General features: G+C 56.6%; 97 protein-coding genes, 4 tRNA genes and 1 rRNA gene (1 of these 102 cut by a window edge). 30 read left to right on the top strand and 72 right to left on the bottom strand.

All coding sequences use genetic code 11. The features are described 5' to 3' along the window. Nucleotides 1-71 carry the 3' portion of a hypothetical protein gene (locus tag G538_RS0110540; protein WP_029069294.1) on the top strand. 1,633 nt of this gene lie to the left of the window's left edge, so 71 of the gene's 1,704 nt are visible here — the last part of the coding sequence; its start codon lies off the left edge, out of view; the stop codon is at nt 69-71. Between the two features lie 38 nt (nt 72-109). On the opposite strand, the gene pepN is transcribed toward G538_RS0110540, so the two are convergent. Next, on the bottom strand, nt 110-2,716 hold the full coding sequence (gene pepN, locus G538_RS0110545; protein ID WP_029069295.1) for an aminopeptidase N: 2,607 nt from the start codon (nt 2,714-2,716) through the stop codon (nt 110-112). Nucleotides 2,717-2,950: 234 nt separating this feature from the next. On the opposite strand from pepN, the gene G538_RS0110550 reads away from it, so the two are divergent. Beyond that, nucleotides 2,951-3,418, top strand: coding sequence for a hypothetical protein (locus tag G538_RS0110550; RefSeq protein ID WP_029069296.1), 468 nt, complete (start codon nt 2,951-2,953; stop codon nt 3,416-3,418). Between the two features lie 333 nt (nt 3,419-3,751). On the opposite strand, the gene G538_RS17790 is transcribed toward G538_RS0110550, so the two are convergent. The 6 genes from G538_RS17790 to G538_RS0110590 all read right to left on the bottom strand — a co-directional run bounded on the left by G538_RS17790 (nt 3,752) and on the right by G538_RS0110590 (nt 8,026). Beyond that, nucleotides 3,752-4,030 carry a nucleotidyltransferase family protein gene (locus G538_RS17790; protein WP_029069297.1) on the bottom strand — a complete coding sequence of 93 codons (279 nt, stop codon included), beginning with the start codon at nt 4,028-4,030 and terminating at the stop codon, nt 3,752-3,754. 362 nt (nt 4,031-4,392) lie between these two features. Next, nucleotides 4,393-5,316 carry a hypothetical protein gene (locus tag G538_RS0110570; RefSeq protein ID WP_029069299.1) on the bottom strand — a complete coding sequence of 308 codons (924 nt, stop codon included), beginning with the start codon at nt 5,314-5,316 and terminating at the stop codon, nt 4,393-4,395. Further along, entirely contained in the window at nt 5,313-6,002 is a 690-nt protein-coding gene (locus G538_RS0110575; protein WP_029069300.1) for a DUF6318 family protein, read from the bottom strand. Before G538_RS0110575 ends, G538_RS0110570 begins: the two co-directional genes overlap by 4 nt. A gap of 298 nt (nt 6,003-6,300) precedes the next feature. Then, nucleotides 6,301-7,092: a restriction endonuclease gene (locus tag G538_RS16310; protein ID WP_245566848.1), complete on the bottom strand. Its 792-nt coding sequence runs from the start codon at nt 7,090-7,092 to the stop codon at nt 6,301-6,303. 88 nt (nt 7,093-7,180) lie between these two features. Further along, on the bottom strand, nt 7,181-7,549 hold the full coding sequence (locus G538_RS0110585) for a PH domain-containing protein (protein ID WP_029069301.1): 369 nt from the start codon (nt 7,547-7,549) through the stop codon (nt 7,181-7,183). 57 nt (nt 7,550-7,606) lie between these two features. Further along, entirely contained in the window at nt 7,607-8,026 is a 420-nt protein-coding gene (locus tag G538_RS0110590) for a hypothetical protein (protein ID WP_029069302.1), read from the bottom strand. Nucleotides 8,027-9,811: 1,785 nt separating this feature from the next. On the opposite strand from G538_RS0110590, the gene G538_RS0110605 reads away from it, so the two are divergent. Then, nucleotides 9,812-10,603 (top strand): HAD-IIA family hydrolase, encoded by a 792-nt coding sequence (locus tag G538_RS0110605; protein WP_029069305.1) that lies wholly within the window; start codon nt 9,812-9,814, stop codon nt 10,601-10,603. Between the two features lie 347 nt (nt 10,604-10,950). On the opposite strand, the gene G538_RS0110610 is transcribed toward G538_RS0110605, so the two are convergent. Further along, a tRNA-Ala gene (locus tag G538_RS0110610) sits at nt 10,951-11,023 on the bottom strand. A 201-nt stretch (nt 11,024-11,224) separates the two neighbouring features. Further along, entirely contained in the window at nt 11,225-11,755 is a 531-nt protein-coding gene (locus G538_RS0110615) for an STM3941 family protein (RefSeq protein ID WP_029069306.1), read from the bottom strand. A gap of 193 nt (nt 11,756-11,948) precedes the next feature. Here G538_RS0110615 and G538_RS0110620 point away from each other — a divergent pair, with 193 nt between their 5' ends. After that, nucleotides 11,949-13,214 carry a M18 family aminopeptidase gene (locus G538_RS0110620; RefSeq protein ID WP_029069307.1) on the top strand — a complete coding sequence of 422 codons (1,266 nt, stop codon included), beginning with the start codon at nt 11,949-11,951 and terminating at the stop codon, nt 13,212-13,214. A 129-nt stretch (nt 13,215-13,343) separates the two neighbouring features. On the opposite strand, the gene G538_RS17450 is transcribed toward G538_RS0110620, so the two are convergent. From G538_RS17450 to G538_RS16345, 22 genes are all read right to left on the bottom strand, one after another. Beyond that, complete coding sequence (locus G538_RS17450) at nt 13,344-13,913, bottom strand: PKD domain-containing protein (protein ID WP_245566849.1); 570 nt, start codon at nt 13,911-13,913, stop codon at nt 13,344-13,346. A gap of 268 nt (nt 13,914-14,181) precedes the next feature. Then, nucleotides 14,182-14,814: a DUF6318 family protein gene (locus G538_RS0110630; protein ID WP_084618343.1), complete on the bottom strand. Its 633-nt coding sequence runs from the start codon at nt 14,812-14,814 to the stop codon at nt 14,182-14,184. Between the two features lie 575 nt (nt 14,815-15,389). After that, nucleotides 15,390-16,007, bottom strand: a complete 618-nt coding sequence (locus tag G538_RS0110640; RefSeq protein ID WP_169514113.1) for a DUF6318 family protein — start codon at nt 16,005-16,007, stop codon at nt 15,390-15,392. A 202-nt stretch (nt 16,008-16,209) separates the two neighbouring features. Then, on the bottom strand, nt 16,210-16,770 hold the full coding sequence (locus tag G538_RS17455) for a DUF6318 family protein (protein WP_157544430.1): 561 nt from the start codon (nt 16,768-16,770) through the stop codon (nt 16,210-16,212). Nucleotides 16,771-17,021: 251 nt separating this feature from the next. After that, the gene (locus G538_RS18350; RefSeq protein WP_051196974.1) at nt 17,022-17,516 is read right to left on the bottom strand and encodes a PKD domain-containing protein; all 495 of its coding nucleotides are present in this window, start codon (nt 17,514-17,516) and stop codon (nt 17,022-17,024) included. Nucleotides 17,517-17,920: 404 nt separating this feature from the next. Beyond that, the gene (locus tag G538_RS16330) at nt 17,921-18,547 is read right to left on the bottom strand and encodes a DUF6318 family protein (protein ID WP_035834116.1); all 627 of its coding nucleotides are present in this window, start codon (nt 18,545-18,547) and stop codon (nt 17,921-17,923) included. A gap of 391 nt (nt 18,548-18,938) precedes the next feature. After that, a complete protein-coding gene (locus G538_RS18355) occupies nt 18,939-19,463 on the bottom strand; it encodes a hypothetical protein (RefSeq protein WP_029069312.1) in 525 nt (174 codons plus the stop codon). Nucleotides 19,464-19,519: 56 nt separating this feature from the next. After that, nucleotides 19,520-20,143 (bottom strand): DUF6318 family protein, encoded by a 624-nt coding sequence (locus G538_RS0110670; RefSeq protein ID WP_084618345.1) that lies wholly within the window; start codon nt 20,141-20,143, stop codon nt 19,520-19,522. Between the two features lie 195 nt (nt 20,144-20,338). Next, the gene (locus G538_RS0110675; protein WP_157544432.1) at nt 20,339-20,578 is read right to left on the bottom strand and encodes a hypothetical protein; all 240 of its coding nucleotides are present in this window, start codon (nt 20,576-20,578) and stop codon (nt 20,339-20,341) included. Nucleotides 20,579-20,751: 173 nt separating this feature from the next. Then, a complete protein-coding gene (locus G538_RS0110680) occupies nt 20,752-21,429 on the bottom strand; it encodes a histidine phosphatase family protein (protein ID WP_029069315.1) in 678 nt (225 codons plus the stop codon). A 52-nt stretch (nt 21,430-21,481) separates the two neighbouring features. Continuing rightward, nucleotides 21,482-21,907, bottom strand: coding sequence for a ribosome silencing factor (rsfS, locus tag G538_RS0110685; protein ID WP_029069316.1), 426 nt, complete (start codon nt 21,905-21,907; stop codon nt 21,482-21,484). Nucleotides 21,908-21,937: 30 nt separating this feature from the next. Continuing rightward, nucleotides 21,938-23,650, bottom strand: a complete 1,713-nt coding sequence (locus G538_RS0110690; RefSeq protein WP_029069317.1) for a hypothetical protein — start codon at nt 23,648-23,650, stop codon at nt 21,938-21,940. 3 nt (nt 23,651-23,653) lie between these two features. Beyond that, nucleotides 23,654-24,262, bottom strand: coding sequence for a nicotinate-nucleotide adenylyltransferase (gene nadD, locus G538_RS0110695; RefSeq protein WP_029069318.1), 609 nt, complete (start codon nt 24,260-24,262; stop codon nt 23,654-23,656). 41 nt (nt 24,263-24,303) lie between these two features. Continuing rightward, on the bottom strand, nt 24,304-24,450 hold the full coding sequence (locus G538_RS16335) for a hypothetical protein (RefSeq protein WP_169514114.1): 147 nt from the start codon (nt 24,448-24,450) through the stop codon (nt 24,304-24,306). 539 nt (nt 24,451-24,989) lie between these two features. Then, entirely contained in the window at nt 24,990-26,279 is a 1,290-nt protein-coding gene (locus tag G538_RS0110710; protein ID WP_029069319.1) for a glutamate-5-semialdehyde dehydrogenase, read from the bottom strand. Between the two features lie 69 nt (nt 26,280-26,348). Further along, a complete protein-coding gene (locus tag G538_RS0110715) occupies nt 26,349-27,869 on the bottom strand; it encodes a pyridoxal phosphate-dependent decarboxylase family protein (RefSeq protein WP_029069320.1) in 1,521 nt (506 codons plus the stop codon). Further along, complete coding sequence (locus G538_RS0110720) at nt 27,866-29,230, bottom strand: MFS transporter (protein ID WP_029069321.1); 1,365 nt, start codon at nt 29,228-29,230, stop codon at nt 27,866-27,868. The genes G538_RS0110715 and G538_RS0110720 overlap by 4 nt, the downstream gene beginning before the upstream one ends. Before the next feature lie 87 nt (nt 29,231-29,317). Further along, complete coding sequence (gene proB / locus G538_RS16340; protein WP_245566850.1) at nt 29,318-30,505, bottom strand: glutamate 5-kinase; 1,188 nt, start codon at nt 30,503-30,505, stop codon at nt 29,318-29,320. Between the two features lie 76 nt (nt 30,506-30,581). Continuing rightward, nucleotides 30,582-32,111 carry a GTPase ObgE gene (obgE, locus tag G538_RS0110730; RefSeq protein WP_029069322.1) on the bottom strand — a complete coding sequence of 510 codons (1,530 nt, stop codon included), beginning with the start codon at nt 32,109-32,111 and terminating at the stop codon, nt 30,582-30,584. A 93-nt stretch (nt 32,112-32,204) separates the two neighbouring features. Next, nucleotides 32,205-32,459: a 50S ribosomal protein L27 gene (gene rpmA, locus G538_RS0110735; protein ID WP_029069323.1), complete on the bottom strand. Its 255-nt coding sequence runs from the start codon at nt 32,457-32,459 to the stop codon at nt 32,205-32,207. A gap of 69 nt (nt 32,460-32,528) precedes the next feature. Beyond that, on the bottom strand, nt 32,529-32,837 hold the full coding sequence (rplU, locus tag G538_RS0110740; protein ID WP_029069324.1) for a 50S ribosomal protein L21: 309 nt from the start codon (nt 32,835-32,837) through the stop codon (nt 32,529-32,531). 344 nt (nt 32,838-33,181) lie between these two features. After that, nucleotides 33,182-36,271: an Rne/Rng family ribonuclease gene (locus G538_RS16345; RefSeq protein WP_342664651.1), complete on the bottom strand. Its 3,090-nt coding sequence runs from the start codon at nt 36,269-36,271 to the stop codon at nt 33,182-33,184. Nucleotides 36,272-36,950: 679 nt separating this feature from the next. On the opposite strand from G538_RS16345, the gene G538_RS0110750 reads away from it, so the two are divergent. Genes G538_RS0110750 through G538_RS16355 form a run of 5 tightly spaced genes read left to right on the top strand, consistent with a single transcriptional unit; the run spans nt 36,951 to nt 44,341 of the window. Then, nucleotides 36,951-38,441 (top strand): cytochrome ubiquinol oxidase subunit I, encoded by a 1,491-nt coding sequence (locus tag G538_RS0110750; RefSeq protein ID WP_029069325.1) that lies wholly within the window; start codon nt 36,951-36,953, stop codon nt 38,439-38,441. A gap of 21 nt (nt 38,442-38,462) precedes the next feature. Next, on the top strand, nt 38,463-39,569 hold the full coding sequence (gene cydB, locus G538_RS16350) for a cytochrome d ubiquinol oxidase subunit II (RefSeq protein ID WP_084618323.1): 1,107 nt from the start codon (nt 38,463-38,465) through the stop codon (nt 39,567-39,569). 58 nt (nt 39,570-39,627) lie between these two features. Beyond that, nucleotides 39,628-41,313: a thiol reductant ABC exporter subunit CydD gene (gene cydD, locus G538_RS0110760; protein WP_029069326.1), complete on the top strand. Its 1,686-nt coding sequence runs from the start codon at nt 39,628-39,630 to the stop codon at nt 41,311-41,313. After that, on the top strand, nt 41,310-43,058 hold the full coding sequence (cydC, locus tag G538_RS0110765) for a thiol reductant ABC exporter subunit CydC (protein WP_029069327.1): 1,749 nt from the start codon (nt 41,310-41,312) through the stop codon (nt 43,056-43,058). Before cydD ends, cydC begins: the two co-directional genes overlap by 4 nt. A 44-nt stretch (nt 43,059-43,102) precedes the next feature. Continuing rightward, nucleotides 43,103-44,341 carry a sensor histidine kinase gene (locus G538_RS16355; protein ID WP_051196976.1) on the top strand — a complete coding sequence of 413 codons (1,239 nt, stop codon included), beginning with the start codon at nt 43,103-43,105 and terminating at the stop codon, nt 44,339-44,341. 40 nt (nt 44,342-44,381) lie between these two features. Here the strand turns inward: G538_RS16355 and G538_RS0110775 are convergent, their stop codons facing one another. Beyond that, nucleotides 44,382-45,005 (bottom strand): response regulator, encoded by a 624-nt coding sequence (locus G538_RS0110775; RefSeq protein WP_035834228.1) that lies wholly within the window; start codon nt 45,003-45,005, stop codon nt 44,382-44,384. 141 nt (nt 45,006-45,146) lie between these two features. On the opposite strand from G538_RS0110775, the gene G538_RS0110780 reads away from it, so the two are divergent. The 3 genes from G538_RS0110780 (at nt 45,147) to G538_RS0110790 (ending at nt 49,248) form a co-directional block, all read left to right on the top strand. Next, entirely contained in the window at nt 45,147-46,118 is a 972-nt protein-coding gene (locus G538_RS0110780) for an NAD(P)-dependent oxidoreductase (RefSeq protein ID WP_029069329.1), read from the top strand. A gap of 797 nt (nt 46,119-46,915) precedes the next feature. Continuing rightward, nucleotides 46,916-47,728, top strand: coding sequence for a hypothetical protein (locus tag G538_RS0110785; protein WP_157544434.1), 813 nt, complete (start codon nt 46,916-46,918; stop codon nt 47,726-47,728). A 434-nt stretch (nt 47,729-48,162) separates the two neighbouring features. Next, nucleotides 48,163-49,248: a competence protein CoiA family protein gene (locus G538_RS0110790; protein ID WP_169514115.1), complete on the top strand. Its 1,086-nt coding sequence runs from the start codon at nt 48,163-48,165 to the stop codon at nt 49,246-49,248. A 654-nt stretch (nt 49,249-49,902) separates the two neighbouring features. Here G538_RS0110790 and mutM read toward each other — a convergent pair. From mutM to coaD, 6 genes are all read right to left on the bottom strand, one after another. After that, the gene (gene mutM, locus G538_RS0110800; RefSeq protein ID WP_029069332.1) at nt 49,903-50,892 is read right to left on the bottom strand and encodes a bifunctional DNA-formamidopyrimidine glycosylase/DNA-(apurinic or apyrimidinic site) lyase; all 990 of its coding nucleotides are present in this window, start codon (nt 50,890-50,892) and stop codon (nt 49,903-49,905) included. Between the two features lie 8 nt (nt 50,893-50,900). Then, on the bottom strand, nt 50,901-51,629 hold the full coding sequence (gene rnc, locus G538_RS0110805) for a ribonuclease III (protein ID WP_029069333.1): 729 nt from the start codon (nt 51,627-51,629) through the stop codon (nt 50,901-50,903). Nucleotides 51,630-51,665: 36 nt separating this feature from the next. Continuing rightward, nucleotides 51,666-51,860, bottom strand: coding sequence for a 50S ribosomal protein L32 (rpmF, locus tag G538_RS0110810; protein WP_029069334.1), 195 nt, complete (start codon nt 51,858-51,860; stop codon nt 51,666-51,668). Nucleotides 51,861-51,862: 2 nt separating this feature from the next. Beyond that, nucleotides 51,863-52,465, bottom strand: a complete 603-nt coding sequence (locus tag G538_RS0110815) for a YceD family protein (RefSeq protein WP_051196978.1) — start codon at nt 52,463-52,465, stop codon at nt 51,863-51,865. Nucleotides 52,466-52,577: 112 nt separating this feature from the next. Then, nucleotides 52,578-53,081 (bottom strand): ATP synthase subunit B family protein, encoded by a 504-nt coding sequence (locus tag G538_RS0110820; RefSeq protein ID WP_051196980.1) that lies wholly within the window; start codon nt 53,079-53,081, stop codon nt 52,578-52,580. 71 nt (nt 53,082-53,152) lie between these two features. Then, nucleotides 53,153-53,635: a pantetheine-phosphate adenylyltransferase gene (gene coaD, locus G538_RS0110825; protein ID WP_029069337.1), complete on the bottom strand. Its 483-nt coding sequence runs from the start codon at nt 53,633-53,635 to the stop codon at nt 53,153-53,155. Between the two features lie 67 nt (nt 53,636-53,702). On the opposite strand from coaD, the gene G538_RS17460 reads away from it, so the two are divergent. Continuing rightward, entirely contained in the window at nt 53,703-54,422 is a 720-nt protein-coding gene (locus G538_RS17460) for a GNAT family N-acetyltransferase (RefSeq protein WP_051196982.1), read from the top strand. Between the two features lie 87 nt (nt 54,423-54,509). On the opposite strand, the gene rsmD is transcribed toward G538_RS17460, so the two are convergent. The 3 genes from rsmD to G538_RS17465 are packed head-to-tail and all read right to left on the bottom strand — an operon-like array spanning nt 54,510 to nt 58,912. Next, nucleotides 54,510-55,073, bottom strand: a complete 564-nt coding sequence (gene rsmD, locus G538_RS0110835) for a 16S rRNA (guanine(966)-N(2))-methyltransferase RsmD (RefSeq protein WP_029069338.1) — start codon at nt 55,071-55,073, stop codon at nt 54,510-54,512. An 18-nt stretch (nt 55,074-55,091) separates the two neighbouring features. After that, nucleotides 55,092-57,350: an ATP-dependent DNA helicase RecG gene (locus G538_RS0110840; protein ID WP_051196984.1), complete on the bottom strand. Its 2,259-nt coding sequence runs from the start codon at nt 57,348-57,350 to the stop codon at nt 55,092-55,094. A 32-nt stretch (nt 57,351-57,382) separates the two neighbouring features. Continuing rightward, nucleotides 57,383-58,912 (bottom strand): DAK2 domain-containing protein, encoded by a 1,530-nt coding sequence (locus G538_RS17465; RefSeq protein WP_169514116.1) that lies wholly within the window; start codon nt 58,910-58,912, stop codon nt 57,383-57,385. Nucleotides 58,913-59,321: 409 nt separating this feature from the next. On the opposite strand from G538_RS17465, the gene rpmB reads away from it, so the two are divergent. Next, the gene (gene rpmB, locus G538_RS0110850) at nt 59,322-59,513 is read left to right on the top strand and encodes a 50S ribosomal protein L28 (protein ID WP_029069341.1); all 192 of its coding nucleotides are present in this window, start codon (nt 59,322-59,324) and stop codon (nt 59,511-59,513) included. A gap of 232 nt (nt 59,514-59,745) precedes the next feature. Beyond that, complete coding sequence (locus G538_RS0110855) at nt 59,746-60,267, top strand: GNAT family N-acetyltransferase (protein ID WP_029069342.1); 522 nt, start codon at nt 59,746-59,748, stop codon at nt 60,265-60,267. Between the two features lie 30 nt (nt 60,268-60,297). Here G538_RS0110855 and thiL read toward each other — a convergent pair whose 3' ends face one another. Further along, nucleotides 60,298-61,308 (bottom strand): thiamine-phosphate kinase, encoded by a 1,011-nt coding sequence (gene thiL, locus G538_RS0110860; RefSeq protein ID WP_245566851.1) that lies wholly within the window; start codon nt 61,306-61,308, stop codon nt 60,298-60,300. 67 nt (nt 61,309-61,375) lie between these two features. Here thiL and G538_RS0110865 point away from each other — a divergent pair, with 67 nt between their 5' ends. Beyond that, entirely contained in the window at nt 61,376-61,858 is a 483-nt protein-coding gene (locus G538_RS0110865) for a DUF3515 family protein (RefSeq protein WP_029069344.1), read from the top strand. Between the two features lie 66 nt (nt 61,859-61,924). On the opposite strand, the gene G538_RS0110870 is transcribed toward G538_RS0110865, so the two are convergent. Further along, nucleotides 61,925-63,085, bottom strand: coding sequence for a D-alanine--D-alanine ligase family protein (locus G538_RS0110870; RefSeq protein WP_029069345.1), 1,161 nt, complete (start codon nt 63,083-63,085; stop codon nt 61,925-61,927). A gap of 42 nt (nt 63,086-63,127) precedes the next feature. Between G538_RS0110870 and G538_RS16370 the strand changes: the two genes are divergently transcribed. Further along, nucleotides 63,128-64,384: a trans-sulfuration enzyme family protein gene (locus G538_RS16370; RefSeq protein WP_245566852.1), complete on the top strand. Its 1,257-nt coding sequence runs from the start codon at nt 63,128-63,130 to the stop codon at nt 64,382-64,384. A 61-nt stretch (nt 64,385-64,445) separates the two neighbouring features. Here the strand turns inward: G538_RS16370 and G538_RS0110880 are convergent, their stop codons facing one another. The 5 genes from G538_RS0110880 to leuC all read right to left on the bottom strand — a co-directional run bounded on the left by G538_RS0110880 (nt 64,446) and on the right by leuC (nt 69,901). Further along, entirely contained in the window at nt 64,446-65,486 is a 1,041-nt protein-coding gene (locus tag G538_RS0110880; protein ID WP_029069346.1) for an NAD(P)H-dependent glycerol-3-phosphate dehydrogenase, read from the bottom strand. After that, nucleotides 65,483-66,223: a lysophospholipid acyltransferase family protein gene (locus tag G538_RS16375; protein ID WP_051196986.1), complete on the bottom strand. Its 741-nt coding sequence runs from the start codon at nt 66,221-66,223 to the stop codon at nt 65,483-65,485. The genes G538_RS0110880 and G538_RS16375 overlap by 4 nt, the downstream gene beginning before the upstream one ends. 54 nt (nt 66,224-66,277) lie before the next feature. Further along, nucleotides 66,278-67,597: a UDP-N-acetylglucosamine 1-carboxyvinyltransferase gene (murA, locus tag G538_RS0110890; RefSeq protein ID WP_029069347.1), complete on the bottom strand. Its 1,320-nt coding sequence runs from the start codon at nt 67,595-67,597 to the stop codon at nt 66,278-66,280. Nucleotides 67,598-67,778: 181 nt separating this feature from the next. After that, nucleotides 67,779-68,441 carry a 3-isopropylmalate dehydratase small subunit gene (gene leuD / locus G538_RS0110895; RefSeq protein WP_029069348.1) on the bottom strand — a complete coding sequence of 221 codons (663 nt, stop codon included), beginning with the start codon at nt 68,439-68,441 and terminating at the stop codon, nt 67,779-67,781. Nucleotides 68,442-68,461: 20 nt separating this feature from the next. Further along, nucleotides 68,462-69,901, bottom strand: coding sequence for a 3-isopropylmalate dehydratase large subunit (leuC, locus tag G538_RS0110900; protein ID WP_029069349.1), 1,440 nt, complete (start codon nt 69,899-69,901; stop codon nt 68,462-68,464). 109 nt (nt 69,902-70,010) lie between these two features. On the opposite strand from leuC, the gene G538_RS0110905 reads away from it, so the two are divergent. After that, entirely contained in the window at nt 70,011-70,742 is a 732-nt protein-coding gene (locus G538_RS0110905; protein WP_029069350.1) for an IclR family transcriptional regulator, read from the top strand. 87 nt (nt 70,743-70,829) lie between these two features. On the opposite strand, the gene G538_RS0110910 is transcribed toward G538_RS0110905, so the two are convergent. From G538_RS0110910 to G538_RS0110940, 7 genes are all read right to left on the bottom strand, one after another. After that, nucleotides 70,830-70,902: transfer RNA gene (locus G538_RS0110910), tRNA-Glu, on the bottom strand. 212 nt (nt 70,903-71,114) lie between these two features. Then, nucleotides 71,115-71,187: transfer RNA gene (locus G538_RS0110915), tRNA-Glu, on the bottom strand. Nucleotides 71,188-71,231: 44 nt separating this feature from the next. Beyond that, nucleotides 71,232-71,303: transfer RNA gene (locus tag G538_RS0110920), tRNA-Gln, on the bottom strand. A 151-nt stretch (nt 71,304-71,454) separates the two neighbouring features. Then, nucleotides 71,455-72,213, bottom strand: coding sequence for an HAD family hydrolase (locus tag G538_RS0110925; RefSeq protein ID WP_245566853.1), 759 nt, complete (start codon nt 72,211-72,213; stop codon nt 71,455-71,457). A 2-nt stretch (nt 72,214-72,215) separates the two neighbouring features. Then, nucleotides 72,216-73,733 (bottom strand): glutamate--tRNA ligase, encoded by a 1,518-nt coding sequence (gltX, locus tag G538_RS0110930; protein ID WP_029069352.1) that lies wholly within the window; start codon nt 73,731-73,733, stop codon nt 72,216-72,218. Nucleotides 73,734-73,865: 132 nt separating this feature from the next. Continuing rightward, complete coding sequence (locus G538_RS0110935; RefSeq protein ID WP_029069353.1) at nt 73,866-74,651, bottom strand: fumarylacetoacetate hydrolase family protein; 786 nt, start codon at nt 74,649-74,651, stop codon at nt 73,866-73,868. Nucleotides 74,652-74,714: 63 nt separating this feature from the next. After that, nucleotides 74,715-75,650, bottom strand: coding sequence for a methyltransferase domain-containing protein (locus G538_RS0110940; protein ID WP_245566854.1), 936 nt, complete (start codon nt 75,648-75,650; stop codon nt 74,715-74,717). A gap of 115 nt (nt 75,651-75,765) precedes the next feature. Between G538_RS0110940 and G538_RS0110945 the strand changes: the two genes are divergently transcribed. Genes G538_RS0110945 through G538_RS0110960 form a run of 4 tightly spaced genes read left to right on the top strand, consistent with a single transcriptional unit; the run spans nt 75,766 to nt 80,360 of the window. Then, entirely contained in the window at nt 75,766-76,773 is a 1,008-nt protein-coding gene (locus G538_RS0110945) for an aldo/keto reductase (protein WP_051196988.1), read from the top strand. Beyond that, entirely contained in the window at nt 76,773-77,708 is a 936-nt protein-coding gene (locus tag G538_RS0110950; protein ID WP_425402190.1) for a 3-methyladenine DNA glycosylase, read from the top strand. Before G538_RS0110945 ends, G538_RS0110950 begins: the two co-directional genes overlap by 1 nt. Nucleotides 77,709-77,758: 50 nt before the next feature. Further along, nucleotides 77,759-79,054, top strand: a complete 1,296-nt coding sequence (locus G538_RS0110955; protein WP_029069357.1) for a hypothetical protein — start codon at nt 77,759-77,761, stop codon at nt 79,052-79,054. A 7-nt stretch (nt 79,055-79,061) separates the two neighbouring features. Further along, complete coding sequence (locus G538_RS0110960; RefSeq protein WP_029069358.1) at nt 79,062-80,360, top strand: hypothetical protein; 1,299 nt, start codon at nt 79,062-79,064, stop codon at nt 80,358-80,360. 24 nt (nt 80,361-80,384) lie between these two features. On the opposite strand, the gene G538_RS0110965 is transcribed toward G538_RS0110960, so the two are convergent. Next, on the bottom strand, nt 80,385-81,854 hold the full coding sequence (locus tag G538_RS0110965) for an alanine/glycine:cation symporter family protein (protein ID WP_029069359.1): 1,470 nt from the start codon (nt 81,852-81,854) through the stop codon (nt 80,385-80,387). A 99-nt stretch (nt 81,855-81,953) separates the two neighbouring features. Here G538_RS0110965 and G538_RS0110970 point away from each other — a divergent pair, with 99 nt between their 5' ends. Both G538_RS0110970 and ybaK read left to right on the top strand, forming a co-directional pair. Next, nucleotides 81,954-84,554, top strand: a complete 2,601-nt coding sequence (locus G538_RS0110970; RefSeq protein ID WP_029069360.1) for a DEAD/DEAH box helicase — start codon at nt 81,954-81,956, stop codon at nt 84,552-84,554. Nucleotides 84,555-84,631: 77 nt separating this feature from the next. Beyond that, a complete protein-coding gene (gene ybaK / locus G538_RS0110975; protein WP_029069361.1) occupies nt 84,632-85,129 on the top strand; it encodes a Cys-tRNA(Pro) deacylase in 498 nt (165 codons plus the stop codon). On the opposite strand, the gene G538_RS16380 is transcribed toward ybaK, so the two are convergent. After that, the gene (locus G538_RS16380) at nt 85,113-85,646 is read right to left on the bottom strand and encodes a GNAT family N-acetyltransferase (protein ID WP_169514117.1); all 534 of its coding nucleotides are present in this window, start codon (nt 85,644-85,646) and stop codon (nt 85,113-85,115) included. The genes ybaK and G538_RS16380 overlap by 17 nt on opposite strands. A 59-nt stretch (nt 85,647-85,705) precedes the next feature. Further along, a complete protein-coding gene (locus G538_RS0110985; protein ID WP_029069362.1) occupies nt 85,706-86,107 on the bottom strand; it encodes a YccF domain-containing protein in 402 nt (133 codons plus the stop codon). A gap of 87 nt (nt 86,108-86,194) precedes the next feature. On the opposite strand from G538_RS0110985, the gene G538_RS0110990 reads away from it, so the two are divergent. Next, nucleotides 86,195-86,941 carry a YggS family pyridoxal phosphate-dependent enzyme gene (locus tag G538_RS0110990; RefSeq protein ID WP_029069363.1) on the top strand — a complete coding sequence of 249 codons (747 nt, stop codon included), beginning with the start codon at nt 86,195-86,197 and terminating at the stop codon, nt 86,939-86,941. Nucleotides 86,942-86,951: 10 nt separating this feature from the next. Then, entirely contained in the window at nt 86,952-87,800 is an 849-nt protein-coding gene (locus G538_RS0110995) for a hypothetical protein (RefSeq protein WP_029069364.1), read from the top strand. A 55-nt stretch (nt 87,801-87,855) separates the two neighbouring features. Here G538_RS0110995 and lplAB read toward each other — a convergent pair whose 3' ends face one another. Then, complete coding sequence (lplAB, locus tag G538_RS0111000) at nt 87,856-88,905, bottom strand: lipoate-protein ligase LplAB (protein ID WP_029069365.1); 1,050 nt, start codon at nt 88,903-88,905, stop codon at nt 87,856-87,858. 60 nt (nt 88,906-88,965) lie between these two features. Next, nucleotides 88,966-90,552 carry a citramalate synthase gene (cimA, locus tag G538_RS0111005; protein ID WP_035834128.1) on the bottom strand — a complete coding sequence of 529 codons (1,587 nt, stop codon included), beginning with the start codon at nt 90,550-90,552 and terminating at the stop codon, nt 88,966-88,968. A gap of 398 nt (nt 90,553-90,950) precedes the next feature. Between cimA and G538_RS0111010 the strand changes: the two genes are divergently transcribed. The 4 genes from G538_RS0111010 (at nt 90,951) to G538_RS0111025 (ending at nt 94,571) form a co-directional block, all read left to right on the top strand. After that, nucleotides 90,951-91,577 (top strand): PadR family transcriptional regulator, encoded by a 627-nt coding sequence (locus tag G538_RS0111010; protein WP_029069367.1) that lies wholly within the window; start codon nt 90,951-90,953, stop codon nt 91,575-91,577. Between the two features lie 52 nt (nt 91,578-91,629). Then, the gene (locus tag G538_RS16385; protein WP_051196992.1) at nt 91,630-92,301 is read left to right on the top strand and encodes an ABC transporter ATP-binding protein; all 672 of its coding nucleotides are present in this window, start codon (nt 91,630-91,632) and stop codon (nt 92,299-92,301) included. Then, nucleotides 92,298-93,266, top strand: coding sequence for a hypothetical protein (locus G538_RS0111020; protein ID WP_029069368.1), 969 nt, complete (start codon nt 92,298-92,300; stop codon nt 93,264-93,266). Before G538_RS16385 ends, G538_RS0111020 begins: the two co-directional genes overlap by 4 nt. 627 nt (nt 93,267-93,893) lie before the next feature. Further along, nucleotides 93,894-94,571, top strand: a complete 678-nt coding sequence (locus tag G538_RS0111025) for a hypothetical protein (protein WP_157544440.1) — start codon at nt 93,894-93,896, stop codon at nt 94,569-94,571. A 146-nt stretch (nt 94,572-94,717) separates the two neighbouring features. On the opposite strand, the gene G538_RS0111030 is transcribed toward G538_RS0111025, so the two are convergent. From G538_RS0111030 to rrf, 12 genes are all read right to left on the bottom strand, one after another. Further along, nucleotides 94,718-95,845, bottom strand: a complete 1,128-nt coding sequence (locus G538_RS0111030) for a branched-chain amino acid aminotransferase (protein ID WP_029069370.1) — start codon at nt 95,843-95,845, stop codon at nt 94,718-94,720. A 171-nt stretch (nt 95,846-96,016) separates the two neighbouring features. Beyond that, nucleotides 96,017-97,060, bottom strand: coding sequence for a 3-isopropylmalate dehydrogenase (locus G538_RS0111035; protein WP_029069371.1), 1,044 nt, complete (start codon nt 97,058-97,060; stop codon nt 96,017-96,019). Between the two features lie 54 nt (nt 97,061-97,114). Continuing rightward, nucleotides 97,115-98,029, bottom strand: coding sequence for a phosphotransferase (locus tag G538_RS0111040; protein WP_084618327.1), 915 nt, complete (start codon nt 98,027-98,029; stop codon nt 97,115-97,117). 113 nt (nt 98,030-98,142) lie between these two features. After that, nucleotides 98,143-99,180 (bottom strand): ketol-acid reductoisomerase, encoded by a 1,038-nt coding sequence (gene ilvC, locus G538_RS0111045; RefSeq protein WP_029069373.1) that lies wholly within the window; start codon nt 99,178-99,180, stop codon nt 98,143-98,145. 45 nt (nt 99,181-99,225) lie between these two features. Next, nucleotides 99,226-99,750: an acetolactate synthase small subunit gene (gene ilvN, locus G538_RS0111050; RefSeq protein WP_029069374.1), complete on the bottom strand. Its 525-nt coding sequence runs from the start codon at nt 99,748-99,750 to the stop codon at nt 99,226-99,228. Between the two features lie 17 nt (nt 99,751-99,767). Beyond that, nucleotides 99,768-101,615, bottom strand: coding sequence for an acetolactate synthase large subunit (locus tag G538_RS0111055; RefSeq protein ID WP_029069375.1), 1,848 nt, complete (start codon nt 101,613-101,615; stop codon nt 99,768-99,770). A 374-nt stretch (nt 101,616-101,989) separates the two neighbouring features. Beyond that, nucleotides 101,990-103,717, bottom strand: a complete 1,728-nt coding sequence (gene ilvD, locus G538_RS0111060) for a dihydroxy-acid dehydratase (RefSeq protein WP_029069376.1) — start codon at nt 103,715-103,717, stop codon at nt 101,990-101,992. Nucleotides 103,718-103,850: 133 nt separating this feature from the next. Beyond that, nucleotides 103,851-104,417, bottom strand: a complete 567-nt coding sequence (locus G538_RS0111065) for a GNAT family N-acetyltransferase (RefSeq protein ID WP_051196995.1) — start codon at nt 104,415-104,417, stop codon at nt 103,851-103,853. 2 nt (nt 104,418-104,419) lie between these two features. Then, on the bottom strand, nt 104,420-105,925 hold the full coding sequence (gene gatB / locus G538_RS0111070; RefSeq protein ID WP_029069378.1) for an Asp-tRNA(Asn)/Glu-tRNA(Gln) amidotransferase subunit GatB: 1,506 nt from the start codon (nt 105,923-105,925) through the stop codon (nt 104,420-104,422). Then, nucleotides 105,922-107,436, bottom strand: coding sequence for an Asp-tRNA(Asn)/Glu-tRNA(Gln) amidotransferase subunit GatA (gene gatA / locus G538_RS0111075; RefSeq protein ID WP_029069379.1), 1,515 nt, complete (start codon nt 107,434-107,436; stop codon nt 105,922-105,924). Before gatA ends, gatB begins: the two co-directional genes overlap by 4 nt. A 1-nt stretch (nt 107,437) precedes the next feature. Beyond that, complete coding sequence (gatC, locus tag G538_RS0111080; protein WP_029069380.1) at nt 107,438-107,734, bottom strand: Asp-tRNA(Asn)/Glu-tRNA(Gln) amidotransferase subunit GatC; 297 nt, start codon at nt 107,732-107,734, stop codon at nt 107,438-107,440. A gap of 264 nt (nt 107,735-107,998) precedes the next feature. Continuing rightward, a 5S ribosomal RNA gene (rrf, locus tag G538_RS0111090) occupies nt 107,999-108,115 on the bottom strand. Nucleotides 108,116-108,334 lie beyond the last annotated feature (219 nt).

The following is a 108,334-nucleotide window of genomic DNA, read 5'->3' on the forward strand; positions in this document are numbered from 1 at the left end:
AGTTACGTGAATCGCTGCGCGCAGCCGCGGGGAACCCGCCTGTCCCTAGCAGCGTCACAGCGGACCGCTAGGCGATCACCGTGTTGGCCGTTAGCCTACTGCCCTTGTGTCAGTGCCGCGTCGTGGCAGTCTCACCGTCGCAGGTTTGGGCTTGTGTGGCCCGATGCGCGTGGTCGCGTTGCTCCATGACGAGCCGTCGCAGTGCGGCGGGAGCCTCAGGGTGGGCGGTTAACCAGTCACCTGCGCGGTCACCTTCCGTGTTGGTGGGGAAAAGTCCCGTCACCAGGCGGCGCGCTATTTCGATGCTTCGGGTGTTCCACACGGGGAGAATCCGGTCGAAGTATTCGGGTTCCACGGTGTGGGTTAGGTCAGGTCGGTCACCGGCGGTGAATCCGGCGATTTTCGCGTCAACGTGGTCATTGCTCAGTGTGGTGTCTTCCCACGCTGCTTGCCATGCAGATTCCCGTACCGCCGCATCGGGCTGTGATGCGAGCGCACGCAGGTGTGCGGTGCGCCCACTGCCGGTGTTGTCTCGTTGCGCTTCTGCTGTCAGGGTTTCCTCATTGACGTGACCAATGGTGGCAAGTGCGGTGAGCCACGCCCAGCGCAGGTCAGCGTCGAGGGGCAACCCGGTGGGGGTATCGGTGGTTCCGTTGAGCAGTGACAACACTGCGGGTGCGTGAGTGGAGTGTGGGACGTTCGCGATGGCTGGGGCGAGTGCACGGGCCCAGGCGAGTTGCGCATCTGAGGCGGGGGCAGCGTTGTGTAGCCCCTGCCACACGGTGTCACCCCACGCGGCGCGGGTTTGTTGCCGGGCATCGGGGTGAACGTAGTGGTCCAATGCGTAGGCGGTGTTCGCTAACGCCGCACCTAGTAGGGCACTGTTTGGTTCGTTGCTGGCGTGGCTTGCCACAATGTCAATGTAGTGGCGGGCAGGGAGTTGTGCGTCACGCACAGAGTTCCACAGAGATGACCACACAAGGGCGCGAGTCAGCGGGTCGCTGATCGAACTCAAGTGATCAGTGACAGTTACTAGTGACTGCTGGTCTAGGCGGGTTTTTGCATACGTCCAGTCACCGTGGTTGAGGATCCGCAGTGGAGCGTCATCCCACCCCGGAATGGCGACAGTTGTGGTCTCTTGGGTGAGGGTGATGTCTTGGGTGTGCGTGCAGACAAGCGCGCCGGCTTCCCACGTGAACAAACCAACGCTGAACTGGTGTGGGCGGGCAGGTGTTTGCGTGATGACGACGGTGTCTGGTGTGTTCGCTTGAGGTACCGCACCAGCAATCCCGGTTATCGCATCGACGACAAGGGCACTTGCGGTTGTGGTGACACTGTCTGCGGTGATGGTGGTGACGCCGCTGGTTGTTAACCACGCATCGGCCCAGGTATTCAGGTCACGGCCTGACACGTCGTTGAGGATGCTCAACAGGTCTTGCAACGTGGTGTTTCCGTATGCGTGACGGCCAAAGTAGGTGCGGGCGGCAGCGAAAAATGCGTCCTCTCCCACGTAGGCGACCAGTTGTTTCAACACGGCGGCACCTTTGGCGTAGGTGATGCCGTCAAAGTTGAGTTTCGCTGCTTCGAGGTCGGTGATGTCCGCAACGATGGGGTGAGTGGTGGGTAGTTGGTCTTGCTGGTAGGCCCACGCTTTGCGGCGGTTCGCGAACGTCACCCACGCATCAGTGTGACGGGTTGCGGCAGCTGCGGCGTGCGCACCCATGTAATCCGCGAAGGACTCTTTCAACCACAGGTCGTCCCACCAGCGCATTGTGACCAGGTCACCAAACCACATGTGCGCCATTTCGTGGAGGATCGTGTTTGCGCGCCCCTCATATTGGGCGGCTGTCGCGGCGCCACGGAACACGTAACTTTCGGTGAACGTCACCAGGCCGGGGTTTTCCATTGCTCCCAGGTTGTATTCGGGAACAAAAATTTGGTCGTACTTACCCCACGGGTATGGGGACGCGAACTGGGTGGTGAAAAAGTCGAGCCCTTGGCGGGTGATGGTGATGATCTCGTCGGCGTCCAAGTGTTCCGCTAACGACGCCCGGCACAGCACACCCAAGTCAACGCGCTGGTCCGCGGACTCCCACACGGAATCCACCCGGTGGTAAGGCCCGGCCGCAATGCACGTAATGTAACTGGAGATACGCCCCGTTGGCGCGAACACCACAGTTTGGGTGTCACCGTGGGTGGTGACCTCGGTGGGGGCGGTGTTGTTTAACACCTGCCAACCTGCCGGGGCTGTCACGGTGAACCGGTAACTCGCTTTGAGGTCTGGTTGCTCAAAACACGCCATGACACGGCGCGAATCGGCAGGCTCATACTGGGTGTACAGGTAGGTGGCACCATCTGCGGGGTCCACGTAACGGTGCAGTCCCTCCCCCGAGCGCGAATACGCGCCCTCGGCAACAACCTGCACCACGTTGACAGCACCCGGGGCGGTGTCCAGGTTCTCCACGCCGATGCGCGCCTCATCCCACTGCACCGGTTGTGGTTGGTTATTGACGGTGACCCCATGGACGGCGTTACCCAAGAAATCGATCCACGTAGCTGACGTGGCGGAGGTGAACGTTAGCGTCGTAGTCACCGGGAAACCCGGTGCGGCAGGATCAGTGGCGGAAGTCAGATCAAGAACAACATCAATGGTGTCAACCGTGATGTGCGCGGAACGGTGAGCGGTCTCTTCCCGAGTGAGGTTCGCAGAGGTCATGACACTATCCTGTCACCTCGCAGACCAGTGGGGTGACGCCAACTTTATAATTCACAATTCACCCCCTGCTGCGCTTTCTTTTTACACCCTGGGTGAAAAATTATAAAGAATGCACAGAACTCCTTGTTTCTCAACATAGAAGTTATAAGATCTGAAACGTGAGCAAATGACCGTGGAGATGACTGTAGACCACAGAAGAGAATCTCCGCTACCTAGAATAGAAGGATTACAACAATGATGGATTTTTTGAGCAGCCTCTCCCAGGTCCTAACTTTCATCGTAGCTGCCGTGGCTGCATATGCAGCATGGAAGCAATGGAGCGGTCAAAAGGAAGATAAAGAACTCCGAAACGCAGCTGGTCTATCAGCATGGTGGGCCCATGACGAAAGTCGGAGAGAGTGGGGAGTGCAAGTGGCTAATTCTTCGGACTCGCCATTCATGAACGTTGAGATAAATGCAGCAGCCAATGGGAAACCTAAAGACAGTTTTACCGTGAAACTCATCCCACCTGGAGTAATTTTCATTCCTTCAGAACCATCTACCACCTGGAAACAGCCTAGGCGCGCCACTGAAGAACAACTGACCCCCATTACAAATTCAAGCAAACATGATATCACAAAAATTAATTTCGCCGACTATAGAGGTAAACTATGGCAGTGGACACAGGAGAAAGGCACGCAGCCCGTCAAGGCGAGTAAATAACAAATATGACATCTACAGAACGTCGCTTGAGCTCTCCTTAAAATCTAGCAACCAGAGTTTTTCATAGTTTTCTACCATCTGTTCTATCAGAGTTAAAAATAGGGCTGTCAAAATCTTTTCCGTGTCGAAGCCATGGTTTATATGTAGAAAAACCGAGAAAATCCATGGCTGCAGTTGAATGGTCGACTAATAGGGAGCGTTTGCTTCGATGATGGTCACCATTTTCCGGACCTACACAATACTCATATCCGGGAGCAACTGCACTTTCGGCAGCGGCGCCAAAACAAGCAAAATCTTACGATTTTCTGAGTTCTTTGCCAGCATTCTCATGTTTCATAGTGGTATCGCTTCCTTACGGATGTGGTCCATCAGTGGACCGGTACCGCAATCAGACACGACGTCCACTGGGGCATCAACGATTTGCTGCACGTCAGCCATGAAAGCTGCGAGGTCGAAGATCGAGGCGGTTGGCGCCGGGTGAACAAGGATGTCGATGTCTGAACCGTTGCCTGCTTGACCTCGAGCTACGGAACCAAACAGCCTGACGTTGCTGAGCTGGTGGGTCTTCGCGGACTCCATCACATGCAGGCGGTGTTGCCTGATTTTCTCCATACTGGGGGCATCTAGCGCTGATACTGGGTTTTCTGTTGGCGATGGCGTGGGAACTATATGGTCTTTCCCGCTTGCTCTGTTGTGCTGACGGGTGTTGATAGATGATGGGGTCATGGAGACGCGGTCAGTACCTATTGATGTGAGTGACACGGCAGTGCCTGGTTGGCAGGATCCACGCGAGGTTACCCGGTTTGGCGTGTTGATGGCTAACGGTCGCCTCGCTCCAAGGAACTTTACAACGCGTGAAGAAGCTGAGGAGTGTGCTCAACCTGGTGAACGCGTTGTTGAATGGAACCTTGTTTGCGAGTGCGACCGTTAGGGGCGCGCGTGGTGAGCGCGACTGTTGGTTGTGTGGGGCGAGGTTAGTTGTCCGGTACGAGGAGTGGGACTTTCTCGACGATGGGTAGCTGGGCGCTTGTCCCTGTGGTTTCGAGGAACCCCGGAACACGAACCCACGAAGTTCCATCCAACGACCAGGACGCAGACCACTGAGTCGTCACAGAAATCCTCACCGGATCAAGAGTGGTGTACGTATGCTGATACCCAGTTTCCACATCAGCACTACCCGGCGACGCAACAGGACCCAAAACAGTGCCATCACCCCAATCAAACGTGAACGACACTGGAGCAACACGCACCGAAACAGTTTGCCCCAGCAACGTTGGCGTAAACATCTGCACAGCAGAATCCGTATACACCACCACAGGCAGATTAATCACCCGCGGATTATCCGCACCAATCTTTGGATACGTGTGAACAGGCGAAGGCTTGATCTTCAACACCGCCAAATCTTCCAACGTAATGTTCAATGGAGTGTCACCTTCTAGGGCTTGACTTGGACATCTACCCAAACGAAATCTTGTCTCAGTCACCTGACCTGATGAGACATCGATTTTGTCCTCAAAAAATAAACCCCATTCAAGTTCGGTGGCAATATCACATTTCGGCTCTTCGAACTTATCGATAGCCTCACTTAAACAATCCATCATCGATCCGATAACAGAATTAACAGTAAATCCTGCACATAATTTGTCTCGCTGTTTCCAGAGGTGAGTTAGCACGACAACCCCAGCAGCTTTGCCTTGTTGAGTTTCCGTTTCAAGTCCCTTCACAGCCACTTCATCGCCTTCGTCAGCCGCAGTTCCAACGAAGCTAGTCCCGGCTCCCTCACGATCCCTGTAGAGGTCGACTAGATGTGATTCAAAATTTTTGGGAGTCGGTACAAAATTGACAGAACTGCCAAATACTAGACTCGACGCTACACCAACGCTTAGTAATTTTTTCACTCAAAAGCCACCTCTCCAAAAGCCCGTAAAAACCATCCACCTTCTTTATCACTTATGACCATTTGCCTAGCGAAGGATCCGCTCTTTTCAAAGAAACCCAAGACCTCTCGCTTTTCATTCACAACAGGCGTTTCATAATAGTGAACCGTAAGATCTAATATCCAACCGTCGTAGCCTTTGCTATAAATTGCAATATCTTCAGTCTTATATACTGGACCGACAGGGGGAGTTTCCTCTTCATAAAAATCATTAATTATTTTGAGGGTACTTGCACACATTCCACAAGTTGGATCACTCAATTTTTCGAAATCACTGATATCACCCGTTGCATAGGAATAGTTCAAGACGTCAATCATGTACTGGGCAGCAGCCTCAGCACCAGCTTCGTCGTTATTAGCCATCTCTGGGTATTCCACAGGTTTAACAATCTCAACCTCAGGGACAACATCCCCCACCTCATACTCCGAGGGATCGAACTCATCAAAGGGAATCGGCGCATCCTCACCCGCCGCTGCTTCACTACCAGCAGCGTCACCATCAGCATCGGCTGGGACTTCAACAGTCTTACTCACCTCAACCGGTTCCTCACCACCGTCACTACACCCACCCAACACAACAGCACTAACCACAAGCGCAACAAGTGAACGGCGGAAAGGGAAAGACTCAAGACCACGTGAAAAAGACATAGATCCCATGATCTAGCAGCCCAACCCACCACACGATAGGCACCCCTCCCCTGTGGAAAAAGCGTCACGCCTCGTGGGTAAAAAGCCCGACAAAGCTCGACTCATGGCATCTGTATTCATCCAATCAGGCGAGAAGACCTTAACCAGTTGAGCAGCGCAAATATCGGGATTTTGAAAATGCTCACAACCATATGGTTGCCACATTGCGCGCTACCCATCGGGTCAGCATTTTTGGCTCACTAGGCTTCGTGGCGAAGCGCACAGTTGCGCCTAGTCGGCTGTACCTCCGGTCAGTGTTTTACAAGTCCGCGTTATCTGCAACAACCAGCAGTGGTGTCAGAGGTATGCGTGTGCGCCACCGTTCGGGGAGTTGTGTGTAGTGGTCGAGGAACAGGGTGACGATGTCTTCACCCGTGAGGAGACGTAAACCTGACCGTTGGCGTTCGATGGATTTAGCGTCCCTGCTGTAGTTCCCTAACGTCACAAAGACTACGTAGTCCCCGGGCCCTTGGGTGCCAATGAGTTGTTGGACATCCGGCGCACCGATGGTGCTGGTGAGGTGTTTGCATTGCACTTTGATTTGCGGGGGCTCTACACCGAGTGGGTCGCGGTGGGCGATAACGTCGACTCCCCCGTCTTGGTTGTATTGGGTGACGCGTGCTTGGTATCCGAGGGCCCGTAAGAGGTCGGCTGTGAATTCTTCGAATTCTTGGTGGGTGAGGTTTTTGTGGAGCGCCTCGAGAATGTGGTCGCGGGTGTGGCGTTCGATGCGTGACGCACGTGGTTCGTCTGTGTTTTCTTCGTCGTTTTCTTGGTTCGCAACGGATTCGACGACGCTCGTCATGGCGTCCACTGCGTTTTCGGTTGCGTGGAGGGCTGCGAGAAATTCGTCGGCGTGTTTTCTGATTCGGAAAATGGTGAGGAAGGAACCAACTTCGTAGAGCGCTGGTTGGGTGAATACGGTTCTGGAAAGTCCGATTTTTTCCCAGCGTACGGGGCGCCGGTGGCGGTGGGTCGGTTCTGTAGCGGCGTAGTAGTAGTCACCGGTGATGATGCCGATGTTTATTGTGCTGTCGGGTATGTTTCCCACCCGGCGCTGATGAATCCTCCTGATATGACTTCTTCAGTGAGCGTGTCGTTGTGGACGCCCCAGATCGTGGGTTCAGTAGTCATGATGGTCAGCCGCCCAGGACGCAGGTTGCGATGATGTGATCTATTTTGCGGACGTCCATGCCTTTACCGAGTTTAATTTTGATGCGCCCTGCACGGGTCCAGAGCTCAACCTCGGCAGACAGGTCGAAGGTGCCCGCGTTTTCGGTAGACCACATGTTGATGGAGCTATAGGGCAGCGAGTAAATTTCGACCTTTTTACCGCGGATCCCTTGCGCGTCACGCACGATAAGCCGCTTCGACGTGAAGATCGCGGAATCTCGGAATGTTTTGAACGCCGCGTAGGGTTGCTCCCCAGGCGCAAGCAAACCCGCCACATCGTTAGGGATCGGGATTTCTTGAACAAACATCCATTCAGTTATCGCTGCTGTTTCCACTGCTATTCCTGACTTTCGCGCGTAGTAGAGGCATTACCAGTCACTCAGTTCCACAGCCTACCCATCACTGTGCGGTTGCTCGTCGTGTTCACGTTTGCTGTGCTCCTGTCGCACATCCCGTGAATCTAGTTTGGTGTTGTCCGCTTTAGTGTCAAGTGCGGCCGCGATGCGTTCTAAATAGCGCAATTGCTCCGCCGCGATGTGCAGATCAACGCTTCTACGATGTCCAACTCCTTTTAAGCCGTAGATCAAGTTGATGACTGCGAATGCGAGCCCGAAAAATGCGAGAAAAGCCCACAGAACGGGTTTCATGAACGGTTCCTCTTCCCCAAATTGAGAAGTCTGTTCCTGCAGCGCGCCGTAGATCAGGAAGCCTGTAGCCAGTTCGGCGACAGCCGCAAATATTACTGCCCAGATGAAACTATTAAACCCTGCATGCCGTGTTTCCTCTGATTCTAGTTCCTTGTCGAGTTGCACGGTCCCTACCTTTCTTGGTTTCAGAATTCTTCTCGAAGAAGGTATCAACAGCCTACACATGTCCGTCGACTAGCTGGTCCATTTCGTAGTCCAAAATATCCGACAGAAAGAACAACGCCGTTTTCTATGCATCTTGGATCAGGAGCATCCAGTGGGGTCACCATACCCTCAACTCTTCACGCACCTAATTTTGTCGGAGAAGCAAGGGTCTGGCAATCTGTACGTCATGTAGGCAAAAGCACAGCGGGATCTATAGTTGAATCATTGTGCACATCACCAGCGATGTAGGAGAAGTCATCTCGGTCTTTGCCACTCGGTGACACTCTGGGGTGTGGCGTCGTGTGCGCATTAGCAGTGACCGTGAGGTTATGATAATTGTCTTTCGGCATCGCTCACAGTACTGTCTGAGATCAGCATGATGGGGTTCGGGTTGAGGCAGTGCAGCGCAAACAAGAAACGCTTTTCGCCGTCTCGAAATTGGCTCATTTCATCGTGATTACAAGACACAACTTAGACCCCAACGAAGCACCGCTCGTCTCGAAGATGAACTGAAAATATTGCCTCTCAGCAACATGAGTGCCGACAATTTAGTAAGATGTGGCTATCTAGTTTTACTGCATAGTGTCTGTAAATTTTACATTAATCTACTGCTCCACGAGCAGACCTCGAAGGTACATGGTAACTTGACCAGTATCCAACATGCTTGAAGGGCTACGAAATGAAAACGTTTCTACCAATGAGCGCCCTGGTTTTTTTACTGGCGTCTGCGTGCACGGCAACAGATGGAAGCACCCACCAATCCTCAACTCCACCTCCATCTCAATCGCCAATTCCATCACCGACAGTTTCGGAGTCAGCTGCATCCGACTTTCAAGACTTCGACGTGGCGGATGAAATAAGTATTGACAGTTTATTCTCGCCATCAGTGGTGGGAATCCTTAACAAGTTCGACCTATCCGACCACGTCGGCAAACTTGAGGTTTGCAGGGATACTAGCGCCGTTTTGACAACCCTCACTGAGAGTCAGCTGAATGATTACATATATTCGATGTCATCTTACGATTATTCTATACTTGAAGACTTGGTAAATGAATGCAATAATATCGCAGCGAACTTAACAAAGTGAGGCCATATTTTCATTCAGCCGCTCGAAACAACAAAGCAGTCAATAGTTACTAACTACACATGGCGCGTCGCAGAAACCCGACAGAGATGCATCAGCTTGGTAATTGCTAATTTTCATTTTCACCATGAATACCTAATGCAGCAAATAATGAAACCAGCGGAAGCGAGTCAAAAAAGGACTCAACACCAGTGTTACTTAATCCTTCCGTTACCAAATACACTGGATGCCGATCGATGAAAACGAATATGTGCCGCAAATCCATTCATCCCTATTCAGCGAATTCAATATTCATTCTAGCATTCTGTTTTACTCAGCACTAACTTCTATAAATAGAGTTTCAGATATTTGCGTCCATGTGAAAGTAATTGTTCAATTGGATTCTGCTAGAAGTAGGTGTTGTCTATTGAATAAAGATCGAATCATGTGAGGATACCATCTACAGAAAATTCGCACCCTGCACTTGGGGCGTCACGAAGGATACCTGCTGTTCAGGTATTCTCTTCTCGGCCATCAACACGACATCTCGAATCTGACGAATAGGTCGGCATCGATATTTTGAAAGCCTTTGAAGCGCCATGGATGAGGCTTAAATTGATCCTCATTCAAGACAGCAACCATTTGTCCATCAATGATCGTTGTTCGGATATCGGAGTCAATACATGACGCACCGCGCCCAAGTACTACTGCTCGATCTTGAGGGCACAATCTACACCCGCGACGGGCTCATCACGGGGGCAAGCGAAGCCATCGCGCAACTACGCACGGACGGGCACACATTACGGTTTCTCACGAACACGGATTCCGCTGCCACCGCAGATCTTCTCATCAAAGTTCGCACGATGGGCATCGACATCGCTGATGGTGAGTTGTTCACCCCTGTCGGAGCGGTCCGAGCGCTCGTGGACAGCGAGGCCAGCATCAGACTGCTTACCCTTACAACGCCAGCAGTACGGACCGAGCTTGCCGAGGGGTTCGAACTCGCTGAGACAAGCGAATCAGCCACACATGTAATTGTCGGCGATGTGCGCACAACCCTCGACTATGCACTACTGGACGCGGCATTCGCCGCCTTACACGATGGCGCCACCTTGGTCGCTCTGCAGCGTGGCAGATTCTTCCTCTCTGGTGGGCAACCTCACCTAGACACCGGTGCGGTCGTCGCAGCCCTGGAGTATGCAGCCGGGGTCAAAGCCCAAGTTGTCGGGAAGCCGAGCCCACGCTTCCTGGAACTCGCACTATCGACCATCAAAGGCAACCCTTCGCGGGAAGACATCTGGGTAGTCGGCGACGACCGTACCACCGATATCCCGATGGCACTCGCCGCAGGTGCACACGCCGTGCAGGTACGCACGGGAAAATTCGCCCTCCAAGACGACGAATCGGCGAAGGCGTCATTCGTCGTCGACTCAATTGCGGACGTGCCAAGGCTTATCCGAACACAGCCTCGCTGAATGTCAGAGTGGCGCGATAAGTTCAACAAGCTCAACGAGGAGCAAGCAACACACCACTCTCACGGAGGCAAAGATGCTCACCAGTGCGTACCACTCATCCAACAAAACAGACCCTGACGTGCACCACGTACACGACAACTGTCCAAGCGGCCAGCAAATCCCCCTCGCAAACCGCAGACATGGCACCAACGGTTACCCGATGTGCGGACATTGCAAGAACATGTAGTTGAGACCAGCAGCCAGCTGGTAATGCACAACTCAACAGACAGTTGTTGACAAAAACGTGTGGCCCGCAAGCATTGCTTGCGGGCCACACGTTAACGAGTAATGTCTCAACCATTCCCGAGTGGAGCTAAGGGGACTCGAACCCCTGACCCCCTGCATGCCATGCAGGTGCGCTACCAGCTGCGCCATAGCCCCGTGTTCACGTGGCGGGAGTGTTCCCGTTCGGTGAAGCACTGTAATCCTAAACCACAACGTGCGGTGAATGCCAATCCGTTGGGGCGCATCGGGAGTGACGCTGGCTACAGCGGTTGGTGGGCGCGTTGGCTGGTCACCGGCTCATGCTATTGGGGCCACACTGCATCATTGAGTGCACACAACCTCACCGCGTGCACTGATTTACTGGCTGCGTACTGCGTTGGCGTGGTAACTGCGCATGAGGGTGGCGAGTTCTTCGTGGTTCATGCCTTTGGCTTGGCGGGTCACAATGTTGATGGGCGCTGTGCCGAGGCGTAGGTTCGCTTTGACTGCTTGGCGGCTCATGGCGGGCAGGGTTGCGAGGTAGGTGTCACGGTCGTGGACGTCAACGCTGACGTGTGGTTGTCCCCCGAAGATGATGGGGTTGATGCTGGAAACGTCCTGCCATTTGACTAACCGTCCACGGGTGGCAATGGCGGAGGTGTAGTCGTAGAACCCGTCGCGGGTGAGGCGCACACCAACGCGGCTCCCGAATACGAGGCGCAACCACAGTACTGTGCACAACCCGAAGAACACTGCACCAATGATTCCGATTAACCCCATGATGGGGTTTTCGTCGATCAGCAGGATCAGAAACCCGGACACTACTGTCATGAGCAGAGCACTGATCACCATGACAATCTGTTTGCCGGCGCTTTGGTGAAGTTCGAAGTCTGCGTACATGTCCTGCATGGGGTGGTGCCTCCAGTGTCATACATATGTGCTGGGACCGATGACAGTCATCGGGTGGGGGTGACATAACCGCGGGGTGCCGGTATCACGGCACCTGAACCTAGCACATTGCCCCCTGCGTGCAGCAGGTTCACTTCTCCCCACGTGCGTTGTCCCACATAGGCGGGTGGGCATCGGCCGTAGGATGTTGGTTATGGATACTGCCGAGTACATGTCAGGTTTTGCCCAATTCATTACAGCGTCACCGTCGTCTTATCACGCCGCTCACGAGGTGGCCCGGCAGCTGAGTGACGCCGGTTTCACGCAACTCCACGAGCATGAGCCGTGGGTCGCCCCGAAGCGTGCGTTTGTGATCCGTGATGGTGCGATCATTGCGTGGATCACCCCGGATAACGTGTCCACCACAGCGCCGGTGCGGGTGTTGGGGTCTCACACGGACTCCCCCGGTTTTAAACTCAAACCCCAATCCACGACGGGCAGCGCGGGTTGGTTGCAGGTGGGTGTGGAGGTCTATGGTGGGCCGTTGTTGAATTCGTGGTTGGACCGCGAGTTGGAGCTTGCTGGGCGTCTTGTATTGAAGGACGGCAGTGAACACCTGGTGCGCACGGGGCCGTTTATGCGGGTGCCCCAGTTGGCTATTCACTTGGACCGTGAGGCGAACAACGGGTTGAAGTTGGATAAGCAACGGCACACTGCCCCCGTATATGGGGTGGGGGCTGTGGGTGATGCTGATGTTCTTGGGTATTTGGCGGAGCTTGCGGGTGTTGAGCCTGGTGAGGTCGCCGGGTATGACGTGATTTCGGTGGACACTCAGGAGCCTCGCCGTTTTGGGCGCGGTGATGAACTGTTCGCTGCTGGGCGGATGGATAATTTGTCGTCAGTGTATGCGGGGCTTGTTGCGTTATTGAACGCCCCTGATGACGCGAAACATATTAGCGTGTTGGCGGCTTTTGATCATGAGGAGATTGGTTCGGAAACCCGTTCGGGTGCGAGTGGGCCGTTCCTTGCCGATGTTATTGACCGTATTTATGAGGGGCTTGGTTCCACCCGTGAGGAGCGGCACCGCGCTATCGCACAGTCGTGGTGTCTTTCTTCGGATGCTGGGCATTCTGTTCACCCGAATTATGCGGAGCGTCATGACCCTGCGGTGCAGCCGTTGGCTGGGTCGGGCCCGCTGTTGAAGATTAACGCTAACCAGCGGTATGCCACTGATGGGCAGGGTGCTGCAATGTGGGTGCGCGCGTGTGAGGCGGCGGGTATTGAGTACCAGGATTTTGTGTCGAACAATAATTCGCCGTGTGGTTCAACGATTGGGCCATTGACTGCCACCCGTTTGGGTATTCGCACTGTCGATGTTGGGATCCCGTTGTTGTCGATGCACTCGGCCCGCGAGTTATGCCACGTTGCTGACGCTCACGCACTGACCCGTGCGATTAGCGCGTTTTACGCTGGCGCGTAAGCCCACTGCTTAGCCGCCGATGCCCACCCTGGTTGGGTGGGCATCGGCGTTTGTGTTGTGCGTGTTGTTGGGCGCGGTGAGGTTGTTGGGCGGGTCACCGTTGTGGCGCGTTTTGTGTGGTGCTGGGGTTTAGGTATTGTCGCCGTTGACGAGGAGGGGAACGCGTTCTTCGACACGGATGGGAGCAGCGGTGTCTGTTGTTGTGGTTGTCCCGTTGATGGGAAGCCAGGTCGCACCACCATCGATAGAGAATTCGCCTTCCCACGTGGTGGTAAGGCTAATAGTGAAGTCACCGAGCTCGGTGTAGAGGTGTCCAACAGTTTGGTCAGGGTATGAACGCCCCGGATCTGTGGTGACCAATGGTTGACTCCCATCCCCAAAATCCCACGAATATTCGACGGGCGTTGCCCGCACTGCAACGTTGATTCCAACAATCGTTGTGGTCAGCACTTGCGCAGACGGATCCGTTAACCCAATAACAGGCAACCGAATAATGTAATCATCCCGATCAGGCTCTATCACAATCCCCGAACCAGCTAGTGGCAGGCGACGAAACTCCTCAACCGACACCGAAATCACAATCGGCTCACCGCTTACTTCTTCCACGTCTGGGAAACAGTAGAAAATGTAAGCGCCTACCCCCTCAGATGCACCAGCAATATTATTCCCGCCCTGCTCAGCAACATGATCAACCCACACAAGAACATCCTGCCCATCCGAACCCTCAGGACACCGACCCCGAACAGCACCTGACGGTATTTTATTCTGTTGCTTTTCAGACTTTTTGGATGGTTCCGCATTGTAGTTTTCTACATTTGCGGTTTCGTTTTCCGTCGATCTTTCGTAAGCGTCCTTACCTCCCAAATTAAACCCATCTGAGGATGGAGTGACTTCAATTCCACCAAGCGGATTCTGCGTCGTCGTCGGGCTGAAAGAGTAGAGTGCAGCCAAAATGAAGATTGTTAGACTACTCGACAAGAAAATCTCCTTCGACTAACAACCATCCATCATCGTTGAAACCTACATACATATCACCGGTTAGTTTTTGATCTGTCTTGATCAATTCACCATCTGTGGTGGATGTGTACTCGGAGGATATATTTGCCCTGATTGGGATAGACCACATAACTGAATTTTCACCAACGAAAGACGCATCGACTATTTCTTCAGCATCAAAGACGTACCTGGTGAGACTGAAATCACTTTCCGACCTTTTTTGGTGATTCTTTTTATACTCATTGCACCAGGTGCACTCTCCAAATGCATACTTTGAGAAAAAACTTGAGTCTTTTTGCACAGCATCATATTCAATGACTTCGACGAAGAACTCTGCTGCTGCGATAGCACCGGCCTTGTCTCCTATTTTCATCGCATCTGGCTCTTCAGGAACGGGGCGTTCCTCAGGCTCAACCGTCTCCGGGGCACTCGTCTCGGTCGTTTCAGTGTCAGCGGGTTCCTGCTCAGCCTGTGTTGTCGGCGCAGGCACTGAAGGCTCCTCCCCACCACTACACCCAGCAAGCAACAAACCACCAACAACCACAGCAGCAACAAGCCGCACAGAACCTACACCGAAGCCATTACGCCACATAGAAGAGAACATACCCAACATCTTCTCTGACCAACCCAACCAACAACCATCGGCACACCTCCCCTGTGAACAACCCCACCACCCACACACCACCGTGATACCGCAGCAGCACAGATTCGAAGCAACTTCCTTACACCTCGGCCATCCACTCATGATCGAATATGTCTACGATGGGGTCACCATTGACCTCAGGTGCGAAGCTACTTGCTATGAACAGCATGAAGAAGCGGTGATAGTCCTATCAAGCGACAGAGAGCTAGGTGATGCGCCATCCCAACCCACTACCAGCAAGTGACTTGAATTCAGACAAGCAGTACGTAACATAGCCCCCAAGCATTCTCAAACCGTATCTTCAGTAGGCAAAATCAAGAATTCGGATTTAAGTTCGGTTCAGTAGTAGGTTCCGCATCAAGGCTCTTACCTTTATTTCAACCACGATGCCCGTTTAGCGCATTACCCTAGACGCCCACCCGTGCTGGAGCATCAACGCGCCGATCACCGGACCACCTGTATCCGAGCCCTATTCACGAAAGCTTGAATCGGATAGTCAAGTATTACCAGCAAAAATAGTGTTACACTTCCACAGATCACGAGCCCGTTTCTATTTCGACTAATATCCATCGCGAATCAATAAACTGAACAACAAAGTCAAGAGAGGGATTTTGAATCACGACATCTGTGGAATTTTCGAGGTTCTCTTCTATGGAAAGCTCAACCGGAACAAGCCACATTAGAACACCTTCACCAACGAAATCAGGTTCGTTGAGTTCTTCTATTGTGTAAAAAGAACCTAAAGACTTTTGATGGGTCGAAACTCTTTCTTCAACAAGATCGATGAGGTGATTACATCTGCCACAATTTTCGTATGAGTACTCTTCAAGAAGGTCGGTATTGCTTGTGTGCATAGAGTATTCAATAACCCCGACGAAGAATTTTGCTGCCGCGATAGCACCAGCCTTGTCACCCGTTTTCATCGCTTCAGGCTCTTCAGGCACCTGGCGTTCTTCAGGCTCAACTACTTCAAGGGCATCAGTTTCCGCTGGTTCAGTAGGGGCAGGCTCCTCCTCAACCTGGGTCGTTGGCGCAGGCACTGAAGACCCCTCGGCACCTACGCACCCAACAAGCAACAAAATACTTGCCAACGCGGTGGCAACAACTCGACCAACAGTTACAGGAGCACCATTAAGAGCCAAAGAAAAGAACATACCAACCATCATCACCGCCCCACCCAACCAACAACCATCGGCACACCTCCCCTGTGAACAACCCCACCACCCACACACCACCGTGATACCGCACCGTGACCCCCAACATAACCAAGGTCGAGGCAATTCATGTCAGGAATGGGCGGAGGTCGCTCACTCACATCCGCACAAGCAACCGTAGATCATAGATAATAGATCTCGATCACTTTCCTCGCCCTTCAAGATCAGGCTCAACCTCAGTAAGCTCCCACACATCTGCCTCGAAACTTACAAAAACATTTAGCGTAACTTCAGTAACTCGCGACTCTTCCTCCCCAGTCAGCATTTCCTCGATTTTTAAGTCAATTGGAACTCGCCAAATTATCACACCTTTGCCAACGAACTCTGGTTCGCCTACGGACACGATCTTATAATCCGTTATTATTGAACTGAAATTCGTCCCAATCCTCTGGTCAATTAGATCGAGCATGTGATTGCAATTAGTGCACCTTTCATATGAGTATTCTGAAAGAAAGGCTCTTGAGTTTGTCCCAAGGCTATATTCGATGACTTCGACGAAGAATTCCGCTGCTGCGATAGCGCCAGCTTTGTCACCCGTTTTCATCGCTTCAGGCTCCTCAGGAACTGGGCGCTCCTCTGGCAATGATGTTTCGAGAGGTAGCGATTCTGTTATGTCCGAGGAAGCGAGTTCCTTCTCAACCTGGGTTGTTGGCGTAGGTAGTGGAAGCCCCTCCGCCTCTCCACACCCAGCAAGCAACAACATACTGGCCAACATGGTGGCAACAACACGCCCCGCGCCAGTATTTACCAGGGAACGATCACTACGCGTAGAAGAGAACATGCCCACCATCTTCACCGCCACACCCAACTAACAACCATCGGTACACCTCCCCTGTGAACAACCCCAACACCCACACACCACCGTGATACCGCACCGCGACCGCGACGCTATTGAGAACTCGGAAGTAACACGCTTTGCCTAGCGCCTTATAGAGGGCGTCGTGTTGTTGGGGTTTAGGTGTTGTCGCCGTTGACGAGGAGGGGTACGTGTTCTTCGACGCGGATAGGCGCAGCGGTGTCAGTGGTTGTGGTTGTGGTTGTTCCGTTGATGGGCAGCCAGGTCGCTCCCCCGTCAATGGAGAATTCACCTTCCCACGTGGTGGTGAGGCTAATCGTGAAGTCACCAAGCTCGGTGTAGGGGTGCTCAATGGTTTGGTCTGGGTATGAACGCCCCGGATCTGTGGTGACCAATGGTTGAGTGCCATCCCCAAAATCCCACGCATACTCAATGGGGGTTGCCCGAATAGCGACACCAATACCAAGGATCGTGGTGGTCAGGATCTGCGGCGAAGGATCAGTCTTCCCAATGACCGGCAAATGAATAACATAATCATCCCGATCAGGCTCAATCACAATCCCCGAACCCACAAGAGGTAAACGCCGAAACTCCTCAACCGACACCGAAATCACAATCGGCTCACCACCACCAAGCTCACCGCCCTCAGGCATACAGTAATACACGTAAGACCCAGGCCCACTCCCCCCTTCTCCAGCAGGCAAATTATTACCGAGCCTTCGAGCGGAAGTATTCTCCACATACAACGAATAATTCTGTCCCTCAACATCTGCAGGGCACGTTCCTAGCAAAGCACCCGCAGGCAAACCATAAGGATTCGGATTCACACGCTGTTCAGCATCAGGCTTCGGATCGGTTGTATTTTGAGAACCGTTGTCTCCAGAGGATGTTTTCGCTCCATTTCCATTCGGTGTTTTATTTACCTTGTCCACCCCATCAATGTCAACCGATCCAGGCTCATTCCATTTAGGAACAATTACGCTTCCCCGGTCGCTGGGCTCAGAAAATATAGGAAATCCGAGTGCTAAGTGTGCTGTAACGTAAAGGAATGCGCCCATCATAGGTGGACATTCTCCAACTCAACGAGAGTCCATTTGCCTTCATCGAACATTACCGCTACACCAAGGTTGACTTCTTCCTTGTATTCTTCTAGTTCCTCTCCGAACTTTTCGTGTATAGAAATATTCACGGGAACCAGCCACATGATAACTCCTTGGCCTACGAACTCAGGCTCACCAGTTTCGGTGACGGAATAGCTGGAACTAACAGACTTTTTACCTTGGTCCACACGCTCCTCGATCAAACTGACTAAGTAGTTGCACCTACCGCATTCTTCAAATGAATATTTTTCTAGAAGCTCGGTTGTGTTGGTGTGCATGTCATATTCAATAACTTCGACGAAGAACTTTGCTGCGGCGATAGCACCAGCTTTGTCCCCCGTTTTCATCGCTTCAGGCTCTTCAGGAACAGGGCGCTCCTCGGGCTCTACCGTTTCGGGAACTGCCGTTTCCGTCGTTTCAGTAGGGGTAGGCTCCTGCTCAACCTGGGTTGACGGTGCAGGCGCTGGAGGCTCCTCCGCACCTCCACACCCAGCAAGCAACAAACCGCCGACCAAGACGGTGGCAACAACTCGACCAACACCAGCAGTAACTACGGAACCATCACGACGCGAAGAAAAGAACATGCCCACCATATTCTCCGACCCACTCAACGAGCCACCATCGGCACACCTCCCCTGTGAACAACCCCACCCCCCACACGCAGCCGTGATAAGACCATCGTCCCCAATGCACCACCGTGATATCACCACAAACACAACGATGCCCACCCTGTTACCAGGGAGGGCATCGTGGTGCTGGGGTTTAGGTATTGTCGCCGTTGACGAGGAGGGGAACGCGTTCTTCGACACGGATGGGAGCAGCGGTGTCTGTTGTTGTGGTTGTCCCGTTGATGGGAAGCCAGGTCGCACCACCGTCGATGGAGAATTCGCCTTCCCACGTGGTGGTGAGGCTAATGGTGAAGTCACCGAGCTCGGTGTAGAGGTGTTCGACGGTTTGGTCAGGGTATGAACGCCCTCACACATAAAACGAATATTCGACGGGCGTTGCCCGCACTGCAACGTTGATTCCAACAATCGTTGTGGTCAGCACTTGCGCGGACGGGTCTGTTAACCCAATGACGGGTAACCGAATGATGTAATCATCCCGATCAGGCTCTATCACAATCCCCGAACCAGCTAGTGGCAGGCGACGAAACTCCTCAACCGACACCGAAATCACAATCGGCTCACCGCTTACTTCTTCCACGTCTGGGAAACAGTAGAAAATGTAAGCGCCTACCCCCTCAGATGCACCAGCAATATTATTCCCGCCCTGCTCAGCAACATGATCAACCCACACAAGAACATCCTGCCCATCCGAACCCTCAGGACACCTACCCCGAACAGCACCAGCAGGCAAAACGAAAGTATCATTGTTGTTCTCGCTCACTGCGTTGGATGAAGACACGTGTGAGGCCTCGACCTCTTCCTCCTCAATTTCACCGTGCCCTAGGACATCAAACGATCCTGGTTCAGCATAAACAGGCTGGTAGATGTCCACGGGCACTTCAGCTGGAAGAAAAAGCGAACATATGAGAATTGGTGTATAAATTAAGTTCACTGGGCGCTCGCAGGAGTTACTTCGGTAAAAACCCAGCCTTCGGGTAAGTAAGTAACATAAAATAGTAATGAATGATCTGCGTGATATTGTTCATCATAGTTTACATACTCTTCACGCACTGAAAGTTCTAGCGGGACTTCCCAAGTAAGCTGTTTCTTACCCCAGAGCGAAACCGACCCCAAATCCTTTATTTCATAGTCCGAGCTAATTACTTTGATTCCGTCTTTGTTTCTCTTTTCAATTGTCTTTTGGTACTCAATGCACATATTACACTTTTCATAAGAGTATTTCTCCAAGAGGTCAGTAGTACTGGTGTGCATGTCATATTCAATGACTTCGACGAAGAATTTCGCTGCTGCGATAGCCCCAGCCTTGTCGCCCGTTTTCATCGCTTCAGGTTCCTCAGGCACCGGGCGCTCTTCGGGGTCTGCTGTTTCGGGAACTGCCGTTTCCTTTGTTTCAGTAGGGGTAGGCTCCTGCTCGACTTGGGTTGACGGTGCAGGCGCTGGAGATTCATCCGCGCCCCCACACCCAGCTAGCAACAAACCGCCAACGATGACACCACCAATCAGCCGTGCAGAACCAACACCAAAGCCATTACGCCGAATAGAAGAGAACATGCCCACCATATTCTCCGACCCACTCAACGAGCCACCATCGGCACACCTCCCCTGTGAACAACCCCACCCCCCACACGCAGCCGTGATAAGACCATCGTCCCCAATGCACCACCGTGATATCACCACAAACACAACGATGCCCACCCTGTTACCAGGGAGGGCATCGTCATGTCATTGCTGAGGGTTGCGTTTCGGCTAGCGTGGTTCGGAGCGGAGCCAAGCGTCTTCTTCCGCCCCGCTGTGCGCTAATGCGTTCATTACCTGTGTTGCGTTGATGTCTCCGCGCACTCGTCGAACGAGGAGTTCGAGGAAGTCAGCTTGTGGCTGCCAGTCTTCGAGGCGTTCCGCGTCGGCGATTTCCCGCAGTTTGTGTTGCTCCTCATCGGTGAGGCCAACCAGCAGGTCTGGCCACACACCGTGAACGCTGTTCGTCACAGCCGGTCCCTCTTCTCGGTGTTGGTGTTCACACACAACAACTTGCGGCATGCAAACACGGTGAAGTGTTGTACTGCTGGTTTACCACGTCTCAGACCACCCCACCACGTCAACGGCCAGTTTCACCTCGGTGTTTGAGAAACTACACCGCCTCAGGAGCGGGGCTTTCCGCGTTATTGCACGGAATCTGGGCCGTCATTCCACACGTCCGGGCCGTGAAGCATTGATGGTCCGGCGTTGTGTTCGATGAGGCGCCAACCAGGATTTGCCCCGGCTGCTGTGTTACGGGAAAGCACTGACCAGTGAACGTTGCGCATTCCTGCGAGCCCACGCCAGGTGGAGGCGTTTTGCCCGAGGAAGTAAGAGATAACGCAGGAGATCGCTGCCCCGTGTGACACAACAACGAGGTCTCGTGCGTCGAGGTCGCTGTCAGCGTGGGTGAGAATCCCCTCGGCAACACGCTCAGCAACAACGCTTTTGTTTTCGATTCCCGGTACGTCTGGTTCAGCCCCGCCTGCCCACACTGCGTATTGCCCTGGCCAGCGTTCTTCGATTTCTGGGCGAGTGAGGCCCTCCCACGGCCCGAAGCTGCGTTCGCGCAGCCGCGGGTCCGTGGTGACGGGAACACCAAGCTCTTGGGCTATGAGGTGCGCCGTGTGTTGGGCGCGCCCTAAGTCCGATGCGAGGACCAGTGGCGTGGTCAGTGGGCTTGCTGCAAGAACTTTTGCTGCTTCTTGTGCTTGCCACACACCGGTGGCGTCCAGTGGGATATCCACTTGCCCTTGGAGTCGCATCGCAGCATTGTAGGCGGTGCGCCCGTGGCGGACGAGCACAATGTTCTTCACCGGCACGCGGTGTTCCCTTCACGTGGTGCGTCCCACTGTCAGGTGGGCTGTCGGGGTGTTACAGGTTTTTGGGGAAGCCGAACTCGTCGAGTTCGTATTCCTCAGCTGTTCCGTCCCCACCGCGGGCATCTTCTGGGAGCTCAATAACGGGGCAGTCAGCCCAGAGCTTCTCTAATGCGTAGAACGCACGGTCTTCTTGGTGTTGTACGTGCACAACAATGTCGCCGAAGTCGAGCAGCACCCAGCGGGCGTCGCCTTTACCTTCACGGCGGATCAGTTTGTTGCCTAGTTTGTGAAGGGCTTCTTCCACTGAGTCGACGATCGCGGAGACCTGTCGCTCGTTATTACCAGATGCGATGACAAAGGCGTCGGTGAGGACCAGGTGGTCACTCACGTCCAAAGCAATGATTTCTTGCGCCTTCTTGTCTGATGCGGCACGCGCCGCGGCCACGGCAAGGTCAATGGCGTGGTCTGTTGCTGCCACGATACTCCTTTGATCACCCAGGTCAGGGTGTTAGATGTCAGGGTTGATGAGCCAAGTTATGGCTGATGCTTCGCCTTGTGGTTCAGGGTTAGCGCCAGGAGTTTTTAGACCCACCTGCCATATGATCATACCGAGGACCAGAGCCACTGCGACCAGAATGATGTATTGCAGCCACGTGTATGAGTGGTCCAGCTGGAATTCTTCGTCATCATCGTCGTCGTCATCGTCGAGCCCTACTGGTGCTCCGCCAAAGGGGCGTGCGGCTTGTGGGCCGCTGCCTGGCTGCACCGACGGCCACGGTGAACCGTCTGCTTGCTGACCCCCAACGGGTGGGAATGCTGGCGCGGTATTTTGTGCGCCTCCGCCTAGTGGCGGGAAAGCAGGCGCGTCAGCTGCGGTTTCGGCAGGTGCGGTGCCTCCACCCCAGCCGAGCCCAGCGCCGGGTGCTGCAGCGGGGCCACCGTTGCGTTCGCTGCGTGAAGGGCGGGCTGGTGGTCCGCTATTCGCAGCGGGGTTTGGTGATGGCGCCCCAAAAGGTGGGAACGCTGAGGTTGATTCTTCTTCTGATTGTGACGAAGACCCCGGGAATACAGGCAATCCTGGTTGAGTGTCTTGAGCCGAGGGGGCTGAAGGCCCAGGGAATGCAGGTAAACCGGGCTGAGTTTCCTGCGCAGTGCGGGCAGTTGGTCCTGGGAACGAAGGAAACGCTGAGGTTGATTCTTGTGCGGAGGGCGCTGAGGGCCCAGGGAATGCGGGCAGACCGGGCTGGGTTTCCTGCGCAGAAGGCGCTGAGGGCCCAGGAAAGGCTGGCAACCCAGGTTGTGTGTCGTTGTCGGTCGGTACTGTCCCGAACGTGGGGAAAGCAGGTGGAGCGGTTGGGGCTTGCGCCCCATATGCCGATGCCCGTGAAGGGAGGTCTTGCCGTGCTGCGGCACCGGTGCGGTCCGTGGGTAGGAAGTCTTGGCGGGGTTCTTCACGCAAAGCACCGAATGCTGCAGGGTTCCCCAGGTGTGGGAGAACCGCTGCTTGTTCTTGTGCTTGTTCTAACGCCTGTTGGCGTGCACGTGGGTCATCCACGTTGCCTTGGCTGCCTCGCTGCCCATGCGTTGGAGCTTGGCGCAGAAAGTCACCCAGTTGCGGCATCGAAGCGGGGTCTGAGCTTCCCTGTTGATCGCCATAACTCTGCGACCCGGCTGGTTGTGCACCTGTGCCATAACCGCTGCCCTGCTGGGGGCCGGTTGCCTGCCGAGTTGGTTGCCCGCCTGTGCGTTGTGGCCCGCTACCTTGTGGTGAGGAACTACGGGTAGGCATCTGCTGGGATTGCTCGTGTGGCCTGGGGCGTGAACCTGGGCTGCCATACGTTGGTGGTTGCTGGCCGTATTCGGCGGGGTTTTGCAAACCTGAGAGCACACCGGTTTCTTGCAGGGTTCGCACCGCTCCAGATTGTTGCGGTGGTCGTACTTGGGGTATTCCGGAGGCTGAGGTGTCATACATGGAGCGCCGCGATGTTGGGCTTGATGCCCGCACACCGGTTTCTCTGCTTTGTTGCCCGTATGTGGCGTACCCACCGGACCGGCTCGGAGCGCCACCGCCACCCTGTGTCCCTGGTCCTTGCCCCTGCGGCGGTGAAGCTGTTTGGGGGGAACTTTGTTCTGCGCCGGAGGCGTTTTGGGCGGCCAGTTCACGCATTTCGCGGCGTGTCAGCGGGCGACCTGATGGGTGTGAAGGGTGTTGGTTGCTCATGGATTAAACCTCGACTGCCTCGTGCGGATAGAGGCCATGCTTGGCAATGTACTGGACGACGCCATCGGGGACCAGGTACCACACGGGGAGTCCCGCGTGGGCGCGTGCTCGGCAATCCGTGGATGAGATAGCCATAGCTGGAATCTCGACTGTTTGGACTGCGTTGGGAGGGATACCATCAACGTTCAGTGGGTGACCGGGGCGGGTTACCGCCACAAAGTGCGCCATTTCCCAGAGGTTATGCGCATCTTTCCACGTGACCATCTGTGCTAGTGCATCAGCCCCTGTGATGAAGTACAACTCGTCGTTGGGGCGTTCTTTTGTGAGGTCACGCAAGGTGTCCACAGTGTAGGTAAGCCCTGGGCGGTCGATGTCAACACGGGACACTGTGAAACGCGGGTTCGATGCGGTTGCGATGACGGTCATGAGGTAGCGGTGTTCTGCCGGGGTGACCTTGGTGTGTTGTTTAAACGACGGTTGCCCGGTGGGGACAAACACCACCTCTTCGAGGTCGAGTCGCGCCGCGACTTCACTCGCAGCGATGAGGTGTCCGTGGTGGATTGGGTCGAATGTGCCACCCATTACCCCAACACGGCGTCGTTGTTTAGTCATTGATTGCGTTCTCTACGTCCCGTTGTGTCACTGACCTGTGGTCAGTGCTTGGTACCGGTGGAACGGAAAGCGTAGGTCACGCCCAGTGCAACAACAAAGAGGCAGAAGGTGACGATGCCGTATGCAATGGGCTCAAAGGGCAGGTGGTTCACGATCTCTGATTCTGCGGCGAGTACTGCTGTTGACACGACGTCCTCCACTGGTGGTGTGCTCGGTGACAAGTCTTAAGTCTCTCACGAGGAGCATCGGCGCCTGTGATGCGGAACTCCACTTTCACAGTGTTTTCACGTGCACTTGATGCCCCATGGATTGCGATGATTCAGCGTTCAACCCTACCACGCAAACAATGCACAATTGAATAGGGACAATGCCTAAAATAAAACACCATCATCGCCGGTCACAGCGCATTTGTGGGATCAATTTTCCAGCAGGTGAGATCTTGTCCACACGACACAAAACTTGCCCTCTCTTCCATCACACCGACACCCCCGAGCATCGTAGTGGCTGCTGCCATGAACACCACAAAAACCCCGGTATGTCAGGAAGAACCGGCCTCTGACCTGCCCCGTCACAGGCCAGCGACTCACTAGTTACGGCCTCAGAACGGCAACACGCCCACCAGCGTATAACTAGGTGATAGTTACTTCGTAAACTCGATGTTTCAGGGAATTGAATATGGGGTAGGAAGAAATTCTCCCTACCCCATATCAACGCTGCTCAGAGTTTATTACCTGACTTGCCCTTCACCTCGAACAATCCACTGAGTTGTGGTGAGTTCTGGCAAACCCATGGGTCCGCGTGCATGAAGTTTCTGGGTAGAGATACCTATCTCCGCCCCTAGTCCGAACTGCCCACCATCGGTGAATCGAGTGGAAGCGTTCACCATAATCGCCGCCGAATCAAGTTCCGCAATGAAACGTTCAGCGTTGTTATACGTCGAGGTCACAATCGCCTCAGTGTGCCCTGACGTCCACTCGCGTATGTGGTCAATAGCGCCATCGAGTGAATCAACCACGCGCACAGCCAAGTCAGTAGACAGGTACTCTTTCGCCCAGTCGTCGTCGTTGGCCGCGACCACGTTCACCCCGGTGCCTTGCGCAAAACCAGCGGCGGCATCGTCGGTGTGGACGGTGACATCGTGAGCTGCAAGCGCCGTAAACACAGCGGGGAGGAACGTTTCAGCGATGCCCCGGTGTACGAGGAGGGTTTCGGCGGCATTGCATACGCCTACACGGTGGGTCTTGGAGTTGATGGTGATGTTGACTGCCATCTCAAGGTCAGCAGTGTTGTCGACGTAAACGTGGCAGTTTCCGGTACCCGTTTCGATGACAGGAACGGTAGCTTCGCGCACGACAGTGTTGATAAGGTCAGCGCCGCCACGCGGCACGAGAACGTCAACAAGGCCACGGGCGTGCATGAGCGCCACTCCCCCTGGGCGCCCGAATCGGTCTACTGATTGGATGAGGTCGCGTGGCAGGCCTTGTGCGGTGAGAGCGTCGGCGAGGACGTCCACAATGGTTTCGTTGGAGCGTGCGGCGGCGCTTCCACCGCGCAGGATCACAGCGTTTCCGGATTTCAGGGTGAGACCTACGGCGTCGACGGTGACGTTGGGGCGTGCTTCATAGATCATGCCAACCACACCCATGGGGGTGCGTACTTGGCTGAGGCGCAGCCCGTTGGGCAGGCGGGACCCGCGGATGACTTCACCAATGGGGTCTGGGAGTGCGGCGACCTCGCGTAGCGAGTCAGCGATGGTCGCGATGCGCGGTTCGGTGAGTTCGAGGCGGTCAAGTAAGCCTGGTGTCATCCCGTTGTCGCGTCCGCGTTGGAGGTCTTCGGCGTTGGCAGCGATGATGCGGGCACTGTGGGTGACCAGGGCATCTGCAAGTGCGTGAAGTGTTGCGTCTTTTGTGGCTCGGGTTGCGGTAGCGAGGGTGCGCGCGGCGATTTGTGCTCGCGCTGCGATGTCGCGTACCTGTTGGTCGATCTCGGCGGTGTGTCCGTGCGAATCGTTCATGGGGTCCACCCTAGTGGAGGTGTGGGTGAGGTGCGAGGGTGTTTTCGCGTGGTGAACATGCTGGTGGTGTTATTCGGGGGTGGGGCGTGGTTGGGGTTGAGAGAGTTCCGCGATGAGTTCGATGAGGAGGCGTTCGCCGACGTGGTTGGGGATGTTTTGCAGGAGGGCGAGTAGTGGTGCCATGGCTTGTGGCATGCCTGCGTCTGCTGTGTTGATGCCTATGCGTGTGAGGATAGCGGCGGCGGTTGGTGAGTCGCCGGTGGTGTTGGATGCGTGGCCAAGGTGGGTGTCGAACGCATCGTTGAGTTGGCGGGCGGTTTCGCCAATGATTTTTGAGTCTGGTAGGCCTGGCATTCCGCGCACGGTGTCTGCGGCGGCGGTGATGTCGGTGAGGAATCGTGCGGTGTGGTGCGCGGTGACGGGGGTGATGGTGAGGTGCACATTGTGGGGTAGGTGGGTGCCGTCGCTTTGGGTCATGCCAGGTTGGTGTTGGAGCATCCAGCCGTGGTTGCGTGCTGCGTCGGCGAGGAGGTGTGGGTCGACGCGTTCGTTGCGTGGCAAGGAGGTGTCTGTGATGACAGTCAGTAGTGGGCTGTCGGGGTTTCCCATGATGCGTAGGCCGGGGATTTTTTCTAGCCCGGTACGGATGTCGTTGGTGGCGGCGGCAATGTTTGTGGTCAGTTCTTGGAATCCATCGCGTCCGAGGTAGGTAATGATTGCCCAGGCTGCTGCGAGTGGTCCCGCTGGTTTTGAACCGAGCATCGTGGAGTTGACGACTGGGTATCCGGGCCATGCGCGGGTGGCGAAGTATTGGGCGCGTTGGCGGGTGGTTCCGCGTTGGAGGAGCACGGAGGCGCCTTTGGGCGCGTACCCGTATTTGTGGAGGTCTGCGGAGAGGCTGGTGACACCGTCGACGGCTAGGTCCCAGGGGGTGCGGGTGTCCCACCATGCGAGGGCGAATCCGCCGATGCATGCGTCGACATGGCAGGCGATACCTCGTTCTTTGGCGGCAGCTGCGATTTCTTCGATGGGGTCGATGGCCCCGTAGGGGTAGTTCGGTGCGGAAACGACGACCAGTGCGACGTCGTCGTCCATGTGGGCGATGAGGTCTGCTGCGCTGACTTCACCGGTGGTGGGGTCTACGGGGATAAGGTCAAGGGTGAGGTCAAAGTAGTGTGCTGCTTTGTGGAATGCTGCGTGCACGGTGACGGGTGCAAGGATTTTCCCGATGTCGTGGCGGCCACGGTTTGAGCGCCACAGATCGCGGGCTGTTTTGACCGCTAGCATGCAGGATTCTGTACCTCCGGAGGTGACTGTCCCGAAGACGTCGGTGTCGCCGTGGAAAATGTCGCGTGCGAAGTCCACAATGTCGCGTTCCATGAGTGCGACGGAGGGGAATACTGTGGGATCTAGGGCGTTGACTGTTTGGGTGAGGAGATGGGCATGCCCTGCGAGTTCGTCTAATTCTGGGCGCCCGGAATCGTAGACGTAGCTGAGTACGGAGCCGCCTTGTGTGGGGGCGTCGCGAGCCCGGAATTCTTGGAGTTTCTTGAGGACGTGCGCATAGGGCGCTTCGCTTGGGTAACTCATTGGTCCGCCTTGGTGAAGTCATTTCTGCGGAGCCGGTAGCGGCGCAGGAAAAGCAGGGACAGCCCGGTGCATAGGGCTGGGAGGATTGAGAACGCCACGATGATGCCGGTGATGGCGCCCTCCGGTTGGGTGACGTCTACACCAGCCGCAGATTCGATGTACCCGGTTACGGTCAGTACAGCGGTGAAGATGACGGCACCCAGTGCCATTCCGGTGGTTTCGCCTGCAGTCCAGACTCCGCCAAATATTCCGGCGCGTGAATCGGGCCGGGCGTGATCTTCGTGGCTAATGACATCGGGAAGCATCGCCATAGGCAGTGATTGCATACCGGCGTAGGCTACTCCGCAGAACGCAACGGGTAGGTACAGCCATAGTCCGGCGCTTACGGTGAGGAAGACTAACGACGCTGAAGCCACCATGAAGATCAAGGATGCCCACAAAAATCCGCGTTCTTTCCCCACGCGTCGGGCAACACGTTGCCATACGGGTGCCATGGCGAGTGCTGGTGCGATGAGAGCGACAAAGAGCAGTGTCACTGCGAGTTCAGACCCAAGCACCCACTTGGCGACATATTGTGCACCGGCAAGCATCGCACCGATGCCTAATCCTTGGATGAGGAACGTCGCGAGCAGCACCCTAAAGGGTTGGGAGTCACGGAGCACCGCATATGCGGCACGGTAGGTGTGCCACACTCCCCCGGGTGCTGGTGCCGTCACCCCGCTGGTTGTGACGGGGTGACGGGGGGCTGATCGGGCGGCAACGAAAAAACCGATTCCCATAACGAGCCCAGCAACGACCGCCATGATGACGTAGCCTAGGCGGGCATTGTCGCCTCCGAGTTCACGCAGGACTGGTCCTCCGCCGCCGAACAGCAAAATCGCAACGGTGAGAACCACAACGCGCCAGGTGAGGAGCCTCGTGCGCTCGTCATAGTGGTTGGTCATTTCCGCTGGTAGCCCGATGTACGGCACTTGGAACAGCGAAAACGTTGTTGCACACCCAACAAATGCGAGGAGCACCCATACTGCTGATGCTGCTGGGCCGAACATCGGCGGTACCGCAAATGTCAGGGCAAAAAACACTGGGAGAGTGAACGCTCCCAAGAGCATGAAACGGCGGCGGGAACCGGTGCGGCGGTAGTCGGCATCTGAGGCTGCACCAATGATTGGGTCAATAATGACGTCCCACACTTTGGCGAGCGCAAGGATTGCGCCCGCCATCAGTGCGGTCACCGCAAGGGTGTCAGTGAGGAAATAGACGAGCACTAAGCCTGGTAGTGCACCAAATCCTCCGGTGCCTAGGGAGCCTGTGGCGAACCGGGCAACCTCTGAACGGGACAGTGTGTGTGAGATGTCACTCATGGGCACTAAGCATAGGCGTGAAGTGCCGGGTCAGCAGTGTGAACACACCGAAAACTCCCCACATGGAAACTTTGTGGGAACCTGTGCCTAGCGCACTGGAGGGAAACTTGGTGCAGGGGCGCGTTTCCGGTGCAACAAGACCAGATCATCACGATGCACCACAGCTCGATCGAATCCTGCACCGAGGGCGTCGCGGAGTTCAGAGGTCGACTGTCCCACCACTTCGGGTAGGTACAGTGAATCGAACGCAACCAGTCCACGTGCTACTGCCTGCCCGTCTGGGCCAACAATCTCAATTGGATCGCCTGCTTCAAATTCGCCTGCAAACCCGGTCACTCCCGCAGCGAGTAGTGATGCTTGCCCTGCCAGTACCGCAGCGACTGCACCGGCATCGACGAAGATGGTCCCTTGGGTTCGTGCTGCGTATGCCAGCCACAATCGGCGCCGGGTCATACGTTTACCGGTCACGCAGAACCAGGTACCAACGTCTTGCCCATCTAGTGCTTTTGCAATGTTTGATGCGCGAGTGAGGACAACGGGGATTCCAGTTGCTGTGGCGATACGTACAGACTCGAGTTTAGACACCATTCCGCCTGTCCCAACGGCGGAACCTTTTGAGGTCACTTCAACATCTGCGATTTCTGAGAAGTTCTTCACCACGGGGATTCTGCGGGTTTCTGCGTCTGCTGGGGGTCCGTCGTAGAGCCCATCGACGTCGGTGAGGAGCATCAGTGCGTCAGCTCTCACAATGTGTGACACCAATGCTGCGAGGCGATCGTTGTCACCAAAACGGATTTCGTCGGTTGCGACAGCGTCGTTTTCGTTGATGATGGGGACGATTCCCAATGCAAGGAGTTTCTCGATGGCGCGCCGAGCGTTGGAGTAGTGACCGCGGCGCATGGTGTCGTCCGCTGTGAGGAGGACTTGCCCTACTTGCAAGCCGTGGCGGGCAAATGCTTCTTGGTAGCGGGCAACAAGGAGTCCTTGACCTACAGATGCTGTGGCCTGTGCGGTGGCGAGGTCTTTGGGGCGGGATACAAGCCCCATGGGGCCGATGCCTGCAGCGATGGCCCCAGATGTTACGAGAACAACGTGGCGGCCACTACGGTGCCGTTGTGCGATGACATCAACGAGCCTATCCACGGCTTCAACGGACAGTGTTCCGTTTGGGTGGGTGAGAGATGAGGATCCAACTTTGATCACAACGCGGGCTGCGTCGGTAATTGCTGATCGGAGATCTTTCTTCGGGCGGTATTGAGGTGGCATATCGCTCATCCCTCTATTGTTCTACACTGCGCCCTCCCGATGTGTAAGCGTCCGCTATATGCGAAACGCTTACACACGGGTATTTCTAGTCAGCGTCTGGTTCGGTCCAGTGCCCAGCTTGACGTTCGGTCCATAGTTCATCACGAGCCGCTGATTTTGCGTCCATGCGGTCGTAGTAGTCGCGGCGTTTCTCAGCACGGGTTGGTCGCTGGCTTTCTTCCAACCGAAGGTCTGTGCCTCGGGGACCTGACAGGAACTCTGCACCTGTGGTCATTGTTGGTTCCCAATCGAACACAACACAGTTTTCTGGTGGCCCGATGCGCACTTCGTCGCCGGCCACAGCGCCTGTTTTGAAGAGTTCAGTTTCGACACCGAGCGTGGCCAGGCGGTCTGCCAAGTAACCCACGGCCTCGTCGTTGTTGAAGTCTGTTTGACGGACCCAGCGTTCGGGTTTACTGCCGCGAACCTCGAAGTAGTAACCTTCGTGTTCATTACGGCGGCGTACTGAGAAGCCTTTGTCATCACGGGCGTTGATGGGTTCTGGACGCACAATAACCCGCTGGTCGCCTGCTTCAGGGTTGTTTTTCCGTGCGAAGTCAACGTACTTCGCCAAAGCAAATGAGAGTTCTTTCAAACCTGCATGAGTTACCGCTGAGACACGGTATGTCCGTAGACCGCGTTCGGTCAGGGTTGGTTCAACCATTTCGGCAAGGTCTTGCCCATCGGGCACGTCCACCTTGTTGAGGACTACCAATTGTGGGCGTTCGTGCAGGGGAATGCGTGAGCCACCTAGTTCAAGCTCTTCGCTGTATGCCCGCAGTTCAGCTTCGATGGTTTCCAGGTCAGTGATTGGGTCACGCCCTGGTTCAAGTGTTGCAGTGTCAAGGACGTGAACAATCACGGCGCAACGTTCAATGTGGCGGAGGAAGTCAAGGCCAAGGCCTTTTCCTTCACTTGCGCCGGGGATGAGCCCGGGAACATCGGCGATGGTGTACCGGAATTCCCCTGCCTGCACTACACCCAAGTTAGGCACCAGTGTGGTGAAAGGGTAGTCAGCGATTTTTGGGCGGGCAGCGGACATTGCTGCGATCAGTGAGGATTTACCGGCGCTGGGGAAACCAACAAGCGCAACGTCGGCAATGGATTTCACCTCGAGCCGGATGGTGATTTCCTCACCAGGTTCGCCAAGAAGCGCAAACCCTGGTGCTTTGCGTCGCTTTGACGCCAGTGCTGCGTTGCCGAGGCCACCATGGCCGCCTTCGGCAAGGATCATTTCTGAACCTTCACCAACGAGGTCAGCGATGATGTTGCCTTCTTGGTCTTTAACTACGGTGCCGTCAGGTACCCCAAGAACAAGGTCTTCACCTTTGGCGCCGTGACGGTTGTCGCCCATGCCAAAGGTTCCTGAAGGAGCAACGCGGTGTGGGGTGTGGTGGTAGTCCAACAGTGTTGTCACCTGTGGGTCAACGCGGAGGATGACACTTCCACCGTTTCCGCCGTTACCTCCGTCAGGGCCTGCGAGGGGTTTGAACTTCTCCCGCCGGATTGAGGCGCAACCGTGGCCGCCATTGCCACCTTGCGCGTGGAGCACTACGTGGTCAACGAATGAAGCCATGCTTGGTTCCCTTCCTTAGGGATGTTTTCTATCCCAACATACACAGAGGGACGCACCCGCGGTGCGTCCCTCATGAAAAAGCTGTGTGTGAACTCAGACGGCTTCGACGATGTCGATAACCTTGCGTCCACGGCGGGTGCCGAACTGAACAGCACCAGCTGTTAGAGCGAACAGAGTGTCGTCGCCGCCGCGGCCCACGTTCTCACCTGGGTGGAAGTGTGTTCCACGCTGGCGAACAAGGATCTCACCGGCTTTAACAACCTGACCGCCGAAACGCTTGACGCCGAGGCGCTGAGCGTTTGAATCACGACCGTTGCGAGTGGAACTCGCACCCTTCTTGTGTGCCATGACAGTACCTGTCTTTCCTAAGTCTGTGCGGGGTTTACCTAGTGCTCCGGAAAGGAAGCACCATCAAACTCACTTGATGGAGGTGACCTTAAGGCGGGTCAATTTCTGACGGTGACCCTGGCGCTTACGGTAACCAGTCTTGTTCTTGTACTTAAGGATGGTGATCTTGGGACCCTTCTCATCGCGAAGGATCTCAGCAGTCACCACTGTGCTCGCGAGTGTGTCCGCGTCAGTGGTGACATTGTCACCATCAACGAGAAGGATCGCAGGAAGTTCAACGGACTCGCCAGCGTCGCCGGAAAGACGGTCGACGACGACGACGTCGCCAACAGAAACCTTCTCCTGGCGGCCACCAGCCTTGACGATCGCGTAAACCACGTTGCTGCTCAACTCTCTTTAGTCTCTTGGTCGTGCACTCTACTGGGATTGACCCAGGATCACACGATGGGACGCGCGCATAAGCGCCGACGTTCAAGATTACGGAATCTTTATCCCAGGGTCAAATGAGATACAGCCATCTACCGCACACGGGCCCTGTGACACTTCATGTGACACTTAACTGCACGTGCCATCGGTCGGATGACCATATTCAATACTACGGCACGCGTGACGCTCCTGGCGAACACTTGCCGTGTGACGCGTAATACGTCATTGGGTGGGGATGTCTCGGGAAGTTATCCCTAGGCATCACCACCCAATGAGGTTTGTCCTTTTCAGGCCTCTTACTGGTTGGAGTCACCCGATGTGGGGGTTCCTGTCACCGTGTCAGCCACCGTGTGATCGTGCTCAGAACCTTGCGTAACGGCTTTGCCCCCGGTTTCTTCGGGGGCAGCTGAGGGCGTGACTTCAGCATTGCGTGTCTCGCTCTGCCCTGTTGGTCGCCCAGCTGAGCGCCCAGCACGGCGTGAACGGGTACGTGGAGCAGCCTTGACTGGCTTGTCTGTAGCAACCTCAGGAGAACTCTCGCTCCCTTGGGGGGCAGCAGTGGCACTAGATACCGCGTCAGGTGAGGTTACCTCAGACTTCTTCTCCTGTAGCGGAGTGGAAGCCGCTGGCTCTTTCTCCTTTTCAGAGTCGTGAGCGTGGACGGCCGCTGCCGCAATTGCAGCAAGTGTCGCAGTGACATCTTCATGGTGCGGCTCGTCAGTTTGCGATGCAGCGTCGGAGTCCTGGGCTTGGCGCTCTGAGGCTTCCTTGGTTTCTTTGTTCTCTTTCGAATCTTTGGACCGGCGTCGCTTGCTGCGCTTTGACTCACCCTCAGGTTGTGGTGAGGAGATAGCTGGCGCAACTCCCCCCTTTTCCACTGGGTCCGCGTGGACCACAAAGCCTCGACCGTTGCAGTGATCGCAGGTTGTAGAGAACGCCTCAACAAGGCCTTGCCCCACGCGCTTACGGGTCATCTGGACAAGACCAAGAGAAGTTACCTCTGCGACCTGGTGTTTCGTTCGGTCACGGCCCAAGCATTCCACCAAGCGGCGTAGCACGAGGTCACGGTTGGATTCGAGGACCATGTCAATAAAGTCGATGACAATAATTCCACCGATGTCCCGCAAACGGAGTTGCCGCACAATTTCTTCGGCAGATTCCAAGTTGTTTCGAGTAACGGTCTCTTCCAGCGTTCCGCCGACACCCGTGAACTTGCCCGTGTTCACGTCAATGACCGTCATCGCTTCGGTGCGGTCAATAACAAGCGATCCACCCGAGGGCAACCAGACCTTACGGTCCATGCCCTTAGCCAGTTGTTCATCAATTCGGGAACCTGCGAAAATGTCCTGCTCTGATGTCCACCGCTTTACCTTGTCAGCGAGGTCTGGAGCAAGGGCAGTGACGTACTCCGAGATGTCCTGCCAGGCTTGGTCACCCTGAACGGTCAGGGAGTTGAAGTCATCGTTGAAGATGTCTCGTACAACACGGATAGCTAGGTCAGGCTCACCTTGAAGTAACGCTGGCGCGTTGGCGCTCTTACGCTTCTTCTCGATCTTTTCCCACTGGGTTTGCAACCGGTGGATGTCTGCCCGTAGCTCTTCTTCTGACGCACCTTCAGCCGCCGTGCGCACGATGACACCGGCACCTTCGGCAACAAGTTCTTTCAGGATTCGCTTGAGGCGTGATCGTTCGGTGTCTGGGAGTTTGCGTGAAATCCCAGTCATTCCGCCACCTGGCACGTAGACCAGGTAGCGACCTGCAAGGGTAATTTGCGAGGTCAGGCGGGCACCCTTGTGACCAATTGGGTCTTTAGTGACCTGAACCAAGACAGAGTCACCCGACTTCAATGCCTCTTCGATGCGTCGCGGCTGCCCTTCAATGCCGTGAACGTCCCAGTTCACTTCACCGGCATACAGCACAGCGTTGCGCCCCTTACCGATGTCAACGAATGCCGCTTCCATGGATGGCAGTACGTTTTGCACTCGCCCTAGGTAAACGTTGCCAGCAATGGACGCTTGTTCCTGTTGGGAAACGTAGTGCTCAACAAGGATGCCGTCTTCGAGAACTGCGATTTGGGTACGGCCGTTGACCTCACGGACCACCATGGAGCGGTCAACGCTTTCACGGCGCGCAAGGAACTCAGACTCTGTGATGATGGAGCGGCGGCGGCCAGCATCGCGACCTTCACGGCGGCGTTGGCGTTTCGCTTCAAGGCGGGTTGAGCCCTTCAGCGCAGTGACTTCATCATGTGTGGAACGGCGGCGCGTTGCGTCGGTTTCCTCACCACGTGTACGCCGACGGCGCCGACGGCGGCGGCTGCTTGCGCTTTCTTCCGCGTCTTCTGAATCGGTGTCGTCTTCAGAATCGTCAGTCGAGGCTTCCGGAGTCACATCCTCAGGTTGTTCAGCTTCAGGGGTGTTGTCCTGTGTTTCATCGTCAGATGCGTCCTCCTCCGAACCGTTGCCATTACGGTTCCGGCGGCCCCTGCTCCCCCGGCGACGGCGGCGACGTGGTGAATCGTCGGAGCTTTCTGGTGTTTCAGCTTCTGGTGATGTTGAGGTTTCTTCCTCTTCTTCAGGAGCCTCCTCAGCATCTGGGACGGGCCGTGATGCTGCGCGTTGGGCAGGTTTGTCCGCGCGGCTCCGACGTTGGCGCTGAGTTTTTTGCGGAGTTTGCTCGGCGGGCTGCTCTGCGGTTTCCTCCGCCACCTGAGCTGGCTCTTCAGGAACGCTGGGAGCAGGAGGCACTGTCGTCAGGTCAGGCGCTTGGAAAAGCAAAGCCGTGGTAGCGAGACGCGGACGCGACGGGGCGGCTGGGCGCTCTTGCGCTGCGGGGGCTGGTGCGGAGAAAACTTCGCGTGTTGGGCGAGTGCGTTGACGGCGAGGCTTGTCTTGGGCAGCCTCTTTTGCTGGCTCTGCTGCAGCTTCCTCAACAGGTGCAGGAGGTGTTTGCGCCGTTGCAGTTTTCTTCGCAGTTGATCGACGTGATGACCCTGCAGGCTTTTTATCAGCCGAGTCACGGCGAACACCGTGTTGTTTGTCATGCTGCTTTTCAACAGTATCGAGGTCAATGGCCTGTTCAATGGCAGCGAAGTTTGGTGTATTGCTCGACGCCTGAGTGGGCGCTTCGACTCCCTTACCCGTCAACGCTGCGATCGATGCAATAACGTCAATGTCTGCACTTTCGCGCGTAGGCGTTCCTGACGACACCGGGGCTGTCTTGCCATCCGATGTTGCCCGGCGGGCGCGGCGCTGAGGCTTTTCCTCACCACTACCTGCCTTTACCGTTGCGTTCCCTGCTGTTGTCCGACGCTGCGTTGGCGCGGGGGTCTCAGCAGTCAGGAACGTCACGGGCTGAACTGACGGAGACGATACTTGGCGGGTCACTCGGCGCCTCGCGGGCTTCGAACCCGATTCTTCAGACGTCGAGTTCGGGCGTGTCTCGTGAGATTCTTCTCCGGATGCCACGGGGGTACTCCTCTATTCCGTTGCCCGCCTGCCACACCTAGACGTCACGGATATGTTGTCATGCGGACTGCTTGATGGCGGCAGTCGCACGGAAGTCCTGGAGGGGCACTGATCAGGGCGAGCGATCTTCTGCTGCTGCCAGGGAGCGCCCTCGTGGCGCGTCAATCTGTCGTGCACACGGTGTGCGGAAGGCAGGCAGCATGATCGGCGTTCGCGGTGATTCATGCCATGGTTACCGAAGTGTGGTTCGACAACGTCCCAAGTATCTCATACACCCCGCTGAACGCGCGGCGACGCAGCGAATAGTCGCATACCGTGGTGTTTGCCGCAGAACAATCACCCGCGCAGTGAAACAGAAGATGTTGCAGTGTCGCAGAGGCCTCATCACTATTAGGCACTAGGTCCCGCGTCATGACACTTTGCTGACAAGTGTCATTTCCAGATCCGAGGGCTTAATAAACCCGCTGGAACGCCGAAAGAGGGAGGCGAAGGTCACCACGCACATCCCGAGATGGGGACCTTGGTCCCAAGCAAAAATCTGCTGCCAATCTAGCGTCAGATTAAGAGGTTTTTTCCGTCAGTTAACCAGTGGAGAATCATGGACGCCCTCGATATCGCACGGTGGCAGTTTGGCATCACCACCGTCTATCACTTCCTTTACGTGCCACTGACGATCGGGCTTGCCCCTCTCGTCGCGATTATGCAAACCATGTGGGTGCGCACCCAAGATGAGAAGTGGCTGAAGCTCACGAAGTTCTTTGGCAAGCTTCTCCTCATCAACTTCGCAATCGGTATTGTTACCGGAATCGTGCAGGAATTCCAGTTCGGCATGAACTGGAATGAATACTCGCGATTCGTTGGAGACGTCTTCGGCGCACCGCTCGCCATGGAAGCCCTCGCAGCATTCTTCGTTGAATCAACCTTCTTGGGCCTATGGATCTTCGGGTGGGACAAACTCAATAAGAAGATCCACCTAGCGTGTATCTGGGCTGTTGCAGTATCAACGTCACTGTCTGCTTACTTCATCTTGGCAGCGAACTCGTGGATGCAGCACCCCGTCGGGGCGATCTACAACCCCGAAACCGGGCGCGCAGAAATGACCGACATCGTCGCAGTGCTGACGAACTCAACAGTTCTTGCCGCCTTCCCTCACACCATCACCGCAGCGTGGCTGACCGCTGGCACATTCGTCGCCGGTATCGCCGCTTTCTGGATGGTCAAGGAAACCCGCCGCGGCCGCGCAAACGTCGCAAAGAACATCTACAAGCCTGCTTTGAACCTGGGCCTGGTCACCATGCTCATTGCTGGAGTTGGCCTTGCAATCTCGGGTGACTACCAGGCGAAGCTCATGTTTGAACAGCAACCCATGAAAATGGCAGCTGCTGAAGCACTGTGCACCACCCCTGAAGGCGGCGCACCCTTCTCCATCTTGACGATCGGTGACCTCACCAACGACTGCAAATCTGTCAAACACGTTCTCGAAATCCCTGGCGCGACAAGCTTCCTAGCCAGTGGCGACTTCAACGCACCGCTACGCGGCATCGACGAACTACAGGAATACTACGCGGAGCGCTACGGGGATGTTGGACCAGATGGTCAGCCCATCGACTACAGCCCTAACCTGGCAATCACGTACTGGTCATTCCGCCTCATGATCGGGTTCGCGATCTTCTCCGCGGCTCTGGCAGCAGCGACAATGTTGCTCACCCGTAAGGGCCGGGTCACAGACAAGCGCTGGTTTGCTCGCCTCGGTTTGATCGCTATCCCAACACCATTCCTTGCCTCATCATTCGGCTGGATCTTCACCGAGATGGGTCGCCAACCCTGGGTGGTTGCTCCAAACCCAACAGGCGTCGACCAAATCCGTATGCTGACTTGGGGTGCGGTAACAACAAACCAGTCCACCGGCGTCATGCTGGCATCGTTGATCCTGTTCACCGTGATCTACACCTTCCTCACCGGTGTTTGGGCAATGCTTATCTGGCGGTACATGGCTCACGGCGCACCAGAAGAAGTGCACGACGAGTCCCCTGAGGCCAACCCCGACCGAGCCAACGACGCGGACGCCCCGCTGTCGTTCGCATACTGAGCCAGGAGAAGGGACACGACAATGGATCTCAACATCTTATGGTTCATCCTCATCGCAGTGCTGTGGACCGGCTACCTCGTCCTTGAGGGATTCGACTTTGGTGTCGGTATGCTCCTCCCTGTTTTGGGAAAGAGCGACAAAGAACGTCGAGCAGTCATCAACACAATCGGCCCCATCTGGGACGGTAACGAAGTGTGGCTCCTCACCGCAGGTGGCGCAACATTCGCGGCTTTCCCCGAATGGTACGCCTCCATGTTCTCCGGGTTTTACATTCCGCTCCTGCTGATCTTGATCGCACTCATCTTCCGTGGCATGGCCTTTGAGTACCGCTCAAAGATCGAAACTCCACAGTGGAAGAAATGGTGCGACTTCGGGATCATCTTCGGGTCCTGGGTGCCAGCGATCCTATGGGGCGTAGCGTTTGCCAACCTCGTTCGTGGCGTCAACCTTGACGAGAACCACAACGTCGTTGGGAGCTTCTTCGAGCTGCTCAGCCCTTACGCCCTCCTTGGTGGGGTGGTCACGCTTCTGCTCTTCCTCAGCCACGGCGCTTTGTTCCTCGCGCTGAAAACGGACGGGCAGATGCGCGTTGACGCAAACCGCCTCGCCTCACGTTTCATTGGCGCAGCGATCGTCGCCGCTGGCTCCTGGGCGATCTGGACCCAGTTGGCCTACTCCGTCACCTGGACGTGGGTAGCAACAGGAATTGCTGCGCTCTCACTGATCCTCGCGTGGATGTTCAACAAGGTTGGGGCTGAGGGCAAAGCGTTCAGCGCATCAGCTGTCACCATTCTTGCCGCCGTTGTGCTGATCTTCGGGTCTATGTACCCCTACGTGATGCTCGACATCAACGGTCAGAACTCGTTGGACATCTACAACGCGTCATCGACCGATTACACCCTGACTATCATGACGTGGGTGGCAGTGCTTCTGACCCCACTCGTGTTGCTGTACCAAGGGTGGACGATTTGGGTGTTCCGCAAACGCATTAAGGTGGAACACATTCCGGACCCCATCGGCTTGTCAAGCCTGCGTGTTCCCAAGGACGATGCCTCACACGGTGTCAGCCACGGTGACGCTTCGGCGCAGGGACGCGAATCAGACGGTACGTCCACTCGCGACATCTAGCACCACATCTGCGTGTGGCCGGGTTGCCGGCCACACGCCCACACCCCCAAGGATTTGAGTGAAACCGCTAGACCCTGACCTTCTTACCCAGGCTCGACCTGCACGCGGCTACGTGATCCTCACTGCCGCACTCGGTTTCATCACGTCGGGGTTCATTCTGGCGCAAGCACTGCTCATCGCAGCAGTACTTGCGCCAGTTGTGTCCCAGGGCGCTGGACTCAGCGACGTCCGCACTCCACTGATTGCCCTGGCGTGCGTGGTCGTGGCGCGTGCTACGCTCGCCGGCGCGCAAACCAGGTTCGCGCATCGGGCAGCCGTGAAAGTGATTATTACGCTTCGTGAGCAAATCCTGAACCATGTTCTCCAGTTGGGCCCACGGTGGCTATCAGCACCCACCGAATCGGGGACTCGTGCAAGCGACACCCACACGCTCGTTACGCGTGGTCTTGATGACTTGCGGCCTTACTTTGTGAATTACCTGCCACAACTCCTCCTCACCGCAACGGTCACCCCCGTCGCCCTCGCAGTGGTGTTTGGGCTCGATCTCACCTCAGGTCTTATTATTTTCTTCACGTTGCCCCTCGTACCGATCTTTATGATCCTCGTGGGGACGCTGACTCAAAACTCTTCACAACGCAGACTCGTCGTCATGTCTCGCCTTGGTGCCCAAGTGTTGGACCTGCTTGCTGGGCTCGGCACGTTGCGTGCATTTGGCCGCGAAATTGGCCCCGCTGCGCGAGTCAAAAAACTTGGTGACGCCTACACGGCTTCGACGATGCGCACCCTGCGCGTCGCTTTCCTGTCCGGTATGGTCCTGGAACTACTCACCACCCTGTCTGTTGCGCTCGTTGCCGTTGCCATGGGCTTACGCCTTGTATACGGAAACGTGGGGTTAGAGGCGGCTCTTGCCGTTATTGTGCTTGCCCCTGAGGTGTACTTGCCATTGCGCCAAGTGGGCCAGCACTTCCACGCTTCCACCAACGGAATCGCTGCGTGGCAGGCCGCGAAGAACATCCTCGACCTTCCTGTGCCGCCCGCAGGGACTGCAATGCCGCCCAACCTCGCCTCAACACGCATTGTGGTCACTGATCTCACGGTTGTGTCCACAGAGCGCGGGCTAGCCGCGCCGGACAACCTATCAGTCACCGCCGCCCCCGGGACCATCACCGCTCTACGCGGCGCCTCCGGGAGCGGAAAAACAACTACCGTCTTAGCTTTGTTGGGGCTACTCACCCCAACCAGCGGTGACGTGACACTGGTTCAGGGAGAAAAGTCATACCCGCTGTCACAGCTCGACACCACTGCCCTGTGGAAAGACACCGTGTGGCTTAGCCAGCGTGCCGCACTGCCTCCAGCGAGCATCGCAGAGATCCTCAACGTCGCCCAGCACTCCCCCGAACGCCTCACCCAAGCATTCTCTGCCAGTGGTCTGGATGCTGTTATCGCTGACCTGCCCAACGGGTTAAACACCACCGTGGGGCACGGCGGGTTGGGGCTTAGCGTGGGGCAACGCCAACGGGTACAGCTCGCACAGGCTTTCCTCTCAGACGCGCAACTTGTCATCCTTGATGAGCCCACCGCACACCTAGACGCTGGCACGGAGAGTACCGTCATCGCCACCATCCGTTCCCTCGCTGACAGTGGTCGCACAGTCATTGTCATCGCACACCGCACATCGTTGCTCAACGTCGCAGACACCATTGCTGATGTCACTTCCCGCCCTCACACCCAGGTGAACGCATGAAACGCCACAACGACCTGAGGCGCGCACTGCGGCTCCTCGACATCAGCGCCTTCGACGTCATCAAAGCAGTGACCGCCGGGGTGTTAGCGCTAGGTAGCGCCATCGCCCTCGGCGCAGTGTCAGCGTGGCTCATCGCCCGCGCATCCCAAATGCCCCCCGTCATGATGCTCTCTGTCGCAACGGTTGGGGTACGCGCCTTTGGAGTGAGTCGCGGGTTGTTCCGGTACCTCGAACGCCTCGCATCCCACGTTGTTGCCCTCAAAGGCATGGCAGCATTGCGCACAAACCTTTACGACCGGCTATCACGCGGTAACATCACAGCCGTTGCCCGGATCACCCGCGGAGACTTAGTAGCACGCGTTGGTTCTGACGTTGATGCCGTTGGTGATGTGATCGTTAAAGCATTCATCCCCGCCCTTGTTGCAGTTGTGCTCTCCGCAGCCTCCCTCCTCGTTGTGGGATTGCTGTACCCTCCTGCTGCTCTCACTCTCTTGTTCTGCATGCTGCTCGCCGGAGTATTAGCACCCTGGTTGGCGCAAAAAGCTGGGCGGGAATCAGAGCAACAAACAGCGCAGGCCCGAGCAGACATCTCCTCCCTGAGCCATGACCTCCTCACCACCCCAGGGCCCATTGTCGTCTCTGGGGCAGCACCCACAATGATGACCGCGCTTGAAGGCCACGAGCAGGATCTCTACCGTGCCACCGACCGCAACGCTCGCCTCGAGGGATTGTCCACCGCGATCTTTGTGTTTGCTTTGGTATCGTCAGCGCTCCTCGCTGCTCTCGTCGCTATCCCAGCCACTGCCGCTGGCACCCTGAACCCGGTCACGCTCACCGTGGTGGTCCTCATGCCGCTCGCCGTGTTTGAAATCCACCAAGGCCTCCCAGCCGCAGCCCTTCAACTACACACCTCAAGTACCGCAGCCAGCAGAATCATGGCTTTGCTCGACGCAGCGGACGAAAACCTCAACCACGATGCTGTTGACCCCATCTCCCAGACAGGTACCCGCCACTTGGAGGCCCACAACCTCACAGTTGGTTGGCCACAAAAACCTGTCCTTTCAAAGGTCAACGTGTCAGTGTCCCCTGGTGAAACCCTGGCCATTGTGGGCCCATCCGGGTCAGGGAAAAGCACCCTGTTGATGACCCTCGCAGGCCTGATTCCACCGCATTTTGGCACTGTCACCCTTGATGGCGGTCGGATCGGCCCAGCGAACCAGCACGACCTCGCACAACACGTCGCTTTCATTGCTGAAGATGCTCACGTATTCGATACCACCATCTTTGAAAACCTCCGTGCGGCCCGGGGCAACCTCACTCACGATGAGGCTTACGATGCCCTGCGCCAAGCTGGACTATCACAGTGGGTTGAAGCACTGCCTGACGGCCTAGAAACTCTGCTTGGTCCTGATGGCACAACCATTTCTGGTGGTGAACGGCGGCGGCTCCTCATCGCTAGAGCGCTGTGTTCCTCAGCGTCAATTCTGCTCCTCGATGAACCTGCAGAACACCTTGATCCACACACAGCAGACACCCTTATCAGCGACCTCATGAACAGCGCAGCCAATGACAAAAAACGCGCCCTCGTTATCGCCACGCACCGTCTCACACCTATCCACTCAGCAGACACCATCATCATGCTTTCCCAAGGGCGCATCGATCTCACAGGCACCCATGATGACCTGCTTCTCCAGTCACCGACATACCAGAATGCACTCGCCGCTGAGGGCACCATTGTCCAGTAGGCTGACATCAAGAAGATCCCGAACAACTCCTCGAGGAAACACCTATGCTGCCATCTGAAGCAGATGCCATCGAACGCGAAAAATGGCTCAGCGCCGGCTCTGAAATCACCACGATGCTCCTTCAAGGGTCCCCGGAAGAGGACGTCTTAGAACACATCGTCACCGTGGCACGAGATATCGCAGACGCAGACACCGCTGGCCTCGTATTGCCAGGCTTACGCGGTGAACTCGTCATGGAAATTGTGCGCGGCTGGAACGCAGAAGACCTCCTCGGGCTTGTTATGCCACGCGAAGGGTTGTCGTGGACTGCGCTACGCACCGGCAAAGCGAAAATTGTTCCGTCACTGTCTAAAGCACGGAACCTTTCCCACCCGGAAATGCGCCGCTTTGGCCCAGCGCTCTACGCCCCCATGGGAACCCCCGAGAAACCCGTTGGTGTTTTGGTGCTGCTGCGTAAAGTTGGCGAAGAATCTTTCATTACCAAAGACCTGGAACGTGCCTCATCCTTCGCGGACCAAGCCGCCCTCGCATTGGTACTCTCTGAGGCCCGGCAAGCTCAAGACCTCGGGAAACTCGTCGAGGAACGTGAACGTATTGCCCGCGACCTGCATGACCTTGCCATCCAGCAGCTCTTTGCCACGGGAATGCAACTTGAAGTAGTGCGCCGCCGGGCTGCGCGCGGCCTCGACAAGGCAGGGCTGATCTCCATCCTCGACGAGGCGCTGGATAACATCGATAACTCAGTGCGTGAAATTCGCTCTATCGTTCACTCACTGCGTGACCCCGATGCTGCAACAGGCATTGTGGAGCGGTTGCGGCGTGAATCCGCGTTGGCCCGCACCGGTTTGGGGTTCGCACCGTCTTTGGTGATCTCCCTTGATGACCGTGACCTTGGTGCGTTGGATGCTGCGGAGGACACCATCGATGAGATGATCTCCAAATCGCTGTCCGATGATGTGTTAGCTGTGTGCCGTGAAGGCTTGGCGAATTCAGCCCGCCACGCCCAAGCGCAATCAGTTTCAGTACGCGTCTACTTCCACTCCCCCACCTCACCGGAAACAGCGGGCCGGGTAGATGTTGAGGTCGAAGACGACGGAATTGGCCTGAAAGACGTTTCCGGGCGGAAATCCGGTACGTGGAACCTGGCTGCGCGAGCCCGCCAGCATGGTGGGTCATACACCCTTGAAAACTCCCCCACTGGCCGGGGCGCGATCCTACGCTGGACGGCTCCAATCGGTGGGGCGCGGATGAGCGAACCAGTGGACCGCACCACCGAAGGGTAGTGCGGCCCACTGAATGTGCGCTGCTTCTGCTTACCTCGTCTTACTTACCTGGCTCTGACCATGCGTGGTGTTTGCGGGCGGCCACCCAGGCGGCAACTTGGGTGCGTCGCTGCAAACCCATTTTCGCTAGCAACGAGGTGATGTGGTTCTTCACTGTCTTTTCAGCGATAGACAACCGCTCAGCGATTTCCCGGTTTGACAGTCCCTCACCGATAAGTTCAACAACCCGAAGTTCTGACGGGGTGAGGTCTTCAGTGGGGTCATCGTGTTCTTTACGTCGACGTGTCACAGTACGCTCATCGAGAAGAACACGCCCAGCAGCAACTGCCCGAACAACCTCAGCGATTTCAGCTCCACGCACGCTCTTCAACACGTATGCGGCTGCACCCGATTCTAGGGCGGCGGCTAGCGCACTATCGTCATCAAAGCTGGTCAAAACAATCGCACGAATCTCAGGCTTTGACTGACGTAAAGTGCGCATCAAATCAATGCCCGTGCCATCGGGAAGTTGCAGGTCCACTAACATGACCTGCGGATTCACGAGCTCAGCTCGGCGAACGCCCTCTGCGACGCTCCCAGCTTCAGCGACAACCCCCATACCCTCTGTGCGGTCAATGACCTCTGCGATACCGCGGCGAACCACTTCGTGGTCGTCTACGATCATGACTCTGATGTCTGCGGTTTTACCGCCTGCTGTGCTCTCCACAGCCCCATTCTATGCGGTGTTCGCCACTTTCCCCATCGGATCCCCCGTGTTTTGAGGTCTTGAACTGGCAGGTTCTTCACGGGTCGATAGGCTAAATCAATGAAGGTTCTTCTGCCCACCACCATGGATACAGTCATCACCGCACCTCCAGGTGTCGAAACCGTGGAATACGACCCAGCCCAAGAGATCCCGCCTGAGCATCGCGACGCAGCCGTGTTGGTGGTCTGGGGAAATTCACGCCGCCAACTCGCGTGGTGTGCCAAACATCTGCCTGAACTTCAGTGGGCAGCGTCCCTTGCTGCTGGTGTGGATGCACTGCAGGGAGCGGGTTTCGGCCCCCAGGTTACGATTACAAGCGCCCGCGGTTTACACAGCCGCCCCGTTGCAGAACACGCACTCATGCTCGCTTTGGTCGCTGCTCGCCGTTTCGATTTAATGCACGGTGCCCGCCTCGCTGGCCGCTGGGAATCCTCCTTGGGAGGCATCCAAGCACCTGGCATTCAGCACAACAGCACGGCCACTTCACACGGTTTCCCCGGGCTATCAACCTTAGAAAACGCCTGTGTCACTATTTGGGGGTTTGGTTCAATTGGACAAGCCCTCGCCCCGATGCTCACCCTCCTTGGTGCACGGGTCATAGGAGTTGCTCGAACAGCTGAGTCGCGCGACGGGTATGTGACGGTCACCGAGAAGGAACTCCCGCAGGTACTCAAGCACACCGACATACTCATCAGTGTGCTCCCCTCAACGGAAAGCACAGAAAGCATCGTTAACGCCGATGTTTTCTCAGGCTTGCCGTCACATGCGTGGTTCATCAACGTTGGGCGTGGCTCCACTGTTGATGAATCTGCCCTAGTGGCGGCGTTACATCACGGGGATATTGGTGGTGCGGCCCTCGATGTGACTCGCAAAGAACCGTTACCTGCGGATTCGCCGCTATGGGATGCCCCCAACCTGGTCATTACCCCGCACGCAGCTGGTGGTCGCCCTGAAGGGGTAGCGCATTTCCTTGAACAGAACCTGGCTGCTTTTATTGCTGGAGAACCACTAGAAAACGTCGTTGACCGTTAGGGGTTAGGTGCGGGTGCGTGGTCGGGGCTGACAGCGTGGGCACCAGAATGAGGAACGGTTCATAAACGCTGAGCGCCAGATAGGTTCAACGCAGCGGCGGTCCGGCTCGCCTCACGGCTATAGACGTTGAGTCACCTGTCAAAATGACCCGAAAGGTGATGACTAGTATTTTTAAGTTGCACTAGTCGAATGAGAAGTCGACCCGCACATCAATGGCCATCCACATGGCATTCAGAAAACGATAGGATCAAATAGGTAGTCAGCACGGCTTACGGCGTCACTGACAACACTTGAGGCAATCGGTTGCGCATGCTGCTTGGACCGGTGAGCCACACCAACCAGAGATCTCTCTGCTCCACTAGTTGTTTCAGCGGGTAGCACGAAAAAGACATTCTGAGCAGGGACCTACTTTTCTTCCACGAGCGACCAAACTGACGAGCAGATTGCCCTTCTTTTTGTCCACCGGATCCTTGCAGCCTAATAGCAATGATGCGACTCATAAACCGTAACCGGATGGAGAACGTAGCTACGCTGATGGATAAACGCAGTACATCAGTTTAGACAAGTCCTACTTGCCTTTCTTCTGCAATACGGCTGAACCGCTCAGGCGCTTTCAACCGCAGTGTGAGCCACAAAAGCACTCACATCAGCGATGCGGAATGCGAATCCCGCACGACAACCCTGGGAACGCTCTCTAAGCTAACGGAGACGGTCGCTCCAATGTCAGCGGAGTTCCTTGCCACCACGCAGGAGGCACATCCCCCAAAGTTTAGTCGCGGTTTGAGATGATTTGGATCGTGAGTACTTTCTCGGATAGAGCTGAGCGAATAGCCGCACGTTTGGTCGGCAATGCTACTGCTGCAAGTGTGGTACCTCATGACATCGATGGCAGACAGGGGGCGGTGGACTACCTGATTCGATGGCCAGAAGGCGTCACAGGTGCGCTTGAAGTCACGCTCATCGTCGAGCACGCATCAATCGAATGGCTTGCCTTGGCCGCCGCTGAAGGGTGGCAATGGCCAGCGAAATCATCTTGGGATTTCCGTGCAAGCGAGGACAGCTTTCATTACAAGTCAACTCGACGGCTGGTACTTCGTGCGGTGGAACTCTGCGATCTCTGGGCAGTTGATGATCCGCGGGATCTTCCACAGGAAGCTCTCATATCAAAGCCCGATTTGCATCACTTCTCCCGTTCGGACTTTGGCTCTTTGACCCGCTCTTCCTTCATGCCTGGTGTCACTGTGCACGCTCGTTCTAGAGCTGAGTTCATCAACGGCACCATGCTGAGCGATTTCTCGCAGGTCGTCGAAACGTGGCACGACCAGCCACACATGGCCTCCCACATCGCAAAACTTGTTAAGGCTCCTGATGTCACGGAACGACACCTCTTCCTTGTCGCAATGCACAACGCCGTGCCAGTACGGTTCTTCACTGATGACTTTGATCCGCCGGTAACGCGGCCCGCCGGGTTCGATGCGGTGGATGTCCTGTGGGTTTGGTCCAACTACTGGCACAGATTCCTGCGTTATCAGGATCAGGAGTGGACCTGGATGGAATTTTCACTTCCTCAAGGGCCGTCCGCAGGGCATGGACACACAGTTCCACGGTAATGCATTCGCCCCTTACCTGGTCTTGGCCCTAGTCTAAGTAGTTTCTTCCATCAGCCCGGAGCAGTTCAACTGACACGCTGCTGACTGCGAACACGAGCCCTTGCGGAATTTGAGTCCAAATTGTCGGAGGGAAACGGTAGAAGAGAAACATGAACCACAAACCGGCAGGACAAAAGCAGTTCCCTAAGGCCACCCCCGGCAAACAGCCCTTCAGAGAACGGAGAACCTTCGACCAAGAGCAAAAGGAGAAACATACCTCTCACCGAACGCAACGGGTGAAGGTTCGCGGACTGATGCTGGACCCGCCCAGCGGCGACGGGCCAGTCGAGGTTTGCGTCAACTATCAAGCCGATTGGGAGCTCATCTACAAGAACCCTAATATCCAGGTGAAGTGTCTTCTTGAGTCGTGCGAAACCCTGCTTACAGCCAAGCGAATGAGCAAAAGTGGGTTGCGCTTCCTCGCAGTCCGTTCCGGAGGTTGTTCGCACAATCTAGTGGAGATGCGGGTAGACCACGGCGAGGTGGAGCAGGATCCGTCCAATCTTGTCGGAGGCGGTGGGCCAGAAGGCGACGAGCACTTATGGATCAAAGGTCGACTGCTAAAGATTGTGCAGAGCCTAGGTGTGGCAGCCGTCCTCGAACATCCGCTCACACGAGCGGATGTCTTCCTACCTGACAACAACATTGCCCTTGAGTACCAACGTTGGGATACAAACTTCCAACACCGAACAGCACAGCGCACTTCGGCTGGAGTTGAGACCACAATCTGGCTGTTACCTTGGCAACCAACAAAGGCGCCGAGAACAAAAGAACATAAATCATTTAATACCCAAGTATTCAATCATGGTGGTATTTACATAGCAGTTCTAAACAAAGACAACCGATACGAAGTACAGCGTCCTTGGGAGGACAGTTCGCAGGAACGCACGGCCCGCCTTTACGCCAGTGGCTCGATCGCGGTATTCGACCCTAGCCTCGGTGCGCTGGTTCGGAAGCCACGTTCGCTAGCAACCGTACTCAGTGAAATCATCACTGGCGACCGAATACTGGCGAACACATTCGTTTTGCAGAAGAGCGATTGGCGTGTAGTGCCGGCGCTTGTCTGGGTCCTGCGCGACGACCTCGCCCGAGTAAAATCCTTACTCACGGAGCACCGACGCGATGCGACACCGACTACCGGCAAAACCTCAATCTCTGTGCCAAATACGGAAAGGGTGACCGTGCCCAGACACCAGCCAGATAGTGGCTCATCAGCAGAGGCCAAGACGGAAGAAGAGCAAAGCCCTCAGCTGAGCGTTGACGTGTCCACTGTTGAAAACCCGAACTCTATGGCCGGTGTTGCACTCGACTCGCATTCAACAACAGCACATGCCACTTTCACCCCGGAAACTAGACCAACTCCTCACGAAGTAGCTCCTCTAGCGAGCCCACATCCCATAACTTCGCGGTCAAAAAATCCACCACGCACACCACGCCGATCAATGTGGAAAGCGATTACTGGCTGGTTAGGCCGAATGTGAGACAAGAGTGTCGGTCCAGCACCGCCAGAACCATCGATCACTGACTAGGTTGGAGAAAACAATGGGCGACCGGTGACGGCACCACAGCTCCGTCCTCGACCAAGAGAAGGTGCCGAAAGTGTGTTGGTCATCGAAGCGCAAATTGCAGCCGCTGTCAGTGAAACGAACCGCCCCCCTCATGAGCTCCAACCGGCGCATCAGGACATATGACGAGAATCTTGCGAGTCACGCCAAGATGGATGAGCAGTGATCCTCGCTGCTCTAGAACTAGCTAGAGAAACTAGCCGCGGTGTGAGGTCCCGGTGACCGTGGCACCGGGACGCTTGCAGCAAAGTCGTCGCGATCAGGTGCCAGCGTACAGCACGCGCATAACAAAGAGTCCTCGGAGCGATCGTGGGGCCAAGGACGTAATCATTAAGCCCTCGACGAGTGTCCTCGGTTTCGGGCATCTCAGGCGATGTCCACCTCTCCCGATCTCCCTTCTTCGGACACGAAAACCCGTTGTTCTTTCAAGACAGATACCCAATTCTGACCGGGAAGAAACACCTAAATGTCAGATACAGGGCATCGAAGCACAACGTATTGAACTTCAACGTGTTGAAACGCGGTGTGCTGACGGAGTTTGCTAACGCGCTTTTCGATCATTTTTTGCTGTTAGGTGAGGGGGCGCGGGCGGGGCTGGCAGCGTGGGCACCAGAATGAGGAACGGTTCATAAACGCTGAGCGCCGGATAGGTGACCCGCAGCGGCGGCACGGCTTGTTCTCACGGCCATACACATTTAATGACCGGTCAAAGTAACCAGACTGCCCGTTCACGTTGACGTACAACGCGTCAAAACTGGTTCCACCCACCGTGAGCGCCTCACCCATGACATCAACAGCGTGGTCAAGGAGGCGGTTCAATGCTGGTTTACTCAACGTGTTCGTTGGGCGTTCGCCGTGGATTTTTGCCCGCCACAGCGACTCATCAGCGTAAATGTTGCCAATCCCTGAGATTACGCTCTGGTCGAGGATCAGGCGTTTAATGGCTGATGGGCGGGTAGCGAGCCGGGCTACAAGCGCTTTTCGCCCTGGTGTTCCTGGTGCGATAGCCGGATCAAGTGCATCGCGGGCAATGTGCGCGGCAAGATCAGGGATCACTGGTTGTTCTGTTCCCCAACCGGCGGCCAGCCCATCAGATGTGGGCATCGTTGCGGTAACTGCGAGGTACCCAAAGGTCCGTTGGTCGACAAAATCGAGAACACGTTTCCCAGCAGGGTGGTCAAGGTCAAACCTGACACGCAGATGCGGGTGGACAGGCGCCGCCGCAACAATTGCGGCCTGGCTATCACCAGCAGGCTGGGTATTGCCGGCGTGCTGGCTATCAACAGTCGGCTCTGCATCACGCACAAGGAGTTGACCACTCATCCCTAGATGCGCAACCAACACATCATCGCAGCCTTCGAAACCAAGCCACAGGAACTTCCCACGCCGAGCCGCATACGTGACAACCTGACCGGCAACTTGCCCAACAAAATGTTCCGGGCCAAGGAGGTGGCGGCGAACCGAATACTCCCGCAACACAGTCGCTCGGGTGATGGTGGCACCAATAATGTGCCGTTCCAGCCCGTCACGAACCGTCTCAACTTCAGGTAGTTCTGGCATGGGGTGGACTACTCTGCGGCATCCATAGCGTCAGCTTCAGCTTTGAGGAGTTCATAGCTGGCCTCAGCGGCTTGTTGTTCAGCAAGCTTCTTCGACGTCCCAGTACCTGACGAGTAATATTTCCCGTTCACAACAACCGTTGAGGTAAAAACGCGGGCGTGGTCAGGCCCTTCAGACACGTACTCATAGGTGGGTTGCGGATACCCTAAACGGGCACAAATCTCTTGGAGAGCGGTTTTCCAATCCAAGCCAACACCAAGATCTGCTGCACGGCGCATCGCATCACCCAGTAGTTGGTGCACAAAATCGCGGGCTCCTTCAAGACCATGCGTGAGGTAGACCGCGCCAATAATCGCTTCCACCGTGTCGGAGAGAATGGAATCTTTCTCCGCACCACCGGTGCGTGATTCGCCTTTGCCCAGCAAAATGTACTGGCCCAAATCAACCTCGCGCGCGGCCTGTGCAAGCGGACGCTGCGACACTGTTGCGGCGCGCATCCGAGCCAGGTCGCCCTCTGGTCGATCCGGGTGTGTTCGGTACAGCGCCTCAGCGCTAATCAAACCAAGGACAGCGTCTCCAAGAAACTCGAGACGTTCATTGGTCGGAATACCACCAGCCTCGTGAGCGAATGACCTGTGTGTCACGGCGAGAACAAGAAGCTCGGGATCCAAGTGGATCCCGAGCTTCGAGAGAAGTTCTGACGCCGGCTGGGCTTTGATTTTTTTCTCTGAAGCCACCGGAGTTACCCTTCGTGTGATGTGGTGATTAACCCATCACTCAGCGTGCTGGGAACGCAGCGCCTCTGCGTACTGGCGGCCTTTGTAGGAACCGCACGTAGGGCACGCAATGTGTGGCAACTTGTTGCCCTTGCACTGCGGGCATGTAGTGAGGTTCGCTGCGGTTGCCTTCCACTGCGAACGGCGCGCACGGGTGTTGGCGCGCGACATCTTGCGCTTTGGAACAGCCACGGCTAGCTCTCTTTCGTCTCGTTTAACAAGGTCTGTAACGTCGACCACCGAGGGTCAACATTGTCGTGTGCGTGATCCACCTCATCTGCCAGGTGCACTCCGCATTCGGAGCACAAGCCCGGACAGTCCGGGGAACACAACGGTTGAAATGGTAGTTCAAAAACCACGGAATCGCGAAGCAGAGGCTCCAAATCGATTTCGTTGTTCTCTAGAACAACAACTTCACTGCTCTCATCGCCGTCCTCTGCCGCGAGCTGAGCCCGGTCAGGATAGAAATACAGTTCCTGGATTGACGTCGAGATATCCTCAACGACTTCATCCAAGCACCGCACGCATTCCCCACGGGCAACACCACTGACAGTTCCGGAAACAAGAACTCCTTCAACAACCGACTCCAGCCGAACATCAACTGTGAGTTTGTCGCCTTCGGGAATGCTCATTACTGGTGTTCCACAACTCACCGGAGCCTCAAGGTCAAGATGCACTTCACGCATTACCCCGGGACGACGGCTGAGCTCCAGAACATCGAGCACAAACGGCGAACGCGGATTGATGCTGATGATGTACTCCTCAAGATTGAGACTGATATGAACTGTAGAGACCATTGGCTCACCTTCCAGCAAGCCAACGATTAATCTTACGCCAGTTCCTCAAGGAGCCCAAGCATCTTGAACCTCCCGTGCAGGTGATACCAAACACAGCGTTCGGGTGGCGTCGCTAGTTGTGATCGGCTAACCGTTCACCTAATTTTGCGCGCCCAGCCTGCACCTGAGTCACCAATTTGCCAAGATCAATCTCAAATTCCGCAAGGCGTCGGTCGCAATAATCATCGGCTTCATGGCGCAATTGGTCCGCATGATGCTGTGCTGCAGCAACCATTCCTTGAGCCTGTTCCTGAGCTTGGCGCACGATTTCCTCTTGCGCAACCAACGCATGAGCCCGCTCACGAGCCATCGCCACGATTCGTTCAGCTTCATCACGGGCGTCGTCAAGGACACTACCCGCATCACTCAGGACTTCATCAGCGCGGGTAAGTTGCGTAGGCAACTGCTCGCGCAACTCATCAAGCAGGTCAAGAGCCTCGTTGCGATTTACCAACACCGACGAAGACATCGGCATCGCTCGAGCACGCTCCACGAGATCGGTCAACGCATCGAGCAGCGCTGGAACCCCCAGCTGCTCACCTTCCACAAAAGTTTCGGGGTGTGAACTGTCAGTCATCGCTACCTCGCTCCTCGCCCTGCAGTACCGAAGACCACCTTAACTCTGCACGCGTCCCCTTGCCGGGATGTTCACCGCGTGATGTTGAAACGATTCACCAAAGCATGCGCCACCATCGGGGTCACAAAAGTAGATATATCACCACCATGGCGTGCAACATCTTTAACCAGTGACGATGCGAGAAAACCGTGTTCACCACGTGCGGGCAGAAAAACCGTATCTACCCCACTTACCTGATGATTCATAGCAGCCATCGCTAACTCACTATCCACGTCACCCGCAGAACGCACCCCACGCACCAGCGCATCGGCCCCGTGAACGCGACAAAACTGTGCGATTAATCCGTCCACAACCTCAACCCGCACAGTGGGGAGTTCTCGTACAGCATCTTGCGCGAACTCAAGCCGGGCAGCGAGGTCAAACAGCGTTGTCTTTGCACTGTTATGCGCCACCGCAACAATGACCTCATCAAACAACACTGCTGCTCGCGTGATGATGTCGAGGTGGCCCAACGTGATGGGGTCGAAACTTCCTGAACAAACGGCTATAGTCACTCTGCAAGGGTAATGGAAACGCCTTCACTAGGCGCAGAAACAATTGCCACAACGGCACGATGGGATGATGACCTTGCCTTTCGCGGTGCTCGAGTCACCTCAAGACCTCTCCACATTTTACGAGCGCGTTTTGCGACCCTCGTTTCCGGAAACTGAACTAGTCACACATGACGAGTTTCTTGAGGCCTGCACAAACCAGTTCCTCCATGTCATCGGCGTCATTGAGGATGACAATATTGTTGCCGGCGCTGTAGGAACAATGCCCACCCACGAGGGTGTCATGATGTTGCTCTACCTTGCCCTTCAACCCGGCTTACGCGGCGCGGGGATCGGTGGCAAACTCCTCGATTGTGCGCTTGCACGGTGGCAGCAGGAGTTCTCCCCCACCATGATCTTGGCGGAAGTCGAACACCCGAACTACCACCCCTCATCAGAGGACCACGGCGACCCTGCAGCACGGATGCGTTTCTACGCCCGCCATGGTGGGCGTATCCTCGACATCCCTTACTTCCAACCTGCGATCCGCGAGGGCGAACCCCCCGTCCCTGCACTCATGCTCGTCACCCTCTGGGTAGCCCCCGAAGCGTTCATTGATGACGACTGCATCATCGCGTGGCCACTGCGCGCTGCGCTGCGGCGAGAAATTGTTGACACGTGCCCTGAAGGCTTCGGCCCCGCAATTCGGGTGGCCGAATCTGTTGCGGGCGATGCTGTCCGGTTGTGGGAATCACACGACATTGACCGGGTGCCTGTGGGATTGTTCGACACAGAAGATGCTGTGCTGTAAACAGCACTAATCGTTAGACGTCTACCAACTACACCGAACCACAGAGCCAGCCCCACACGATGTGCCGCGCAGACAGCGGGGCACACGTCAGTGTGCTTGTGGGAGCTCTGGTTCCGCGTAGTAAATAACTGTTTCACCATACGTTTTTGTGGTGATCAAGCGCCATTGTTGAGGCAGTTTAGGTTCTGGGCTGCGAGCTGACCGTTCAATGACGATGATTGCACGTTGGTCAACATGCGGAACAAGTGACTCAAACACGCCAGCCAAGTAGTCTTCAGCGACGTCATATGGTGGGTCAACAAAGATCACGTCCCACCCGGGGGAAGTCGCTTGCTTCGCAACATCTTCTGCACGGTCACATCGCACAGTGACTGTGTCAAAACCCAACGCGCGAGCGTTCGCTCGAGCAATATTTGCTGCTTGCCGGTGCGCTTCAACGAGCACCACTTCGCGGGCACCACGGGATGCCGCTTCGAGCCCTAACGCACCAGATCCCGCGTACAAGTCCAGCACTTTTGTATCTCGTAGGGCATCGTAGTGCTCGAGCCGAGAGAACACTGCCTCTCGTACCCGTTCGCTTGTCGGTCGGGTCCCACGTGGTGGTACACGCAGCACCCGGCCCCCTGCCTGGCCCGCAACGATTCTGGTCACTGCAGGATTCTACTGGTTCTAGGCGCGGTCTAGGTATTCCTCACGTTCAGCACCAACGTAGTCGTTGATCGCATCGCGTAGGTGGGGATAGCCCTGTAATTGCGGGTCTTGCGCGATGAGTTCTTGCGCATCGTGACGAGCTTGGAGGATCAAATCATGGTCTTTGATGACTCGAACGTGACGCAACGAACTTGCTCGCCCAGACTGCGCCGCCCCCAAAACGTCGCCTTCGCTTCGTAATTCGAGGTCCATTGCTGCGAGCGCGAAGCCGTCTGTGGTTGAGGCGACTGCGGTGAGGCGTTGGTGGGCGAGGCTTTGTGGGTCGGGTGGGGCGACGAGGAGGCAGATGCCTGGGTCGGTGCCGCGGCCTACTCGTCCGCGGAGTTGGTGGAGTTGGGAGATGCCGAATCGGTCTGCGTCGAGGATGACCATGGTGGAGGCGGTGGGGACGTTGACGCCGACTTCGATGACGGTGGTTGCGACGAGTATGGGGGTGGTGTGTTGCGCGAAGGTTGTCATGGCGTGGTCTTTGTCGGTTGCGTTCATGGCGCCGTGGAGGGTTGCTATTGCGATGTCGGCGAAGAGTGGCATGTCGCGCAGTTTTTGGGCTGTTTCTTCGACGCTGGTGAGGGTGCGGGTGGTGGTTGTTTCGGGGATGTCGAGCAGGGTGTCGGTGGTTGGTTGGGGGGTGGGTTGTTCTTCGGGTGTGGTGTCGCTGATGCGTGGGCAAACGACGTAGGCTTGCCGGCCTGCGTCGATTTCTTCGCGGATTCGTGCCCAGACTCGGTTCATCCAGGTGTCGTTGGTGCTGGGGACGACGTGGGTGGTGATTCCTGCGCGTCCTGCGGGCATGTCATTGAGGGTGGAGATGTCGAGGTCTCCGAAGACTGTCATGGCGACGGTGCGGGGTATGGGGGTTGCGGTCATGACGAGCATGTGGGGGATGGTGTTTGCGCGGGTGCGTAGGGCGTCGCGTTGTTCTACTCCGAAGCGGTGTTGTTCGTCGACGACGACGAGGCCTAGGTCGGCGAAGCTGACGTTGTCGGAGAGGACTGCGTGGGTTCCTACGATGATTCCGGCTGCTCCGCTGGCTGCGTCGAGGAGTGCTTGGCGGCGTTGTGCGGTGGGTAGTGATCCGGTGAGGAGGACGACGGATGTTGCGTTGTCTGTTGCGCCGAGCATTCCGGCGCTGGCTAGTGGGCCGAGGAGTTCGCGGATGGTGGCGAGGTGTTGGGTGGCGAGGACTTCGGTGGGTGCGAGGAGTACTGCTTGGCCGCCTGCGTCGATGACTTGGAGCATTGCGCGTAGTGCGATGACTGTTTTTCCTGAGCCGACGTCTCCTTGGAGGAGGCGTTGCATGGGGTGTGCTTTGGTGAGGTCTGCGGCAATGTCGGTGCCGACGGTGCGTTGTCCGTCGGTGAGGGTGAAGGGTAGTCGGGCGTCAAAGGCGTCGAGGAGCCCTCCGGTGTGTGGGGTACGTGGTGTGGCTTGGAGGTGGGCGTTGTGGTGTCTGCGTTGTACGAGTGCGCATTGGATGACGAAGGCTTCTTCAACTCGGAAGCGGTGGCGGGCTGAGTGCCAATCGGTGTCGGTGCGAGGTTGGTGGATTTTTGTCATGGCGTCGTAGGCGCTGAGCAGGTGTTGCCGTTGGCGGAGTTCAGTGGGGAGGGGGTCGGTGAGGTCTTCTGGGCGTAGTTGGCCAAGGACTGTGGCGACTGCCCGTTCTATTCGCCAAGTGGGGGCCGATGCGCTGGCGGGGTAGATGGGGATGGGGCGTGCGGCTTCGTCGAGGGCTTGGGCTTTGTCGTGGGCGTCTTCGCCGATGATGATGTAGTCGGGGTGGGTGAGTTGGCGTTCGCCGCGGTAGTCGCGCACGGTGCCGGTGAAGAGGGCGACGCGTCCTGGTCGGAGTTTGTCTTCGTGGATGCGGAGGGCGCCTGCTCGTTTGGCGAAGAACGCCAGTGTGAGGGGGTGGTTGCCGTCGGTGACGGTGACGGTGAAGAGGGCGCCTGCTCGTGAGCGCATGGTGCGGGTTGTGGCGCTGAGTACTTGCGCCATGACGGTGACGTGTTCGCCTTCGGTGAGTCCGGTGACGTCGGTGAGGCGACCTGGTTCTGCGTAGCGCCGTGGGTGGTGGTGGAGGAGGTCGTGTGCGGTGTGCAGGCCGAGTTTGGCGAGTGGGGTTGCGCTTTTGGTTCCGAGCAGCCTGCTGAGGGGGCGTTCCAGGAAGGGTTGGGCGTTGAGGTCGCTGTCTGTGGGCGGCGCCGGCGTGCTCATGGTTGGTCCTTGGTGCGGTGGTGTTGTGGCGGTTAGGTGTTCCACGTCAGGGTGAGGTCTGCGGTGTTTGATGGTGTGCCGCTGGGTATCACGGTAGTGGTGATGCCGTGGTGGGTGAGGCTGTCGTGGATGGTGCGTTGGTGGTGTGTGGGGAAGTGCGTGTCGTGCAGGAGGAGTGCTGTGGTGTGGGCGGGCAGGCCTTGGATGATGTCTGTGAGTTGTTCTGGGGTGGGTGGTTTTGTGGGGGTGAAGGTGTGGTGGGTTGAGTGTTCGCCGCTGTGTTGTTGTTCTCCGTAGTCTGCATATGTGAGGTGTGTGGCGACGTCGAGGTCGTTGGTGAGGAGGTGTATGTGCGGGTAGGTCTGGGTGAGGTTTTCGTCGATGCTGCGTGCGTTGGCGATGATGCGTTGCTGTGGGGTGTCTGGTAGGAGCGCGCTGAGTTCGTCTGCGGTGAGTGGGCTGGTACCGGCCATGATGACTGTTGCGGCACTCCGGGCGAGGTCGCGCACTAGGTGGGGTGAGCGGCTGAGGACCACGGGTGCTGTTGCGGCGAGTTGTGGGTTGTGGAGGTTGCGTACGGCGATGTGGCTGACGGTGTCGGCTGTGCGGTGGCAGAGGGTGATGATGTCTGCTGGGTTGTTGGTGTGTATGTGGAGGGGCCCAACGCTTGGCGAGGTGGGGGAAATCGCCAGTACGAGGGAGTCTCCACGGTCAGCCATGGCCCGTCGCAGGGCGCTGATTTCGTGGGTTGTTGGTTGGGCTTTCCAGTGCATGAGGGCGGTGACTTCGTATTCGGTGTCACTGATGTCATTGGTGTGTTGACCGTGGTCGACACCGTGTTCCGTGGTGTTTTGGGGTGTTTCTGTGTGGTGCGCCCCTGTGCGCAGGGTGTCTTCGGGGAACGTCTCTGCGCGTGGGGTTTCACCATTGTCGGTGGCGTTGGTTGGTGCGAGTACGTCGATGAGCGCTGAGATGACAAGGTAGAAACCGCATGCTCCAGCATCACGTACAGACCGCGCTGCGAGGGCGGGTAGGTCGTGTTCGGAATTTTCGTAGGCGTGGTAGACGCTTTGGCGAACACTGTGGAGCACGTCCGCTATGGGGCGGTCCTTGTGGGCGTCGAGAGCATGTGCGGCAGCGTCAGCGGCGGTGAGGATTGTTCCCTCAACAGGGTGAGCCACTGCGTCTCGGGCTTGGCTGGCACCATACTTTAGTGCTGTTGCCACTCCCCCAGCGTGGTGTCCGCGCGCGAACCCACTGAGGTAGTGCGCAAGGATCGCACCGGAGTTACCTCGCGCACTCAGGACTGCCCGATGCGCCACATCGTTTAGCAGAGCATCGACGGTTTGTGTGTTGGTCGCCCGCGCGGTGATTGGTTGCGGGGCAGCTGCGTGGGTCAACGTGAGGAACATATTTGTTCCCGTGTCAGCGTCAGCGATGGGAAACACGTTCGCTTGGTCAAGTGCCGGGCGGGCTCTTTTCAAGGCCGCAACGGAGAGCTCAAACCAATGAATCGCCTGTTCTGTGGTCAGGTGCAGTGCGGGCAGGGCATCGTTCGACATGTGCCCTCCTTGGTTGACGGTGGTGGATTTAACAGTAGTAGCACCACCTGACACGCGGCGCATCGTGGCCGATCTCACGTGTCACCTTGTGCTGGCGCTCTGGTGTCTTGTCTGATGTTGGGTAAACTAAGTGGGCCCAATGGTGATCAGTCACGCTGGTGTGCGCCGTGGTTCAGCTGTCGAACATGAACAGTCCACAGTCACGACGTGACGTAGATCGTGCCAACTATATTTGGGGTTTGCTCGCGGTATCGGCTAACCTTGTGTAGTTGCCCACTGGGCACGTCGAGGTGTGCGCGTTTCACATGGTTGCCTTCTGGCAGCGTGGAGCGAGGATCAACACTTCGCAACAAGACACAATGACTTCGCCGTCGCAGAAGTGCGACGTGCACGACGACCAGGAGAGACCGTGGCTGCTATCTGCGACGTCTGCGCAAAGGGCCCAAGCTTCGGGCACAGCATCTCGCACTCGCACGTGCGCACGAAGCGCCGTTGGAACCCAAACATCCAGCGCGTTCGCGCAATCGTCAAGGGCGCCCCAAAGCGCCTCAACGTTTGCACCTCATGCCTTAAGGCCGGCAAGGTCACCCGCAACATCTGATGTTGTTGGCGGCATGTGCTGCACGAGTTTTTCAGGAGCGGGATCATCTCAGGATGATCCCGCTCCTGTTTTATGTCGTCTTTTAACAGGGTCCGTCCACCTGTTCACAGAACAACACATGCTTTAGCACACAGCGTGTGTTCACCATCGTTGCCCCGCCGTAGTCACCGTAGACTGGAGGGGACGGAGAAGTACCCTTCCCCTGACCGACACAACGTGGCAAGGTGGACACATGGTAGAGGAATACGACACAATTACGGTGCGATCAGCACAACTACCAGACGCCTCGGCAATAGCTCACATACATGTCATGTCCTGGCGTCAGGCATATAGCGGTTACATCTCTGATGAATACCTTGACCATTTAAGTGTCACTGACAAAGAAGCCATGTGGTCTGACGTCCTTTCAATGGACGACACCACCGTTTTTATCGCAGAAAATGGGCGCGCCCTAGGTTTCGCTTCAGTCGGTCCAGCACGCGATGAAGATGCTGAACCCGGCGACCTGCAACTGTTCACCATGTACCTCGACCCTGAAGCGTGGGGGTTAGGCGTGGCAAAGGAACTGATGCGTCACGTGGATTCTCTTCTCACCAACGGGGCGTCAATGACTCTGTGGGTGTTCGAAAAGAATGACCGGGCACGTCACTTCTACGAACGTAACGGTTTCACTCACGACAGCGTAGAACGCATCGAAAACTACGGCGACGAGTACCTCACCGCCCTGCGATACCGCAAAAAAGCAACAGAATAACAGTTTTCACGGCTTAACCTCACCGGCAATTCACGAGGAAAAATGGTCCCACCCAGAGTGCAAACCTACGGTGTCCACACCCTCCACGTGCACTCTGGGCTGGCCCACCTCCTGCTCCACCACACGCCCAATTTCCATAAAGTGTGGTGGAAGTTTGCTGCCTGCAGGGAATGTGGCGAGGAAACCATGGTCCTCTCCCCCAGTCAGCAACCACGTGTGGACCAGGTTCGGCAACTGTGCTGTAGCTTGCGCAGCGCCCTGAGAGTGTTCCTGCCCCACAAAAGTGGCAACCTCACCAAGGGTAGAATCAGTCCACACATTCAACGGATCCTGAAGAACAAACCCCACACTTGATGCTTCAGCGATGCGCGTTGCGTCACGCAGCAACCCATCAGACACGTCCATCATCGACGTTGCTGACTCTGCCGCTGCCACCGCGCAACTCACCGGCGCTTCAGGGCGCAAAAAAAGGTCAACAGCACGAGCAACAGCAGAACCTGCCTGAAACTCCCCGCCTTCAGAAAGTACCGCCAACCCAGCAGCTGACCAGCCACGGTTCCCTGCATGAGCAACAACATCCCCAGGGCGCGCACCAGAGCGCACCACAGGATGACGGTATTGAAGGTCCCCATGAACTGTCACTGAAGCAAAAACTACTGGCGAACCCGACAGATCCCCGCCCACGACCGCCGCACCAACGTCCTGACACACCTGGTTGAGGCCTAGAAAGAACTCTTCAACCCACCGCACAGGAAGATCTCGCGGCAGCCCCAAGGCAACAACAACCGCTGTCGGAACGGCCCCCATTGCAGCGATATCTGCAAGGTTCTGCACCCCTGCACGCCACCCCACGTCATACCCGGTAGACCACTGACGGCGGAAATGGTGATTCTCCACCAGCACATCAGTAGACACCACAAACCTGCCATCGGGGGCGCGCACAACGGCAGCGTCATCCCCCACCCCAAGGATCGTCATACCGCCAGGGTCAATGCGCGCAAAGATACGCTGCAACAGACCATTTTCATCAACATCACGCACCAGTGGCTCCACGAACGTCACACTACCGCCCGACCATCGCTTCTTGCGAACCCGTTAGGGTGGACACGTGACAACGGCTCAAAACCTTCCCCGCCATGGTGGGCTCCTACTCGCGGTTGCCCTGTTGGGCGGATGCGCAACCACAATATCCACCGCACCAGGCCCCAACGCGGCCGATCCCGCCTGCGCAACAGTGATCCTTTCCTTACCCGATGAAGTCCTCGGCCAAGAACGTGCGCAGGTCACTGCACAAGGCACCGCAGCGTGGGGAGAACCCCAACGCGCTGTCGTCGTCACGTGCGGTGTTGAACAACCAGCCCCCACCCAAGAAGACTGCCAATCCATCACCACCGACACGTTCGGTGTGGCCTCAACAGTGGATTGGATAGCAACAACAGACAACAGTGGCTGGATTTTCACCACCTACGGGCGTAACCCCGCTGTCATGGTGCAGGTTCCACAAGCCCTCAAAGAACTGCAACCCACTGGCGCACTCGTCGATGTTGCTGGCGCTGTCACCTCTATCGAACAAACAGAGTTCTGCCGCTAACAACAGTGCGGGTGACCATGACATGCATGGTCACCCGCACCGTGAACGACGCGAAATTGTTGTGGGTTAACGCAAACCCAAAGGACGCTCCAACGCCAACTCAATCAGCTCAGTGATGAGCTGGGTGTAAGGCATCCCAGAACGCTCCCACATGCGCGGGTACATGGAAATGGGTGTAAACCCAGGCATCGTGTTGATTTCATTCACCACGATCTCACCGTTTGGTTGCACAAAAACGTCCACGCGGGACAATCCTTCGCCGCCGACCGCTTCGAAAGCATCAACAGCTACCTCACGCACAGCGGCAATAACATCGTCGGGGAGATCAGCCGGGCAACTCAACTGAGCAGACGCATCGTCAAGATATTTCGCTTCAAAGTCGTAGAATTCGTGCTCTTGACCGGTCATCGTAATCTCACCAGGAAGCGACGCCCGTGTTGGTGCCGAACCGTGGCTACCCAACACGGCGCATTCAATCTCACGCCCCTCAAGGCCCGCTTCAATAATGACTTTCGGGTCATGTTTCAACGCTTCAGCCATCGCCTGATCAAGATCAGCGATGTCAGACACTTTGGAAATACCCAGTGACGAACCAGCACGAGTAGGCTTCACGAACACCGGAAGACCCAACTCAGTGACCTGCGCACGGATAGCATCGGGTTTACTCTGCCAGTCACCGGGGAAAACTGTTGTGTACGGGCCAACTGGTATCCCGTGGCCCTCAAAAACAAGCTTCATGTAGTGCTTGTCCATACCAACAGCTGAACCAAGAACACCCACACCGACATAGCGTAAATCGGCAAGTTCGAGCATCCCTTGCAGTGTTCCGTCCTCACCGAACGGGCCATGCAGGAGTGGAAGAACCACATCGATGCGGCCAACAGGTTCTACCCTGCCATCACGAATAACTCGCAACTCATTGTCACCGGAGGCAAACGGCAAGATCACCTCAGTACCGTTATCCACAACGTGCGGTAGTTCTCCACCGCCGGCAACCTCATCAGGGTTGTCGCTTGCCAACACCCACCGGCCAGCCAAGGTAATCCCGACAACAACAACATCAAAACGGTCGCGGTCAATGGAACGCAACACACCTGCTGCGGTGATACACGAAATTGGATGCTCCCCTGAGCGTCCACCAAAGAGCACAAGAACTCGGGTGCGGGAGGGGGCTGCGCTGTTCGCCTGTTCAGGCTCGCGCGTCTGAGATGTGGACATGTTTTCCATCGGGTGCGACTTTACCGGAGTTACGGACGTAACCTCATCAGTATGACCGGAGAACAGCACAATCTCACACCCACAACACCACAAACTCCCCCGCCCACTATGGGTTCAAGTAACCATGACGGTGTCGCCCCTCATCACGGCGATGCCACCCACGATGTCCGACACTGGCACCCAGCAACCCAGGCGGTTGCAGCTGGGCGCCCACCACGCCACCAAGGCGCACCAGTCAACCCACCCATCGTGCTGTCCTCAACCTATGTCTCAACGGGCACCCCAGGCCCCAATGAACTGCTCTACACCCGGATCGACACCGAAACGTGGCATCCCTTTGAAGAAGCAGTAGCAGCCCTAGAAGGCGCTCCTGTGCCCGGCGTTGTTTTTGGTTCAGGAATGGCCGCCCTCGCCTCCGTACTCAGCCAAGTGCCCGACGGTGGGACCCTCGTGGTCCCCCGACACGCATACCAAGTCAGTTTGGGTTTCGCTGAGGACCTCCACAAACGCCACGGCGTGCAGGTCATCAAAGTGGATATCGATGACACACCGGCAGTGCTATCAGCTCTCAACGGGGCACACATGCTCCTCATTGAATCTCCCACAAATCCCATGCTGGAAGTCGCTGACCTACCCACACTCATCGCTGCGGCTCACCAAGCAGGAGCAACCGTCGTTGTGGACAACACCTTCGCTACTCCCCTCCTGCAACAGCCACTAAGCCACGGGGCAGACTACGTAGTGCACTCAGCCACGAAATACCTCGCCGGGCATTCCGATGTGGTTCTTGGGGTGGTCTGCGCGGCAGACCACCAGCGCCGCGCTCTGGTCCACAACTACAGAACTCTGCACGGGGCCATTGCTGGCCCGCAAGAAGTGTGGTTGGCGCTGCGAGGTTTACGGACACTGTCACTGCGGGTTAACGCAGCAGGAGCCAATGCAATGGTGTTGGCTCAACGACTCGCTGAGCACCCACAGGTCGCCCAGGTTCGTTACCCTGGTCTGCCGCAAGACCCAGGGTTCGCTACCGCATCGGCAACCATGTCCGGTTACGGCGCAATCATTGCTATTCAGCCCACTGGTGACGCCCACAGCGTGGACCGCATGATTAACGCCCTAACTCTATGGACGCCAGCCACATCGCTCGGTGGTGTGGAATCCACCCTGGAACGGCGGCGTAGATTCACCACGGAGTCCCTCACCGTCCCAGAGAACCTCATTCGCTTAAGTGTCGGAATTGAAGACGTTGAGGATTTGTGGGCTGACCTGGATCAGGCTCTTCGCCGTATCACTAGCGAGTCCGCGTAACAATTGTTCAGCGGGTGCTGCCACACATTGTGGCAGCACCCGCTGAACGACCGAATGTGGCTTAAGCGTTCCCGCCGGTTGATTGGTGGTCGACTGGCTGCGCGTCGACGCCTTCAGCTTTCTGCGGGCGTGAGAGGAGCGCCCGCGTCATCTCATCAACGGGCATGCCATTGTTGAGCACCGCGACAACCGCGTCAGTGATCGGCATTTCAACACCAACCCTGCGTGATAGCTCTTGCACACTACGACACGATTTTGCGCCTTCTGCCGTTCCACCAGTGGCCTCAACAGCCTCAGCCAACGTTTTCCCTTGACCGATGTGCTTACCCAGCGTGTGGTTACGTGACAGCGGAGACGCACAGGTCGCCATCAAGTCACCCATCCCCGCAAGGCCGGGGAACGTTTCAACGTCCGCTCCAAGTTGCACCCCAAGCCTAGTCATTTCTGCAAGACCGCGAGTGATGATTGTGGCGGTGGTGTTGTGCCCAAAACCGCGGCCCTGAGCCATACCCACCGCAACAGCAATCACGTTTTTAACAGCCCCACACAGCTCCACACCGATGAGGTCAGCATTGGTGTACGGGCGGAAATACGTGTTTGAGCAGGCAGTCGCCACCGTCAACACCGCATCAGGGTTGGTCCCAGAAACTACTGTTGCGGTCGGTTGACGGGCAGCGATCTCGGCAGCCAAGTTAGGACCAGACACGACAACAACACGCTGGTGGTCGATGTTCAGCGCCTCAGCAAGCACCTCACTCATCCGCTGGTCAGTACCCAGCTCCACGCCCTTCATCAGCGACACCACAATTGCTTGCTCGGGTAGCAGCGCAGCAAGAGGTTTCAGAATGGTGCGCGCTGATTGGGACGGCACTGCAACAACCACCAAGTCGGCACCGGACAACGCTGCTTCAACATCTGTGGTGGCAGTAATTGCCTCTGGTAACGTCACCCCCGGTAGGCGCCGAGAGTTGGTGTGCGCTGTGGTGATCTCCTGGGCTGTAGCCTCATCGCGGCCCCACAACGTGACACTCACCCCAGCGTCAGCAAGTACCTGACCAAAGGTGGTTCCCCACGCTCCCATCCCTAAAACGGTGGCTTTCATTGGGGCTCCCTGGTGCCGGTTCGTGGGTTATAAAACCCGTTGGGTGCGCTCTGACCGCTGATTTCAGCGATTTGGTCCGTGATTGCTTGCATGATGCGATCTGTGGCTTGCCGGAGAACCACAGAGTCGAGTGGTTTGTCATAGAGGTCCGACAGGTCAACGGCTGGTCCTGCACTGATGTGCACAGTTTGCCGGGGAATGATGGTGGGGAACTTGCCACCTCGTGGAAGAACCTTTGTCACGCCCCACTGTGCCAGTGGGATGACGGGTTTACGTGATTGCAACGCGAGGCGGGCCACCCCGGTGCGGGCCTGCATCGGCCAACCTTCTGGGTCCCTAGTCAACGTACCTTCAGGAAAAACAGCAATACAAAACCCCTGGTCCAAGCGTTCACGGGCAGTCTCTAAAGAACGAGACGCCTCAGCGGAACCTCGAGCCACGGGAATCATGTTTGTTTTACGCAAGATCCACCCGACGAAGGGCACTTTCCACAGTGATTCCTTCGCGAGGATGCGTGGTGGGCGGTTGGCGTTGTACAGAAAGTGCGCTGCGGTGAGCGGGTCCAGCAAGGAGGCGTGATTTGCGGCAACAATGACGCCGCCTTCTTGTGGAATGTTCTGTGTGCCGTACCAGCGTTTTGCGAACATTAGGGTCACCACAGGTTTCACCACGAGAGCAGCGAAACGGTAGGTGGCGTTCTTCCCGGCGCGGGGAGCGGGAGTTTGTGTCTCAGTCACCGCACCAGATTACCGCTTCTGGTGCGGTGACTAGACCCAGACAACACCCTGTGGTTAGTCAGCGAGCTCGAACTTTGCGCCGAGTGCTTCCAACTTGCCCATGAAGTTCTCGTAACCACGGTCAATGAGAGTGATACCGCGCACCTTGGATTGCCCCTCGGCAGCAAGCGCCGCGATGAGGTGAGAGAACCCACCACGAAGGTCAGGAACCTCAATGTCCGCTGCGGTGAGCGGAGTGGGCCCGGCAATGACGGCAGAGTGTTTGAAGTTCATCTGACCGAAGCGGCAGTCTCGGCCACCCAAGCATTCTTTATACACCTGGATTTGTGCGCCCATGCCGCGCAGTGCCTGTGTGAAGCCGAAACGGTTCTCGTAGACCGTTTCGTGGACGATCGACAAGCCTTTGGCTTGGGTGAGGGCAACTACGAGAGGCTGCTGCCAGTCAGTCATGAAACCGGGGTGAACGTCTGTTTCCAGAACAATGGATTTCAAGTCTCCACCAGGGTGGAAGAACCGAATACCGTCATCCTTCACCTCGAACTCTCCACCAACTTTGCGGAAAGTGTTGAGGAAAGCCAGCATTTCAGGTTGGGAAGCACCTTCAACAAAGATGTCACCGCGAGTTGCGAGAGCTGCTGAAGCCCACGAGGCCGCTTCGATACGGTCCCCTAGTGCGGTGTGCGAGTATCCGTTGAGTTTAGATACCCCTTCGATCCGAATGACACGGTCAGTGTCCACAGAAATGATCGCGCCCATTTTTTGGAGGACGTTGATGAGGTCCATGATCTCGGGTTCGATCGCCGCATTGGACAGCTCGGTAATACCCTCAGCGCGTACTGCGGTGAGCAACAACTGCTCGGTGGCACCGACTGATGGGTACGCAAGCTGGTACTTGGTTCCCTTGAGGCCGTTTGGTGCGGACAAGAAGATGCCGTGTGGGCGCTTGTCCACGTGCGCACCGAAGGCACGCAGGATGTCTAGGTGGTAGTTGATTGGGCGGTCACCGATCCGGCAGCCTCCCAGGTCGGGGATGAACGCTTCACCAAGGCGGTGCAGGAGCGGCCCACAGAACAGGATGGGAATGCGGCTGGAGCCAGCGTGCGCATCGATATCAGCAACGTGCGCTGATTCAACGTTGGATGGGTCCAGAGCCAGCGTTCCGGCCTCGACGTCGTAGTCAACTGACACTCCGTGAAGTTGGAGTAAGCCGGAAACAACGTGAACGTCACGGATCTCAGGGACGTTGCGAAGTACTGAAGGCGTTTCGCCTAGCAGTGCTGCAACCATCGCTTTGGAAACAAAGTTTTTTGCTCCGCGGACGCGAATGGTCCCGTTGAGTGGTGTTCCGCCGTTGACGTAGAGGAGGTCTGTCATGGAGTAATCGTCGCCTATCTTGAACCGTGTTGCTGAACGGGGGTGTCGTGCCACAACCCCTCTTGGTCGAACACAGATGTGGGGCCGCGCATTCCGCGCGACCCCACATTACCGTGATTGGTACCGGTTACCTACACCGGTGGGCAGTTCTTCACGATGCCCTCTCAACCCGGGTGGTTGGCTAACCGACTGGCTGCTCTTGCTCCTCATCGACGGGCCGTGCCGCTTCGACGTGCTGCTTTGGTTCAAACTTCGCTGGCAAGGTGGTTGGCCGCCAGGAAGCACGGTGAGACTCAAACTCAGTGATGTCTGCCTCGTGTTGGAGTGTCAGGCCGATGTCATCAAGCCCTTCCATGAGACGCCACCGTGTGTAGTCATCGATCTGGAACTGAACAATGACGTCACCAGCGGTAACGGTGCGCTCTTCGAGGGACACGGTCAGTTCTGTGCCGGGGTTTTCTTCGAGGATTTTCCAGAGCAATTCAATGTCTTCTTGGGCGCAAATACCTGCTACCAAGCCTTGTTTTCCAGAGTTGCCTCGGAAGATGTCCGCAAAGCGTGAGGATAGTACTACCCGGAAGCCATAGTCTTTGAGCGCCCATACCGCGTGCTCACGGGATGAACCGGTACCAAAGTCCGGTCCCGCAACTAACACTGAGCCGTTTTTGTACGCGTCTTGATTGAGTAGGAAGTCCGGGTCATTGCGCCACGCAGAAAACAGGGCGTCTTCGAATCCGGTTCGGGTGACCCGCTTGAGGTAAACGGCGGGGATGATCTGGTCGGTGTCGACGTTGCTGCGGCGCAGTGGGACGCCAACTCCGGTGTGTACGTTGATCTTTTCCATGGTGTTCTCCAGATCCGGTGTTAGGCGCCAGCGCCGACGAGTTCAGATGCTGTGGCAGGTTCAAGGTCTGCCGGGGATGAAAGCGTTCCACGGATCGCGGTGGCTGCTGCGACCAGTGGTGACACCAGGTGGGTGCGTCCGCCTTTACCTTGGCGACCTTCGAAGTTTCGGTTCGAGGTTGATGCTGCGCGCTCGCCTGGTTTGAGTTGGTCTGGGTTCATCCCCAGGCACATGGAACACCCGGCATTTCGCCATTCTGCGCCGAAGTCTTTGAAAACTTGGTCCAGACCTTCTGCTTCTGCTTGGAGGCGGACTCGGGCTGAGCCAGGCACGACGAGAACACGGACATCGTCGTGCTTGGTGCGCCCCTTGATGATGTCTACGACGGCACGGAGGTCTTCAATGCGACCATTTGTGCAGGAGCCGATGAACACGGTGTCGACCTTGACCTCACGTAGTGGGGTGCCAGCGGTGAGTCCCATGTATTCCAGTGCTCGCTGAGCTGCGACGCGTTCGTTTTCGTCGGCAATGTCAGCGGGGTTGGGAACATCTGCGGACAGTGGCAACCCCTGCCCTGGGTTGGTTCCCCAGGTGACGAATGGTTCGATGTCTTTCGCTTCGAGGACAACCTCTGTATCGAACACTGCGTCGTCTTCGGTGCGCAGTGTTTTCCAGTACTCGACGGCTGCGTCCCAGTCGGCACCTTCTGGTGCGTGTGGGCGACCTTTGAGGTACTCAAAGGTGGTTTCGTCAGGTGCGATCATTCCTGCGCGAGCACCTGCTTCGATGGACATGTTGCAGATGGTCATGCGACCTTCCATCGACAGTTTGCGGATCGCTTCTCCGCGGTATTCCAGCACGTAGCCTTGGCCGCCACCGGTCCCGATTTTTGCGATGATCGCCAGGATGATGTCTTTGGCCGTTGACCCCTCAGGTAGATCACCTTTTATGGTGATCGCCATGGTTTTGAAGGGTTGCAGCGGAAGTGTCTGGGTTGCGAGTACGTGCTCAACCTCTGAGGTGCCGATTCCGAAGGCGAGCGCCCCGAACGCCCCATGAGTCGATGTGTGAGAATCGCCACACACAACGGTGAGGCCGGGCATTGTCAAGCCGAGTTGCGGGCCAACGACGTGCACGATTCCTTGGTCTGCGTCGCCGAGTGAGTGGATGCGAACACCAAACTCTTCAACGTTCTTTCGCAGGGTGTCGATTTGCGTCCGCGAGGTGAGATCTGCGATCGGACGGTCGATGTTCAGGGTGGGGGTGTTGTGGTCTTCGGTGGCAATCGTGAGGTCAGGGCGCCGTACAGGGCGTCCAGCGAGGCGAAGCCCTTCGAATGCCTGAGGGCTGGTGACCTCGTGAACGAGGTGGAGATCAATGTAGAGCAGGTCCGGGGAGCCCTCTGTGCCACGTCGCACAAGATGCGCTTCCCATACTTTTTCCGCCAGGGTACCGGCCATGATCTTTCCTCTCATCAACCGCTGCGTGTTGGGGCTGCAGCGAACGGTCTTGAACTTCCTTCGGAGAGTCTACTTGCATTCTCAACGGTTGAGACTGCAATATCAATACATGGACAACTCAAGTGGAGTCGGCGTACTCGATAAAGCAGCCGCAGTATTAGGGGCCTTGGAGGCCGGGCCTGCCACCTTGGCGCAACTGGTTGCCGCCACACAGCTCGCCCGCCCAACTGCCCACCGCCTGGCAGTAGCACTGGAACACCACCGTCTCGTCACCCGTGACATGCAGGGTCGCTTCATCCTTGGTCCACGCCTGAACGAACTAGCCACAGCAGCAGGCGAAGACCGTCTGCTCGCTGCCGCCAACCCGGTTCTCGCTGCACTGCGAGACCACACTGGTGAGAGTGCTCAATTGTATCGCCGTCAAGGCGACCAACGCATTTGCGTGGCCGCAGCAGAACGACCAGTCGGGCTGCGCGACTCCATCCCCGTGGGGGCAACATTGACAATGCAGGCCGGTTCAGCTGCGCAAGTCCTGTTGGCGTGGGAAGAGCCTGACCGTCTCCACAGAGGGCTTCAAGGCGCCAAATTCACCGCTACCGTACTCTCTGGTGTCCGTAGGCGCGGCTGGGCACAGTCGGTGTCTGAACGTGAAGTGGGAGTGGCTTCAGTGTCGGCACCGGTACGTGGCCCATCGGGGCGCATTGTTGCCGCAGTGTCTATTTCTGGTCCTGTTGAGCGGTTGACCCGTCAACCAGGGCGACTTCACGCAGGTTCCGTTGTTGCCGCCGCGAACCGCCTCACTGAGGTGTTACGCCGGGCATCGGAAGAATCACGCGGCTAACCGTGTACCGCGCGAGTAAACTCCATGGTTGTTGAGGGGTAAAGCAAGAGGCTGGAACTCAAGTGAGTTCCAGCCTCTTGCTGTATGTACCCCCAACGGGATTTGAACCCGTGTTACCGCCGTGAGAGGGCGGCGTCCTAGGCCGCTAGACGATGGGGGCCTGAACTTTTATCGCACAGCGTGCTGCGCGACCTCGTTAGTTTACCGTGCTTGAAGGCTACCGATGCAAGCTGACTAGGTATGACACTGCCCACATTGGATCTGCGCCTATGGTGAGCGGGGGCCCGGACAATGTGGCCAACCGGCCAGGTCGAATACAATCAGGCGGAAACAACAAAGCCACCTGGTGAATACCAGATGGCTTGTGTGTTGTACCCCCAACGGGATTTGAACCCGTGTTACCGCCGTGAGAGGGCGGCGTCCTAGGCCGCTAGACGATGGGGGCCTTAGTGTTTACCGTTCAGTTCCTGCACAAAGTGTTGAACTGAGCTGGGGTACCAGGACTCGAACCTAGAATGACGGTACCAGAAACCGTTGTGTTGCCAATTACACCATACCCCATTGACTGCAACCTTTTGGCGTGAAATCAACCTTATTGCGGCAATTTCATGAGGTCTGCACGGTTTCCCGCGCTGTCAACAACGAAAACACTACCTGAGGTTGAAGCCCTATTCCAAATCGAATAGACGTGTCCTGCATTACGTCACCCGTTTCAGGTGGCCTTCCTCTCGCCCAGTACATGGTGGGTAAATAACTCGTTGAGCGCGGAGATCACAGGGATGCCTTCGTTGAGCGCTACGTGTCGATCTTCAACGTGCACTCCCCCACGCCGCGTTCCTGGGCGGTCTAGCCATATGCCGCGCAGTCCGGCAGCCTTCGCTCCGCGGGCATCGACATCAAGTTCGTCACCGACATAGAGGGTATGTTGGTGCTGTGTGCCGAGCATTCGCGCGGCCTCGTGGAACACACGTGGATCCGGTTTACCGACACCGAAGGTGTCAAGAGTGACAAGGATGTCTACGTCTTCCAGCCCGCACAACGCCATTTTTCGGCGTTGCAGTTCCTCACCTGCATTCGTGAGTGCACCGATTCGGTACCCATGTTCACGGAGTTGGTCCACTACCTGGCGTGCCTCGGGGAAGGGTTTCCACCCGGCAGCGAAAGCTGTCATGAACGTGTTGTTCCATGCCTCAAAGGCGGCAGCATCAAGTGGTGCGCCGCCGAAAGCAGCATGCAATTCGTTAGCTCGTGCCATCCGTTGCTCATCGGCAGTTTGTTCCCCGCGGGTATACGCCCCATAGTGGCCGTTCGCGTCAGCTCGCCACATAGCAACTATCTCGCCATGCTGACTGTCGGGAATGTGCGGCAAGTAGTGCACCCGTACCGCTGCCAGGGCGTGGGTGAAGGCGCCCCGCGTATCAACGAGTGTGTCGTCGATATCCAGCAGGACGCCTTCAATGTGGTCACCCACAATCACGCATTTTCTCCCAGGTAGGCGCGGAACGCCTTGAGGCGGGCGAGGGATGATTCGAGGCCGAGGATTTCCATGGACTCAAACAGCGGCGGTGACACGCGTCGCCCGGTCACTGCGACGCGCAGTGGGGTGAATGCGAGGCGTGGTTTCACCCCGAGTTCATCGACGAGAACAGCACGCAACGCTTGTTGCACATCGTGCGGGTTTTCGAGGGAGTCGAGCCCTTCAAGCAGTGCGATAGAGCGGTCGAGAATGTCGAGACGTTGCTCAATTTTGTTGACTTGGACCAGCGATTCCTCGTCGTACGTCAGGTCAGCGTCTGCGGTGAACAGGAACCCGAGCATGCCGTGCGCTTCGCCGAGCAGGGTCATACGTTCTTGGACGAGCGGAGAACCAGCAGTCAGGATGTCTTGTTCACGCGGCGTCAATGCGTCGAAGCTATCAGCGCTGACAACACCGGCTGTGTGCAAGTACGGCACAAGGCGGCCGCGGAAGTCATTGGCTTCAAGCAAACGTAGGTGCGTGGCGTTGATCGCTTCAGCTTTTTTCAGGTCGAAGCGTGCAGGGTTGGAGAGTACGTCTTTCACGTCGAAGGCTGCAACTAGTTCGTCCATGGTGAAGATGTCGCGGTCGGCGGCAATAGACCATCCGAGGAGCGCCAGGTAGTTCAGCAACCCTTCTGGGATGAACCCGCGGTCGCGGTGGTGGAACAGGTTGGACTGTGGGTCTCGCTTGGAGAGTTTCTTGTTGCCTTCACCCATGACATAAGGCAGGTGCCCAAATTGGGGCATTAATGTTGCGATACCCAGTTCCATGAGGGCTTGGTAGAGCACTACTTGCCGTGGGGTGGAGGACAGCAGGTCTTCACCACGGAGCACGTGGGTGATTTCCATCAGCGCGTCATCCACTGGGTTAACCAGTGTGTATAGCGGTTGACCGTTGGCGCGCACTACAACATAGTCGGGCACGGAACCGGCTTTGAAGGTGACATCTTCGCCGCGGACAAGGTCGTAGAACGCGACGTCAGTATCTGGCATGCGCATACGCCATACGGGTTCGCGCCCTTGCTCACGGAACGCTGCTTTTTGCTCGTCGGTGAGTGTGCGGTCGTATCCGTCGTATCCCATGGCTTTGGAACGGCCTGCGGCGACGTTGCGCGCTTCGATTTCCTCAGGAGTGGAGTATGACTCATAGATGTAGCCGCCGTTTTTGAGGCGCGCAATGACGTCTTGGTAGATCTCGGCGCGTTGTGATTGGCGGTATGGGCCGTGCGGTCCACCTTTTTCAACGCCTTCGTCCCAGTCCATGCCCAACCAGGTGAGCGCGTCGAGGAGTTGCTGGTAGCTTTCTTCAGAGTCACGCTCAGCGTCGGTGTCTTCGATGCGGAACACGAGTTTTCCGCCGGTGTGGCGTGCGTAGGCCCAGTTGAACAGGGCTGTACGAATCAACCCAACGTGGGGTGTTCCCGTGGGTGATGGGCAAAACCGGACGCGGACAGGTGCGTTGGTGGCAGTCATAGCGCTGAGTGTGTTCTCTCGTTGTCGCAGTGGTTCGGAATGTTCAGTGTTTAGTGTTCATGAAGCGTGTGGCGGGCGGGGCAGATGCGCCTTTTGCTGTGCTTGGTTGGTGCAGCGCATCATTTTTTTAAGCTAGGCATCGCGACGGATCGTGATGTTCCCTAATGTCCCTAGCCCGTCGATGGAGCATTCAACACGGTCACCGTGGTTGAGTTCTCCAACGCCTGCTGGTGTTCCGGTGAGAATGATGTCTCCTGGCAGCAGGGTGAATGCTTCGGAGATGTATGACACCAGGAATGGGATGTCGAAGATCATGTCAGCGGTGTTGCCGTTTTGGCGCAGTTCACCATTCACTGTGGTGGTGATGCTCAGCGATTCGGTGTTGAGGTCTGTTTCGATCCATGGGCCGATTGGGCATGAGGAGTCGAACCCTTTAGCGCGCGCCCACTGACCGTCTGTTCGTTGTGCATCACGGGCGGTGATGTCGTTGGCGATGGTGTACCCCAAAATGTGCCGGTGGGCGTTCTCTGGGGTGACATCTTTGGTCATGCGGCCAATGACAACGGCTAGTTCAGCCTCGTAGGACACTTCGTTGGAGAATGCTGGCAGGACGATCGGATCATCTGGGCCCACTACTGAGGTGTTGGGTTTCAGGAACAGGAGTGGCTGAGTGGGCATGTCGTTGCCCATTTCACGCACGTGGTCCGCATAGTTACGCCCTACTCCCACTACTTTGGAACGTGGGATGACGGGGGCAAGTAGTCTGACACCGTCAGTCAGTTCGATGCGTTCCCCCGTTGGCGCGATGGGCGTGTAGAGGGGGTCTCCGCTCAAAACAGCAATGTACTCTTTGCCATTGTCTGACTGGAGGAAACCGAATCGTGGGTCGTCACCTGTTGTAAATCTCGCAATACGCACACTGTCAGGTTAGTGCATGCCCCGCCTCCATGCGGGTGATGGTCACGACACCTGCTGCGCATATTAGACGTGAACGATGATTTCACCGTGGGGGATCATGAACCACCCGTCGGGCTGCTCTGCCCAGGTGCGCCATTCTTCGGCGAGGTCCTCTAAGGCAACGTCGTCAGCGAGGCCGGCGTCTCTGGCTTGTACGGCGAAGTTCGATGCGACGCACCGTTCCGCCCACAGCGCACCCCACCATTCGCGGGATTCTGGTGTGGCGTAGCACCACACTCCGGCTGACGGTTGGATGTTTTCGGCGTCGATGCCCGCGGCACGGAACCAGGACAGCAGGCGCCGCCCGGCATCGGCCTCATACCCATAGGCACTGGTGACCTCGTGGTACAAAATGTTCCATTCGGTCAAGCCTTCACTGGGCGGGTACCAGGTCATAGCACCGTAGTCGGCATCACGTACTGCAATAATGCCGCCTGGCGCGGTGACCCGCCGCATCTCGTTGATTGCTTTGACAGGGTCCGAAAGGTGCTGCAACACCTGGTGGGCGTGGACGATATCGAAACTGCCGTCGTCAAATGGCAACTCGTACACGTTCGCTTGAGCGAACGTGACATTGTTAACGCCCTGTTCGGTTGCGAGCGCGCGGGCTGATTCCAGCACAATATCGGCGGCGTCGACACCGGTGACTTGCCCTGGGGCTAGGGCTCGCGCCAGATCTATGGTGAGTGTTCCGGGGCCGCAGCCAACGTCAAGCATGGTTTGCCCGGGGCGGAGGTAGCTGGTGAGGTACGCGGCGGAGTTTGCGATGTTCCGGGCGCGGTGGGAGCGCAGCACCGATTCGTGGTGCCCGTGGGTGTAGGACTCCGACTCTTGCGTTTGGTCGCTGTGGTCGGACCCAGGGGCGGAGTGCGTGGCAGCGTTGCCTGCTGCCACGATGCTCACTGCTAGGTCGTTAGTCGCCGTGTTGCTCATGAGGTCGACGTTAGAAGGGTTTGCCACATAATGGACCCCCTCTCTCACGATGTGGATGGGCATTTCTCCTTGTGCACTGTACAAACGCAGATCACAGGCCCACAGCCGCAACGCCCCCACTGAAAGTAGTATCGTCGCTGCTATGGCACACCCCTACTTTGCGACCTCAACCAACGGCCCCGAACTTCGCACCCTGGGACGCAGCGGACTGACTGTGTCCGTGGTCGGGCTTGGCTGCAACAACCTTGGGCGCCCCAAAACAGCCACCGAATCCTTGGACGGGTCACAAGCCGTCATTGATGCAGCACTTGATGCGGGCATCACCTTTTTTGATGTAGCTGACATGTACGGGTCAACTCCAGGAGTCTCTGAGGAGATTCTCGGCACCACACTCGGGTCACGGCGCAACAGTGTCATTGTGGCGACGAAATTTGGGCTTCCCGCCAATGGCGTCAACGGGCCAGAGTTTGGCGCTCGCGGCTCACGCCGGTACATCATGAATGCCGTTGAGGCGTCACTGCGGCGCCTCAAAACGGACTATATCGACCTGTACCAGTTCCACACTCCTGATCCATTAACTCCCATTGAGGAAACTCTGCGGGCTTTGGATGACCTCATCGCCAGCGGCAAGGTGCGGTACATCGGTCACTCGAACCAAACAGGCTGGCAAATCGCCGATGCGGAACACACAGCACGTGCACTAGGCAGCGAGCGTTTCATTTCAGCCCAGAACCACTACAACCTTCTCGACCGCCGGGCAGAACTTGAGGTCACTCCGGCCGCCCAAGCTTATGGTCTTGGTGTGCTTCCCTACTTCCCTTTGGCTAATGGGCTCCTCACCGGCAAATACACTTCGTCTCATGCGCCTGCCGATGGTCGGGTCACGCACACCAAGCCTGGTCTTCTGGACTCGGCACCGTGGGAAGCGCTGGAGAAACTCGATACGTTTGCCCGGGAGCGCGACCTCACCATGCTTGATGTGGCGTTCTCATGGTTGGCTGCGCAGCCGGCGGTGTCCAGTGTTATTGCTGGGGCGACTCGCCCTGATCAGATCGTGCAGAACGCGCAGGCTGTTCGTGAGTTGTCCGCCGAGGATGTGGCGTACGTTGATTCGTTGTTCCCTGCCCCTGACAAGGTTGCGTTGTTCTAATGACAGTTGTGTCAGCGCAAGCACGTCATCGCTTTGAGGTGTCCGTGTTGGAGCCTGAGCAGTGGGTTCCTTTGATGGAGGCGCACCGGGAGCGTGCTCGTGTTTTGACTGCGACGTGGCGGGGTGCGCGGGAGCGCGGCGAAAAACATGAGATTGAGGATTTTTTGTTCTCGTACTACCCGGTGCGTCCGGCACGCTTAGAGGCGTGGGCTCCTGGTGTGGGGCGTGCTTTACGTGATGCCGAGGATCGTCCTGAGGTGCGCGCTGAGGTGGGGCGCCGTGCGCAGGCGCGGTGGATGCGTTGCAGTGAGGACGATGCGGGGCGGCAGGTGGAACTGGACCGTGACGCTTATCTCGCAGACCGTGGGTCGGCTGTGCGTTATATGCGTAATATTCTTGCTCAAACGTTGACTCGGCCTGCAAGTGTGGGGTGTTTTGGGCTCCATGAGTGGGCGATGGTGTACCGCGATGAGGCCCCCCGGCACGTGTTGCCGCTGCGGTTAGGGACGCAAGGCACCAATGACGTGGTTGAGGCACACAATATTCGGTGCACCCACATTGACGCGTTTCGGTTCTTCACCCCCTCAGCGGTAGGGCGTAACAGGTGGCAACTCACCCGTGAGACGCAACCAGCAATGGAACAGCCAGGGTGTTTGCATGCCAACATGGACCTGTACAAGTGGGCGTGGAAACTCACGCCAGCTGTGCCAGGTGACCTGCTGTTGGATTGCTTTGAGCTATCGCGGGAAATCCGCTATCTCGACATGCAGGCCTCACCTTACGATGTGTCGCAGTTTGGGCTTGACCCTGTTCCCATTGAAACCACTGAAGGAAAAGCGGAGTACGTTCGCCGCCAACGTGACTTTGCTGCCCGGTCGGAACCGTTACGGCGCCGACTCGTCGACGTGTGCGATGCGGTGCTTCAGGTTTCATAGCGCCAAAAGGACACAACGGGAGACTAGTAGGCGTCACCTAGTATCTAGTCATGTTGTCTTCCACCCCGATGTGCGACGCACTGAACCTTCAGCCCTACTCCGTGTTGTGTTATCGGCGGCGCGGTAACCTGCGCATTGAAGAGATGAGGGAGTACCTCACTCGAGGGCGGATCCTGGCGGGGACACTTCCCGGTGAGGAGATCGGCGAACCGGGCACTGTCAGTGTGCAGCTCCTCATCGATGATGAGGGCAACCTTCTCCGTGAAGATCACGCGGGCACCTTCGAACCGGCGGGGCATGTTGACGATTGGCTTGCCCGGTGCGCACGTCACCTGGGTATCACGGTGGATCACGGGGACGAAGATGTTGTTCGCCCCGATGGGTCCGAGGAATATCTCGAGAAACCCGAACGGACAACCAACCACCGCTCTATCCTCCTTGCACACGCACCAGCGATCCACGCCGCTGTTCTGTGCGCTGATGCTCTTGATATGACCTGTTGGGTTGGGTCCTGGGAGGACACAACGCTCCTCATTCCTCAGCATTCCAGGTCTCTTCACTTAGATGAGCTAACCCGCCCGGCGTGGACTGAACGCCATACCCCGCTCGTGCTTTTCAGCCGGGCAGGGTCCCGCTGGGAAGTGCAATGGAGCCTCACCCCACATGGCCCAGCCACCGGAACCCTCATTGTTGAGCCGGACCACCTCCCCGTGATGACATCCAAAGCCAACGCCGAAGTACGCACCCTTATCAGCGAACTCACCACCACGACTCGCGTCATCATCACTGATTCGCCACCCCACGCATCGCATGCGTATCGCGAACACCCCGTCATGGCCCTTGGTCACCAAGCTCAACACCTCACCACACTGAGCGGTGAACTCTTCATGCACCATGTCCTTTCTGCTCTGGCGCTTCCCTCGCACACAAGGAACCTGATCCACACCCACATGACCTCAGAACGAGGTATCAACCTCACGGCAAACCAAAGCTCACACGAGGGACTCATCAAACTGGCTAACCTGCCGGCGGACCCTGACACCCTCAAAACCGTTGCATCACACTTGCACCTCACCCACGCACAAGCCACCGGGCGCCCCGTGTCACTGCGTCTACGCTGGGATGGATCGGTAGCAGGAATGTGGTCAAAAGTGATCGGGTATAGCGCCCTGCTTTTCCTCTGCGTCGGGCTCACAATCTTGGCGTGGACCCGCCCGGATGCCCCTGTTTTCTGGCAGATCATGACCCTAGTGGGGGTGGGCGTTTACGTTTACCTCGTCCGCGACTCTGTGCGGGTTATTCGGGAGTTTTACCGAATACGTCAAGCATTCACTTTTACCCTATGATCTGCTCATGAGACCTGAAGAAACCTCACTCATCGAGTCACATGGTTTCCACCCCTACGATGTGTACCTATACCGACCAGACGCAGAGGTATCAACATCTGAGGTGATTTCTGCCCTTGCACAGCACCGTGTCATCGCAGGAGTTATCGATGCGAGCCGCATCGCAGAACCTCGAAGCATCCTTCTCACGTTCCTCATCGATGAGGACGACCACGTCATATGCGAGGACCCCACCGGCGACTTCACTCCCGGACCGTTGGTCGAAGACTTCCTGCCCGAACTAGCACAATCCACAAAAATGTGGATTGAACTCGACGATGAAGAAGTCATCACACCTCACGGTGAAACAGAAACAATCGACGAACCAGCACGAGTATCAACAGCCCGAATTGTCACCGTCATCCCATCCGCCGCACCAGACGTTGCCGTAGCCATGTCAGGGCCAGTAGCTGGCACATCGTGGTACACCATCAAAGACAACACAACCGTTCATATCTCTCCGACCGGGCTCGAAAGCGAAGCAATTGGTGAGGTCTTCACCGACAACCAGCTGCCCGCCCTCACCCTGATTAGAGCCGGTGAAGTATGGCGTGCACAATGGTCCCTGACCAAAGACGGATTTGCCACCTTCGGAATTGCCGTTGGACCTGACTTAGACCCAGTCACTCACTTTCTCGGAGACACCCCAGCATCACGCTTGGCTGCCGAACTAAGCACGTTCGCCAGGGTCACCGAAGAACAACCCACCGAAAAATTCAAACGCTCACTACTCGACCACCCCATCCACAAACTCATCAACCGCAGCGATGAATTAACGGCCCTGCCTGGTGAGCTTTTCCTCCAGGACTTTGTGGCAACGATAAATCCACCCGCTGCGATCACCCGAATCATCGTGGATCACCTCAATTCAGAACGAGGCATCGAGTTAACACACCATGGTGAGGCTTACGGGTTAGTACGCCTCGAAGACCTCCCAGAGGACCCTGACGCCCTGAAGGCCATTGCCATGCGCTCGCGGGTGCTTTACGAGCAGGCAATGGGGCGTAAGCCAACGATACGTAGTTTGATTTTTGGCACCTCAATGGGTGTGATCCTGAGATCTGCCGCTGCCGTTCTGGGTGCCATCGCGTTGGCTTTTGTCGCCTGGTTTATGTGGGAGGACCCAGAAAGCTCGTGGTTCGAACGCTATGGCAGCATCGGCTTTGCTCTCTATGTGCTGTGGGTTGCCGTAAAAACACCACGAGAGCTGCCTCACCTTCGACGGGCCGAAGCTTTTGTGCCGAAGGGAGACAGCCCTTTCCTATAACAGTGGCGCGCTACGGTGAGGTGATCAGCGGGTTGCTCCCTTTGCCCAAATGTCGCCTGGAAGGTCACCTGGGAGGTGTGGGTTGCCATGACCCACAAACCGGGTGACCTTTTTGCCGCCCTTGGTCAACGCTTCGTAGTCTTTCAACGCACCAATAAACCACTTGGAGAGCAGCAAGATCGCGACGAGGTTAATCATGGCCATTGCCCACATGGCAACGTCTGCCAGCGCCCAGGCGAGATCGAGGGATACAAGAGCGCCTGCAGCGACGGCGACGACGATAAGCAGGCGGGCAAGCGTCAGACCTGTTTTGCGCGCACCGAGGTAGTGCAGGTTGACCTCGGCGTACGTGTAGTTACCAAAGATTGAGGTGAAGGCGAACAGGAAAATGATTCCTGTCATGAGCCATGCAGCCCATCCACCGAATGCTGAGATTACTGCTGCGCCGGTGAGTGCGGCACCCTGCCCTGAGCCGATGAGGCTGACATCGTAGACACCTGACGCCATGACCATGAGGGCTGTTGCCGTGCACACCACCATAGTGTCAATAAAGACACCGAGGGATTGGATGAGGCCCTGTTGGATTGGGTGGCTTACTGAGGCTGTGGCTGCCATGTTCGGTGCTGAACCCATACCGGCTTCGTTAGAGAACAACCCACGGCGAGTTCCGTTGATGAGCGCGGCCATGATGCCAGCACCGGCCCCGACGACGGCTTCGTTGAGTCCGAATGCTGCTGAGAAGATATCACCGAAAAGTTGGGGAACTTGGGTGATGTTCATGGCAACAACGGTGAGGGCTATCAGTACGTAGATGCCTGCCACAATGGGCATGATGCGTCCGGAGAACTTGGCGATCACTTTGATGCCACCAAAGAGCAGTGGCGCGACCAAAGCGACAAGAACGATCGCGGTGATGCTTGAGGAGATGTTGTGGTTTGAGCTGAGGGTGTCAGCGATCGTGTTGGCTTGGACCATGTTGAACGCGAACCCAAAGACAAACACCACGATAACGGCGAACACTGCTGCGAACGCTTTGGATTTGAGTCCGTAACGGATGTAGTACGCCGGGCCCCCACGGTAGGTGTCATCGCTGCCGTTACGGACTTTAAACATCTGTGCCAATGTTGCTTCCACAAACCCCGTTGCCATTCCGAGGAACGCAACTACCCACATCCAGAAGATTGCACCGGGTCCGCCAAGCGTCAGGGCCACAGCGACACCAACAATGTTTCCCGTTCCGACGCGTGAGGCCATTCCTGTGGCGAATGCTTGGAACGAGGAGATGCCTGGGTGCACGGTGTCGTCGTCTTTACCAGCGACTGACTTCCACATGCGTCCGAACAATCGAACTTGGACGCCTCGAGTCCACAATGTATATACCAAGCCCACTCCGAGGAGGAGATACGCCAGTATGGAGCCGTAAAGGAAGTCACTTGTCGCTGTGACAACTTCTGTTGCGTCCTCGAAAAACTCAGTCAGGGCACTTGCATTCATTGTTTATCCCTTGCGGTCGGTAATTGTCATCAGGCTACGGCCGGTTAACCCCACCCGCTAGGTGAGCGCTCCCCGGTTGTCCTGAGACAATGGTCAGTGATGACTACGCGAGCCCCACTTCAAAACATTCTCGATACGATAGCGGACCCGAGCGACGATGATGAACTTTTCGATGCTTTTTCGAGGTTCACACAGGAGCGAGGCTTGAGTCTCTACCCTGCTCAGGAAGAGGCGTTTCTCGAGCTCATTACGGGTAATCACGTCATTTTGGCGACCCCAACTGGTTCTGGTAAATCTCTTGTCGCTATGGCAGCGCACTTCGTTGCTCTTGCCCGTGGTCAGCGCAGTTTTTACACCGCGCCGCTGAAAGCGTTGGTGTCAGAGAAATTCTTCGCTCTCGTTGAGGTTTTTGGGTCCGCGAATGTGGGCATGATGACCGGTGATTCTGCAGTGAACCCTGACGCCCCCATCATCTGTTGCACAGCCGAAATCCTCGCTAATCAGGCGCTTCGGCAAGGTGGCGTTGACGAGCACGACCCTGACGTTGACCAGGTAGTCATGGATGAGTTCCACTTTTACGCCGACCCGCAACGTGGCTGGGCGTGGCAAGTTCCTCTCCTAGAACTTCCGCGCGTTCAATTTTTGTTGATGTCCGCGACCTTGGGAGACACGTCTTTCTTCCAGGAAGACCTCAGCGCCCGCACCGGGCGTGACGTTGTCGAGGTAAGTGGCGCCGAGCGTCCCGTCCCCCTCCATTTTTCTTACGTCATCGAGCCGTTGCCTGACGTGATTGAAGAGCTTGTCACCACGCACCGCTCCCCCGTGTATGTCGTGCACTTCACCCAAAAAGATGCGGTCGAGCGTGCTCAAGCACTTCTCTCCACAAAGGTGGCAAGCAAAACTGAAAAGGAAGCGATCGCAGCTGAACTGGGAACGTTCCGGTTCGGGTCCGGTTTCGGTAAGTTGCTCTCGAAGTTTTTGCGCAACGGGATTGGTGTTCACCATGCCGGAATGTTGCCCAAGTACCGTCGAGTTGTTGAACGCCTCACCCAAAAGGGTCTGTTGAAGGTTGTATGTGGGACTGACACGTTGGGCGTTGGGATCAACGTTCCGATCCGCACTGTGCTGCTCACGTCGCTGGTGAAGTTCGATGGGGAACGCATGCGGCACCTCACCGCCCGAGAGTTCCACCAAATCGCGGGGCGCGCGGGGCGCGCGGGCTACGACACCCTCGGCGAGGTGCTTGTGATGGCACCCGACCATGTTGTGGAAAACCGTAAAGCGCTGATCAAAGCGGGCGATGACCCAAAGAAAATCAAAAAAATCGTCAAAAAGAAAGCCCCGGCTGGTTCGGTGAACTGGACTGAAGGCACGTTTGAACGGTTACGTGACGCGGACCCAGAACCCCTCACATCCCAGTTCTCGGTTACTCACTCCATGGTGCTCAATGTGCTTGCCCGAACAACAGAGGATGGTCGCCCCAGCGACCCGGTTGCGTCCATGCGTCACCTCCTCACAGCGAACCATGACCCGGAATCTCGCCGACGTGACCATGTCCGTCAAACGTTCCGCATCTACCGGTCACTGAAGCAAGCAGGCATTGTCACAAAAACTATCCCTGTGACAGGTGTGGTGGGGCATAAACCGACACCGCGCATCGAACTCACCACTGATTTACCGGAACACTTCGCGTTGAATCAGCCGCTGTCGCCCTTCGCGTTGGCCGCTCAGGACCTCCTGGACATCAACTCCCCCACCCACGCTGTGGATGTTGTTTCTGTCATCGAGTCAACTCTCGATGACCCACGCCCCGTGCTATATGGGCAGCAGCGCGCTGCTAAGGGTATGGCCATCCAAGAGATGAAGGCCGACGGCCTGGACTACGACCAGCGCATGGCTGAACTGGAAGACATCACGTGGCCGCGCCCTTTGGCTGACCTCCTGGAACCAGCTTTCCGCATGTACCGGCAGTCAAACCCGTGGATCATTGAACACGAACTATCCCCCAAGTCGGTGGTTCGTGAAATGTTTGAAACAGCCTCGTCTTTCAACGAACTCATTTCGCGGTATCAACTTGATCGTTCTGAGGGTGTGGTTCTGCGGTATTTGGCCGATGCCTACCGCACGTTGCGTCAGACAGTCGCTGCTGAGCATCGCACACAAGACGTCGATGTCCTCATCGAATGGTTGGGGGACCTGGTGCGCGGGGTTGACTCATCCCTTCTTGACGAGTGGGAGCGGCTGTCGAACCCAGAAGCCTACGTGGAATCTGACGCAAGCGACTCTGTGCTAGAAGATGACGCTCCGCCACCCATCACAGCGAACAAGCGGGTATTCACTGCAATGATCCGTAACGCCATGTTCCACCGCGTCGAACTAGCCGCACGGGAAAACTATGAGGCATTCGATCGGCTAGCCTCGCGTGACGGGTGGAACGGCGACCAGTGGGCTGATGCATTGGACCCCATGTTCGAAGAACACGGCGATGACGCTATCGGTATCAGCGCCCAAGCTCGAAGCCCACAACTCTTGACCATCACAACGTCCACGGACGGTAACAACCGGCTATGGACTGTTACACAAACCCTCGATGACCCTCGCCAAGACCACGACTGGTACATCCGAGCCCAGGTAGACCTTGACGCCAGTGACACAGCCGGGGAACTCGCTCTACGCATCACAGAGGTTGGGCAAAAATAACTCAGCGCTTGGGCGTGCCAGGCGCGTCCAAGCACCCACCGAAAGCGCAACGCACTGACCGTTTGGGAGGAACCATCATGGCCAAAAAATCAGCAGCACACGGTGGCACACCGGCTGTTGCGGCGCTCAACGCTGCAGGTATCTCTCACACTGTGCACCCCTATGAGCACGACCCACGAACCAACCTCGGTTACGGCCTGGAAGCAGCACATGCTATTGGTGTAGACCCAGCCCACGTGTTTAAAACACTGATGGTCAGCGTCGATGGGAAACTGTGCGTTGGGATTGTTCCAGTAAATTGCACCCTTGATCTCAAAGCTTTTGCCGCTGCACTTGGTGGGAAAAAGGCCACAATGGCCGACATGGGCAGTGCCCAACGCGCTACAGGTTACGTGGTGGGCGGCATCTCACCCATTGGCCAGAAAACGCTGCACCCCACTGTGCTTGATGAATCGGCCCTCACGGTGGAAACCGTGTATGTGTCCGGGGGACGGCGCGGTCTTGATGTTGGGCTCAGTCCAACAGATCTCCTAGCAGTCACCTCAGGAACAACTGCTGCTATCGCGAAGGTTTAGTGGCGTCCCGATTATCGACAAAGCGTTGCCGCCGCAAGGTTCCCATCGCTTCGTCGTCGTAAACACCATGACGGTAAAACCAACCAACCAGAGGCGTGCTTAGTTCGAAGCCAAGTTTTGTGGCTATCCGAGTTGACGCCTCATTAGACGCGTTGGCCCGCCACAGAACAACCTGCGCACCAAGGTCGTCAAAAGCCCATTCCAGTAGCCGATGCGTCGCAATCGTTGCTAAACCACGACCACGTGCATCGGGGTGGAACACAAAACCGACCTCATAGCGGTCATCATTGTGGCTATGTAACCCGACAGAGCCTAGGTAGCGGTCGTTGTCATCTGCCACGGCAAAATCAGTGCGAGCGCGCGTATCCCACCCGCCGCGCACGTACCCATTTAAAAAGTCTTGCGCCATCGCCAGTGAATACGGCGATGGCAGTGGAACGTAGCGTTGCGCCAATTCGTCTTGGCACTGTTCAACGATCCGATCTAGGTCTTCTTCACGGTGTGCTCGCAGAGTCACACCGTGTGCGTTAAGGGTGGGCACACAATGCGGGAAAGTTCCGCTGATTGCGTCACCGATCATCGCTGGTATCCAAATCCGTTTAAGGTGCGGGAATCAACAATCTGCTTGCCCAAAGGCAGCAAGGACACGGGGATCATTTTGAAGCTGGCAATTCCCATGGGGATCCCGATGATCGTGATGCACAATGCGATACCTGTGGTGAGGTGACCTAAAGCTAGCCACCACCCGGCAACGATTACCCAGATAATGTTCCCCAATGTGGACCAACCACCGGCACCTGGGTGGTCAATTACAGAACGCCCGAAGGGCCACAGCACATAATTTGCCATTCGGAACGAAGCGATCCCAAAGGGGATCGTCACGATCAGAACGCAGCAGATGAGCCCGGCGAAGGCGTACCCCACCGCCAACCAAAAACCAGACAACACTAGCCAAATAATGTTCAAAATCGTGCGCATAAGCACACCCTATACCCAGGTCGTGGTGCCATCGCAGTTCTTTTCACCGCTCACACAGCACCACCACAGACCTTTAGACTTGTGGTCATGCCTACCCCCCTTCACCAGCGTCTACGAGCCACGCATCAGCGACTCGACGATGCTGCCCTTAAGGCAGAACGCAACCCGGTATCTATTGCGTTAATGCTGGCAACTAAAACACAAACGTCAGGCACCATCCGTGCAGCGGTTTTGGCGCATCGTGACCTTGTTGCAGCAGGTGAGGTCACACCCCGGGCCCTTCATATTGGTGAAAACCGGGTGCAAGAACTCAGCGCCAAAGCCCCTGATCTGCAGGACCTCCAAGTCACTGCACACCTTATTGGCCCCCTGCAATCCAACAAGATCAACCACACACTCCGCGCTTTAGTTCTCCACAAGGACGGGAGCATCGACACAGTTGACACCGCTGAACTCGCCGCGCGACTTAGCGCCAGGTGGGACGGTAAGTCACCGCTCCCCGTGATGATTCAAGTCAATACCTCAGGAGAAACATCAAAATCAGGCACCACTCCCGCTGATGCCCCCGCGCTTGCCCAGCACATTGGCCAACTCCCCAACCTCGCTCTGCGAGGTTTCATGACTATCGCCAGGCGCAGCACCGACCCTGACACCGCGCGCAACTGTTTCATTACCCTCGCTCGAGTACGCGAAGAAGTACACATTGCTGGGAACGGTGAAGGTCTGGTTCTCTCCATGGGAATGAGTAATGACCTAGAAAGCGCAGTTGCTTGCGGCGCTGACATTGTGAGAATTGGGACGTCAGTGTTCGGGGAACGCCCAACACTCGCTTAACCTTATGGTTATGAGTTTCTTCCGTCGTAAAGCCACAGCCCAGGTTCCCGAGAACGTCACCGAGTCCTGGTCGCCACAGGATAATGCTGTGGTTCTCACAGTTCCCTTTAACGGGGCTGACCGAGAGGCTGTGACGGCTGCCGACCGTCTCACCACCACCATTGTTCAAACAGTCAACGCCGTACAAGCAGGAGAGGTCGGGGATAGCATCCCCGCTGGGACTACCGATGCCCAAGTCAAGATCGTGGTGGATTGTGGCACCACAAGCATCACCCCCTTGGGCCAACAAGCCGTAGATATTTTGCGTGAACGCCTTGGTAAATCGATGCCCCTCGAGGTACTGTCCGCACCAGCACCTGAGGTAGATGAAGCAGCGGTCAGCCTTCCAGAAATTCCCCGCACTGGCCCTGACGGCAAAAAGCTTGGCCTCTGGGACTCCTTGAAGGCAGCAGCAGAACACCAAGCGCAAGCTCAAGCAGCAGCATCGGGAACAACGTTAGCGCCCCGTGCTGACCTGGTCGCACCACACTTCACCTGGGACACCGAGAACAGCGCATTGCGGGCGGATATTGTGATCCTCGGGGAAGCCGGCGCGGACGCACAAACCCGCACCGATGTTGCGTACCTTGTCGAGCAAACACTTGCCTCACTCGGTACTCCTGACGTTCAGGCGCTGGTCCCCGATGGCACTGCCAACCACGAAATCTGGTTGACGGTAGCTGTCAACGATGACGCCGCAGGCACACTAACCCGCCGGAAACTCGATGAAGGCGAGAAGCAGTTCGAGAACACGCGCGTTGACTTTGTGGTGATGATTGAGCCGCGCGAAGAAATCGAAAAGATGCTCGCCGTGGACTAAGTGGTTGCCTTCCTGTGGGGATCCCACAACTCCCAAAACACCGCTCAACTGGCCCCTAGGGGACGCGCTTTAACCACTCCTCGGTGCCAAATTTAGTGTCGATGAGTTCCTTGGCCCGGTTCCGTTCCCAATCACTGACCACTGAATCCTGTGTGGCGTAGCGGGAACGGAAGTGTGCTTTGAACGCTTCAATGATGTCTTCGCGCGTCATACCGGTCTGCGAGCGCAGCGGGTCAACGCGTTTTTTGGCTGATTTTGTGCCTTTGTCGGAGAGTTTTTCGCGGCCAATCCGCAGTACCTCAAGCATTTTGTCGGCGTCAATGTTGTAGGACATTGTCACATGGTGCAGGACAGTTCCACCGGCGAGGCGTTTTTGTGCTGCCCCGGCAATTTTGCCGTGTTCTGAGGCGATGTCGTTGAGTGGGACGTAGCGAGCGTTGATACCAACGTCGGCTAGTGCGTCGATGACCCATTGGTCGAGGAACTTGTAGGACTCTTCAAAGGACATTCCATCAACGAGCGACCCGGGGACAATGAGTGAGTAGGTGATGGTGTTGCCTGGTTCAACGAACATCGCCCCTCCCCCGGAGATTCGCCGTACGACGGTGACGTCGTGGCGGTGGGCGGCGTCTTCGTCAACTTCGTTGCGGTAGGACTGGAATGAGCCGATGATGACGGCGTTGCCGCCCCATTCCCAGATGCGCAGCATGGGGCCTCGTAGGCCTTGTTCGACTGCTTCTGTTTGGGCTTGGTCTAGGGCGATCTGCATGTGCGGTAGTTCTGGGGTGTCGTGGATGATGTCGAAGGTGTGGTCATCCCAGGTTGTTGCGTACCCCAGCGCGCGCCGCACCACAACGACGATGTCGCGTGGGGAGAACCCCATCATGGTGACACCAGGTTTGAGCGCTGACTCAACCGCTTCGCGCATCTCGGTGAAGCTAGCGTTTTGAGGCATGCCAGTAAGTGCCTGGTCGAAGTCTTCGAGCGCGTCGTCGGGTTCGAGGAAGAAATCTCCGTGAATTCGAACGTTGGCGAGGTGCCCGTCGATCACGTCGAGGTCTACTGCTACAAGCTTGCCACCGGGGACTTTATACTCTGCTCTCACATGGTCGATCTTACGCCGCTGACGCCGTGAGGGTGTGTGGTGTTCCTCATGCTTGCCGTGTTAGACGGGGTCTACTCCAGCGTGAATGAGCCCGTATATTGCGGAATCTGTGAGTGCTTCCCATGATGCTTCAAGGATGTTTGGGCCAACTCCGACAGTGAACCATGAGGTCACGCCGTCTGTTGTTTCGATGAGTACTCGGGTGATGGCGTCGGTGCCTTGTTCTTGGTCGAGGATCCGGACTTTGAAGTCGATGAGTTCGAATTTTGCGATCTCGGGGTAGATCCGTTCGACAGCGTTACGGAGGGCTTGGTCGAGTGCGTTGACTGGTCCGTTTCCTTCTGCGGTGATGATGATGCGTTCTCCGCCTGCGTGGATTTTTACGGTTGCTTCGGCGATTGCTTCGTCACCGGTTTCACCGTGATTTTCGACGATGGCTCGCCATGATTCCACACTGAAGTATGCGGGTAGCCCACCGGATACTTCGTCACGCAGAACGAGATCGAATGAGGCATCGGCGGCCTCGTAGGTGTAGCCCTGTTTTTCGGCGTGTTTTACTCGTTGAGTGATGCGGGTGAGGACGTCGTGTTGGCCTGCAAGGTCGAAACCTAGTTCGCGGCCTTTGAGTTCGATGGAGGCTCGCCCTGCCATGTCGGAGACCAGCATCCGCATGTCGTTACCGACCCGGGTTGGGTCGATGTGTTGGTAGAGGTCGGCGTCGACCTTTATTGCCGATGCGTGAAGCCCTGCTTTGTGGGCAAAAGCGCTGGCACCGACGTAGGGCTGGCGCGCAAAGGGGGAAATGTTGGTGATTTCCGAAATGGCGTGCGCAATGCGGGTTGCATCATCGAGGCTTCCACCGTTGAGGACTGGGCGCCCGTACTTGATGTCGAGGTTCGCCACGGTGGTGATGAGGTCAACGTTGCCTGTTCGTTCTCCGTAGCCGTTGACTGTTCCTTGGAAGTGCCCGGCGCCTGCGTCAATGGCTGCGAGGGTGTTGGCAACTGCGCAACCCGAGTCGTTGTGGGCGTGCATCCCGAGGATCCCAGCACCAGTGTGGGCGCGGAGCTCTGTGATGATGTTGGTGACCCAGGTGGGAAGCATCCCTCCGTTGGTGTCGCAGAGGCACACAACCTCAGCGCCTGCTTCAAACGCGGTGAGCACGGCTTGGGTGGAGTACTGCGGGTCGTAGCGGTAGCCATCGAAAAAGTGTTCCGCATCGACAAATACACGGCGTCCTTCATCTTTCAGGAACGCCACCGTGTCACGGATCATCGCGAGGTTTTCGGCGCCATCAGTTTTGAGAGCCCGCTCCACGTGGCGAATATCTGACTTTGCGACGAGGGTGATGACGGGCGCTTGTGAATCGAGAAGAGCGCGGACCTGTTTGTCGTCTTGAGCGCGCACCCCAACTTTGCGGGTTGCCCCGAACGCTGCCAACACCGCGTTGGTGAGGTGAAGTTCCTTGGCTGCCCGAGCGAAAAAGTCTGTGTCTTTGGGGACCGCGCCAGGCCAACCACCCTCAATGAACCCCACACCCAACTCGTCAAGGAGCGGCGCAATAGCCAACTTATCTGTCACAGACAGGTTGATCCCCTCTTGCTGGGCACCGTCGCGCAGGGTCGTGTCGTACACGTGGAGGGTCACGGTCTTTCTCAACTTTCGCTCTATGGGGCTAACGGCTGTGCTGCAGATCAACACGCTGGAGGGTTACTCGCTGGCGATGTTGCTGGCTGGGCTGGGTGTGCTTTGCCAACAAAAAAACCTCCCGATGGGGTCATGGGAGGTTTGCACGTTCGACGGGGTGAGTCGAACGCGCTAACAAATAATGAGCTGCTGCAGTGCCATAGGCCACATTCTATGCTCGGTGTCCACTACGGCCAATCCCCGTCTCACAGTCAGGGATTTCTTCACCCGCCCGATGCATCGGCACGTTTAGTGATTGGCCCACGCACCAGTGTTGTTACTCAGTAACAGGTTGAGTCATGCTCACACCAGCGCATCCAAGTTACTCAGTAACATCACTGGTCAACCAAGGAGAGAACATGTCAGTCAGACACGGACTGCTCACCATCCTCACGGAAACCCCATTGCCTGGGTACGATGTGCGCCGCGAATTCGAACAACGGACAGGCGGTACCTGGCCGCTCAACATTTCCCAAATCTACTCAACACTGCAACGCCTCGAACGCGATGGATTAGCCACTCAAAGCGACTCCGACCAATCCGGCGCAACAATCTGGACGATCACCCAAGCCGGTGAAAAAGAGGCACGCACGTGGTGGTATTCAGCTGCCCCAAGGAACACCCCAACCCGCCAAGAAGTCACCATTAAAGTGGCACTTGCCGTCACCTCACCACACATTGACACCGCTGCTGTTGTCAGCGCACAACGCACAGAAACCCTGACAGCACTGCGCGACTACACTCGTCTCAAATCTCGACTAGGCCCCATGGCCACATTGAGCCGGGACGACGCCGCCTGGTCGCTCCTACTCGACTCTTACATCTTCACCCTGGAAGCTGAACTGCGGTGGCTCGACCACGTTGAATCACGAATTGCTATGGGCCTCGGTGCGGCCCACACCGCCACCTTTCAACCTTCTCCCCACGCCGCCGACGTTGCTAGCCCACCAGTGAGCATTAACGCAAGCAAGGGGGATGCCCAGTGAGTGACATCGCCATTCAACTCCAGTCCGTCACACACACACCTACCCAGACGGTATGACAACACGGGTCATCCTCGACAGTGTTGACCTCAGCGTCACCCGCGGGGAACTAGTCGCCATCATGGGACCTTCCGGTGCCGGAAAATCGACTCTTCTCAACATTATTTCCGGCATAACAACACCGGACTCTGGACACGTTTTTGTTGCCCAAACCTATTTGCGGGGAACAACTGCAACAGAACGCGCTGCCCTGCGCAGGTCATCGTTTGGGACCGTCCACCAGCGGGGTAACCTCATCGAGGCACTCACCATGGAAGAGAACGTTGCCCTCCCCCTAGAACTCAATGGGGAACGGCCCCGGCGCGCCTGCCAACAAGCTCGCCTGCTTCTCACTGACCAAGGCTTGGGTGACGTATGCGAACTTTTCCCCCACCAGGTTTCGGGCGGGCAACGGCAACTCGCCGCAGTGCTCGCCGCGTTGTCATCACACAGAGACATCATCCTCGCCGATGAACCCACAGGGGCGCTTGACAGCGCCGCAGGTGACGAGGTCATGCGCCTCATCCGAGCGCACATTGATGCCGGGGCGACGGGGCTATTCGTCACCCATGATGCCCGTGACGCTGCATGGGCTGACCGAGTCATCTACCTCAAAGACGGAACAATCACCTCAGATACAGGCACCAGTATGTCTACCGCCACCCTGCTCGGCGGTGAGACACGATGAAACGTGCCTTCTCACACTCACCTGTCGCGATCAAACTTGGATTGCGCGATCTCAAGAACAACCCGATCGCGACAGGTGTCCTCATTGTCATCCTCAGCATTGTTCTCGGCTACGCTGTGTCTCTCTTTGTTGATCAACGGATCGCTTGGACCTCTAGTTTCCTCGAGGATCAACAGGAAGTTGGTATGACGTTTTCAGCACTCGATGCGTCATCACCTGACCCAGCTTCACCGACATTTGACCTATTCGCCAGCTTCTCGGAGCGGCCAACCTCAACCGAGGATTACCTAGACGGGTCCATGCCCTACGGCAGCGGAGAATCTGACTTTGCATTACTCAATGATGTTCTTGAAGATGCGATAGCAACATACCCAATCACAGCCACACTTAATGACGAACCAACGGCGGTAAGGCAAGATGGCTACCTGATAGATCAGTCGATCGTAGGTCTCGCGGCAGACTGGTCACGCCCTGAGATGTCGGGGCTTTTCACATTAGAGACCGGTAGGCTCCCGAAAGCAGATAACGAAATTGTGGTAGCCAGCAGCAAACCCGAATCATATGTACGTCGCCACGACTCGTATAGAAACGCATCATCCGATCACATACACACACTGCAGGTTGGCGATTCCATCACGCTCACCACCGGTGTTAATACCAGCCCTTACACCGTTGTGGGCGCATTCACCCCCACAATACAACGCTTAACAGGTGACATTCTGTTTTCACATAATGTGGGAATAGTGGAGAAGTCCGAACGCCCGCAAACACTCAGCGACGACTGGCCACCGGACGATTCCTCGAAGCACTCTGAATTTGCCGCCCAACAGCCGCAAGAATTACTCTATCTACTCCCTTCTGGCCGGCTCACCGATTCTCAAACACTCAACTTAGTCATCCCTCTAACAGCTGAAGCCGGTGATGGGGGCTTCGGGCTGCGACCGTTGGGGAGAATCCCTCGTTAGCACTTGAAGCGTTCGACCTCCGCGCTGATGCAGACGCATTAAACCCTGTATGGAGCTGGTCATTAGTATCCATACTCTATGCCTTAGGGTTACTCACCGTCGTCATGGTGCTGTCGTTTCCGCTCTATGCTCGAAGTCACCGCCGCCGCACCATTGAGTTAACACAACTTCAACGCATTGGCGCTGGGCAACGCACCATGTTACTGAGTCGTCTAGTTCCTGCGCTGCTCATCGGCAGTGTCGTGGCTATTTTCGCTATCACAGGCAACGCCGTTCTTTTCCACAGGAGTAACCCATATCTTGGGTGGCAAGGAATCGCACATACCCATGCGTATCTCTATATCATCGTGTTTTCTGTACTTGGAGCGTTCATCACTACGCTCATCCCAGCTGTGGCCGCATCTCTCTACACCCGTTTGACGGTTAACGCTCCTATTGAGCACATCCATAATCCCAGCGCAATGGAGGGAGGTTTCAGGAGTAAAAACCGTTCACACGCGAGTTATCTTGTCCTTACCGTTGCGGGCCCGACGCTCATACTCGCCGCCTTTGCTTTAATGTTTGTCTCCGCCACAACGCTCGGCCCCGGGTGCCGCTCACCTGAGATCGAATGCAGCTACGCCCCCCTTGGTATCACAACCGCTGTTGGGGCTAGCCTTCGGTGGGGTTTTCCTTCTCATTGGCGCATATCTCACGATACCCACAGCTATTCGCGGTATCGAGCGGCTATCCCAAGACAAGTCGCTACCCCAAAGGTATGCCGCCCGGGAACTCGCGGCCCGCCCCATCGTGACTGCACACTCGGTTTTACCCTTGGCTCTCCTTATGACAATAGGCGTTGTCTTTAACTCTGTTGCTCAGCAACATGACACAGAGGGACAAATGATGGGACCGGCGGGCGAGTACATCAGACTGGTTACTTATGCCTTTGCACTGCCGATTTCTGTGGTTTCGGTTTTGGTCATCACCTACTCCGGATTGCTTTCTCGAGATGAGATAGCGCTGAGCCGTGCACCGTTGTCACGGCAGGGACTCAACCCTCACGAGCTACGCCGCATTGACGTGTTCCGGGCTGTTTATATAGCCGCAGTGTCAGCCGGGTTTGCATTAGTTCTTGGCACGTTGACCGGTGTGATCCTGATGTACTACCGCGCCGAGTACAACCAAGGTGATCCTGTCAGTGTTGCCGCCTGGCTGCCGTCTTATCCCACACTGATTGCCGTTGTCTTGCCCTTGGCGCTCAGCCCGGTTATTGGTTCGTTGATTGGTCAACGTCACGCACGCATCGCCATGGAATCTACCTAAACCAGGCCGCCACACCACGCAAGAACCTAAGTGCCACGTGCACGCACTAAGGGCGGGGCTACGGAACACAATGTTCCGCAGCCCCGCCCTTGCGTTACTGTGCCCTAGCGTGCACAACGGGAAGCCCTACGTGCTTCCGTCTGCCTTTATGCCAGGCGGGTCATCCACCCGTGGCGGTCTTCGCGGCGACCATTCTGAATGTCAGTGAGTTCAGCCCGCACATCCATGGTGAGAGCGCCTGGTTCACCGTTGTTGATTGTCACGTCGAAGGTGCCGTCAGCGAGCCGACCAATCGGCGTCACCACTGCTGCCGTGCCACAGGCGAACGCTTCAACAATCTGACCGGATTCAAGATCTGTGCGCAGATCGGCCAAAGTTACCCGGCGTTCGTGCACCTCAATCCCACGGTCAACAAGCAATTGGATGATCGACATTCGTGTCACACCCTGCAGGATTGACCCAGACAATTTCGGGGTGACAACACTGCCGTCGCTGTGCACGAAGAACACATTCATGCCACCAAGCTCTTCAATGGCTGGCTCAGGTGCTCCATCAAGGAAGCAGACCTGATCGAAGCCATCTTTCGCCGCTTCACGTTGAGGAAGCAAAGACGCCGCATAGTTGCCACCGCATTTCGCCTCGCCAGTACCGCCCTTACCCGCACGGGCGAATTCCTGTGAAATCCAAATGCTGACTGGCTTCACTCCACCAGCGAAGTATGGTCCCACGGGGGAAGCAATAACGAGGTGTTCTACCTCAAGTGATGGGCGAACCCCAAGGAACGCCTCGGAGGCAAACATGAACGGGCGCAGGTACAGGCTCGCCTCGTCCCCTGTGGGGATCCAGTCAATATCTGTGCGCACAAGAGCCGCCACAGACGCGAGGAAATCATCCGCGCTCAATTCGGGGAGTGCAAGACGGTGCGCCGACCGCGCGTAGCGCATGGCATTTTGTTCTGGTCGGAATGACCACACGGAACCATCAGCGTGTTTGTAGGCTTTGAGTCCTTCAAAAACTTCTTGGCCGTAGTGCAGCACTGCGGCAGCTGGGTCCATCAACAGTGGGCCATATTTTTCGACGCGCCGGTTGGTCCAACCGTCAGCGGCGGTCCACGAAACCCGTGACATGTGATCAGTGAACACGGTGCCAAACTTTGGTTTTGCTTTCAGCGCTTCCCGGTCTGCCACGGATGCCGGTGAGTCTGACGTCACCACATCGAAGTCAGCAACCAGTTCATCGAGGGAACGAGTGTTCTTGTCGAGCGTTGAGCTCATGTTTTCGGCCTTTCAACTGACGACCCGGGGCGCTCCCCCACTGGGGAACGCGCAATGGTCTCATTATAGAAGCCGAGCCTCCCACGTCACTGCCACAGGCACCCACGTCAGGTGTGAGTGTGTCGGCGAACGAACGCTCGCCGACACACAACAACATTACCGTTGTGGTACTTATCCGCGGATTCGGTCGGTAATGGCTTGCCCAACTTCAGCGGTTGACCGCGTGGTTGTCCCACGCTCAACGAGGTCCGCGGCAACAGCAGATTCAACACGGCGCGCTTGCTCGCCGTAGCCCAAATGATCCAGCATGAGCGCTACAGAAAGCACTGTCGCTGTGGGGTCTGCTTTCCCTTGGCCTGCAATATCTGGGGCAGAGCCGTGAACAGGCTCGAACATGGATGGCGCGGTGCGGTCGGGGTTGATATTGGCCGATGCCGCTAGCCCGATGCCACCGGTGATTGCGGCAGCTTGGTCTGTGAGGATGTCACCAAACAGGTTGTCGGTGACTATGACATCAAATCGCGACGGGTTCGTCGTGAGGAAAATTGTGGCTGCATCGACGTGCAGGTAGTCGGTTGTGACCTCAGGGAACTCTTCGTTGAGGCGCTCCACTGTCCGGCGCCACAAGTGCCCTGCGTGCACGAGGACATTGTGTTTGTGCACCAAGGTCAGGTGTTTGCGTTCCCGGGCGGCGGCGCGGGTGAAGGCGTCACGTACAACACGTTCCACACCGAATGCGGTGTTCACTGACACCTCGTTGGCGACCTCGTGTGGTGTGCCGACACGAATCGCGCCGCCGTTACCGACATAAGGACCTTCGGTTCCTTCGCGAACGACGAGGAAGTCGATGTCGCCTGGGTGCGCGAGGGGCGAGGTCACACCTTCGTAGAGTTTCCCTGGGCGCAGGTTCACGTAGTGGTCAAGCGAGAATCGGAGTTTGAGGAGCAGACCGCGTTCTAGAACACCTGATGGCACAGTGGGGTCACCAATTGCTCCCAGGAGGATCGCATCATGAGTGCGGATGGCGTTGAGGTCCTCGTCAGTGAGGGTTTCGCCTGTTTCGTGCCAGCGTTTTGCACCAAGGTTGAACTCAGTGGGAGCAACGGAAACGCCTGTCCCTGTCAGCGCTGCGTCAAGCGCAGCGAGCCCTTGTTCAACTACCTCGATGCCGATGCCGTCCCCTGCGACGACTGCCAAGTTGATGTTCTGCGTCATAGCAACAGACTACCCGCGTTGTCCACGAAGCGGGATGGCAGTTTCACGATGCGGTCACACGTTCCATCGCCTCTGCAGCAGATCCAGCAACATCTTTGCTGTGTCTCGCTGAAACTCTCTTACATGGGGCGCACCTGGCGGACTAGGTTGTTCAGCCATGTATACGCAGTACGCAGCGAAACCAGCCAAAACGGCATCAATATCCCGGTCAGGGACCGAGAAGAAAAGATCATGCATGAGCGCTTGGTCAACGTCAAACAACGGATCATTCCGCAAACAATCAACAACAAACATCAACCCGTCATACATGGGAGAGCCTTGAACGCAGTGGGGCCAATCAACAAGCCACACCTTGCCTGTTTCATCGATCAATACGTTGTCTAAGCGCAGGTCATTGTGAACTATGTGGTCCCCGCGAACAACATCAACCGCAGATTCAGCCAACTCATAAACCTTAGCCACATCGCTGACAGCCCATCCGGCCAACGCGGCGCAGTTTGCTGGGACTTTACGCCACAACGAGAATGCCGGACTCAACTCGTCACCAGCATCTGGCAATTCTGCCAACGCGCCCGCAGCAGGCGGAAGAACAGCGATGGCGTCTAACACTTTCTCGGCGTCGCCCAATCCTTCCGGAGCTAGCCCTTCAATGTCGTCGAACACCAAGACAATCCAGTGAGCTCGACCAATAGCATCACGCCATCCCCGTAATCGTGGAACCGGAACAACAGATGGAAGACCACCCATCACCTCTCGTTCGCGGACGAGTAAGTCATAGGTATCCGAGTCAACTGCACGCGCAACAGCCTTCACAAAGCCACTCACCCCTGTATAAGTGCGCACCCTGGAGGCGACACTCACCGAGAAACCACCCGGCTGACTCTGCGTCCAGACAACCGACCCGCCCAACATCGCCTCAACAAAGGCCACCGCTTCTTTCGGTAACTCACCCCACGTCATACGCACCATGCAGGCACCCTAACAGTGCACTGAGTTGCATAACGACTGAATTTCTTCATGTCGAAGGCCCGCACTCCCCCGTGAGAGAGGAAGTACGGGCCTTCGGTGAGACGCGGTGCTATTTAGCGAGAAACGCTGCCTTCGACGTAGTCGTTGGTGTTGTCATCGCTGCGCTTGCTCCATGCGAACAGCTTGCGCAGTTCACGGCCAGTTGCTTCGATGGGGTGCGCTTCACCCTTGGCACGCAGTTCCTTGAACTCTTGCCCGCCTGCTTCTTGGTCCTTGATGAACCGGTCAGCGAACGCACCGTTTTGGATGTCAGCAAGAACAGCCTTCATGTTTTCTTTCACCTCAGGGGTGATAACACGTGGGCCTGAGACGTAGTCACCGTATTCTGCAGTGTCAGACACTGACCAACGCTGCTTGGCGATGCCACCTTCCCACATGAGGTCAACGATGAGTTTCAGCTCGTGCAGCACCTCAAAGTAGGCAACCTCAGGCTGGTAGCCAGCTTCGGTGAGGACCTCGAAACCGTACTGAACCAGCTGGGAAGCACCACCGCACAGCACTGCCTGCTCACCGAACAGGTCAGTTTCGGTCTCTTCAGTGAATGTGGTCTTGATACCAGCGGCCCGTAGACCACCAATGGCTTTGCCGTAGGACAGTGCGAGGTCCCACGCGCCACCTGAAGCGTCTTGCTCAACAGCAACGATGACTGGCACACCACGGCCGTCAACGTATTCGCGGCGCACCAAGTGACCTGGACCCTTAGGGGCAACCATGAGGATGTCGTGGCCAGCTTCTGGGGTGATGTAGCCGAAGCGGATGTTGAATCCGTGACCGAACACCAGTGCCGCACCTTCGTTGAGGTTAGGTGCAATCTCTTCGGAGTACACGGTGCGCTGCACCTGGTCAGGGGTGAGGATGACAACGACGTCAGCTTCCTTCACAGCCTCACCAACAGGGAGGACTGTCAAACCTTCGTTAGTTGCCTTTTCCGCAGATGCGGAACCTGGGCGCAGACCAACACGAACGTCCACACCGGAGTCGCGAAGGTTCAGGGCGTGGGCGTGGCCTTGGCTACCGTAGCCAATGACAGCGACCTTTTTGTTCTGGATGATCGAGAGGTCAGCATCGTCGTCGTAAAAAAGTTCAGCCACCGGATTCTCCTTAGGGTCAGTGAATTGTTGTGAGTCTATGTGTCGTTAGTTAACGCGCGAGGAACGGTCCAAAGCGCGGTCAGTCATGGACCGTGAACCACGGGCAACAGCGATCGCCCCTGATTTCACAATCTCGCGGATGCCATATGGCTCTAGCGCGTTCAATAGTGCGTCAAGCTTGTCCGGGTTTCCTACGGCTTCAATGACGACGGTGTCTGGGACAACATCAACCACATGCGCACGGAACAGGTTCACAATTTCGAGAACACCTGAACGAGATGAATGGTCTGCTTTTACTTTAATGAGCATCAGCTCGCGCTGCACGGCGTTTCCGGCTTCTAGTTCAACAATCTTGATGACGTTCACAAGTTTGTTGAGTTGTTTTGTCACCTGCTCCAACGGCAGTTCGTCAACGTCAACAACAACAGTCACTCGGGAGAGCTCTTCGTGTTCCGTTGGACCGACCGCTAGGGAGTAAATGTTGAAGGCGCGTCGGGCGAAAAGCCCAGCAATTCGGGTCAACACACCGGGCTTGTTTTCCACGAGCACAGAAAGGGTATGGCGTGACATTACTGTGGTTCCTCTCTCTACTCTTCGCGATCCCACGCGGGCGAAATTCCACGGGCATATTGAATGTCATCGTTGGCCACGCCTGTTGCCACCATCGGCCACACCATGGAGTTCCGTGACACGTTGAAGTCAATGACCACGGGACGGTCATTGATTTCCTCGGCGCGTTTAATTGCCGCATCGACCTCATCAAGACGTTCCACTCGAATACCTTCACACCCGTAGGCGTCTGCGAGTTTCACGAAGTCAGGGATCCGTTTGGTTCCGTGCCCGGTGTGCAAATCAGTATTGGAATACCGTTCGTTGTAGAACAGCGTTTGCCACTGGCGCACCATACCCAGTGATGAGTTGTTGATCAGCGCAACCTTGATCGGGATGTCATTGATGGCGCAGGTTGCCAGTTCTTGGTTTGTCATTTGGAAACAGCCATCACCATCTACTGCCCATACTGTGCGGTCTGGCGACCCCACTTTGGCTCCCATTGCTGCCGGTATGGAGAACCCCATGGTTCCCAAACCACCAGAGTTGATCCACGAATTTGGCCGCTCATAGCGAATGAACTGCGACGCCCACATTTGATGCTGCCCAACACCTGCAACATAAATGGACTCAGGTCCTGAGATTTCCGAGAGCCGTGAAATCACAAACTGCGGCGCGAGGAGACCATCGTCTGTTTCGGTGTAACCCAGCGGGTAGGTTTCACGCCACGAGTCAATCTGACGCCACCAGCCCTCAATATCAGGCTTGCCGTTCTTCTCGTGTTCCTTAGCAAGTTCGGGTAGCAGATCGTCGATGACCTCTTTCAGGTCTCCCACAATCGGAACATCTACGGCACGGTTTTTACCAATTTCTGCCGGGTCAATATCTGCATGCACGATGGTCGCCAGTGGCGCGAAAGAGTCGAGCCGCCCTGTCACGCGGTCATCGAATCGCGCACCCAACGCAACAACGAGGTCTGCTTTCTGCAGTGCGGCAACGGCTGGGACCGTGCCGTGCATACCTGGCATACCGAGGTTTTGTGGGTGACTGTCAGGCAGTGCTCCACGTGCCATCAATGTGGTGACAACTGCTGCACCTGAAAGGTCCACCAGTTTACGCAACTGAGCTGCTGCGCCTGATCGGATAATTCCACCACCGACATACAACACTGGTTTGCGCGCGGACGCCAAGAGGCGTGCAGCTTCGCGGATTTGCTTGGAGTGAGGTTTTGTCACCGGGTGGTAACCAGGAAGGTTCACATCTTGTGGCCAGTCAAAGCGTGTTTGGCTTTGCATCGCAGATTTTGCGATGTCCACCAACACTGGGCCTGGGCGCCCAGACTGAGCGATGTGGAATGCCTCGGCGATCGTGCGCGGAATGTCTGCGGGGTCGGTCACGAGGAAGTTGTGTTTCGTCACTGGCAAGGTGATGCCGACAATGTCGGCCTCTTGGAATGCGTCAGTTCCGATCAGTGACGCACCCACCTGCCCAGTGATCGCGACCATGGGGATGGAGTCCATATTTGCATCGGCAAGGGGGGTAACCAGGTTTGTGGCACCTGGGCCTGAGGTTGCCATCGTCACGCCAACACGGCCGGTTGCGTGAGCGTACCCGGACGCGGCGTGGCCTCCAGCTTGCTCGTGACGGACAAGAATGTGACGGACTTTTTTGGAATCCATCAAAGGGTCATAAGTGGGCAGAATCGCACCACCGGGAATACCGAAGACCGTGTCGACACCGACCGCTTCGAGAGACCGCACAATCGACTCGGCACCGGTGCACTCATACGACACTGGTGCACTGTGCGCAGGCCGCGCCAGGGCGGCTGGGCTGGGAGCCGGCTTAGAAGCCTGCGGCTTCGGTGCCTGCTTGTTGGCCTGAACCATCAAGTTCTCCTGTTCATTGGTTGACTGCTATTGCCGGCTGCTGGTCAAGCTGGTCGGGACGAGTGCTAACGAGGCGTGAACCTCGCCGTGTCCGTCGATGTGCTCTCGGCCTTCTGAGCCAAGAACGGATGTCAGCGACTGGGCGCTGACATGAAAAAACCCCCCGCACCGGGTGAGGTGTCTGGGAGGATCCGCGCGTTGACAATCGACTCTAGTCAGTCGGCTTTGCCAACGCGCTAAAGTACTACAAGAAGAATTGTCGAACGCATATATGCAGACTACGCCCTGCATCAGGGGATGTCACCCCACCCCGCCATCGTCTCACATCGTAGACAATCGTCTCACTTTTCGATGCGACGCGACTGCGTGCCCCATCACCCGAGGACAGCGCCTTGGGACGCAGAACCCACTAATTTGGCGTACTTGGCCAGAACCCCGCGAGTATATCGAGGCGGTAGCGACACGTAACCTTCGCGGCGCTGCGCAAGTATCGCATCGTCAACCAGAAGATCCAACGTTCCCTGCTCAACATCAAGGCGAATCTGATCGCCGTCCTCAACAAGAGCAATAGGCCCGCCATCCACTGCCTCTGGCGCAATATGCCCCACACACAAACCTGTTGTGCCACCAGAAAAGCGACCATCCGTTACGAGTAGCACTGACTTCCCAAGCCCAGCGCCCTTAATTGCCCCCGTAATCGCTAGCATCTCCCGCATGCCAGGCCCACCCTTAGGCCCTTCATAGCGGATCACCACAACATCACCAGCCGTGATAGTCCCGTCCTCCAAAGCATCCATCGCAGCACGCTCGCGATCAAAAACCCGCGCCGTGCCCACAAACACTGCTTCATCAAACCCAGCAGATTTCACCACAGCACCATCAGGGGCAAGCGAGCCATGCAAAATCGTGATTCCACCCGTGTGATGAATAGGATGTTTGAGCGCACGGAGTATCTTTCCATCAGGGTCAGGAGGGTTGATCTGCGCCAAGTTCTCCGCCACAGTCTTGCCCGTCACCGTGAGGCACTCACCGTCCAGTAATCCAGCATCCAGCAACGCCTTCATCACCACAGGGACGCCACCGATACGGTCAATATCGTTCATGACATACCGACCAAAAGGCTTTACATCAGCAAGGTGTGGAACCTTTGCCGACACCCGTGCGAAGTCATCCAACGTCAACTCAACTTCTGCCTCATGAGCAATTGCCAGAAGGTGCAACACGGCGTTAGTAGAACCCCCCAAAGCCATGACAACCGCAATGGCATTCTCAAATGCCGGCTTCGTCATAATGTCACGAGCGGTAATCCCCTGTTCCAACATCGCAACGACCGCTTCCCCACTACGACGGGCAAACATGTCACGACGCCGGTCAGCACTTGGCGGGGCCGCTGAACCAGGGAGAGACATACCGAGAGCTTCAGCCACTGACGCCATAGTGTTTGCGGTATACATTCCACCGCACGCACCCTCACCCGGACAGATTGCCCGCTCAATACGGTCTACATCCTCACGCGACATAAGGCCTCGAGCACATGCCCCCACGGCTTCGAAAGCATCAATAAGGGTGACATCTTTTTGCGTTCCATCAGTGAGTTCCACCCATCCCGGCATGATTGTGCCCGCATAGAGAAACACGCTCGCGAGATCAAGGCGGGCCGCTGCCATGAGCATCCCAGGTAAAGACTTGTCACACCCTGCAAGCAGCACAGAACCATCAAGGCGTTCAGCTTGCATCACCACTTCCACGGAGTCGGCAATGACGTCGCGAGACACCAACGAAAAGTGCATGCCCTCATGCCCCATGGAGATGCCATCTGAGACGGAGATCGTGCCAAACTCCAGTGGGTAACCGCCTCCACTGTGAACGCCCTCTTTCACAGCTTGAGCGAGTCGATCTAACGACAAGTTACAAGGAGTGATTTCATTCCACGACGACGCGACACCAATTTGGGGTTTCGCGAAATCTTCGTCGCCAAGCCCCACAGCCCGCAGCATCCCCCGCGAGGCAGTTGCCTCTAACCCATCAGTTACCTGCCACGACCGAGGCTTGAGAGGTGAACGGGGTGCCTGGGGAGCATCTGGATTCGGTGTAGAAGTCATATCAAGAGTCTATGGCGCCCATCACATTCTCGCTTCTTGGCTAGCAGACCACGGCCATCAGGGAACCCATCCACACAACACAGCACGATGCCCCGGAGACTAGTAGTCTCCGGGGCATCGTTAACAGAGCGAGCTATTCCGTGAAGTCGTCCTCTAGGACACTCATCACGATGACATCGCACCAGCCATCACCATCGCGAGCAGCTTCCCGCAACACTCCCTCTTGGGTAAACCCCAAGGATTCATAGAGCATCCGGGCACGTGGGTTAATGTCAAGAACCTCCAACGACAACCGGTGTAGCCCCAACCCCTGTGGGGCAGGAGCAAAGGCATACCCCATCACCAATGAGATCGCTTCACGCCCATAACCGCGTCCGCGGTACTGCGGCAATGACTGGAGCCGCAAATTAGCGCTGCGAACATGGTGATCAATCTCGTTGATGACAATCTCGCCAATGCACTGATCACTCACTGAACCATCGCTGAGAGGCATCAAAGAAGTCATCGCGAAGTCCACACGATCCGGCGCCTCAGTTGTTGACTCAATCCACTGAAGGATGCCCTCTTCGGTGAATGTCGCAACTGTGCCGGTAAGGCGTCGAGTTTCAGCATCTGCGACGGCAATAGCCAGTGGCCCTGCGTCCCGTGTTTCCACGGGACGCAGGGCAACAAGTTCACCGGTTAAACGCGGACCGATCATGATCAGCGAATACGTTCGAGAACGAGCTCACGTACACGGCCAGCATCTGCTTGACCGCGGGTTGCCTTCATGACTGCACCAATAATGGCACCGATTGGCCCCATGTTCCCGGAACGGACCTTCTCCACAATGTCTGGCTGATCAGCAAGTACCTGATCAATGACCTCCAACAGTGGACCATCATCGGAAACGATCTCCAGGCCCTTGTCTGACACAATCTGCGCAGGAGTTCCTTCACCAGCAAGTACAGCCTCAAGCACTTGACGGCCGATCTTGTCATTGATTTTCTTCTCATCAATGAGGTGTTGCAACTCTGCGATGTGAGCCGGAGTCACTGGTACTGTCGCCAGGTCAATCTCGTTGTCTTTGGCGTAGCGCGCTAGTTCCCCCATCCACCACTTGCGTGCAGCTGCTGGGCTTGTGCCCCCGGCAACGGTGGTTTCAATGAGCTCAAGAGCGCCAGCGTTGACAACGTCACGCATTTCAACGTCGCTGTAGTTCCACTCTTCACGCAACCGGCGGCGCTTAACTGCGGGAAGTTCTGGCAGCGTCGCACGAAGTTCTTCAACCCATGCACGGCTTGGTTCCACAGGCACGAGGTCAGGTTCAGGGAAGTACCGGTAGTCTTCAGCGTCAGATTTCACACGCCCAGCGGTGGTTACACCTGTGTCTTCATGCCAGTGACGAGTCTCCTGGGTGATGCTCTTTCCGTCATTGAGGAGCGCTGCTTGGCGTTGCACCTCGTAGCGCACGGCACGCTCAATGGAACGGAACGAGTTGACGTTTTTTGTCTCTGTGCGAGTACCGAGTGGAGACTGCGGTGTCGGCCGCAGCGACAGGTTCACATCAGCGCGGACGTTTCCGCGTTCCATGCGAGCCTCTGAAACATCAAGCGCCCGGAAGATGTCACGCAGTGTTTGCACATAGGCGCGGGCAACCTCAGGTGCGCGGGTACCGGCCCCTTCGATTGGCCGCGTCACGATTTCCACAAGAGGAATTCCGGCACGGTTGTAGTCAACAAGTGAGTACTCGGCACCGTGAATACGCCCAGTTGAACCACCAACGTGCGTATTTTTCCCGGCGTCTTCTTCCATGTGTGCCCGTTCGATCTCCACACGGAAGATCTCACCGTCATCTAGTTCAACATCGAGATACCCATCAAACGCGATGGGTTCGTCATACTGCGATGTTTGGAAGTTTTTTGGAACGTCCGGGTAGAAGTAGTTCTTGCGCGCAAATCTGCATGACTCTGCAATGGTGCAGTTCAATGCAAGACCAATTTTGATAGCGGACTCAACAGCAGTGCCGTTAACAACGGGAAGCGCCCCTGGAAGCCCTAGCGAAACGGGGGTCACTTGTGTGTTGGGTTCTCCACCAAATTCGACCTCAGCAGAGCAGAACATTTTGGTTTTTGTGCCAAGTTCAACGTGCACTTCAATACCGATGACGGGGTCATACTGTGTCACAGCCTCGTCGTAGGCAACAAGGTCAACGGCTTCTACGCTCATGCTTGAGCCTCCAGTTCTGGCGCACGGTTGATGAGGGGTTCGCCCCACTGCTTTTCGAGAGCTGACTCCAAAGCCGCACCGATGCGGTACATGCGAGCGTCTTCTCGAATCGGTGCGAGGATCTGGAAACCTACTGGCATGCCGTCATCTGACAGGCCGTTCGGTATGGACATCCCTGGTACGCCAGCAAGGTTCGCTGGAATTGTTGCGATGTCATTGAGGTACATCGCTAGGGGGTCATCAAGTTTTTCACCGAATTTGAAGGCTGTTGTGGGGGATGTTGGTGACACCAAAACATCAGCTTTTTCAAAAGCGGCTGTGAAGTCGCGCTGGATCAAGGTGCGAACCTTTTGCGCAGAACCGTAGTAAGCGTCGTAGTAGCCCGAAGACAACGCGTATGTTCCAATGATGATGCGTCGTTTCACTTCATCGCCGAACCCCGCTCCACGTGTGGCAGCCATGACCCGCTCTGCGGTGACAGGGCCTTCTGTTGGTTCAACGCGTAGACCGAACCGCATGCCGTCGAACTTAGCCAAGTTTGACGATGCTTCGGCGGGCATAATCAGGTAGTACGCCGCTAACGCCGATGTGAAGGACGGGCAGGAAACCTCAACGATTTCCGCTCCTGCTGCACGCAACGTGTTGATTGATTCTTCGAATCGCGCTTGCACACCTGGCTGGTAACCCTCACCAGTCAGCTCTTTCACAATCCCGATGCGCACACCTGTAAGGTCACCCGTTAGCCCTTGCTGCGCTGCGGCGACATAGCCTTCTGCTGGGTCCGGTAGTGAGGTGGAGTCTTTGGGATCGTGCCCACCGATAAGTTCGTGAAGGAGAGCCGCGTCGACAACGGTCCTGGTGACTGGACCAGCTTGGTCCAAAGATGAGGCCATAGCGATCAAGCCATAGCGTGACACTGAGCCGTATGTTGGTTTCACACCAACTGTTCCTGTGACTGCGCCGGGCTGACGGATGGAACCACCTGTGTCAGTTCCAATTGCTAAAGGAGCTTCGAAAGCGGCGAGAGCTGCGGCTGATCCACCGCCTGACCCACCTGGGATCCTGTCGGTGTCCCACGGGTTAAGGGTGTTGCCGTATGCGGAGTGTTCGGTGGAGGATCCCATCGCGAACTCGTCCATGTTGGTTTTTCCAAGGATGGGAAGTTTTGCTTCTTTAATCTTCTCAACCAGGGTGGCATCGTAAGGTGGGATCCACCCTTCGAGCATTTTTGATCCTGCGGTTGTTTGCACACCGTCAGTGACTACAACGTCTTTGATGGCGATTGGTACACCAGCAAGTGGGTGCAGTGTTGCTCCCTGCGCCCGTAGTTCGTCTACTTCGCGTGCTGTTGTGAGTGCATCGTCAGCAGTGACTGTTACAAAGGCGTTGATTGTTCCGTCGACAGCTGCGATTCGATCAAGGAACGCCTGTGTCACTTCTACTGAGGTGAGCTCACCTGAATTGAGTTTTTCAGCAATGTCATTGGCTGAAAGTTTGATGATGTTTGTCATGTCATTCCTCCCCGAGGATTTGCGGTACGAGGAATTTGCCGTCTTCACTGGATGGTGCTGCGGCCATGACTTTCTCCCTGTCGAGGGGAGCAGTCGGTTCGTCAGTACGGAACACGTTGGTCAATGGAATGGGGTGGCTCGTGGCAGGAACGTCTGGCGTGGCGATTTCGCTCACCTGCGCCACAGCGTTCACGATGACGTCGAGCTCACCAGCTAGGCGGTCAACTTCTTCTGGGCGCAGCTCGATGCGTGCAAGTGCAGCAACGCGCGCGACCTCATCACGGGAAATAGTGGACATAGAACTAGTCTAGTTGCTCGCCGCAAGGTTGTTGTTCAGTTTCCAACGTTCTTGGCTGTGGTCGTCGCGCACTTGCCTGCGGTTTGCGCGTGCCACTGTGGCCTGGAGGGTCTGTCGTGTGCGTACCGGGCGTACTGGGGGTGCCCCCGTGTGGTCTGTGGCCGTGGCTTGGGTGTCGCGCACATGACTGTGTGCCTGTCTACCGTGGGGGTAATGGTGAGGGCCCCGAACACGTGTGGTGTTGGGGGCCCTGCGATAATGTGGTTGCGGCTGTGTCCTACTCTCCCACACCCTGTCGGGTGCAGTACCATCGGCGCTGGCAGGCTTAGCTTCCGGGTTCGGGATGGGACCGGGCGTTTCCCTGCCGCTGTGACAGCCGCAAAATCGTCGAAACCTTAAGCACGTGTGTCTGGAAGAGTGTGGTGTGGTTTGGGGTTGTGGTTTGTGGACCGGGTAGTGGACGTGTGATATGAGCAGGGTTCTTGCGGTGTTTTGTGTGTGTGTTAGTGGTTGGCGTATTAGTACCGGTCAGCTCCACGAGTCGTTAGTCCTCGCTTCCACATCCGGCCTATCAACCCACTGGTCTGGTGGGTGCCTTCA

Origin of the sequence: Jonesia quinghaiensis DSM 15701 (genome assembly GCF_000423205.1) — a bacterium.
In the GTDB taxonomy this organism is placed as follows: Bacteria; Actinomycetota; Actinomycetes; order Actinomycetales; family Cellulomonadaceae; genus Jonesia; species Jonesia quinghaiensis.

What these genes read in the sequence shown, in the direction of transcription:
- G538_RS0110985 (WP_029069362.1), bottom strand. Translation starts at nt 86,107, where the DNA reads ATGCGCACGATTTTGAACATTATTTGGCTAGTGTTGTCTGGTTTTTGG.
- G538_RS0111020 (WP_029069368.1), top strand. Translation starts at nt 92,298, where the DNA reads ATGAAACGTGCCTTCTCACACTCACCTGTCGCGATCAAACTTGGATTG.
- G538_RS16355 (WP_051196976.1), top strand. Translation starts at nt 43,103, where the DNA reads ATGCTGCCATCTGAAGCAGATGCCATCGAACGCGAAAAATGGCTCAGC.
- G538_RS0111065 (WP_051196995.1), bottom strand. Translation starts at nt 104,417, where the DNA reads ATGATCGGTCCGCGTTTAACCGGTGAACTTGTTGCCCTGCGTCCCGTG.
- G538_RS0110960 (WP_029069358.1), top strand. Translation starts at nt 79,062, where the DNA reads ATGAGACCTGAAGAAACCTCACTCATCGAGTCACATGGTTTCCACCCC.
- G538_RS0110965 (WP_029069359.1), bottom strand. Translation starts at nt 81,854, where the DNA reads ATGAATGCAAGTGCCCTGACTGAGTTTTTCGAGGACGCAACAGAAGTT.
- ilvN (WP_029069374.1), bottom strand. Translation starts at nt 99,750, where the DNA reads ATGTCACGCCATACCCTTTCTGTGCTCGTGGAAAACAAGCCCGGTGTG.
- obgE (WP_029069322.1), bottom strand. Translation starts at nt 32,111, where the DNA reads ATGGCTTCATTCGTTGACCACGTAGTGCTCCACGCGCAAGGTGGCAAT.
- G538_RS0110690 (WP_029069317.1), bottom strand. Translation starts at nt 23,650, where the DNA reads ATGAGCAACCAACACCCTTCACACCCATCAGGTCGCCCGCTGACACGC.
- gatB (WP_029069378.1), bottom strand. Translation starts at nt 105,925, where the DNA reads ATGAGCGTAGAAGCCGTTGACCTTGTTGCCTACGACGAGGCTGTGACA.
- G538_RS0110615 (WP_029069306.1), bottom strand. Translation starts at nt 11,755, where the DNA reads ATGCAGGACATGTACGCAGACTTCGAACTTCACCAAAGCGCCGGCAAA.
- leuD (WP_029069348.1), bottom strand. Translation starts at nt 68,441, where the DNA reads ATGGAAAAGATCAACGTACACACCGGAGTTGGCGTCCCACTGCGCCGC.
- G538_RS0110870 (WP_029069345.1), bottom strand. Translation starts at nt 63,085, where the DNA reads ATGGAAAACATGTCCACATCTCAGACGCGCGAGCCTGAACAGGCGAAC.
- G538_RS0110970 (WP_029069360.1), top strand. Translation starts at nt 81,954, where the DNA reads ATGACTACGCGAGCCCCACTTCAAAACATTCTCGATACGATAGCGGAC.
- G538_RS0110780 (WP_029069329.1), top strand. Translation starts at nt 45,147, where the DNA reads ATGAAGGTTCTTCTGCCCACCACCATGGATACAGTCATCACCGCACCT.
- pepN (WP_029069295.1), bottom strand. Translation starts at nt 2,716, where the DNA reads ATGACCTCTGCGAACCTCACTCGGGAAGAGACCGCTCACCGTTCCGCG.
- leuC (WP_029069349.1), bottom strand. Translation starts at nt 69,901, where the DNA reads ATGGCCGGTACCCTGGCGGAAAAAGTATGGGAAGCGCATCTTGTGCGA.
- cydB (WP_084618323.1), top strand. Translation starts at nt 38,463, where the DNA reads ATGGATCTCAACATCTTATGGTTCATCCTCATCGCAGTGCTGTGGACC.
- proB (WP_245566850.1), bottom strand. Translation starts at nt 30,505, where the DNA reads ATGAGCGATATGCCACCTCAATACCGCCCGAAGAAAGATCTCCGATCA.
- ilvD (WP_029069376.1), bottom strand. Translation starts at nt 103,717, where the DNA reads ATGACTTCTACACCGAATCCAGATGCTCCCCAGGCACCCCGTTCACCT.
- G538_RS0110905 (WP_029069350.1), top strand. Translation starts at nt 70,011, where the DNA reads ATGGACAACTCAAGTGGAGTCGGCGTACTCGATAAAGCAGCCGCAGTA.
- G538_RS0110710 (WP_029069319.1), bottom strand. Translation starts at nt 26,279, where the DNA reads ATGAACGATTCGCACGGACACACCGCCGAGATCGACCAACAGGTACGC.
- G538_RS0110880 (WP_029069346.1), bottom strand. Translation starts at nt 65,486, where the DNA reads ATGAAAGCCACCGTTTTAGGGATGGGAGCGTGGGGAACCACCTTTGGT.
- gatC (WP_029069380.1), bottom strand. Translation starts at nt 107,734, where the DNA reads ATGTCCACTATTTCCCGTGATGAGGTCGCGCGCGTTGCTGCACTTGCA.
- G538_RS0110715 (WP_029069320.1), bottom strand. Translation starts at nt 27,869, where the DNA reads ATGAGTTACCCAAGCGAAGCGCCCTATGCGCACGTCCTCAAGAAACTC.
- G538_RS0110550 (WP_029069296.1), top strand. Translation starts at nt 2,951, where the DNA reads ATGATGGATTTTTTGAGCAGCCTCTCCCAGGTCCTAACTTTCATCGTA.
- G538_RS0110820 (WP_051196980.1), bottom strand. Translation starts at nt 53,081, where the DNA reads ATGACTGACAGTTCACACCCCGAAACTTTTGTGGAAGGTGAGCAGCTG.
- G538_RS0111040 (WP_084618327.1), bottom strand. Translation starts at nt 98,029, where the DNA reads ATGGTGCGTATGACGTGGGGTGAGTTACCGAAAGAAGCGGTGGCCTTT.
- G538_RS17460 (WP_051196982.1), top strand. Translation starts at nt 53,703, where the DNA reads ATGACCTTGCCTTTCGCGGTGCTCGAGTCACCTCAAGACCTCTCCACA.
- murA (WP_029069347.1), bottom strand. Translation starts at nt 67,597, where the DNA reads ATGACAGACCTCCTCTACGTCAACGGCGGAACACCACTCAACGGGACC.
- gltX (WP_029069352.1), bottom strand. Translation starts at nt 73,733, where the DNA reads ATGACTGCCACCAACGCACCTGTCCGCGTCCGGTTTTGCCCATCACCC.
- G538_RS17465 (WP_169514116.1), bottom strand. Translation starts at nt 58,912, where the DNA reads ATGTCGAACGATGCCCTGCCCGCACTGCACCTGACCACAGAACAGGCG.
- G538_RS0110620 (WP_029069307.1), top strand. Translation starts at nt 11,949, where the DNA reads ATGGATACTGCCGAGTACATGTCAGGTTTTGCCCAATTCATTACAGCG.
- G538_RS0110640 (WP_169514113.1), bottom strand. Translation starts at nt 16,007, where the DNA reads ATGTTCTTTTCTTTGGCTCTTAATGGTGCTCCTGTAACTGTTGGTCGA.
- G538_RS0110950 (WP_425402190.1), top strand. Translation starts at nt 76,773, where the DNA reads ATGACAGTTGTGTCAGCGCAAGCACGTCATCGCTTTGAGGTGTCCGTG.
- G538_RS0111055 (WP_029069375.1), bottom strand. Translation starts at nt 101,615, where the DNA reads ATGGTTCAGGCCAACAAGCAGGCACCGAAGCCGCAGGCTTCTAAGCCG.
- G538_RS0110955 (WP_029069357.1), top strand. Translation starts at nt 77,759, where the DNA reads ATGTTGTCTTCCACCCCGATGTGCGACGCACTGAACCTTCAGCCCTAC.
- ybaK (WP_029069361.1), top strand. Translation starts at nt 84,632, where the DNA reads ATGGCCAAAAAATCAGCAGCACACGGTGGCACACCGGCTGTTGCGGCG.
- G538_RS17455 (WP_157544430.1), bottom strand. Translation starts at nt 16,770, where the DNA reads ATGTTGTTGCTTGCTGGGTGTGGAGAGGCGGAGGGGCTTCCACTACCT.
- rpmA (WP_029069323.1), bottom strand. Translation starts at nt 32,459, where the DNA reads ATGGCACACAAGAAGGGTGCGAGTTCCACTCGCAACGGTCGTGATTCA.
- G538_RS0111030 (WP_029069370.1), bottom strand. Translation starts at nt 95,845, where the DNA reads ATGAGCTCAACGCTCGACAAGAACACTCGTTCCCTCGATGAACTGGTT.
- G538_RS0110990 (WP_029069363.1), top strand. Translation starts at nt 86,195, where the DNA reads ATGCCTACCCCCCTTCACCAGCGTCTACGAGCCACGCATCAGCGACTC.
- G538_RS0111035 (WP_029069371.1), bottom strand. Translation starts at nt 97,060, where the DNA reads ATGACGCAGAACATCAACTTGGCAGTCGTCGCAGGGGACGGCATCGGC.
- G538_RS16330 (WP_035834116.1), bottom strand. Translation starts at nt 18,547, where the DNA reads ATGTTCTTTTCTTCGCGTCGTGATGGTTCCGTAGTTACTGCTGGTGTT.
- G538_RS0110720 (WP_029069321.1), bottom strand. Translation starts at nt 29,230, where the DNA reads ATGAGTGACATCTCACACACACTGTCCCGTTCAGAGGTTGCCCGGTTC.
- G538_RS16385 (WP_051196992.1), top strand. Translation starts at nt 91,630, where the DNA reads ATGACAACACGGGTCATCCTCGACAGTGTTGACCTCAGCGTCACCCGC.
- G538_RS0110575 (WP_029069300.1), bottom strand. Translation starts at nt 6,002, where the DNA reads ATGTCTTTTTCACGTGGTCTTGAGTCTTTCCCTTTCCGCCGTTCACTT.
- G538_RS0110995 (WP_029069364.1), top strand. Translation starts at nt 86,952, where the DNA reads ATGAGTTTCTTCCGTCGTAAAGCCACAGCCCAGGTTCCCGAGAACGTC.
- nadD (WP_029069318.1), bottom strand. Translation starts at nt 24,262, where the DNA reads ATGACTAAACAACGACGCCGTGTTGGGGTAATGGGTGGCACATTCGAC.
- G538_RS0110775 (WP_035834228.1), bottom strand. Translation starts at nt 45,005, where the DNA reads ATGATCGTAGACGACCACGAAGTGGTTCGCCGCGGTATCGCAGAGGTC.
- G538_RS0110790 (WP_169514115.1), top strand. Translation starts at nt 48,163, where the DNA reads ATGAGCAAAAGTGGGTTGCGCTTCCTCGCAGTCCGTTCCGGAGGTTGT.
- G538_RS17790 (WP_029069297.1), bottom strand. Translation starts at nt 4,030, where the DNA reads ATGGAGAAAATCAGGCAACACCGCCTGCATGTGATGGAGTCCGCGAAG.
- G538_RS0110855 (WP_029069342.1), top strand. Translation starts at nt 59,746, where the DNA reads ATGGTAGAGGAATACGACACAATTACGGTGCGATCAGCACAACTACCA.
- cydC (WP_029069327.1), top strand. Translation starts at nt 41,310, where the DNA reads ATGAAACGCCACAACGACCTGAGGCGCGCACTGCGGCTCCTCGACATC.
- G538_RS0110670 (WP_084618345.1), bottom strand. Translation starts at nt 20,143, where the DNA reads ATGTTCTCTTCTATTCGGCGTAATGGCTTTGGTGTTGGTTCTGCACGG.
- G538_RS0110605 (WP_029069305.1), top strand. Translation starts at nt 9,812, where the DNA reads ATGACGCACCGCGCCCAAGTACTACTGCTCGATCTTGAGGGCACAATC.
- G538_RS0110840 (WP_051196984.1), bottom strand. Translation starts at nt 57,350, where the DNA reads ATGAGCACGCCGGCGCCGCCCACAGACAGCGACCTCAACGCCCAACCC.
- G538_RS16370 (WP_245566852.1), top strand. Translation starts at nt 63,128, where the DNA reads ATGACCGGAGAACAGCACAATCTCACACCCACAACACCACAAACTCCC.
- G538_RS0111010 (WP_029069367.1), top strand. Translation starts at nt 90,951, where the DNA reads ATGTCAGTCAGACACGGACTGCTCACCATCCTCACGGAAACCCCATTG.
- G538_RS0110630 (WP_084618343.1), bottom strand. Translation starts at nt 14,814, where the DNA reads ATGTTCTCTTCTATGTGGCGTAATGGCTTCGGTGTAGGTTCTGTGCGG.
- mutM (WP_029069332.1), bottom strand. Translation starts at nt 50,892, where the DNA reads ATGCCAGAACTACCTGAAGTTGAGACGGTTCGTGACGGGCTGGAACGG.
- G538_RS0110750 (WP_029069325.1), top strand. Translation starts at nt 36,951, where the DNA reads ATGGACGCCCTCGATATCGCACGGTGGCAGTTTGGCATCACCACCGTC.
- gatA (WP_029069379.1), bottom strand. Translation starts at nt 107,436, where the DNA reads ATGACAAACATCATCAAACTTTCAGCCAATGACATTGCTGAAAAACTC.
- G538_RS18350 (WP_051196974.1), bottom strand. Translation starts at nt 17,516, where the DNA reads ATGCCTGAGGGCGGTGAGCTTGGTGGTGGTGAGCCGATTGTGATTTCG.
- G538_RS0110945 (WP_051196988.1), top strand. Translation starts at nt 75,766, where the DNA reads ATGGCACACCCCTACTTTGCGACCTCAACCAACGGCCCCGAACTTCGC.
- G538_RS0110815 (WP_051196978.1), bottom strand. Translation starts at nt 52,465, where the DNA reads ATGGTCTCTACAGTTCATATCAGTCTCAATCTTGAGGAGTACATCATC.